The following is an 84,515-nucleotide window of genomic DNA, read 5'->3' as shown; positions in this document are numbered from 1 at the left end:
GCTCACGTAGTTCAAGGACCATCCGGACCGCGCGCTCACGCAGCTCAGACGAGTACTTCCTCGGGGGTGCCATAGCCCCTCACCCTTCCAGGTATCAGGGCCTCCAACCAACGCGGGGCGCTCCACCCACCCTCCGGGGAGCGGGCCGGGCCTGCGGGGTGCAAGGTGGAGCGCCCCACGGACGAACGACCTTGCACCCCGCAGGCCTGGTCTGCTCGGCTTGTCCTGGGGCGAAGGCGGGCGGGATGACCAGGCTTCCACCCCAACCACCCATCCAGCCCGGCGCGGCCATCCCGGAGCCTGAGGCCCCCGCCGGAGGCGGTTTCGTCTAGAGGTGGATGACGTCTTCGCGGCACTGGTGGTCGGTGGCGGTGCCGTAGCGGACGATCGCGTAGGCCGGTCTGATGCTGGAGTCTCGGAGGGCAGGCTCCATTGCTGTGAAGAGGTCGCCTGCGTGAGGGCCGTAGGCATAGAGCACGGCTTCGCCTCCGCCGAACTCGTTGCCGTCGAGCTCTCCGGCGTCTGCGTCATCGATGGCGGCGGCCAGTGTTCGCTCAAGGGCGCGGACGGCAGCGCGTTCAGCCTCGGACCCGTACCTGTCGTCACCGAGCTTGAGATGAACGATGACTGCGTGTTCGCCGGCCATGAGACTCCCTTGATCGTGGCGCGCTTCGCCGACGATATTGCCCGGCTTGGACAGGCCTGGAGGCATCGTGCGGTGGGCCGCCCGACCGGCGCGGCCGGAGGGACCGGCGCCCACGCCGCACGCCCGTAGGGCGTGCCGGAGCGGGCGGCCTGCGGCGGCGCTTGCGCCGCCGCCTTGACCAAGCCAAAGCCGATCTTTCGGCAACTCCACAAGCAGCCTGAGGAGGTGGTCCATGGAACAGCAGTTGCTCACCGTCCCGGAGGTCATGACGGTACTCAGGCTCGGCCGGTGCACGGTCTATGACCTGATCCGCTCGGGCCGCCTGGAGTCGATCAAGGTCGGCCGTTCCCGCCGTGTTCCGGCCGCCGCCATAGATGCCTTCGTCTGCCAGCTCCGAGAGGAAGCCGCGTGATCAGCAAGAAGCCGCAGAAGCGCCGTCCCAACGGCGAAGGTTCCATCTACCAGCGGAAGGACGGCCGGTGGGTGGGGGCTGCCTACGTGCTGACGACGGACGGCACGTACAAGCGCATCCAGGTGTACGGCAAGACCCGTGACGAGGTCCACAAGAAGCTGGTCGAGGCTCAGCAGAAGTCCAATCGGGGCATCCCGGTGGCGGACAAGCCGTGGAAGCTCGGCGAGTACCTGGACTACTGGCTTGAACACGTCGTGCGCCCGGCGAAGCGCTGGAACACGTACAAGAAGTACGAGCAGACGGTTCGGCTCTACCTCAAGCCGGGTCTCGGCAATCAGCGGTTGGAGCGGCTGCGGGTCGCCAAGGTGCAGTCTTTCTCAATGCGCAGATCGCGGCCGGCCACTCGGTGGCCAAGGTCCACATCATGCGGATGGTCCTGGGTGCCGCGCTGACGCGGGCGATGCGGGAAGAGCTGATCACCGTGAACGTCGCCCGGCTGACCACCTTGCCCGCTCCTCCTCCCAAGAAGGTCAAGCCGTGGACACCCGACGAGGCGCGGGCCTTCCTCACCGCCGCGCGCAACGAACCGCTCTACCCGGCGTTCGTGCTCCTCCTCGTCTACGGGCTCCGCCGTGGTGAGGTTCTGGGGTTCGGCTGGGATGACGTCGACCTGGACGAGGACGTCATCCGGGTGCTCTGGCAGCTCCAGCGGGTGGACGGCAAGCTGACCCGGACCGAGGTCAAGACGGAGGCGGGCAAGCGTGACCTTCCCATGCTCCCGATCATCCGGGACGGCTTCATCGAGCTGGCCGAACGGCAGTTGTTCGCGCGGCGGAGGGCCGGTGACGACTGGCAGGAAACCGGACTGGTCTTCACCACCAAGACAGGAAGGCCAATCGAGCCGCGCAACCTCGCCCGCGCCTTCGAGCGCATCACCGCCAAGGCAGGCCTGCGCCGGATCCGGCTGCACGATCTCCGGCGCACCACGGCGTCACTGCTCAAGAGACCCGGCGCGCCGCCAAGGAGATCTTGGGCCATGCCCACATCTCGAGGAAGGTGCCGACGCTGAGAAGACACAAGGCTCCGGCAACCGAGCCTGAGCCTTGCAGAAGTCCTTACGCAAACCCCGGCCCGCGCAGGGGCGTGGGGGCGGAGCCCCCACATCGGGGGGCTCGGGGGGTCGTCCCCCCGAAAAACATCGCGGGCCACCGGGGAAGGCGCGAAGCGCCGACCACGATGGCCCGACTCGTGGGCCTAGGTGGACTTGAACCACCGGCCTCATCCTTATCAGGGATGCGCTCTAACCGACTGAGCTATAGGCCCGTGCAGCTGCTCCCGGTTCGGAAGACCAGGAGGCGACGTCGAGAAACAGTACCCGATCGTCGGCCCCAACAGGAAATCGAATCCAGTCTTCCGTCCTGGGGCGGCCGCGGATTACTGGTCGGCCTCCTTCAGCGTGACCTCCACGCCGCCCACGAGGTCGGCGGCCATGTTGTAGATGACCGACCAGACGGTCGCGAGTGCGGTGATGAGGAGGACGTTGAGGGTGCCGATCAGGGCGGTGTAGCCGAGGATGCGGGCTGCGGAGAACCAACTGGCGGGGTTCAGGCTGTCCTTGCCGTTGGTCTTGCCCTGCAGGTCCTGGATCGTGTTGGTGAGCGCGTCGAAGACGCCGAGCCCCGACAGGATCAGGTAGAGCACGGTGACCGCGACGAACAGCACCAGGAAGCACACCAGCGACATGATGAAGCTGAACTTCATCACCGACCACGGCTCGAACCGCGCGACCTGAAGGTGGGCCTTGCGCGGGGCCTTGCGGCCGGCGGTCTTGCCGGGCGGCGGAGGCGTGTCCGTCGGCCGCCGGGCGGGCTCGAGGGCCGTCGTGGGGCCGGAACCGTACGACGACGACGAACCGGAGCCGTACGACGGCGTGGAGCCGCTCGTGGAGCCGGTGCCGCCGAAGCCTGGACTCGTCTTTGGAATGTCCATGGACGTCGTCCTACCCGAGGCGGAGCCGGGTTCGCCGGTGTTCGACTTTTCCTTGGCCGACCCGTCATCCGTCGATCCACGGGAGACGAGCCGGTCTTTGCTGCCCGCGGCGTCGCCCGTGGGATCGGGCTTCTTGGACGGAAGTCTGAGGTCCATGACGGTGTCCTCAGTGCCGTCCTTCTTGGCCGCGAGGTCGACGACGGTGTCCTCGGCCTTGTCGGTCGGCTCGGCTTCGCCGTCCTTGTCGTCGGTCTTCTTGACCGTGACCTCGTCGGTCGGTGGTTTGTTCGCGGCGCTGGTCTTCTTCCCCGTACCGCCCTTGCCGCCTGTTCCGGTGGAACGCCCGGACTTCCCGTCGGCGTCCTTTCCGGCGTTGGCCGTCATATAACCTCCCCGGGGAGGCGACGCGCCACCAGGCGTCTCACGCGTCGCTCCCTTCCCCGGACTCTGGGTCCGGCTCAGCGTCGGTGTCCTCGATGGACTCCACGTTCCTCGCGATGGCGACCACGCTGTCCCCATCGGCGAGATTCATTAGGCGTACCCCCATCGTGGAGCGCCCAGACTGCTTGATCTCGGCCGCTCGCGTACGGATAACGCCACCGCTGGCAGTGATGGCGTACACCTCATCTTCGGGCCTGACCATGAGGGCACCGACCAGCCTGCCGCGATTCTCCACGATCTTAGCGGTCAGTACGCCCTTTCCCCCACGACCGTGGATCGGGTATTGGTCGGCGGGAGTGCGTTTTGCATATCCGCCCTCGGTGGCGACGAGGACATCTTCGCCTTCGAGGACGACGTGCATGTCGAGCACTTCCTGGCCATCGTCGAAGCGCATGCCGATGACGCCGGCGGTGGCGCGGCCCATCGGGCGCAGGACGTCGTCGCGGGCGGGGAAGCGAATGGCCTGCGCGCCGCTGCTGACCATGAGCAGGTCGTCCTCGGGTGAGACCAGGCGGGCGGCGATGACCTCGTCGCCCTCATCGAGGTTGATCGCGATGAGCCCGGCGGAACGCGGCGAGTCGTACGCCGACAGTTCGGTCTTCTTGACGCGGCCCTGCTTGGTGGCGAGCACGAGGTACGGGGAGACGCCGTAGTCGCGCAGGTCGAGGACCTCGGCGATGCGCTCGTCGGGCTGGAAGGCCAGCAGATTCGCTACGTGCTGGCCGCGGCTGTCCCGACCGGCTTCGGGCAGTTCGTACGCTTTTGCCCGATATACCCGACCCTTATTCGTGAAGAACAGAATCCAGTGATGGGTCGTCGTCACGAAGAAGTGGTCGACGATGTCGTCCTGTTTGAGCTGGGCACCGCGTACGCCCTTGCCGCCGCGCTTCTGCGCGCGGTACATGTCGGTCTTGGTGCGCTTGGCGTAGCCGCCGCGGGTGATGGTGACGACAACGTCCTCTTCGGCGATGAGGTCTTCCATCGACACATCGCCCTCGAAGGGGATGATCTGGGTGCGGCGGTCGTCGCCGAACTTGTCGACGATGGCCTTCAGCTCGTCACCGACGATCGCGCGCTGCCGCTCCGGCGAGCCGAGGATGTCGTTGTAGTCGGCGATCTCCGCCATGAGCTTGTCGTACTCATCGGTGATCTGCTGACGCTCCAGGGCGGCCAGCTTGCGCAGCTGCATGTCGAGGATGGCCTGCGCCTGGATCTCGTCGATCTCCAGCAGCCGCATCAGGCCGGTCTGCGCCTCGGCAGCGGACGGCGACCGCCGGATCAGCGCGATGACCTCTTCGATCCGGTCGAGGGCCTTGAGCAGACCGCGCAGGATGTGGGCGCGCTCCTCGGCCTTGCGCAGCAGGAAGCGCGTGCGCCGGACGACGACGTCGATCTGGTGGTCCACCCAGTGGCGGACGAACTGGTCGAGGCGGAGCGTGCGGGGCACGCCGTCGACCAGGGCGAGCATGTTCGCGCCGAAGGTCTCCTGCAGCTGGGTGTGCTTGTACAGGTTGTTGAGGACGACCTTGGCGACGGCGTCGCGCTTCAGGACGATGACGAGGCGCTGGCCGGTGCGGCCGGAGGTCTCGTCCCGTACGTCGGCGACACCGTTGATCTTCCCTTCCTTCACCTGCTCCGCGATCTTCAGAGCGAGGTTGTCCGGGTTGACCTGGTACGGCAGCTCGCTGACGACGAGGCAGGTGCGGCCCTGGATCTCCTCGACCTCGACGACCGCGCGCATGGTGATCAGGCCGCGGCCCGTACGGTAGGCCTCCTCGATGCCCCGGCGGCCGACGATGAGGCCGTGGGTGGGGAAGTCCGGGCCCTTGATCCGCTCGATCAGCGCGTCGAGGAGTTCCTCGTCGTTCGTCTCGTAGTTGTCGAGGTACCACTCGACACCGGCCGCGACCTCACGCAGGTTGTGCGGCGGGATGTTGGTGGCCATGCCGACCGCGATGCCGGCCGAGCCGTTGACCAGCAGGTTGGGGAAGCGGCTGGGCAGGACGTCGGGCTCCCGGGAGCGCCCGTCGTAGTTGGGCGAGAAGTCGACGGTCTCCTTCTCGATGTCCCGCAGCATCTCCATGGCCAGCGGCGCCATCCGGCACTCGGTGTACCGCATGGCCGCGGCCGGGTCGTTGCCCGGGGAGCCGAAGTTGCCGTTGCCGTCGACCAGGGGGTACCGCATCGCCCACGGCTGCGCGAGGCGTACGACGGTGTCGTAGATCGAGGAGTCGCCGTGGGGGTGGTAGTTACCCATGACGTCGCCGACGACGCGGGCGCACTTGAAGTAGCCGCGGTCGGGGCGGTAACCGCCGTCGTACATCGCGTAGAGCACGCGCCGGTGCACCGGCTTGAGACCGTCGCGCACCTCGGGCAGCGCCCGCGCGACGATGACCGACATCGCGTAGTCGAGATAGCTGCGCTGCATCTCGACCTGGATGTCGACCGGTTCGATCCGGTCGGCCGGGCCTTCCGGCGGCAAGGTAACGTCCGTCACCTGGGAACCTCTTCCGCTGTTGAGTCAGTTGCCGGGCGGCACCGGAGATCCGGTGCCCGCGCGGCGACTAGATGTCGAGGAAGCGCACGTCCTTGGCGTTGCGCTGGATGAACGAGCGGCGCGCCTCGACGTCCTCGCCCATGAGAACGGTGAACAGCTCGTCGGCCTGGGCGGCGTCGTCGAGCGTGACCTGGAGGAGAACGCGGTGCTCCGGGTCCATGGTGGTGTCCCACAGCTCGCTGGCGTTCATCTCGCCGAGGCCCTTGAAGCGCTGCACGCCGTCGCGCGGCCGGGGGTCGCGCTTGCCGGCGGCGATGCCCGCCTCGATGACCGCGTCACGCTCACGGTCGGAGTAGGCGTAGTCGGAGTCCTGGCCCCGCTGGTCCCACTTGATCTTGTAGAGCGGGGGCTGGGCAAGGTAGACGTGGCCGGCCTCGACGAGCGGCTTCATGAAGCGGAACAACAGGGTCAGCAGCAGCGTGCGGATGTGCTGACCGTCGACGTCGGCGTCGGCCATCAGGATGATCTTGTGATACCGCAGCTTCTCGATGTCGAACTCGTCGTGGATGCCGGTGCCCAGGGCGGTGATCATCGCCTGGACCTCGTTGTTCTTCAGGACCCGGTCGATGCGGGCCTTCTCCACGTTGAGGATCTTGCCGCGGATCGGGAGGATCGCCTGGTACTGCGGGTTGCGGCCGCCCTTGGCCGAGCCGCCCGCCGAGTCGCCCTCCACGACGTAGATCTCGCACTTGCTCGGGTCGGTGGACTGGCAGTCCGACAGCTTGCCCGGCAGTGACGTCGACTCCAGCAGGCTCTTGCGCCGGGTGAGGTCGCGCGCCTGGCGGGCGGCGATGCGGGCACGGGCCGCCTGCGTGGCCTTGCTGATGATCTCCTTGGCCTCGCCGGGGTTGCGGTCGAGCCAGTCGCGAAGGTTCTCGTACATCGCGCGCTGGACGAAGGACCGCGCCTCGGTGTTGCCGAGCTTGGTCTTGGTCTGGCCCTCGAACTGGGGGTCGGCCATCTTGATCGAGATGATGGCGGTGAGGCCCTCGCGGACGTCCTCACCGGCGAGGTTGTCGTCCTTGCCCTCGCGCAGCAGCTTCTGCTCGCGCGCGTACTTGTTGACGACGGTCGTCAGCGCCGCGCGGAAGCCCTCCTCGTGCGTGCCGCCCTCCGCCGTGTTGATGGTGTTGGCGAAGGTGTGGACCGACTCGGAGTAGGACCCGCTCCACTGCATGGCGACCTCGACCGACATGCCCTCGGTCTCCTCGCTGAACGCGATGACCGAGTTGTGGACGGACTCCTTCTTGGCGTTGATGTAGCGGACGAAGTCCTCGATGCCGCCCTCGTAGTGGTACGTGACCACGCGCGGCTCGCCGTTGATGTGGTCCGGCCGCTCGTCGCTCAGGCTGATGGTCAGCCCGCGGTTGAGGAAGGCCATCTCCTGCATGCGGCGGCTGAGCGTCTCGAAGTTCCACTCGAGCGTCTCGAAGATCGACCCGTCCGGCCAGAAGGTGATGAGGGTGCCGGTCTCGTCGGTCGGCTCGCCCTTCTGCAGGGGCCCTTCGGCACCCTGCCAGGTGTAGGACTGCCGCCAGACGTGGCCGTCGGTCCGCACCTCGGCCTCGAGCCGGGTGGACAGAGCGTTCACCACCGCGGAGCCGACGCCGTGCAGACCGCCGGAGACGGCGTAGGACTTGCTGTCGAACTTGCCGCCGGCGTGCAGCGTGGTGAGGACCAACTCGATGGCCGGTCGCTTCTCCACCGGGTGCTCCCCGACCGGGATGCCACGACCGTTGTCCCGGACCCGGACCCCGCCGTCGGCCAGCAGCGTCACCTCGATGGTGTCGGCGTATCCGGCCAGCGCTTCGTCGACCGAGTTATCGACGATCTCGTAGACGAGGTGGTGAAGACCCCGCTCTCCCGTGGAACCGATGTACATGCCCGGGCGCTTGCGAACCGCCTCAAGGCCTTCTAGGACAGTGATCGAGCTAGCGTCGTACGCCAAGTGGAGATCCTCCTGCCGGAGGACACGCGCCGCGCAGCTCCCCGTAACACACAAGCAGGGCGCCCGATCCACGGGCGGCCCGCAACGGCGATCGTGTCCTGTATCCGGCCTCCATTCTATCCGTCCCGGAGCCCTTCTTGGGCCATGTAGGGCGTTCTCAAGGCGTATAAGCGACGAACAGAGCCGCCCGGAAGTCCCCCTACCGGTCCAGGGGGGTGACAAGGCCTACGGACGACGAAAACGAATCGGGCCGGACCGCGCAAGCCGCCTCCCACAGCCTGTGGAAAACGGTTCCTCAGGTACGGCGGCGGCCGCCGGTCACCCGCAGCCGCCCCGTGCCGCGCGGCGCCGACGACGGTCCGATGACCTTGACCCGCTGCACACTTCCGTGGCCGAGCTCCTCGTTGAGCCGCTTGACCAGCGGCCCTGACAACAGGCGCAGCTGCGCCGCCCAGGCGGTCGAGTCGGCGGCCACGACGAGGATCCCGTCCTCGAACGTCTGCGGCTCGGTGTGCTCGGCCAGCTCAGGCCCGACGATCTCCGGCCAGCGGCCGAACACGCCGCCGACCGCGACGCGCTCCTCCCAGCCCCGGGCCGCGAGCAGTTCCCGGATGGCGGGGCCGAAGGCCGTCGGATCGCCCCCGCGCCGTGGGTCGCGGCCGCCGCCCCGGGACCGCTTCTTCCGGGCCTGCCCCGGCTGGGCGCCGCGCCGCTTCGCGTCGGCCTTGGCCTGGGCGAGCGCCTCCCGGGCCAGCTCGATCCCCGACTTCGGCTTTTCCACAGGCTGTGGATCGCCCTGGTCATCGGACACGCGTGACCTCCCCATTCGCGACCTCGTACGTCGCACCGCTCAGCCGTTCGGGTACGTCCTCGGGGACCGCCGCGGTGATCAGCACCTGCTCGGCCTGGGCCACCAGCTCGGCGAGGCGGTTGCGCCGTCCGGTGTCGAGCTCGGCGAACACGTCGTCCAGGATCAGGACCGGGTCGTCGCCGTCGGCGCGCAGCAGCTCGTACGACGCGAGGCGCAGCGCGAGCGCGAACGACCAGGACTCGCCGTGGCTGGCGTATCCGCGCGCCGGCAGGTCGCCCAGCTTGAGCAGCAGCTCGTCCCGATGCGGGCCGACGAGGCTGACTCCCCGTTCCAGTTCGTTCCGCCGCGTCTCCGCCATGCCTTTCAACAGGGCCTCGGCCAGCTGTGCACGGTCTGTGGACAACCCTGTATCCACTGAGGACCGGTACTCCAGGGCGGCGACCCCACTGGGGGCGAGCGCCGCGTACGCCTTGGCGACGAGCGGCTCGAGCACGGCGACCAGTTCCAGGCGCGCGCCCAGCAGCTCCGCCCCCGTACGGGCGAGGTGGGTGTCCCAGACGTCGAGGGTGCTCAGCACCTCAGGACCGGGCGCCCGCCGGTGCGCGGCCGCGGATTTCAACAGGGCGTTGCGCTGCTTGAGGACGCGGTCGTAGTCGGACCGGACGCCCGCGAACCGCGGGGCGCGGACGGTCAGCAGCTCGTCGAGGAACCGGCGGCGCTCCCCTGGATCGCCCTTCACCAGGACCAGGTCCTCGGGCGCGAACAGCACGGTCCGCAGCATCCCCAGGACCTCACGGGGCCGCTGCACCGGCGACCGGTTCAGCCGGGCGCGGTTGGCGCGGCCCGGGTTGATCTCCAGCTCGACCAGCGCCTTGCGCTCGTCCCGGACGATCCCGGCCCGGACGATCGCGCGCTGCGCGCCGTGCCGGACCAATGGCGCGTCTGTGGATACGCGGTGGCTGCCGTGCAGTGCGACGTACCCGATGGCCTCGACGAGGTTGGTCTTCCCCTGGCCGTTCGGGCCGAGGAACGCGCTGATCCCGGGGTCGAGGGCGATCTCCGCCGACTCGTACGACCGGAAGTCCTGCAGCGTGAGGTGGGCGACGTACACCCAGACGAGGGTAGGGCCTGTGGACGATCCGCGCTGCCCGGCCGCACACCGGCCCTTCGCGGAGCACGGGTGCGGCCATGGAGACCACGAGGCGGGGAGGTCGCCGGGCCGGGCGGCGGTCCTGCGGACCGGCGCGACGGCGGCACGGCCGCGCCGGGAGGCCGGTCGCCCGAGACCGCTCGGCGGTGCTCGCGTCGTCCCCAGATCGGGCGCGCTTTTCCACAACCCTGTGGATCGCCGGGACGTTGCGGCCCCGGCGCACCGGCGATCAGGACTGCGGCGGGGTGACGTCGGCGCCCGGCGAGTCGGCGCCCTTCAGCGTCTCCACAGCGTGGCCGCCGAACTGGTTGCGCAGCGCGGCGATCATCTTCATGGCGGGGGAGTCGTCCTGCCGTGAGGCGAACCGCGCGAACAGGGACGCGGTGATGACGGGCAGGGGCACTGCGAGGTCCACCGCGGCCTGCACCGTCCACCGGCCCTCGCCGGAGTCCTGTGCATAACCCTTCAGGTGGGCCAGCTCCGCGTCCTCCTGCAGCGCGCGGTCCGCCAGGTCGAGCAGCCAGGACCGGATGACCGTGCCCTCGCGCCAGCTGTGGAAGGTCTCGGGGACGTTCTTGACGACGCCGCTGGCCTCGAGCAGCTCCCAGCCCTCCGCGAAGGCCTGCATCATGCCGTACTCGATGCCGTTGTGGACCATCTTCGCGAAGTGCCCGGCCCCGACCGCGCCGGCGTGGACGAAGCCGTACTCGCCCTCCGGCTTGAGCGCCTCGAAGATCGGCATGAGGTGCTTGACGTGCTCGTCGTCGCCGCCGACCATCAGCGCGTAGCCGTTCTGCAGGCCCCAGACGCCGCCGCTGACGCCGACGTCGACGAAGCCGATTCCGCGCTTGGCCAGCAGTTCGGCGTGCTTCTGGTCGTCCTCGTAGTGCGAGTTGCCGCCGTCGATCACGACGTCGCCCGCGTCCAGCGCCTCGGCGAGCCGATCGATGGTGGCCCGCGTCGGGTCGCCGGCGGGCACCATGACCCACACCGCCCGGGGCGCGCTCAGCCGCTGGGTGAGCTCCTCCAGGGAGCCGACGTCGCTGACCGCCGGGTCACGGTCGTAGCCGACGACCGTGTGCCCGGCTTGCCGAATGCGTTTGGCCATGTTGCCGCCCATGCGGCCGAGCCCGATCATCCCCAGTTCCATGGACATCTCCTCAGATGGCGCTCCGTGTCCGTCTGAGCCTAGTTACCCCGGAGAATCAGCTTGACAGCCGGATGGGCATGATCAGGTAGCGGTAGTCCGGGTCGCCCTCGTCGGCGGGCTTGCCGGTGATGACCGCGGGCTTCGTGGACGTCGTCATGGCCAGGCGGGCGACGTCCGAGCCGATCGCGCTGAGGCCGTCGAGCAGGAAGTTCGGGTTGAAGGCGATGTCGATGTCCTGGCCGTCGAGGGACGCGCCGAGAACTTCCACAGCCTGTGCATCGTCGCCGCTGCCCGCCTCGAGCACGACCTCGTCCTGCCGGAACGACAGGCGGACGGGGGTGTTCTTCTCGGCGACCAGGCCGACACGCTTCACGGCCTCGGCGAACGGACCCGTCTGGATCTCCGCCACGGCGGAGGTCTCCTTGGGCCACAGCGACTGGTACTTCACGAACTCCGCGTCGAGCAGGCGCGTCGTCGTACGGCGGCCGCCGCCCTCGAAGCCGATCATGCCCTCGCCGCTGCCCTTGGCCGCCAGGGCGATCGAGACCTCCGCCCCCGAGGTGAGGGACTTGGCGGTGTCTGAGAGCGTCTTGGCGGGCACGAGAGCGATCGCGGAGATGTCGGGCTGCTCCGGCTGCCAGCGGAGCGTACGGACCGCGAGACGGTAGCGGTCGGTGGAGGCCAGGGTCACGGTGTCGCCCTCGATCTCCACACGGACGCCGGTGAGCATCGGGAGGGTGTCGTCCCGGCCCGCGGCGATCGCCACCTGGGAGACGGCCGCGGCGAACGCGTCGCTGCCGATCGTGCCCGCGGCCGGCGGCATCTCCGGGAGGCTCGGGTAGTCCTCCACAGGCATGGTCAGGAGTGTGAACTTCGCCGACCCGCACTTCAGCGTCACCTTGGCGCCGTCGGTGGTGATCTCGACGGGAGCGGCGGGGAGGCTGCGGCAGATCTCGGCCAGCAGCCGGCCCGACACGAGTGCCGTGCCCGGCTCCTCGGCGTCGATGTCCATCGTCACCTGCGCCGAGACCTCGTAGTCGAACGACGACAGCTTCAGTTGGTCGCCGGCTTCGATGAGCATCCCGGCCAGCACCGGGACGGGAGGACGGACCGGCAACGAGCGCGCGGTCCAGGCAACGGCGTCGGCGAGAACGTCTCTCTCGATGCGGAACTTCACTTTGGACCGTCTCCTGAGGTTTTGATCACCTTGTGTGGTGGAACTTAAGAAACCGTACGGGCCGGGCCGGTGGGCCCGCATGCCCCTCTACGTTTTGACTTTCTTTCTTTGTAGATACAAGGAGAGTCATCGTCATAGGGGCCGTGGATACTGTGGAGAAGCCTAGTCTTCGCAGCTCAGACCGTGTTTCAGTATCCACCCCCGGTGTGCATCGACCCTGTGGATCCGGTGGATGGCTGGGGATGACGAGAATCTGTCCACCGGGTGTCCACCGTCCATCCCCATCTCGTCCACCGTTTTTCCCCGCTGTTCCACAGGGTTGTCCACGGTGATTCATCCACAGAGTTATCCCCACCCTGTGTAATCCACGATCTCGGGATAACCACTGTGCATGGCCTGTGGACGTCTGTGGACCGCTGTGGACGACCCGGCGCGTACGTACGGCCCGCTGGGGACAGCCCGACCTTCGGTGCCGACAGATCCAGCGAGGACACCTCACGCACCGCCGTTGCGGGCCTGCTGCTTGATGCGGTTCGTCAGCTCGGTGACCTGGTTGTAGATCGGCCGCTTCTCCGCCATCAGCTTGCGGATCTTCTTCTCCGCGTGCATGACCGTCGTGTGGTCCCGGCCGCCGAACTGCTGCCCGATCTTCGGCAGCGACAGGTCCGTCAGCTCCCGGCACAGGTACATGGCGATCTGCCGGGCGGTCACCAGCACCCGCGAGCGCGACGGGCCGCACAGCTGTTCCATGTCGATGCCGAAGTACGTCGCCGTCTGCGCCATGATCGTCGCGGCGGTGATCTCCGGGCCGCTGTCGTTGGGGATGAGGTCCTTCAGCACGATCTCGGCGAGCTGGAGGTCCACCGACTGGCGGTTCAGGCTCGCGAACGCCGTGACGCGGATCAGTGCGCCCTCCAGCTCACGGATGTTCGTGGAGATCTTCGACGCGATGTACTCCAGCACCTCCGGCGGCGCGACCAGACCCTCCTGCACCGCCTTCTTGCGCAGGATCGCGATGCGGGTCTCCAACTCGGGCGGCTGGACGTCCGTGATCAGCCCCCACTCGAACCGGTTACGGAGCCGGTCCTCCAGCGTCACCAGCTGCTTCGGCGCGCGGTCGCTGGAGATCACGATCTGCTTGTTGGCGTTGTGGAGGGTGTTGAAGGTGTGGAAGAACTCCTCCTGCGTCTGCTCCTTGTTCTCCAGGAACTGGATGTCGTCGACGAGGAGGATGTCCACATCCCGGTAGCGGCGGCGGAAGTTGTCGGCCTTGCCGTCGCGGATCGCGTTGATGAAGTCGTTGGTGAACTCCTCCGAGCTCACGTACCGCACCCGGGCCCCGTTGAACAGGCTCTGCGCGTAGTGGCCGATGGCGTGCAGCATGTGCGTCTTGCCGAGCCCGGAGTCGCCGTAGATGAACAGCGGGTTGTACGCCTTGGCCGGCGCCTCCGCGACCGCCACGGCCGCCGCGTGCGCGAACCGGTTGGACGAGCCGATGACGAACGTGTCGAAGGTGTACTTCGGGTTCAGCCTGGCGGGCTCGGCGCTCGTCTTCTCGCTCGAGTCGGAGGGCGGGCGGGACTGCCAGCCCCCGCCCGGCACCGCGCCGGGCGTCGGCACGAACGGATCCCGCTGGTTCCCCGGGACGTTCGGCATGCCCGGCTGCTCGAGGCGGCGCGGCGGCTCCTGCTGCTGGTACGGCGCGCCGTACTGGTCGCGGTAGCCCTCGCCCCGATAGGGGTCACCGCCGTACTGCTGTTCGGCGCGGTAGCGCTCGGCGCTGAACCGCTCGCCGCCGCCGTACTGGTCGTTCTTGTACGAGCCGGGGCCGGGCTCCCCGTAGCCCCCGGGGTTCGGGCCCGCGGCGTTCGGGTCGCCGTACGGGCCGCGTTCCCCGTAGCCTCCTGCGCCCGGTCCTCCGGCGTTCGGGTCTCCGTACGATCCGGGTCCGGGCTCGCCGGACGGTCCGCGGTGCGGCGCGGCGGGGAACCGCGGGCCTTCCAGGCGGTAGCCGCCGGAGCCGTGGGCGGACTGTTCGTGATCGGTCTCCGGCTCCGCCGGGATCTGGCGCTCGGCGGACGGCGCCGGGTCCGGCTGCACGGTGACCACGACGCGGATGTCGCGCCCGAGTTGGGCGGACAGCACCTCGGTGATGAACGGGTGGAGGCGGTTCTCCAGCACCTCTTTGGCGAACTCGTTCGGCGTCGCGAGCAGAGCGGTGTCCTCGACCAGGGCCAGCGGCCGCGTCATGGAGAGCCAGGCGCGGTGCTGCGGGGGCAGATCGGTGGGGAGTGCCTCCAGTGCCCTCGTCCACACGAGCGCAAGATCCAGCCCGTCCATATCCTGGTTCCCCTCCCCGAAGCGGCCGGCGCCCCACTAATGGGCGTTGTCCTCCCGCACAACGTCAGACGAACACTCTCTCACGCGTCATCCACAGGGTTGTCCACAACTTGTGCACAACCCTCGGCGTTATTGGGGATATGTGTGCTCGGTTTGACCGGAGGGCGGCGCAGACCGTAACGTACGACGGTCGAGTCGCATCGACGGCGGTGCTGCGCGCCCGCAGGTCGCTGATCCCATACGGGCTCAGGCGCCCGATGCGACATCAGCACATTGACCGCAGCACCCCACTGGAGTCTCGAGTGAGCAAGCGTACGTACCAGCCGAACAACCGCCGCCGTCACAAGAAGCACGGCTTCCGGCTTCGCATGCGCACCCGGGCGGGGCGGGCGATCCTGTCGTCGCGCCGCCGCAAGGGTCGCGAGCAGATCGCGGTCTGAGCAGCGGCGATCCATGCTGCCGTCCGGACACCGGATGCGGCGGCGAGAAGAGTTCACTTCGGCCGTCCGGCGCGGCGATCGTGCCGGACGGCCTCATCTCGTTCTTCACCTGCAGCTCCGGGATGACGTCGACGAACCTCCCCGGGTCGGCTTCACCGTCGGCCGCCAGGTCGGTGACGCGGTCGTCCGCAACCGCGTGCGTCGCAGGCTCCGGCACATCGTTCGGGAGCACCTGCATCGGCTGGCACCAGGTAGCCTGCTTGTCGTGCGGGCCAACGCCAAGGCGGCCAGCGCACGCCACGACGAACTCGCCGCGGATCTCGACGCGGCGCTCGACCGGCTCCTGCGGCGACAGGTCAAGAGGCGGACATGACGGACAAGCCGACGCTCACGGCTCGGGCACTGACGGTGCCCATCGTCTTCTACCGTCGGTTCATCAGTCCGCTGTTCGGCCCGGTGTGCCGCTACCAGCCGACCTGCAGCGCCTACGCCCTGGAGGCGCTCCGCACCCACGGCGCCCTGCGCGGCGGCTGGCTCGCGGTGCGGCGCATCGCTCGCTGCCACCCCTTCCACGCTGGCGGATACGACCCGGTTCCGCCGCGGAAGGGCGAATCACAAGACCTCACGCCGCCCCCCGGCGGCACTGTTTCGGAGAGCACATAGGAGCCAGCCGGTGAGTCTCAGCTTCCTCGATCCGCTGTTCGAGGCCGTCGCGTGGGTGATCGTACAGATCCACGCCGGCCTGAGCCTGATCTTCCCGGCGGACAGCGGATGGGCGTGGGGCCTGTCGATCTTCCTGCTGACCGTCCTCATGCGGATCATCCTCTTCCCGCTGTTCGTGAAGCAGATCCACGCGTCCCGCAAGATGCAGGAACTGCAGCCGCAGGTGCAGGCGCTGCGCAAGAAGTACAAGAAGGACAAGCAGCGCCTCAACCAGGAGATGATGAAGCTCTACCAGGAGGCGGGCGCCAACCCCCTGTCCGGGTGCCTTCCGCTGGTGGTGCAGTTCCCCATCTTCATCTCGCTGTACAACGTGCTCCGGGCGATCTCCACGACGCCGAAGGGCCAGTCGAAGTACGGCATCTCCGCGCACCTCATCCAGAGCGCCCAGAACGCCGACATCTTCGGCGCGCACATCCCCTCGACGTTCAAGGACGCCTTCTCCAGCGGGCACGCGGGCGCCATGGTCGTCACCGGCCTCGCCGTCCTGATCAGCTCGACGACGACCTTCTTCACGATGAAGTCGAGCGTCGGCCGGTCCATGCAGACGATGACGGCCGACAACCCGATGATGCAGTCGCAGAAGTTCCTGGTGTACCTGTCGCCGCTGTTCGGCCTCTTCGGTCTCACCCTGCCGCTGGGCGTTCTGATCTACTGGGTCACCACCAACTCGTGGACCCTGGCCCAGTCGCACTACGTGTACAAGAAGTACCCGATGCCCACCGCCGACGCCCAGGGCGACGGCGCCGGCACGGCCAAGACGGGCACCGCGAAGTCCGCGACCGGCGCCAAGGGCAGCACTGTGAAGTCCGCCGCGAAGGCGACCCCCCGGACCGCTCTCACGAAGTCCGCGACGGCGAACGGTTCAGCGGGTAAGGCAAAGAAGAAGGCGGCCGAGGCCGAGGCGGAGGAGCTGGTGGACGACACGCCGCCGAAGGTCGTACGGCAACAGCCGACACGCCAGCCGCGGAGCAAGAGGAAGCGATAGCGTGACTTCCCAGTCCAGCCGCAGTACGCATGAGGAGCCCGGAGTGAGCCAAGCCGAAGCCGAGACCGCGGAGACCGTGAAGGTCGACATCAAGGCGCTCGAGCAGGAAGGCGAGATCGCGGCGGATTACATCGAGGGCCTCCTGGACATCGCCGACCTCGACGGCGACATCGACATGGACGTCGAGGGCGAGCGGGCCCTGGTGTCCGTCGTCGGTGCCACGCTGGACGAGCTCGTCGGCCGCAAGGGCGAGGTGCTGGAAGCGCTCCAGGAGCTCACCCGCCTGGCGGTGCACCGCAAGACGGGCGAGCGGAGCCGGCTCATGCTCGACGTGGGCGGCTTCCGGGAGCGCCGCCGGTCGGAGCTGTCCAAGCTCGGCACGGAGATCGGTGAAGAGGTCAAGCGCACGCGCGAGCCGAAGGCCCTGTCGCCGATGACGCCGTTCGAGCGCAAGGTCGTGCACGACGCGATCGCCGCTATGGGACTGCGCAGCGAGTCGGAGGGCGAAGAGCCCAACCGCTACGTCGTCGTCTACGCGGAGTGAGCCGACCAGGCGCCCGCGCCTGACCCGCCGGCGCGCCTCACGCGCGCCCGCCGAACCATCCGAAGACGTACGGCCCCGCCACTGCTCGGTGGCGGGGCCGTCTCTGTTCGTACGGGTCGGCCGGTCAGCCCACGGTTGGTCGTGTCGGCTTCTCCGCTTACTCCGGCTCGTACCTCGTGACGTTACGGCGGGCCTGAGAAACGGACCGGGGGGCCTGCTCCGCGGGAGGCTCCCGGACGATGACCGTTTGGGGGCGCTCCTCCTCGGTGACGTACATCGGATCGTCCTGGACGATCTGCGCGACCTGCCGGCGGCGGCGCGGACGCGTGTAGGCGAACGTGAACGCCAGCCATGCCGCGCCGACGAACATCAGGATCCATCCGATCATCTGGATGTCGATCCCGCTGACGTGGAAGTTGAAGGCGAAGGCGAGAATCGCTCCCATGGCGATGAACGCCAGGCCCGTTCCGATGCCCATCTGAGACGGCTCCTTCCGGGATGGATCGGCCAGCCGGAGATCTACCCGGCCCACGAGAGATATGCATGGAGCCGCATTTTCCTTGTGGGGAAGCCGAGTCTCCTTGGGGCGAGCCGCCCCGAAACCCTCACGAACCGCCACCAGACCGTACGACCCGGGCGACATCGGCACCGCGCACCTCGTCCGGGTGCGCCTGAGGCTGCGGCTGAGGCACGGGTCCCGGCCGCGCCGGCGCGTCGGCCGAGCCGCGTCGGCCGAGCCGCGTCGATCGAGCCGCGTCGGCCGAGCCGCGTCGATCGAGCCGCGTCGGCCGAGCCGCGTCGGCCGAGCCGCGTCGATCGAGCCGCGTCGATTGGGCCGCGCTGACTGGGCCGCGCTGACCGAGCCCGGCTGGCCGAGCCTGCGCGGGCCCGTGCCGCGTTCGCTGGCCGGGCCGTAAGACGGCGCGCCCAGGGAGGTCGCGACCACGCCCGGCGCGCAGCGGCGTGAGGGGACGCCGATCGGTGCGGAGCGCAGGCGTCGATGTCATGCTCGGAAGGCGGCCCATGCGGGTCGGCGTTTCCCGGACGCCATGCGATGTGGAAGCATTCCAACACTGTGGGGACCCAAACGACGTTTCTGAGCCGCTGAGCCATGCCACTACTTCCTACGCCGTCGATCGCCCGCGAGATCTTCGCCGACGCCCTGCCTTCCGCTGAGAGATACGCCGAGTTCCTCGCCGGCCCCGGGGTCGAACGCGGCCTCATCGGACCGCGCGAGGTCGAGCGACTGTGGGAGCGCCACCTGCTGAACTGCGCCGTGATGGCGGAAGTGATCCCGGCAGAGGCGTCCGTCGTCGACATCGGCTCGGGCGCCGGGCTGCCCGGGCTGGTGCTGGCGATCGCCCGTCCGGACCTGTCCGTGACGCTTCTCGAGCCACTCCTTCGCCGCACGGTCTTCCTCCAGGAGTGCGTCGATGTTCTCGGGCTGTCGAACGTCGAGGTTCGGCGGGGTCGTGCGGAGGAGGTCATCGGCGACTTCGCCGCCGATGTCGTCACCGCCCGCGCGGTCGCGCCGCTCGAGCGCTTGGCGAGGTGGGCGCTGCCGCTGCTGCGGCCGGGCGGCGAGCTCCTGGCGTTGAAGGGGGAGCGCGCGGCGGCCGAGCTCGAGGAGGCGGACACCGTTCTGAAGGAATTCGGTGTTCGCGCCGCAGAAGTGCTCCAGGTGGGTCACGGTAAAGTCGAGCCTCCGGCGACGATCGTCCGTGTCGTCGCCGGCAAGGCTCCGCGACCTTCGGGGAAACGGACGAACTCTCGTCGCGGCGGGCGCCGGCGCGGTGAACGGAAGAGGTGACGGGCCTTGACGACAGCAGAGGGCTTGGGATGGCCGGACCGCACCGCGGGAGCGTCACGGCGAGACGCGTCCGGCCTCGGTTGGCCGACCGCGCCGGCGGCCGCGCCTCCGCTGGCGGCCGCGCGCCCTGACACGACGCCGCCGGGCGCGGTCGCGCCTCCGGTCGCGGCTCCCCCAACGGCGCATGCCTCGACACCGATGACATCATCGGCCGCGCCGGCCGCGCCAGCCACGTCGGCCGCACCTGCCGCGGAGGCATCGGCCCGGCCTGCGGCCCCGTCGGCCGCCGCATCTGACGAAGAACCGGCGAGAGATCTCGCCGCGAAGGTCCCGCCCGCTGTCGATCCTGTCAATGAGACGTCGCAACGTGACCCGGTCCATGGGGAGTCGAAGTTGGTAAGTGAGGCGCTCAAGTCGGCCGATGTTTCACGTGAAACAGCGCAGCCGATGGTGCGAGCCACGGCGGCCGCGTTCAAGGCGGTTGCGAAGCAGGATGAGAAGGAGTGGCCGAGGCCGCCTCAGTGCCGCATCATCACGATCGCCAACCAGAAGGGCGGCGTCGGCAAGACGACGAGCGCCGTGAACCTGGCGGCGGCGTTGGCGATGCATGGTTCCCGAGTACTCGTGGTCGACCTGGACCCCCAGGGGAACGCCTCCACCGCGTTGGGCGTGGAGCATCACGCCGACATCCCGTCCGTCTATCACGTGATCCTCGAAGGCGCGCCGTTCGATGAGATCGTCGTGCCGGCCGAAGGCCTACCGAACGCCTACTGCGCTCCAGCGACCCTTCACCTCGCCGGAGCGGAGGTTGACCTCGTGCCGATGGTCGCGCGGGAGGGGCGTCTGCGGCGGGCGCTGGAGGCGTACGACACCGAGAAGTTCGACTACGTACTCATCGACTGCCCGCCCTCGCTGGGCCTGCTCACGGTCAACGCCCTGACGGGTGCGAACGAGCTGCTGATCCCGATCCAGACGGAGTACTACGCCCTGGAGGGCCTCACCCAGCTCCTCCACACGGTCGATCTCGTCCGGCAGCACCTCAACCCGAACCTCGCCGTCTCGACCATCCTGCTCACCATGTACGACGCGCGGACCCGTCTGGCCGCTCAGGTCGCGGACGAGGTGCGGAGCCACTTCGGCGATCTGGTGCTGAGCACGGTGATCCCCCGGAGCGTCCGGGTCTCCGAGGCGCCGAGCTACGGCGAGTCGGTGCTGACCTACGACCCGAGCTCCAGCGGGGCGCTCGCCTACACGGAGGCCGCCCGCGAGATGGCCTACCGGGGAGCGGAGGGCGACGCATGACCGGATCGTTCGGGCCGAGGCGTGCGATGCGCGCCTCGGCCGGCTCAGCCGACGGCGCAGAAGGACGTATCGCTAGGGAAGGTCGCAAGTGAGCCAGCAACGACGAGGTCTGGGTAAGGGCCTGGGTGCGTTGATCCCGACGGCGCCCGTGCAGCCGGCGTCGTCGCCGACCGGAGACTCCGCGCCGGCGTCGGCCGACGGTGTGCAGCAGCCGCAGGTGGTGGCCGGGGCGCACTTCGCCGAGGTGCCCGTCGCGGAGATCACTCCCAACGCGCGGCAACCGCGGCAGACGTTCGACGAGGAGGCGCTGGAGGAGCTGGCCGCGTCGATCAGGATCGTCGGGCTGCTCCAGCCGATCGTCGTTCGCGAGATCGGGCCGGACGGCTACGAGCTCATCATGGGAGAGCGGCGGCTGCGCGCTTCCAAGCTGGCCGGTCTGAAGAAGGTCCCGGCGATCGTCCGGGATACGGGCGACGACGAGATGCTGCGCGACGCCCTCATGGAGAACCTCCACCGGCAGCAGCTCAACGCGCTGGAGGAGGCCGCCGCGTACCAGCAGCTGCTCGATGATTTCGGCGCGACGCACGAGGAGCTCGCCACCCGCATCGGCCGCTCCCGTCCGCACATCACCAACACCCTGCGGCTGCTGAACCTCCCGCCGGCCGTGCAGCGGCGCGTCGCCGCAGGAGTGCTGAGCGCCGGTCACGCCCGCGCGCTGCTCGGGCTGGAGAGCACCGAGCGCCAGGAGCATCTCGCCAAGCGGATCGTCGAGGAGGGCCTCTCGGTCCGTGCCGTCGAAGAGATCATCGCGCTCGGCGAAGGCGGAGAGACCAAGAAGGCGTCCCGGCGTAAGGCGCCCGGCAAGCCGGAGAACCCACGCATCAGAGAGCTCGCCTCGGAGCTGTCAGAGCTCTACGAGACGAAGGTGAGCGTGGATCTCGGGCAGCGCAAGGGAAAGATCGTGGTCGAGTTCGCCACGCTCGAGGACCTTGAGCGGATCGTCGACGCGATGACGCCGGACGGCCGCCCCGGCGCCTAGGTGTTCTGTCTCGTGAGGTTGGGGACGCGGCTGGCGGGTGGCTGGCCGCCCAGCGCGGTGTGTCCGCGGTGGTGATTGTAGGTGTGGAGCCAGTCGGGGAAGGCGTTGCGTCGTTCGGTTTCTGATCGGTAGGGGCGGGCGTAGGCCCATTCCTCTAGCAGGGTGCGGTTGAAACGTTCGACTTTGCCGTTGGTTTGGGGCCGGTAGGGGCGGGTGCGTTTGTGGGTGATGCCGGCTGTGGCGAGGGTGTCGCGCCAGGGGTGGGACTTGTAGCAGGAGCCGTTGTCGGTCAGTACCCGGGTGACGGTGATGCCGCAGGAGGTGAAGAACGCCTGGGCGCGGGTCCAGAACGCGGCGGCGGTGTGCTTGCGTTCGTCGGGGAGGATCTCGCTGTAGGCCAGGCGGGAGTGGTCATCGACGGCGGTGTGGATGTAGCTGTATCCGGCGCCGGAGCGGGTTTTGCGGCCGGCTGGGCGGCCCAGGGCCTTGTGTCCGCCGCCGTCGGGGATGTTCCCCAGCTTCTTGATGTCCACATGCACCAGATCACCCGGCCTGGCGCGCTCATAGCGGCGGATCACCCGCCCGGTCGCCCGATCCATCCAGGCCAGCCGGTTGAGCCGGTAGCGGGCCAGGACCCGGTGCACCGTGGCCGGGTTCAACCGCAGCAGGCCGGCGATCCGGGCCGGGCCCCAGCATCGCAGGACCCTGACCTTGATGATGCGCCGTTCGGTGCGGGTCGGGGTGCGCCGGGGACTGGTGTGCGGGCGGCTGGAACGGTCCGCCATACCGGCAGCTCCGCAGGCGCGGTAGCGGCCTGCCCACCGTTGGGCGGTGGTGACCGAGACCTGGAAACGTTCAGCGGCCCGCCGCAGCGGCCAGCCGTCCTCCACGACACAGCGGGCCAGGCGAAGACGCCCGGTCTCGGTCAGGGGTGCGTTACGGTGCGGCATGAGGGCCTTTCTGGTCGCCGGTGCAGATCTCGCAATCCACACCGAGCCAGAAGGCCCTCACCTATTTCAAGATCATCCACCCGTGTCGCCGTCACCAACCTCCGTGGTCAGTACACCTAGGGCCTGCCTCGAAGCCCCGCTGTCCTACTGCGCGGCGTCCAGGCGGCGCCTCGCCGCGTTGTCGCCCCCACCCCACGAAAACGCGCAGAGACGGCTTCGCCGACCTCCGCGTTTCCGCGGGGACCCCGGGAGGAGTCGCCAGCCAACACCGGGCTGACTCCCTCCTCCGCCTTGCGAGGCACCACCTGGACGCCGCTCGCTACGGACGGGGACTTCGAGGCAGGCCCTAGGCTGTCCGGTGGACACCCGCTAGCTCGGATCGGGCGGATGGTTTCACGTGAAACAGCGGCCATCCGCCGTCGAGTCACAGTTCAAGTGGAAGCTCTAAGCTCCTCCTGGAGCGGGAATAGGTTCCTGAGAATGAAGGCGCTCCGCCCAAGAAGGGGGCCTGGCCGGTGTCGCGTCGTCTGGTGAATATCACGCTCGACAATCTTGAGGACCTGCCATCGCGGTGTCGCAGGTGCGTGTTCTGGGAGCTCGATCCGGTCAGCAAGCAGCGGGCCGAGGACTGTGGCGATCCAGAGTTGGAGAAGGAGGCCTGGATCTCCGCCACGCTCCTCGAGTGGGGCAGCTGCGGCAAGATCGTGTACGTCGACGGGGTGCCCGCGGGGTACGTCCTGTTCGCACCGCCGCTCTACGTCCCGCGCTCCGTGGCGTTTCCAACGAGCCCGGCGAGCGCCGACGCCGCGCTGCTGATGACCGCGCACATCCTTCCGGAGTTCCAGGGCGGCGGTCTCGGCCGGATGCTCGTCCAGGGGGTGGCGAAGGACCTCACCCGCCGGGGCATCCGCGCGATCGAGGCCTTCGGCGATCTCAAGTGGGAGAAGCCGTCCTGCGTCCTCCCCGCCGAGTACATGCTCGCGGTCGGCTTCAAGACGGTGCGGCCGCACCACCGGTTCCCGCGCCTACGGCTGGAGCTGAAGTCCGCCATCTCCTGGCGTGAGGACGTCGAGGTCGCCTTGGAACGCCTCCTGGGCTCCATGTCCCCGGAGGGCGCCCTCCGGCCCGTCTGAGAGCCTCTCCGCGCCTCGGTTCAGGCTCGACGCGCCGGCGGGCGGCCTCTGTCGTAGGTTGCGTCCGGCGAGCGAGGATCCGACATCACCCATTGGCGGCCACGGTGACGTCGCCAACCCGCCAGCCTCCGGCCGGTGGCGTCTGTTGAGTGGGATGAGTATCCACCCACCACAGGACGGGATCGATGTCCACACTCACCACGTCGGTCGACCGCTCGGCCACGTCGAGCCGATCGGCACTCACCAACTGGCTCGCGGTGCTGTCGGTGATGATGGGGATCTTCGCGATCGTCACCACCGAGATTCTGCCGATCGGGCTGCTGACATCCATCGGTTCCAGCTTCACCATCTCCGACGGCACAGCCGGGCTGATGATGACCATGCCCGGATACCTAGCGGCGGTCTCGGCTCCCGCGGTCACCGTCGCGACCGCCCGAATCGACCGGCGGCTGATGCTGTGCGCGTTGATGTTCCTGCTGGCGCTGGCGAACTTCATCGCCTCGGCCGCCCCGGCGTACTGGGCGATGCTCGTCTCACGCATTCTCGTGGGGATCGTCATCGGCGGCTTCTGGTCGATCGGCGCGGGACTGGCCGACCGCCTGGTCCCCGCACACTCCACGCGCCGGGCGACGGCGGTCATCTTCTCGGCCGTTCCGCTGGGATCGGTCCTTGGCGTGCCGTTGGGGACGTTGATCGGGAACGTGGAAGGGTGGCGGGGCGGCTTCGTGGCGCTGGGACTGCTGTCGGTGGCCGTGCTCATCGCGCTCGCCGTGCTGGTGCACGGCTGCCCGCTCAGCAGGTCACCCGGCTCACCGTGCTACGCCGCATGGTCGGCAACGTCGACACCAGGTTCGCGCTGTCGCTGACTGTTCTGATCGTCCTTGCCCATTTCGGCACCTACACCTACGTGACACCGTTTCTGGAGCGGGTCACGCATGTGTCCTCAGGCCTGATCACGGTATTCCTGCTGGCTTACGGCGCCGCGGGAATCGTCGGCAACTTCCTGGCGGGCACGGCCGCCGCTCGCCATCCGCACGCCACCTTCGGCATCGCCGCGAGCCTGATCGCCGCAGCCACGCTGGCGCTTCCCATCCTGGGCCGGTGGTATCCGGGTGCCCTCGCATTGCTGATCGTGTGGGGCGTCGGCTACGGCGCTCTTCCCGTCTGTTCGCAGACCTGGTTCATCAAGTCGGCACCGCATACGCCAGAAGCCGCCTCGGTCCTGTTCACCGCGTCGTTCCAGGCGACGTTGTCGACCGGCGCTCTGGTCGGCGGGATCATCGTGGACCGCACATCCCTGCCGACGGCGATGATGCTCGGCGGGGCCACCGCCGTGATCATGGTCGTGACCGCGGTGGTTCACTCCACCCGCCCCGGCCGCCCTGCGAACCGCCGAGTCGCGTCTGCGCAAGGCGACACACCGGTCGAATCGCGAATTCGTCGGTGAGGGGCGCGCGTCGGAGGGTGCCCTGAGAGGCGTGGAGTGACCAACGGCCATTCTGTGGCCTGAGAGGCTCCTGAAGCCATGAGACCCCCGGATTGAACCGATCACACCGGGACACCAGAGTTCGCCAAGCATGGCGGCTCTGACGAGTTTCCGCAGGACAGAGGCGTGAAATGGCGACGGCCCCGCGTGAGAACGCGGGGCCGTCGCATACCAGCCGCGGGAGGCTGGGAAGAAAGTCCGAATCGAGCGGTCTGTGGAGCGAATCAGACCTGCTGTCGCGTCAGCTCGGCGATGCCCTCCTCCTGGAGCCAGCGCTCGGCGTCGATGGCCGCCGCCGCGCCCGTACCGGCCGCGGTGATCGCCTGGCGGTAGCGGTGGTCGACCACGTCGCCCGCGCCGAAGACGCCAGGGATGTTGGTGTGGGTCGTCGGCGCCTCGACGCTGAGGTAGCCCTCCTCGTCCAGGTCCAGTTGGTCGGCGAACAGCTCCGTACGCGGATCGTGCCCGATCGCGATGAACAGGCCGGAGAGCTCCAGCGTGCGCTGCTCGCCGGTGTTGACGTCGCGGAGGACGACACCGGTCAGCTTGTCGCCACCGACGATCTCGGCGACCTCGCTGTTCCACTCGAAGCGGATCTTCTCGTTGCCGAACGCCCGATCCTGCATGATCTTGCTGGCCCGCAGCGTGTCCCGCCGGTGGATGACGGTGACCGACCGCGCGAACCGCGTCAGGAAGATCGCCTCTTCCATCGCCGAGTCGCCACCGCCGACCACCGCGATGTCCTTGTCGCGGAAGAAGAACCCGTCACAGGTGGCGCACCAGGAGACGCCGCGACCGGACAGCTGCTTCTCGTTCGGCAGCCCGAGCTCGCGGTACTTCGACCCGGTGGCGACCACGACCGTCTTGGCGAGGTAGGTGTCGTCGCCGACCTTCACGACCTTCGGCGACGCCGCCAGGTCGACCTCGGTCACGTCGTCGGTCACCAGCTCGGCGCCGAATCGCTCGGCCTGCTTGCGCAGGTTGTCCATCAGGTCGGGGCCCATGATGCCGTCGGGCCAGCCCGGGAAGTTCTCCACGTCGGTGGTGTTCATCAGAGCGCCACCGGCGGTCACCGAACCCTCGAACACCAGCGGCCGCAGGTCCCCGCGGGCGGCGTAGATCGCTGCCGAGTACCCCGCCGGCCCCGAACCGATGATGATCACGTTCCGGACGTCGCTCACCACAGTGCCTCTCTCTGATCGCGTCCGCGAAGCCGAACCCGGTCCCTGTCGACCGGTCACCTTCGCTCGCAGTGACGTTAAACCGATCCTAGGGCGCGGGGATTCCCGCGTACGTCATCCGCACGCGTACGGCCGTCCCGCTGCGCGCGGGACGGCCGTACGCCACTCGATGATCAGCGGGCGATCTGGCGATGGACGATCAGATCGGTGTCGCCGGCCGAACACTTCGCTCCGACGACCCAGACGTCGGCATGCCCGGCGTCGGTCCCCGGCAGGGCGATGACCGTCGCCGGCCGACCGTCGTACGTGGCCGAGTCGACCAGCAGCGGGGCCTTCCCGCCACTGACCCGGCCGACACAGGCCGTGAGCGCGCCGTCGGTCGCCGCGTTCAGCGCGGGGCGTCCGGCGGCCGACACCGAGGACAGCGCCGAGGCGAGCTGGGACTCCAGACTCGCCGACGTGTACCGCGTCCCACTCCGAAGAGCGGTGTACGGAACGGTCCGCTCCGCACGCGGCCGGGGCTGGGTGCCTTCCGTGTGAGGGCGAGAGGGCTCCTCCACTGGACGCTGGGAGACCGTCGCGCTGTCGGAGTCTCCGTCCTCCAGTACAGTGCGGGCGACGACGGCCCCGCCGCCGACGACCACCACTGCGGCCGCCGCCGCGGCGAGAAACTGAAATCGCCGAGCGTGCCGATGCCCCGGCACATGCGAGGCCGCTTCAGCGGCGATCGCCGCGTCGAGGCGCTCGACAAGGTGAGCGGGCATCGGCGGAGTCGGTGCCTCCGCGAGAACGCGGGACACCTCCGCGACCTCGGTGGCCCGATCACGACATTCGGCGCACTGGGTCAGGTGTTCTTCTGCGGATGTGGCCGTGGCATCGTCGAGAATCCCCTCGGCGAGGTCGGCCAGCGCATCATAGTCAAGGTGTGCGGCAGTCACGCGGATGTGCCACCTCCTTCCTCCGCAGATTCGACGCCCGAGCCCCGTCCTTGGTTCCGTAGGTGCCCGAGAAGCGGTGCGAGCCGGGCCCGGCCGCGGGCGCACCGGCTCTTGATCGTGCCCGGCGGGACCTCCAGGACCTTGGCGGCCTCGTCGACGGCGTACCCCATCATGTCGACCAGTACGAGCGCGGCCCGCTGTTCGAAGGGTATGCGCTGCAGCGCCTCACTCACGTCGAGGGACAACTCGTGCGCGGCGGTCGGATCGGAGTTCTTCGGCGCGACCGAGTCGAGGGTGGCGTCGTCGCCCATCGGCACGACCGGCCGGATCGAGCGGCGCCGCACCCGGTCCAGGCAGGCGTTGACGACGATGCGGTGGAGCCACGTCGTGACGGCCGCGTCACCGCGGAACCGGCCCGCCGCCCGGTACGCCGACAGGAAGGCGTCCTGCAGGGCGTCAGCGGCCTCCTCATGATCGCCGAGCGTGCGCAGGGCGACGGCCCACATGCGATCACGGTGCCTCTGCACCAGCTCCGCGAACGCGTACGGATCCCCGTTCGCGTGCCGCGACAGCAGCTCCTTGTCCGGGACCGCCTCGACCGAACGTCCCCCGCGCATGACCGCCATATTCGTCAGCCCGCTCCGTAACCGGCGACCCCGCCGATGGTGTATCGCCCTCGCCCAGCGTGCCCCCCGAAGACCCCCACCCGTCCCCGTCGTGTCGCACCGCCGTGCTCGCACGACCGGTGAGCACAAGCGTGCACGGAATGGGAGGACCTCAACACGCTCATGATGGTAGCCGTCCCCGTACGCTCCCGTCCGCCGTGACCGGATCATGCCGATCCGCACGCATCCGCAGGTCCCAGGAGCGGGCATTGACAGATTCTTTACTCACAGGAAACATGCGTGTCCGGCTGGGTGGCCGGCTCAGCCCGTCTAGGGGGCAAGGGGGCAACTCATGCGGATTGCGCGTGCGGCGACGACCATCGGTGCGGCTGCGTGCCTTTCCTTCACCATCGGCGCGACGCCGAGCTTCGCCGATGCGACCAGCGCCGCCAAGCCGCATGCGGCCGTGAGCAAGAGCGCGAGCGCTCAGGCCGTCAAGTGCCACGTCTACACGGACAAGAAGCGCGGTTACAAGTACACGGTTCGCACGAAGCCTCGGACCAGTGCCAAGGCCATCGTCGTCTACAAGGGGAAGAAGCTCCTCGGCTGGAAGACCGGATACAAGTGCCCGCAGGTCACCGGCGGTTCGTACCGCTGCGCAGTTGGTGAGCCCAAGGACAACCAGTGGCTCATCGTGAACTACAAGGGCCGCAAGGGCTACGTCGCGGATCGCTGCTCAGGAGGAATCGGCGCCTAGCCCCAGCTCGAACGGGTGAGTCGGCGGTCCGCGGAAACGCGGACCGCCGATTGCATGACCGTATCTCCAGCGGACGGACGCTCAGCTGAGCGGAATAGGGTAGCTCACTCGGAGCCGTAGACTTTGACGTCCTTCACGTGGATCTGAAAGCTGCCGATTTTAGGTAGCTTCGTGAACCAGAGAGTGACGTAGCGGCCCTGGACGTGCTCCCCGTCGAGGTCGAACTTGCCGACCGCGTTCCCCGTGCTCGTCTTCTTATCGGATTGGGTGCCCGTGTCACCGACGTGGAGCTGCACGCTTCCAGGTGTGCCGTCGGGCATGGTCACAGTGACCTTGTCGATGGTCACCTTGTTCTTCATGACGAGGACCAGCCCGACCCCCGACCGGAGATTTCCGAAGTGGTCATCGGCGTACCACGATGTCGTCCAGTAGCTCGACATGCTGCCGTCGACGGCCTTGCCGGTGCCGCGAGTGGCATGGTCATCGGCGCTGATGGCGTGAGTATCGGAGACGGCGAGTTCCTTGGCTGCGGTCTTGCTGGGCTGGGTGGGCTTCGTCGGGACGCGGGCCTTGTTGCTCTTGGCGCCGCTGTCGCCGGTCATCTGGGTCAGGCCCCAGCCGCCGATGGCGACGACGACGAGCACGATCGCGGCGATCGCGGCCATGAGGGGCTTGTTGACCGAGCCCTGGCCGCCGGTGGCGCGGTGACCGCCGGTCGTGTGCTGGGGCGGCTGTGGGGGGCGCATGCGGGCGCTGTCCGGCACCGTCTGCACCGGGGGGATCGGCTGGGGCGCCGCGGCGGACATGGAGGCCGTACGGTCCGGGGTGCCGTCGGGTCGGGGGACGACCGACGGCGGGGTCGAGCCGACGAGTGGCACGAACGGCAGCGGTGACCGCGGGACCTTGGCGAGGGCGTCGGCGAAGGCCGCAGGGGAGTCGAACCTCTCGGGGGCGCCGTGGACGGGGAGGCCCAGCGACCGGGAGACGATCGCGTCGAGGTTGTGCGGGATGCCGGCGCGGACCTGGGCGGGTGTGAGCGGGCGTCCGTCGGCTCCGGTGGGCGCGGGCGGCAGGACGGTGCCTTCTCCGCCCGGCCAGTGGCCGGTGAGTGCGGCGTAGAGCATGTTGCCGAGCCCCTGGACGTCGTCCAGTGCCGGAGTGTCGGAGTGCGCGCCGGACAGGACGGCCTCGACGCCGAGACCCGTGATCTTGACGGTGCCGCCGCTGGTCCAGACGAGGTTGTGCGGGGTCACGCAGAGGTGGGCCAGGCCGGCGGAGTGCGCGGAGGTCAGCGCCTCGGCCGCCTCGAGCAGGAAGGCCGCGGCACGGTCGGCCGCCATCGGCCCCTGGGCGAGGAGATCCTCGAGGGTCTCCCCGGTGACCCACTCGCTGACGACGTAGGCGCGTTCGCCGCTGTCGTCGGCGTCGAAGACCTGGGTGAGGCGCGGGTCGGTGAGCCGGCTCGCGGCGCGGGCCGCGGTCACCACGTCGTTCACGCGGGGGAAGCCCGGGGCGAACGTGAGCACGGCGACGGAACGGGCGAGGATCTCGTCCGTTGCCTTCCAGAATGTGGAACCGCCCGCTTCGCTGACGCGGTCGTCCAGGCGGTATCGACCGGCGAGGCGGGTTCCAGGTTCGATCACGGACGTGCTCAACGTGGCGTCCGGCGTTGGTGGTCGCATCCCATTTTCAGTGCCGTGGCTCCCTTACGCCTTCGACCCTCCCTCACTCCCGTGGAGGCAGAGGAAGACCTCATCACATTCCCGCCCGATGGTAGGACGCTCGAGGAGCGTCGCTGGATTACTACCCGGCGCGAGTCGCGCTCTCCCACCTTACGGGCAGCGCGTCCTAACTCGCCCCACGACCGGGCAATCTGGCCATCATGGTTCGTTGCAGGGTCTCCACCTCGGGGATTCGTAGAACGCGTGCCACCAGCGCGTACAGCACCAGCGCGCCACCGCCGCCGACCGCCAGGACGCCTAGCGACGAGATCACGTGGTAGTAGAAGAACTTGAAGCTGAGCAGGTGCACCCCGAGCGCGAACACGAACGCCGGGACGGTCGCGATGGCGATCTTGATGTGGGCGGTGACGATGTGCCGGGCGCCGAGGCCGTTCAGGCGGCGGCGCAGGATCAGGGCCGCCACGACGCACCCGAACGTCCAGGAGATGCCGAGGGCGATCGAGATGCCCTCGACGATCTTGTCCGTGGGCAGCGTGTAGTAGCCGACCAGGCCGATGCTGATGCTGATCGCGACGTTGAAGATCGCCATCATGGCGGGCGTCCGCGTGTCGGCGAGCGCGTAGAACACCCGGAGCAGCAGCTGGTAGATCGCGAACGGCACGAGCGCGAACGTGAACGCCTGCAGCACGTTCGCGATCATCAACGCGCCGGAGATCTGCGTCGACCCGTGTGCGAAGAACAGTGTGCTGAGCTCGGGCGCGAGCGCGAACAGCAGCGCGGCGGACGGGACGATGACCACCGAGGAGAGGTTCAGCGCGGAGGACATGTCCTCGCGCACCAGGTCGAACCGCCGGTCGGAGGCGTGCCGGCTCATCCGCGGCAGCAGCGCCGTGACCACCGAGACGCCGACGATCGCGTATGGCAGCTGGAACAGCAGGTAGGCGTTGGTCCACGGCGTCAGGCCGACGCCGTACGGGATGCCCTTGTCCGCGCCGCGCTGCCCGGCGCTGTTGGCGATGTTCGTGTTGACGACGAAGCCGACCTGCTGGATCGCGACGTACAGCAGCGTCCACAGCGCCATGCCGCCGACCGGGGCGAGTTCCTCGCGGCGGAAGTCGAACCGCGGCCGGTATCGGAAACCGACCTTGCGCAGGGACGGCCACATGGCGATCGTCTGGATCACGATGCCGAGTGTGGTGCCGCCCGCCAGCAGGATGATCTCGGTGTGCGTGATGTTCGCGGGGCCGGCGCCCGTACCGGCCACGAAGAGGAACGCGAGGCCCACCGCGATCACGACGACGTTGTTGAGCACCGGCGTCCACATGGGCGCGGCGAAGCTGCCACGCGCGTTGAGTGACGCGCCGGCCAGCGCGCCGACCCCGTAGAAGAAGATCTGCGGCAGGAAGAACAGCGCGAAGATGACCGCCAGGTCGTGCTTCTGCTTGTTGTACGAGCTCGCGTACAGGTCGACCAGCAGCGGGGCGCACAGCATCGCCACCGCGGTCAGTGCCAGCAGGGCCCCGAGCACGAGCGTCAGCAGGCGCGCCTCGTACTCCTCGCCGTACTTGCGGTCCTTCTCCAGCGCGCGGACCAGCATCGGCACGTGCACGGCGGTGAGCACGCCGCCTAGGAGCAGGTCGTAGATGACGTTGGGAAAGGTGTTCGCGGTGTTGTAGACGTCGCCGAGTGCCTGGGTGCCCAGCGCCACGACGAGCACCGCTGTGCGGATGAAGCCGGTGAGCCGGGAGGCGATGGTGCCCAGGGCCATGACGGCGCTGGACTTCAGCAGCCCGCTCACTCCGCGGCCGCGGCCGGGCTCCTCGGTGGGTTCCTCGGGGGAGATCGCTGGGAGATCGGTCGCCGTCACGGCTACCTCGGGAGTGGGTTCGGCCTCAGCCACCGGTCGTGTCCTCCGCTTCCTCACCTCGGCGCCGGATCACGCGATATCCGACGCCGACGAAGAGTACGGCAAGTGAGACGCCGGTGATGAGCAGCGCGGTTCGCGCGTAGGCCGTCGCGCGGACCTGGAGCATGAGCGGCTGGGTGATGGGCTGGTCGTCGGGGCCCAGGAGATCGATGTTGACGTAGGCGGGGCCGTTGGCCGCGGCCTTCATGTACAGGTTGACCGTCTCCTTGTGGCCGGCCTCGAGCGTGATCTCGCTCTGCTTCGGCCCGGGGCCTTCGACGCGGAGCCTGGCGGCGTTCTGCGAAGTGGCGCGCAGCCGTACCTTGATCGTGCCGTGTTCGAGCTCGTTGGAGACCGTGATCGGCACCTGCCCGGACTTGCCGGCCAGGTCGAGGCTGGGTTTGAGCACTCTGATCTTGCTCTGGGCGCTGCGCAGCTCGTTGTCCAGCGTCTGCCGCAGCTTCGACCCGGCCCGGGTCTGGTCGTTCCAGGCCGAGGACTCGAGCCGCGTCACGCCGAGGGTGAAGCCGCTGGCCGGCGGCTCGAAGACGTTGGTGAACCGCCCCACGTCCACGCTGAGGTCCTTCACCTGCCCCAGGTAGCGCTTCGAGAGCCCGTTCTGGCTCTTCTGCGGCTGGAAGGTGCGCGGCTGCGCCGTCTGCCGCTCGACGGAGCCGAGGGAGATCTCCTTGAGCCACGGTGCGTGGGCGGAGAGGTACAGCAGGTCCTTGGCGAAGACGGGGCCCGGTTCCCAGCGACGCGGCGGCACGATCACCACGGTGCGGGAAGGGGCGTACGGCCGCTCGTTCGTGACCATGGCCGTCTCGGCGAGGAACCGCTGCTCGGCGAGGGCGACCCCGCCCGGCTCGTCGGTGTCCGTCGCGAGGACCTTGTTGATCGTGTCGTCGAACGCGACGAGCTTGACGTTCTGGCCGCCGACCTGTTTCCGGGCGACGGGATCGGCGGTGTAGTTCTGATTGGGATGGGGCAGGACGGTGCTGTTGAGCAGGATCGTGTGGGCACCGGCCTTGACGAGGTTCGTGAGGGTCTGCTGGTCGGCGAGACCGTCCGGAGGGACCGCCACCGACGTGCTCTCCAAGGGCAGCTTGGCCCGCGTGAGCGCCTGGGACACCGCAGCGCCGGCGGCCGTCTTGATGTGCGAGGACATCCGGGCCCGGGAAAGCGCCATGACGTCGGGGTCGGCATACGGCGTGGCGATGACGCGTTTGTTGCCCCCGAGTGCCTGCCGCAGGCTGGTCAGCCAGGAGTTCGCGGCGACGCTCTGCGGCTGGTGCGCGGTGCCCTTGGCGGTCTTGATCGTGTAGCCGTCCTTGCCCGACATGGACGCGGCGTCGTCCGCCAGTCCCGGGTCGACCAGCCAGCTGACCGACTTGTAGGGGGCGGCCGCGGTGACCAGGTCGGCGAGCCGCCCGCCGGAGTTGAGCATGCGTTCGAGCTTGTCGTCGACGAACGTCGAGTCGTCGGCGCGATGCGGCTGGTCGACCACGGGCCAGACCCACGAGACCTTGGTCTTGTTGACGGTCGTGATGCTCGGGAAGTAGGTGACGAACGTATGCTGCCTGCCGACGACCGTGCCGGCGTTGAGCACTTCGACGGAGATCGGGTAGACGCCGAATTTCGTGAGGTGCATCCGGCTGACGGGCATCTGCAGGGTCCATTGCTGCTGCCCGCCCGGCTGCACGGCTCCGGGCACCGCCTTCGGCGGCCCGGCCAGCGGCGGGTCGGCGATCTTGCCCTCGGCGTACGCATCGAGCGCCCCGCGGCTCTGCACCGATGTCGTGGAGTAGCGCAGACGCACTGACAGCCGCTGGTACGGGCTGTCGGACTGGCTCTGCAGCACACCGCTGAGTTTCAGCGTCTGCGACGGTTTCACGAGGTATTTCGGGCTCACGGAGCCGATGACGACGCCTATGGGCAGCTTCCCAGTGGGCTGCCTCTCCCGGGAGGCCCGCGTGGCGCCAAGCCCGCTGGAGGATCGCGTGGTGCGCCTGGCGTGGTTGGAGGAGGTCGTGCCGTGATGCGGGCGTGGGGGCGCGGCGAGTGCCGGCCCGCCGGTCAGCACCAGCGGGACCACGAGGGCGAGCAGCCGCTTCATGCGGCGCCCGTGAGCAGCTCGGGGACCTTGGCTACCAGAGCCTTCTCGTCGGCGTGGGCGAGGCGCTCTGCCACCTCGTCGAGCGGCACCCAGGCGACCTCGGCGACCTCCGCGTCGCAGTCGGACAGATCCCCTCCAACGGCGACGAGCAGATGGTGGTGCACGGTCTTGTGGACGCGTCTTCGGTCGGCGGAGAACCAGTAGTCGACGGTGCCGAGTGGGGCGATGATCCGGCCGCGGATGCCGGTCTCCTCCTCGACCTCGCGCACGGCCGCCTCCTCGATCGTCTCGTCGGTCTCGACATGCCCTTTCGGCAGCGACCACAGGAGCCGGCCGTCACGGTCGTATCTGGCGATCAGCGCGGCCCGTGGGGCGCCCGTCAGGTCGACGACGAGGCCGCCCGCCGACGTCTCCTCACGGTGACGGCCCGGCGGGCCGGCGGGCCGACGACGACTCGGTCTGCGCGGGCGGGACACGGCCGCAATCGTAGTAGCCACTCGACCGGTTTCGGTCAGTGATCCGTTTGACGCGTTGCCTCTGAGGCGCGTGTGCAAGGGATCGGCGTCGGCTTGGCGTCACAGAGCGCGAACAGGTCCAGGGTGTGGATCCCGAGGGCCGTCCACGCCTCGCCCGTGGTCGTGTAGACGATGTCGTCGACGCAGGCGGCCTGCTGGTCCACGAACATGGCCATGTCGGCGGGCAGCAGCAGGGGGGCGACCAGATCGGCCGCGTAGTCGGTGACCTCGTTGACCAGGTCGGCCGGGGCGGGACGCACCTCCGGCACACCGAGGGCGTCGGCGATGACCGCCGGCGCGGGCCGGGCACCCGCAGTGACGATCACGGCGATGAGGTGGTGACCTTCGGTGTACGCGCGGTGTGGTTCGTACGGAAGATAGACGCGCGTGCACAGGCAGCGGAACGGCGGGAGGCCGAGCACCTCGGGAAGATCGTCCGCGCCGCTGATGTGCTTGGGCAGGCGTACGATCTCGTGGGCCGTCTGGCGCTCGAGCAAGAGCCGATGGATGGAGAGTGCATCCTTCATCGTGGTCTCCGTGCCTTGTCCAGGCAATTTACCCCGATTTCGCCGCATTAGCGGATCACGGAAGCGGGGATTCGCGTTTTGCCCGCCACGTGCGAGGACCTACTCTCGATTGCCGTGCCGAACGACCACGACGTGACCTCCGACCACCACCCGGCAGTCAGCGAACTGCTACGACGTGTGACGCCCTTCGCCGACGAGCTCGGCCGGCGTTTCGCGGCCGCGGGTCACGAACTCGCCCTCGTCGGCGGTCCCGTACGCGACGCCCTCCTCGGCCGTCCGGTCAACGACCTCGACTTCGCCACGGACGCCCGCCCGGACCGCGTCCTGGAGCTCGTCAGGGGCTGGGCGGACGCCGTCTGGACGATCGGCATCGAGTACGGCACGATCGGGCTGCGCAAGGGCGATCACCAGCTCGAGATCACCACGTACCGGAGCGAGTCGTACGACCCCGACTCGCGCAAGCCCGACGTGACGTACGGCACCTCCCTCGAAGGCGACCTCGCCCGCCGTGACTTCGCGGTCAACGCCATGGCGGCCCGCCTGCCCGGCCACGAGTTCGTGGACCCCTTCGGCGGCCTGAACGACCTGAAGCTCAAGGTCATCCGGACCCCTGGACGCCCCGAGGACTCCTTCGGCGACGACCCGCTGAGGATGCTGCGCGCCGCGCGGTTCGCCGCGCAGCTCGGATTCCAGGTCTCCCCCGAGACCGTCGGCGCCATGAAGGCCATGGCCGACCGGATCGAGATCGTGTCGGCCGAGCGGGTCCGCGACGAGCTGTCCAAGCTGCTGCTCGGCGCGCACTCCCGTGCCGGCATCACGCTGCTGGTCGAGACCGGCCTGGCCGACCGGGTGCTGCCCGAGATCCCGAAGCTCAAACTGGAGATCGACGAGCACCACCGGCACAAGGACGTCTACGAGCACTCGCTGATCGTGCTCGAGCAGGCGATCGCCCAGGAGGAGGACGGTCCGGACCTCGTCCTGCGGCTGGCCGCCCTGCTGCACGACATCGGCAAGCCGAAGACCCGTTCCTTCGTCGAGGGCGGGCGCGTGACCTTCCACCACCACGAGGTCGTCGGCGCGTCGATGACCAAGAGCCGCCTCACCGCGCTGCGGTACCCCAAGGACGTCGTCGCCGACGTCTCCCGCCTCGTCGAGCTGCACCTGCGCTTCCACGGGTACGGCACGGGCGAGTGGACCGACTCGGCGGTGCGCCGCTACGTCCGCGACGCCGGGCACCTGCTGCCCCGCCTCCACAAGCTCACCCGCGCCGACTGCACCACCCGCAACCGGCGCAAGGCCGCCGCGCTGGCCCGCACGTACGACCAGCTCGAAGAGCGGATCGCCCGGCTCCAGCAGGAGGAGGAGCTCTCCAAGATCCGCCCCGAGCTGGACGGCAACGAGATCCAGCAGATCCTCGGCATCAAGCCCGGCCCGGCGGTCGGCAAGGCGTACAAGTTCCTGCTCGACGTGCGCCTGGACCGCGGCCCCATCGGCAAGGAGGCCGCCACGGAGGCGCTCCGGGAGTGGGCGCGCGAGCAGGAGCTCGGTTAGGGCCTGCCCCGGAGTCCCCGCCCGCGCAGCAGGACGGCGGGGCTTCGGGACAGGTCCCAGGCCGGCCCGGGATGCGATGATGGCGCATGGCCCCTGAGGAGCTGCTCGCGTTCGACCGGGAGCACATCTGGCATCCGTACGCTCCGATGCCCGCGACCACGCCGGTGCACCCCGTTGTGTCGGCCAGGGGCGTCCGCCTGACCCTCGCCGACGGCCGGGAGCTGATCGACGGGATGTCGTCGTGGTGGGCGGCGATCCACGGGTACGCCCACCCCGCCCTGGACGCGGCCGTCACCCGCCAGCTCGGCGCCATGGCCCACGTGATGTTCGGCGGCCTCACCCATCCCACGGCCGTCCGCCTCGCCGAGCTGCTGATCGACGCCACGCCGGAGCCGCTCACGAAGGTCTTCTTCGCCGACTCCGGATCGGTCTCGGTCGAGGTCGCGATCAAGATGGCCCTGCAGTACTGGCGGTCGCGCGGCCGTACGGGCAGGACCCGGCTGTTCACCGTGCGCGGCGGGTACCACGGCGACACGTTCGCCACGATGGCCGTCTGCGACCCGGTCGGGGGCATGCACCACCTGTTCACGGACGTGCTGCCCGCCCACGTCTTCGCGCCGCTGCCCCCGGCGGCGTACGACGCGACGTACGCCGCCGAGCTCGAACGCCTCGTCGCCGCCCACGCCCACGAGCTGGCCGCCATCATCGTCGAGCCGGTCGTCCAGGGGGCGGGCGGCATGCGGTTCTACGACCCGGCGTACGTCCGCCTGCTGCGCGAACTGGCCGACGAACACGACGTGCTGCTGATCCTCGACGAGATCGCCACCGGGTTCGGCCGGACCGGCGCCCTGTTCGCCTGTGAGCACGCCGGGGTCAGCCCGGACATCATGTGCGTCGGCAAGGCGCTGACCGGCGGCTACCTGACGCTGGCCGCGACCCTCTGCACCGACCGGGTGGCCCGGGGGATCAGCGAGGGCGAGGCCGGCGTGCTCATGCACGGCCCGACGTACATGGCCAACCCACTCGCGTGCGCGGTCGCCACCGCCTCCCTCGAACTCCTGCGCGAGCGGGACTGGCAGGCCGAGGTCGCCGGGATCGAGAAGCTCCTCACGGCGGGCCTGGAACCCGCGCGCGACCTGCCCGGCGTCGCCGACGTCCGGGTGCTGGGCGCGATCGGCGTCATCGAGCTGACCGACCCGGTGGACATCGCCGCCGTCCAGGACACCGTCATGGCCCACGGCGTGTGGCTGCGCCCGTTCCGCAACCTGATCTACACGATGCCGCCGTACGTGACGCCCGAGGCCGACCTGGCGCGCGTCACGACGGCGATGGTCGCCGCCGCGCGGCGACACGCGGGCTGAGGGAATCTCCGCCGTCTCCGGCGTCCCGGCCATGCCGGCGAAGATCGAAAGGGCGGCATAGCGGCCGTGGTCCGAAGGCGTCTCAAGGGGGACGCACTTCGGAGGTGACGATGGCTGTCACAGGCCACACGGTGCACGTGAGCGCCGCCACGGACCTACCGCCGGTCGAGAGCAGGGTGAGCCGCCTGCTCGAAGCCCTTCGCCGGAGCGTGGCGCTCCTCCTCGGCCCCGACGCGCCCCTGCACGAGGGGGACGATTCGCACGGCCTGAGCCACGACGGTGACCTCGATGAGCTGTGGTGACCGAGTCCGGCCGTCCGGGCGTGATCGATTACTTGCCGGGAGACGCATAGTCGCGTGAGTCCGGACGCGTCTCAAGGGGGCGATGACCTTCGGAGGTGACGATGGATGCCGCGGCTGAGCGACATTTCCGCGAGTTCGTGGTGGCGCGGTCGCCGGCGCTGATGCGTCTGGCCTTCCTGCTGACCGGCGGTGACCGGCAGTCGGCCGAGGACCTGCTGCAGACCGCGCTCGCGAAGACGGCGGCCCGCTGGCGGACCGTCGGCGACCCGGACGGCTACGTGCGGCGCGTCATGTACCACCAGCAGGTGAGCTGGTGGCGGCTCAAGTGGCGCTCGCGCGAGACCCAGGTCGCCGTCCCGCCGGAGCGGGCCCACGAGGACGACACCTCGGCCGTGGAACTGAAGATCACCGTACGCCGGGCGCTGGCCCGGCTCACCCCCAAGCAGCGGGCCGTGCTCGTGCTGCGCTTCTTCGAGGACCTGCCGGAGACCGAGGTCGCCCGGATCCTCGACTGCAGCGTCGGCACCGTGCGCAGCACCACCCACCGATCCCTCGCCCGCCTGCGCGAACTCTCCCCCGAACTCGCCGCGCTGAAGAACATCACGGAGGTCCGACCGTGAAGCTGGAGACGCTCGTCCGGCAGTCACTCGAGGAATGGTCGGCCGAGGCCCAGGTGCCGGCCGGGCTGGCCGATCGTGCGCTGCGCCGCAGGACCCGGCGGCGGATCCGCGGCATCGCCCTGGTCGCGGGGGCGGCGGCCGCCGTCGCGGCGACGACGCTCACGGTCGACGTCGGGACCCGGCCGGCCCCGCGCCCGGCGACGAGTCACGCGCCCATGGACACCTCACTGCACACCGACCCCACGCATTCGCCGCCTCAGCGGTTCGTCGCGGCGGGCCAGACGGCGCTCTCCGCGTACTACATCCGGAAGCAGTCGTCCGTGGGTGGGCACACGGTGTTCCAGGACACCTGGTACCTGTACGACGCCGCGACGGGCGGCTACCAGAGGACGCCCTGGGCGCACCTCGACGTCGCGCCCGGCCTCCGGCGAGCCGCCGTCCTCGAAGGCCCGCTGCCGACCGCCCGGGTCGGCCTGCTGGACATGAAGACCCAGAAGGTCACCCGCTGGATCACGCTGGAGCACCGGGCCGGAGGCCTGGCCTGGTCCCCGGATGGCGAGCGGCTGCTCGTGACCACCTATGGCCGCTCCCCGGACGTGCTCGCCGGTCCGCGGACGAGTTCGCGCACCGGGTACTACCTGGTCAATGTCGCGTCCGGCAAGGCGGCATTCCACACCCTCCCGGCGGCCACGGACGACTTCAACGCCAGGCAGGATCTCGGCTGGAGCCGGAGCGGGGGACTGCTGTGGGCGCCGACGAGCACGACTCCGGCCAGGAGGTTCTACGACCTGACCGGCACGCCGCAGCCCGCGCCGCCCGGCGAGGACGACATTCAGGCCGATCAGGCGGGACTGTCCCCGAGCGGTCGCTACCTCGCGCGGGGGAACCCGTACGCGGGCCCTGGCAGACCCAGGACGCGCGGCCCCGCCACGGCCGTCGAGGACGTCACGACGTCGAAGGCGGCCGGCATCCAGCCGGTCGAACAGCTCCGAGCCTGGGCGGATGACGCCCATCTGATCGCGCTCGCGTGCGACGTCAAGAAGTGCACCGGAAGAGGGGAGTTCCGTAACCGGCTGGTGCTGGTGAGCGTCGACGGCAAGACCGTGACCCCGCTCACCGGGTACCAGATCAATGACGCGCCCGGCGCTTGGAATCCGCTCTTCACCCACCGCTGAGACCGGCCACCGCCGACCTCAGACGGTGCTACCGGCGGTGGCGACACTCGGAGAGTTCTTCGCGGACAGCCAGTACAGCAGTGCAGACAGGGCGTAGCCGCCGCCGATGAGGGCGAGGACGCCGTAGGACTTGCCGTTCGCGGGCAGGAGGGCGGCGGCGACGGCGAAGCCGGCGACGTACAGGCCGTTGAAGAGCATGTCGTAGAAGGAGAAGACCCGGCCGCGGAAGGCGTCGGCGATGGACGTCTGCACGATCGTGTCGACGCAGAGCTTCACGCCCTGGGAGACGAGCCCGAGCACGAAGGCGCCCAGGATGAACGGCACCGGGGAGAACGGCGCCGCGAGGATCACCTCGGCGACGCCGGCGAACACCAGTTGGGCCGTGATCCAGGACTCCTTGCGGATCCGCCCGGTGACGATGGGTGTGATCACGGCGGCGAGGAAGTACCCGATGCCGGAGACGACGAGGACGACGGCGAACCCGCCGAGCCCGGCCTCGGCGCTGCTCGAGAAGTAGTTCCGGAACAGCAGCACCGTCATGATGGTCGCGATGCCGTAGAGGAAGCGGTGGGCGCCGATCGCGCCGAGCGCCGCGGCGGCCGGGCGCCGGTCCCGTACGTGCCGGGCGCCGTCGAGTAGCCCGTGCAGCACCTGGCCGAGCGCCTCGCGGGTGTCGGTCCGCAGTTCGCTCTGGTCCGGGCCGAGCCGGTCGCGGCCCATGCGCGTGGCGACGAGGGCGGTGGCGACGTAGAGGACGGCGGCGGCGACGAGGACACCGGCGGTGCCGCCCCGGCCGGCGCCGAACAGCACCCGCAGGACGTACCCCACCCCGGCGCCGGCGAAGGACATCATCGTCCCGGAGGTCACCGACACGGCGTTGGCGGTGATGAGCTCCGGTGCCCCGACCACGCGGGGCAGCGCCGCCGACAGCGCCGACAGGAAGAACCGGTTGACGGCGAACACGATCAGCGCCGCGAGGAAGAACAGCAGGCCGTCGTCGCCGCGCATCAGCAGCAGCGCGGTCGCCACCACGGCGACGGCGCGGATGAGCGGCGCGTGGACGAGGATCTGGCGGCGCCGCCACCGGTCGATGAAGACGCCGGCGAACGGGCCGAGCACGGAGTACGGCAGCAGCAGCACCGCGGCGGTGGCGGCCGCCTCCGCGGCACTGGCCTGCTGTTCCGGGGAGAACAGGACGTAGCCCGCGAGGCCCACCTGGAACACGCCGTCGGAGAGCGCCGAGATCACGCGGGTCGTGAACAGGCGGCGGAAGTCCTGACCCCGGATGACCAAGCGCAGGTCGGCGGCGTAGGACACCGACCAAGCGTAAGGCAGCGAAACGGCCGGCCGTCCCCTCGGGGACGACCGGCCGTTTCGCTGCCTTACGCGGCCGCTACTCGAGACGGACGCGCGGGTCGAGGAAGGAGTACACGATGTCGACGATGATGTTCGCGAGGACCACGAAGAACGACGCGATCAGCACGACGGCCATGATCACCGGCAGGTCGCCGGTGGTCAGCGAGCGCACGGTCAGCTGGCCGATGCCCTGCAGGCCGAACACCGTCTCGGTGACGAGCGTGCCGCCGATCAGGACGCCGACGTCCACGCCGAACTGGGTGAGCACCGGGGTCAGCGCGGACCGCAGGCCGTGCCGGTAGATCACCTTGTTCTCCGGGAGGCCCTTCGCCCGCGCGGTGCGGATGTAGTCCTCACCGAGCACGTCCAGCAGCGAGCCCCGGGTCAGCCGGGTGTAGATCGCCGACTGCAGGAGGGCGAGCGTCAGCCACGGCAGCACGAGGTGCTGGAACCACTGGACCGGGTTCTGCTGGAGCGGGACGAAGCCCGAGGCCGGGAAGATCTGGATCTTGTTGGCGAACAGGAACGCCAGCGTCAGCGCGACGACGAACGCGGGCATCGAGATGCCGACGAGGACCGCCGCCGTGATGCCGCGGTCGAGCAGCGTCCGCGCCTTGGTCGCGCTGAGGACGCCGGTGACGACGCCGCTGATGAGCCAGATGACCGCGGCACCGAGGATCAAGGACAGGCTGGCGGGCAGCGCGCTCTTGATCATGTCGGTGACCGGGCTCTGGGTGACGAAGGAGTACCCCAGGTCACCCTTCAGCGTACGCGTCAGGAAGTGCCAGTACTGCACCGTGAGGGGCTGGTCTAGGCCGAGCTTGTGGCGCACCAGGGCGAGCGTGTCCGCCGTCGCCGACTTGCCGGCGAAGCGGGCGGCCGGGTCCTTCGAGGTGGCGAAGAACAGCAGGAAGACGCCCAGGGTGACGATCCACAGCACCACCACGCCGAAGACGATCCGCCGGATCAGGAAACGAAGCATGTCGGTGGTCCCTTACTTCTTCTTCTTTTTCCGGCCGGCCTTCTGGGCCGCGAAGAGACGCTCGGAGCGCGGGTCCAGGGCGTCGCGGACGGCGTCGCCGAGGATGTTGAACGCCAGCGTCGTGATCAGCAGGAAGGCGGCGGGCACGAACAGCGTCCACCAGGCGACCTGGTACGTCTCCGTGGCGTCGCTGAGCATGTTGCCCCAGCTCGGCGTACGGGGGTCGATGCCGGCTCCCAGGAACGAGAGCGTCGCCTCGAAGACGATCGCGACCGGGATCGTCATCGTGGCCAGCACGATCAGCGGGGCGAGCAGGTTCGGGATCACATCGATGAAGATGATCCGCATGTTGCTCGCGCCGAGGGACCGGGCCGCCTCGACGAACTCCCGCTGTTTGATCGAGATGACCTGGCCGCGCACGATCCGGCCGATGGAGGCCCACGAGAAGAAGGTGATGACAAAGATCGTCAGCGGCGTGCTGGCACCGAACGCCGCCGCCAGCGCGATGGCGAACAGCAGGTACGGGAACGACAGCGTCACGTCCATGAAGCGGGCCAGGACGGTGTCGACGACACCGCCGAAGTAGCCCGCCATCGCGCCCACGACGACGCCCAGGATGGTTGCCAGGGCGGTCGAGACGAGGCCGACGATGAGCGAGATGCGCGCGCCGTACACGGCCCGGACGAGCAGGTCACGCCCGAGGCGGTCGGTGCCGAGCGGGTGATGCCCGTTGAGGCCGACCGGCAGGCCGTCCTCGGTGATGCCGAGTTTCCGGTCGCCGAAGGCGGGGGCGTACCCGATCCACTTGGAGATCAGCGGGGCGATCAGCGCCATGACGATGAGCAGGACGATGACCACGAGCGAGATCATCGCCGCCTTGTCGCGACGTAGTCGTGCCCAGGCGAGCTGCCACGGGCTGCGGCCCTGGATGGGCCCGGCCGCCGCTACTTCTCCCGCGGCCGGAAGCGAGGCGTCGGCTTCGAGATCGGTGAGGCTCATTGTCGTCGCCTATGCACTCGGGAGCGTGGGCTCGGTGGACAGCTGCTCGATCGCCGCGGTCTCACGGGCGAGGTGCTCCCCGGCCTCGACCGGGAAGTGACACGCGGTGAGGTGATCGGCGGGATCGCCCGGACGCGCGATGAGCTCGGGGACCTCGCCGACGCAGGTCTCCTGCGCCTTGGGGCAGCGCGGGTGGAACCGGCAGCCGGACGGCGGATTGATCGGCGAGGGGACGTCGCCGATGAGGACGATGCGGTCCCGTTGCTCGGCGGCGTCCGGGTCGGCGACCGACGCGGCCGACAGCAGCGCGTTGGTGTACGGGTGCCGGGGGCGCTCGTACAGCTCCTCGCCATCCGCCGTCTCGCCGATCTTGCCGAGGTACATGACGGCGACCCGGTTGGACACGTAACGGACCACCGACAGGTCGTGGGCGATGAAGATGTACGTGAGGCCGAGCTCGTCCTGCAGGTCCTTCAGCAGGTTGATGACCTGCGCCTGGATCGACACGTCGAGCGCCGAGACCGGCTCGTCGCACACGATGAGCTTGGGCTTGAGCGCGAGGGCCCGCGCGACGCCGATGCGCTGCCGCTGCCCGCCGGAGAACTCCGCGGGGAACCGGTTGTAGTGCTCGGGGTTGAGACCCACGAGCTCCATCAGCTCCTGCACCCGCCGCTTCCGCTCGGCGCCGGAGGCGGTGCCGTGGATGTCGAACGGGTCGCCGATGATCGAGCCGACCCGGCGGCGCGGGTTCAGCGAGCCGTACGGGTCCTGGAAGATCATCTGGACGTCACGGCGGAACTGCTTGCCCGGCTTGTTGCCGATGTCCTGGCCCTCGAAGAGGATGCGCCCCTTGGTGATCGGGTGCAGCCCGGTGATGCAGCGGGCCAGCGTCGACTTGCCGCAGCCGCTCTCACCGACGATGCCCAGCGTCTCCCCGCGGCGTACCTCCAGGTCGACGCCGTCGACCGCGTGTACGCGGCCGATCTCCTTCTTGAAGAAGATCCCCTGCTTGATGGGGAAGTGCTTGTAGACGCCTTCGAGCTTGACGAGGGCGTCACCGCTCTGGCTCACTGTGCCTCCGCGCCCTGGGTGGTGATGTTGGCCGCCGTGGTTCGTCCCGTCGCTACCGCCTGCCGGCGAAGCTCCTCCGCCTCGGGCTTCAGCCCGACGGCCTCGACGGGCAGCCAGCACGCGGACCGGTGGTTCGGATCGGTGCCGCCGTCCCCGTCGAGCACCGGCCGCAGCTGCGGCTCATCGGTGACGCACCGGTCCATGATGTACGCGCAGCGAGGGTGGAACGTGCAGCCCGTCGGGGGGTTGATGAGGGAGGGCGGCTGACCGGGAATCGGCTTGAGCCGGTCCTTCGCCCCGCTGGAGCCGGGGATCGACTCGAGCAGGCCCTTGGTGTACGGGTGGTGCGGCCGGTAGTAGAGAGTTCGCCGATCGGCGAACTCCACGGGCTTTCCGCCGTACATCACCAGCACGTCGTCGGCGAGGTCGGCGATCACTCCCAGGTCGTGCGTGATCATGATCAGCGCGCTGTCGAACTCCCGCTGAAGGCGCAGCATGAGGTCGAGGATCTGCGCCTGGACGGTCGCGTCCAGCGCGGTCGTCGGCTCGTCCGCGACGATCAGCTTGGGATTCAGCGCGAGCGCCATCGCGATCATCGCGCGCTGCCGCATACCGCCGGAGAACTGGTGCGGGAAGTCGTCGACCCGCTGGTCCGGCTGGGGGATGCCCACCATGCCGAGGAGCTCGACCGCCCGCTTGCGGGCCTGTGCCTTCGTGACCTCGGGCTCGTGCTGCCGGATCATCTCGACGATCTGCCGGCCCACCTTGTACAGCGGGTGGAGGCTGGACAGCGGATCCTGGAAGATCATCGCGATCTCTTTGCCGCGGATCCGCCGGAGCTGCTCGTCGCTCATGGTCAAGAGATCTTGACCTTCGAACAGAGCCCGCCCTTCGATTCGTGCGCCGGCCGTGAGCCCGAGGAGCGTCTGGGTGGACACGCTTTTACCTGAGCCGGACTCGCCGACGATGCCGAGGGTTTGCCCCCGGTCAACACTGAACGACACCCCACGGACGGCTTTGACCACTCCGTCGGAGGTATCGAAGGAGACCTTTAGGTCATGGACCTCGAGAAGGCTCATGTCCTCCCCTTCGAGAACTGGTTAGAGAGCAGAGCCACAGCATGTTTACCTGATGGGAGCGGTCTCGGCGACATCGACCGAGGCCAGGATGCCAGGCGATCTGCGCGGGGATGTGCATGTGACGCGGCCGGGCACCGGAATCCGGGGCCCGGCCGCATCGCGTGGGAGGGGTGGGGGTCAGCTACCGCTGAGCCACAGGTTCGTGAAGTCGAACTGCTGCGCGATCGGGAGCCAGGTGGCGCCCTTGACCTTCGAGGAGTGGTACCACGGGGTCTTCTGCGCCATGAAGGGCACGATCGCCGCGTCCTTCATGATCTGCTGGTCGGCCTGGTGCCAGAAGTTGGCGGCCTCGTCGACGGTCTTGGCCTCCAGCGCCTTGTCGATCAGGCCGTTGGTGACCGGGCTGTCGTAACCACCGTAGTTGGAGGTGCCGTCGGCCCAGTTGCGACCGTCGAACAGCGGCGAGACGACCGCACGCCCGTTGTTACCGAACCAGTCCGGCACCCAGCCGGGAGCGGCGACGTCCCACTTGCCGGCGATGGTGTTGTCGGTCTTCTGCAGGAACTGCGAGTAGAAGTCCGCCTGCGGCACCGGCACGCCCGTGACGGTGATGCCGCACGCCTGGAGGTCCTGCGCGTAGCTCTGGAAGATCGCCGGGTGGTTACCCGCCTGCCGGTACGCGGCCTTGATCTTCAGGCCGTTCGGGTAGCCGGCCTCCGACAGCAGCTGCTTGCACTTGGCCGGGTCGCCCTGGCTGCCGTTGGTCGGGTACAGGTTGTAGTCCTGGTAGCCGACGCTGTCCGGCGGGATGATGGTGTTCAGCGGCGTGTTGTACTTCGGGCCGCCGTAGACCTTCGCCAGCGCGACCTTGTTGATCGCGTACTCGATGGCCTGCCGAACCTTGAGGTTCTGCATGGCCTTCTTCTCGTTCGGGCTCTTCAGGTTGAAGACCAGGTACGGGTTCGAGATGGGCGGGCCGTTGACCGTCAGGTTCGGGTCGTTCTTCGTGGCCAGGCGGCCGAGCGCCGACGCCGGCACCGGCTGGTCGAGCGAGATGTCGGCCGAGCCGCCCTCGAGCTGCTGCTGAACCGCCTCGGGCGAGCCCTGGCCCTCGGTGACCGTGATCCGGTCCACCCACTGGTTGTGGAGCGGGTCCGACTCCTTCTTCCAGTTCGGGTTCTTGTCCAGGACGATCGACTTGTTCGGGTCGTACGAGGTGATCTGGTACGGCCCGGCCGAGACGAGGTGCTTGAACTGGTCCGTGCTGCCCGGCACGTACTGGTAGTACTCGACCGGCACCGCCGACGCGAACGTCATGCCCAGGAGGCTGATGAAGTCAGAGGCGGGCTTCGTCAGCACGAACTGGATCGTGTAGTTGTCCAGCGCCTTGACACCCGAGATCTCGTGACCGTTCTCGTAGTCCGCGATCCCCTTGGGGTCCTGCTGGAGCTTCTTGTCCTTCAGGAAGGGGTCGCAGTAGGACTGCATCCCCTTGATGTTCGGCACGTAGTAGTTCGGCGCGCCGACCGGCGAAGCCGGGTTGCACATGTGCTTGAAAGCGCGGACGAAGTCCCCGGCCACCATCTCACGCGGCGGGCTGGTGTTCCACATCACACCGTGCCGCAGCTGGATCTTGTAGGTCAGGCCGTCCGCGCTGATCCCGCCGTTCTCCGCCGTCGGCATCGACGCGGCGACGTCGGGCACCGGGGTCGAAGCCGCCTTCGGGTCCTTCGACGCCGGGTATGCGAAGAGCTGCCGTGAATACGTGCGCTGGAGGGCGCTCGACGCAGTGCTGTACGCGCTCGTCGGGTCCAGGTTGTCCTGGCCGCCGGCGCCGATGATCCTGAGTGTGCCCCCCTTCTTCGGCTTGCCATCGTCCGAACCGCTGCTGCTGCTGCCAGAACCCCCGCCACAGGCGGCGAGGGCCAGGGCAAGCGTGCCGATCGCGGCGGCAGCTGTCAGCCCTGACTTCCTGCCAATCATGTACGCCCTCCATCCGGCCGATCACGGCCGTCTTGCATCGCGTTGAGCTGCACCAGGTCATGGCGCGTCCAAGGTGGAAGAACACCGTGAGTTACGGCTTCTGTCCAGCTCGGCCTGGTAACGAGTGGTACCAGTTACTCAACCGTTGAGATCACGCAATAAGCTTGTTATTGCTGATGAGCCCACTGTGAGACGAACAGTGCTCTGCGTGTTCACGGAGTTCGGCGGCACGGTGGCGGGTGTCTCCGCCCGACTCTGCGCACGGTGCCTTCTTTCCCCTGTGACACGGTGAACCCTGCCCGGCCCCGTTGGCCGCCCGGCCGGCTCCGACACGGTCGGTGTCCGGCCGTGGTCCAGGGTATGGGCACAGGTCAGGTGGCCGGTACCCGGGGTTACGCCCTGTTCTGCCGAAACAGCCGCCGCACATGCGCAGGGCCCGTACACCGTCTGGTGTACGGGCCCTTGCGGGTACGCGTGTGGCGTCTACTTACCGCTACTTACCGCTCCACCTCACCGCGGATGAACGCCTCGACGGCGTCACGGGCCTGGTCGTCGCTGTACTGGACCGGCGGGGACTTCATGAAGTAGGAGCTCGCCGACAGGATCGGGCCGCCGATGCCGCGGTCCTTGGCGATCTTGGCGGCGCGGACCGCGTCGATGATGACACCCGCGGAGTTCGGGGAGTCCCAGACCTCGAGCTTGTACTCGAGGTTCAGCGGGGTGTCGCCGAAGGACCTGCCCTCCAGGCGGACGTACGCCCACTTGCGGTCGTCGAGCCACGGCACGTGGTCGGACGGGCCGATGTGCACGTCGGCTTTTGCCATCTCGTGCGGGATCTGCGAGGTGACCGACTGGGTCTTGGAGATCTTCTTCGACTGGAGGCGCTTGCGCTCCAGCATGTTCATGAAGTCCATGTTGCCGCCGAAGTTGAGCTGGTACGTGCGCAGCAGCTCGACCCCGCGGTCCTCGAACAGCTTGGCCATCACGCGGTGCGTGATGGTCGCGCCGACCTGGGACTTGATGTCGTCACCGACGATCGGGACGCCGGCGTCGGTGAACTTCTGGGCCCACGCCGGGTCGCTGGCGATGAAGACCGGCAGCGCGTTCACGAAGGCCACGCCGGCGTCGAGGCAGCACTGGGCGTAGAAGCGGTCCGCCTCCTCCGAGCCCACCGGCAGGTAGGAGACGAGCACGTCGGCCTGGGTGTCCTTGAGGATCTGGACGACGTCGACGGGCTGCTCGTCCGACTCGTCGACGATCTCGCGGTAGTACTCGCCGAGACCGTCGAACGTGTGACCACGCTGCACCGTGATGCCGGACGGCGGCACGTCGCAGATCTTGATCGTGTTGTTCTCGCTGGCGACGATCGCCTCGGACAGGTCACGACCGACCTTCTTGGCGTCGACGTCGAAGGCGGCGACGAACTCCAGGTCACCGACGTGGTAGTCGCCGAACTGGACGTGCATTAGACCAGGGACACGAGTTTCGGGCGAGGCGTCCTTGTAGTACTCGACTCCCTGGACGAGCGAGCTCGCGCAGTTGCCGACACCGACGATGGCCACGCGCACTGAACCCATCCGGATGCTCCTTTACTCTCTTTGCGGGGGGACGCCTTGCGTCCTCAGCCGTTGCTCTCATCTGCTTGCTGTGCGCGCTCGCGCCCGATCAGCTCGTTGAGCCACCGGACTTCGCGCTCGACCGACTCCAACCCGTGCTGCTGGAGCTCGAGCGTGTAGTTGTCCACACGCTCCCGCGTACGGGCCAGCGCGGCCCGTACGCTCTCCAGCCGCTCTTCGAGCCGGGTGCGCCGGCCCTCGAGGATCCGCAGCCGTACGTCGGCGCGGGTCTGGGCGAAGAAGGCGAAATGCACTCCGAACCCCTCGTCCTCCCAGGACGCGGGGCCGGCCTCGGACAGGAGCTCCTGAAGGCGCTCCTTACCTTCGGCCGTGAGCTTGTAGACGATCTTCGAGCGGCGGGTGCCTCCCGGACGTGCCGCGACGGGCTCCTCGTCGTCCTCCGTGATCAGCCCCTGCTCGAGCAGTGCCTTGAGGCAGGGGTACAGAGTTCCGTATGAGAACGCGCGGAACATGCCGAGCAGGGTGTTCAGCCGCTTGCGCAGCTCGTACCCGTGCATGGGGGACTCGTGGAGCAGCCCGAGCACGGCGAGTTCCAGCACGCCGGCCTTGCTTCTCATGGTCCCTCCAACTCGACCGCTCGATTCGATGTATCGCTCGAATGTATCGACTCGATACATCAGGACGATACGACGGCTCCCGCCGCCTGGCAAGCGCGGGGTCCCCCGAAGGGCCGAAAGGAGGCGGTGTTCAGGAAAGACGCACGTACGGTGCCTGGAATGTCACGGATCGGGGATTGCGGGCCGTCGTAGTCTGCTGACATGTGGTCCCAGCGACTGGTCGTCGACTACGGGCTCGCCCGGCGGGCCACGCTGACCGAGCTGTCATCCGGCGGCTTGACCGTCGCGGACGCCTGCGACGCCCACCCGTACCTCCTGCGTGCGGCGAAGTATCATGGCGAGCCCACTGACCAGGCCTGTCCTGTCTGCCGGAAGGAGCGGCTCACCCATGTCACGTACGTGTACGGCGACGAGCTGGGGCGGTACGCGGGGCGCGTCAAGGCGACGGGCGAGCTCCAGGAGATGGCCCGGGAATTCGGTGAATTTCGGGTCTATGTGGTTGAGGTATGTCAAGGTTGTGCCTGGAACTACCTGACGCTGTCCTACGTCCTTGGACACGGAGACACAGCTCCCGACCAGGGACAGAGCGTCCGAGAGTAGCCACGCGACTGCGTCGCGTGCCCGGCAGGCGGTCCCCGCTCACTTGCCTACACAGTACTGTCGGACGGATTGAAAAAGCCGTACCCCAGTGAACGAGGTCGCGTGAGTTACAGCAGCGATTACGGGCCAGAGTACGGTCGATCGGGGTCTGCCGGACCTGCCCCGACCCGGCCGCAGCCGCAGGTTGAGGGTTCTAACCTTCCCGCGCTCCCTTCGGGTACACGCCCCGGCGGTCCAAGCCGACCGGGCGGACCCGGTGGCCCGGGCGGGCCCGGAGGATCCGGCGGCGGTGGCGGCCCGGGTCGCCGGCGACCCGGAGGCAGCGGCGGTGACGGCACCCGCCGCGGCTCCGGCAGGAAGGGTAAGAAGACCGGCTGGCGCCGCCTCCTGTCGTGGAAGCTGTGGCTCGCTGTCTTCGGCATCGGCACCCTCGCGACGATCTGCGGGGTGGGCGTCGCGTACTCGATGGTCACGGTGCCGAAGATCAACGCGGATGTCCAGGCGCAGGGCACCACGATCTACTGGGGCGATAAGACAAAGAACCCCACGGTCATGGGGCGGCTCGGCGCCACGCGGCAGATGCTGCCCAGCCTCACCAAGGTCAGTCAACCCATGCAGGCGGCGGCGCTCGCGGCCGAGGACCGTAACTTCTACCACGAGGCGGCGATCTCGCCGACGGGCATCGGCCGCGCGGTCTACAACAACCTCACGGGCGGCGACACCCAGGGCGGCTCGACGATCACTCAGCAGTACGTCAAGAACGCGTACCTGACCCAAAACCGCACGTTCACCAGGAAGTTCAAAGAGATCTTCATCGCGGTGAAGGTCAACAAGCAGAACAGCAAGGACCAGATCCTGCTGAACTACTTGAACACCATCTTCTTCGGCGCGCCGGTGGAGGGGAACGAGGGCGCCTACAGCGTGGAGAGCGCGGCCCGAATCTGGTTCGGCACCACCGCGGAGAAGCTCACGATCCCGCAGGCGGCGCTCCTCGGGGCGAACATCAAGTGGCCCGGGCACTACACGCCCCTCAGCAAGGGGCCGCAGCTGCAGGCCACCATGGCGCGCTACAACTGGGTGCTCCAGGGCATGCGCACGATCGGCAAGATCTCCGATGCGGACGTCGCCAGGTACCAGAACCACCTGCCGCCGGTCCACAAGGCCAAGGGCAGTGGCTGGCAAGGCCAGAACGGCTACGTCCTCGAGCGGGTACGGCAGGCACTGCTCTCCATGAAGGGGATCGACCAGACCAAGATCATGACCGGTGGGCTGAAGGTCTACACGAGCTGGGACCCCGATCTACAGCAGAAGGCTGCGGCCGTGGTGAAGCAGAGGCTGCGCTCAATGCCCAGTGACACCCGCGTCGGTGTGGTCACGATCGACGCGAAGACCGGCGAGGTCAAGGCCGCATACGGGGGCAAGGATTTCACCAAGCGATCCGTGGACGACGCCTACTTCTCGACCGCGCAGATCGGCTCCTCGATCAAGCCGTTCGTCCTCACCGCCGCGGTCAAAGAAGGCATCGGCATCAAAAGCATGATGAGCGCGAAAGGGCCCGTCTGGGTCAACACCAGCGGCGACACCTCACCGGTCAAGGCCCCAGGGTTTACCGCGCGGTTCTCCAACGACGAGGGCGACACCGACAAGGTCGTCAGCCTGGTCGATGCGACGGCCGAGTCCTACAACACGGTGTACGTGCCACTCGGTTTCAAGGCGAAATGGCAGAACGTCCTCAAGGTCGCCGAGGACGCCGGCCTCCCCAGGCCGGCGCTGCTGCGCGGGCACCCAGGTGAGGGTGGATTCTTCCTGGGCCAGTCGGACATGCGCCCGTTGGACCTGGCCACGGGATACACCACGCTTGCCAACGACGGGAAGTTCATCGTCCCGCACAGCATCCGCAGAGTCGAGGACTCCCAGCACAAGACGATCGTGGAACCGCCGACGAGCGGCAAGCAGGTGATCGACTCGGACATCATCCACGACGTCCAGTACGCCATGCAGGCGGTGGTCCAGAAGGGGACCGGCAAGAACGCCCAGCTCACGGGTCGTGAGGTGGCCGGAAAGACCGGCACGACCAACGATAACTATTCTGCCTGGTTCTCCGGTTTCACGCCGCCGACCACGGGTTCCAAGCCGAAGCAGTACGTGACCACGGTCGGTATGTGGCGGTATGTCGATAAGGTCCCCAAGGGCAAGCACAAGCACGGCGGCTACTTCAAGAAGCTGCAGAATGTCGGCGGCTACGGACACATCAACGGTGGTGACCTGCCCGCGCTCATCTGGCATGACTACATGACCCAGGCGCTGGACGGCATGACGACCGGATCGTTCCCGCCGCCGGCCTACCACGGCGACAAACAGCTGTACGCCACGCCGAGCCCGACCGCGACGACGCCGACGCCGTCGACGACGCCGACGTGTAAGAAGAATCAGATCCCGGATATCGACCACTGCCAGCCGAGCCAGCCGACGGATCCGACCGGCCCGCCCAACCCGAAGTACTGCAAGCATCACCCGATGGACCCGAGGTGCGGAAACCAGAGCCCGACGCCCGACCCCACTAATACCTGCAGGAACATCATGGGCTGCCCGTCGACCCCGACGGATCCCGGTGGCCCGCCCAACGGCCAAGGACGGGCGGCGCGGCCCTTCAGGGAATAACCTGCAGTCATGCCGGAGTCAAAGCTGATCGATGGGGCCGGGGGAGCAGCGAGCTCTCCCGGCCCCGCCGGTGTCCGTACGGGATTCCGGCAGGTGCTGCCCCTGCTCGTGTCCACGACCGCCGTCGTGTCGGTCCTGGGCTATCTACAGAAGCTGCCGTGCAAGCAGGCGGGCTTCGACTTCATCCCGACCGTGCGCAACGCCTGCTACACCGACATCTACCCGCTGTACTTCGGGCGGGGTCTGGCCGACGGCAAGATCCCGTACTTGGACAAGATCCCCGAGCCGGTTGAGTACCCGGTGCTCACGGGTGGCCTCATGCAGGCCGCGGCGACGCCGGCGCGCTGGCTGGGCGGCGATGCCGTCATCTCGCGCGGCATGTGGTTCTTCAACCTGACCGCCGTGGTGCTCGTCCTCTGCGCGGTCGTCACCGTGCTGGCGACGGCGCTGGTGGCCGGGCGGCAGGGGCGTCGCGCCGGGCTGATGGTCGCGGCGTCGCCCGCGCTGCTGCTCACGGCGTACATCAACTGGGACCTGCTCGCCGTCGCGCTCTCCGCGCTCGCGCTGGCGGCCTGGGCACGGCGCCGCCCGGGACTCGCGGGCGGCCTGCTCGGCCTCGCCGTCGCGGCGAAGTTCTATCCCTTGATCCTCATCGGCCCGATCTTCCTGCTGTGCCTGCGCGCGGGGAAGTGGCGGGAGTTCGGCCGGCTGCTCGCCGGCACGGTCGTCGCGTGGCTGGTCGTCAACGTGCCGATCATGCTGGCGGCCTGGGGCAGTTGGAGTCGGTTCTACACGTTCAACCAGAAACGCCCGGTCGACTGGGGCTCGATCTTCTTCTTCCTCGAGCGCAAGGGCCTGTTCTTCGTCGGCCACGACGGCCTGCGGTCCGTCGACGACGTGCCGACCCTCAACCTGATGGGCGAGGTCGGGTTCGTCGTCCTCGCCCTGGCCATCGCGCTGCTCGTGCTGCTCGCCCCGCGCCGTCCGCGGCTGCCGCAGGTGCTGTTCCTGGTGCTCGCGGCGTTCCTGCTCACCAACAAGGTCTGGTCGCCGCAGTACGTCCTGTGGCTGCTGCCGCTGGTCGTGCTGGCCCGGCCGAAACTCCCCGCCTTCCTGCTCTGGCAGGCAGGGGAGGTCATCTACTTCTTCGGCATCTGGTGGTACCTCCTGGCCGGAGCGAAGGAGCATCCCGGCGTCGGGCTGTCCGCCACCCTGTCCGCGATCTTCTCCGGGCATGCCCCGGCGGCGGGCATCGGTGACGGCGTCTACTACATCGCGCTGCTGGCCCGTTTCCTGACGGTCCTGCTGCTGGCCGCCCTCGTCGTGGTCGACATCCTCGTGCCCCGGTTCGACATCGTCCGTTCCGACGGCGCGGACGACCCGGCCGGTGGCGTCCTCGACGGCGCCGAGGACCGCTTCGCGCTGCGGCGTCGCACGGCGATGCGGCTCGCCTGACCGATGGATCAGGCGGAACGCCCGCGCGGACTCGGCGCGGAGCGGCTCCTTCGCGGCGACCGTCTCGCCCTGCGGGCCTGGGTCGGGACGCGGATCGCCGTGCTGGGGATCTCACTCCTCGCCTCGGCGCTGTGGTCGTACGGTGACCTGCACGACTCCTTCCTCGATCGCTGGACCCAGTGGGACGTCGACCACTTCGTCGAGATCGCCCGGTACGGCTACGGCGGCGACCCCGGGCATCCGCCGGACGCCGGGCTGCCGGCGTTCTTCCCCGGTCTTCCGCTCGTGCTGCGGGCGGTCCACCTGGTCGTTCCGGACTGGCGGCTGGCGGCCCTGCTGGTCAGCTTCGTGGCCGGCGCGGTGGCGATGGTCGCGCTGGCCCGGCTCGGCGACGAGTTCGTGGAGAGCGGGCGCCCGGCGCGCGGCGCCCATGCGGGCAGCCACGGGAGACTAAGGACCCGGGCTCCGGTGGGGCCGTTGGCGGTGCTGGCGCTGCTAGTCAGCCCGTACGCCGTGTTCCTGTTCGCCGGCTACTCCGAGAGTCTCTTCCTGGCGTTCGCGCTGCCGGCGTGGCTGCTGGCCCGACGGCGGCGGTGGGCGGCCGCAACACTTTGCGCCGCGGGTGCGACCTGCGTACGGGTGACCGGGCTCTTCCTCGCCGTCGCGCTGATCGTGGAGTTCGTCACCGCCGACCGGCGGTGGCGGTCGGCGCCGTGGCTCGCCGTGCCCTTCGTCCCGGTGCTGGGCTACACGCTGTACCTGTGGAGACGTACCGGCGACTGGTCGGCGTGGCAGCACGCGCAGCAGGCCGGCTGGGGACGCTCGACGGTGTGGCCGTGGACCTCCTTCCACACCACCTGGCAGGCGGCCTTCGGCACGCACGATCAGTTCACGACGGCGTTCCGGGTGGAGCTGATCGCGGCCGTCGTGGGCGTCGCGCTGACCGGGTGGCTGCTGGTCCGGCGCCGGTGGGCGGAGGGCGCGTACGTCGGGTTGCAGCTCGCCTCGCTGCTGACCTCGGCGTACTACCTGTCGATCGGCCGGGCGACGCTGCTGTGGTGGCCGTTGTGGCTGGCGGCGGGCCGATGTCGGCGCCCGGTGTACCTCCTGTTGATCGCCGTCTTCGTGCCGCTGATGACCGCCGAGGTGGTGGCGTTCACCTCAGGAGGGTGGGCGGGATGACACCGGACGAGGGTACGGGGGATCATCGAAGGTAGAACCCCCTCGAACGGATGACTCATGATCGCGGAGTTGCTGGCCGGACACCGGGAGCCGGGCGTGTACACCTGGCCCGTCGACCGGAAGGAGGCCTCCCGGGGCGCCACCGAGGCCGAACGCGCCGGATGGCGGATCTTCTGGCTCGACGGCCATGGTGTCCACGACAAGCGGACGCTGCTGGAGCGATGCGCCGAGGAGTTCATCCTGCCCTCGTACTTCGGCCACAACTGGGACGCCCTGCAGGACAGCCTCACCGATCTCTCGTGGGCTCCGGCGAACACTGGCTACCTGGTCATCTATGACCGATGGCGCGAGCCGGCCGACGCCGACCCCGCGGCCCACCAGACCCTGCTGGACATCTTCACCACCGCGGTCGAGCACTGGCGGCGGACGTCGACCCCGATGGCGGTCCTTCTCCTGGTCACCGAGGAGGACCGGGAGGGCGCTCCCGTGGGGCTCCCGGACGCCTGAACCGCTTCGCTGTTTTCCACAGCCTGTGGACGGCCGGTCGGCGTCCGGACGCAAGGTCGGCTGCGTACCGGCTCCGTACGGCCGGACATGCGCGCATCCGCCCCGGCGAGTGGCCGGCGGCGAGCCCTTCCCCCGCCGTGTCGCCGACCGGGGAGGGTCGCGCGCCGGCGGGTTATCCACAGGATGTGGATCTCGGTCTGGATGCTCCTGGACGGAGACGCCGGGAGGCGCGCTCAGACGCTCCCGTCTCAGAGCTCGACGCTCTGGCCCGGCTTCAGCCGCCGTATCTCGTTGCCGCCGCGCCGGGCCTCGCTCTCGAGCACACTCTCCAGGACCTGGATGCCCCAGTCGTTGATCAGCCCGTCGTGGATCGCGAACGCACGGCGAGGGGCGATCTCCCGGAGGTAGCCGATGAGGTCGGGCACCGTCATCCACGGTGCCTGACCAGGGACCAGCAAGGTCGGGACGTCGACGACGGTCAGCGCGTCACCCGGATGGAACACCTCGCCATCCACCAGGAATCCGACGTTGTCCACCGGAGGTACGTCCGGATGGCTGAAGTGGTGCTTGTCGCCGACGACGGCGACCTCGAAGCCGGCGACCTGGATCGTGTCACCGTTCCCGACCACCTGTACCCGGTCGCCGAGGTCGGTCAGGTGCCGGGCGACCCCGGGGCAGGTGTGCACGGTCAGCTCCGGATTCCGCCCGGCCGCCGCCCGCAGCCGCTCCGGCTCGAAGTGGTCGAAGTGCTCATGCGTGATCAGGACGGCGTCCGCGTCGGCGAGAGCCTCCGGCTCGGGGGTCATGGCCCCCGGATCGATGACGAGCGCGTGGCCGTCCTTCTCCAACCGCGTGCAGGCGTGTCCGAATTTGGTGAGTCTCATCCGGCCATCCTGCCCAGGGGCGCTCCCGGTCCGGCAATAGTGATCACTGACGGCGAACCCGCGCTTTCATACCGGCCGCGGAGCCGTCGTTTCGGCGCATGCTTCGGCGAACATCTCGCCCCGCGCCCACCGCACTGGGAGGATCACCGTAATCCGGACTCCTTGGGAGGAACGGCGATGTCCCCTCTGCGGATCGGCGTGCTCGGTGCGGCGCGCATCGTGCCGATGGCGCTCATCAAGCCCGCGCGACAGGTGCCGGACGTGGAGATCGCGGCCATCGCCGCGCGCGACCGCGCCCGCGCGGAGAAGTTCGCGGCCAAGCACGGGATCGGCACGGTGCACGACTCCTACGACGCACTGCTGGCGGACGACCGGCTCGACGCGATCTACGTCCCGCTCCCCAACGGCCTGCACGCGCCCTGGACCGTCCGCGCCCTGGAGGCGGGGCGGCACGTGCTGTGCGAGAAGCCGTTCACCGCGAACGCGGAAGAGGCCCGGCAGGTCGCCGACGCCGCCGCGCGCACCGGGCGGACGGTGATGGAGGCGTTCCACTACCGCTACCACCCCCTCGCCGAGCGGATGCGCGAGATCGTCACGACGGAGCTGGGGAGGGTACGGCACGTCGAGACCGCGATGTGCTTTCCGCTGCCGCGCTTCTCCGACATCCGTTATCGGCTCGATCTGGCCGGTGGCGCCACGATGGACGCCGGCTGTTACGCGATCCACTGCCTCCGGCTGCTCGGACCCGGCACTCCCGAGGTGACCGACGCGCGGGCGCTGCTGAAGAGCCCTGGCATCGACCGCGCGATGACCGCGACGTTCGCGTTCGCCGAGGGCGCGACCGGGCGCATCACCACCTCGCTGTGGTCGCGGACACTGTTGCGGATCAGCGCCAAGGTGGTCGGCGAGCGCGCCACCATGACGATCCTCAACCCCTTCATGCCGCACTTCTTCCACCGGCTGAAGGTCACCGTCGACGGCCGGACCCGGCGGGAGAAGGTCGCCGGCGACGCGACGTACACCCATCAGCTCCGGGCGTTCGCCGCGGCCGTCGCCGGCGACCCGGCCGCCAACCTGACCCCGCCGGAGGACGCGGTCGTCACTATGGGGCTGATCGACGACATCTACCGCGCGGCCGGCCTCGGTCCACGCGGTGATGCCCAGCGCTCGAGCGGCACGGCCTCCGCGTGACCTCGCGACGCCCCGGCGGCGCACGCCGCCCGCACCCGGGAGGGCACGCTCATACGGCAGGCCGACGTGCGGCCGCATCCACGGCGGCCTCGGTCAGGCTTCCGGCTTCTTGATCACTTCGGCGACGCTGGTGAAGCCGTCGGCGCCGTGACCGGCGGCCTCCGCGCGGACGAACAGCTCTTTGAGGGCCGCCGGCATGGTGGTGTCGACGCCCGCGTCGCGGAGGGCCTGGACCACGTGCCCGACACCGACCACCTGCATGTGGAGGTTGTTCTCGCCGCCCGGGTACTCGCCGGCCTCCACCTGATCGGTGACGATCCGCAGGAAGCCCATCGGGCCGTCGGCGGCCAGGTCGTTGAACATGGCGGCGATGTACGGGCGCAGCGCCTCCCCCTTCACGCCCGCCGTTCGCAGTAGCGCGGCGGCGTGGATGTAGCTCGTCAGGCTCGTCCAGAACACCAGGAGCATGGACTGGTAATAGAGCATGGCCAGGCCGGGGTCACCGCCGGTGTACTCGATGCCGCCCAGCACCTCCAGCGTCCGCCGGTGCCGTTCGAGGGCGCCGTCGGGGCCGCTGTAGAAGGCGTACGCGCCCGGCTTCCCGATCCCCGGCGGCGGCACCATGATCCCCGCGGTGACGAGCTCCGCGCCGCGTTCGGCCGCCCACCGGCTTGCCCTCCGCAGTTCCTCGGGCGTGTCGGAGCTGAGGTTGACCAGCACTCGGCCCCCCAGCGCACCGTCCGCCGCGCCCAGGGCGTCGTACATGGCGGCATAGTCGACCAGGCTGATCACGACCAGCTCGCCGGCCGCGACGGCCTCGGCGGGCGATGCCGCCAGGGTCGCGCCCTTGGCGACGAGCGGGTCCGCCTTGGCGGCCGTACGGTTCCACACCGTCGTCGGGTGGCCCGCGGCGAGGAAGGCCTCGGCCATCGTCGATCCCATGGCGCCCAGGCCGATGACGGTGACGTGTTCACGCGTGCTCACGGTGTTCCTCTCATCGTGGATGTGCGGATCCCACGATCGGCCGGTGCGCCACGGGTTCCCTACGGGTCTGCCACGGCCCGCACGCCGCGACCGGACGCCGGTCCGCTCTTCGGGGCGCCCGGGCCCGGCCCGTATGGCGTCCATCCCCTAGTCCGTGTGGCTTCCGGGGGCGCGGGTCCCTACGGCGCCCTTCCCCCGGTCCGTGCGGTTTCCGAGTGGGCCGGTCGGCTCGTACGGCGTCCAACCCGCTGGTTCGTGCGGTTTCCGGGGCGCGGGGGTCCGGCTCGTACGGCGCCCATCCCTTCGGTCTGTACAGCGTCCATCGCCACGGCCCACACGCCACGACCGGACGCCGGTCCGCTCTTCGGGGCACCCGGGCCCGGCCCGTACGGCGTCCATCCCGTCGGTCCGAACGGTCTCCGGGGCGCGGGGGCCCAGCTTGTACGGTGCCCATCCCCCCGGTCTGTACGGTTTCGGGGGCGCGCGGGCCCAGCCCGTACGGCGCCCGCGCCCAGGCCCGTACGGTTCCGGAGTGTGCGGGTCCGGCTCGTACGGCGTCCGCCCCTGGTCCGTGCAGTTTCTGGGGGTGCGGGGGCCCAGCCGGTGCGGCGCCTATCCCCTGGTCTGTGCGGTTTTCGGGGTGCGCTAGTCGGCTTATGCGGTGTCCGTCCCGCCGATCCGTGCGGTTTCCGGGGCGCGCGGGTCCGGCTCGTACGGCGCCCGCCCCCGGGTCCGTACGGTCTCCGGGGTGTGCGGGTCCGGCTCGTACGGCGTCCGTCCCCGGGCGAGGACGATCACGGGCTGTCGGTGTCCGCGGGCTGGCTACGCTGGCGGTGTGCGCTTCGGGGTGCTCGGTCCACTGGCCGTCTGGACGGACGACGGCACACCGGTCACCGTTCCGGACCGGAAGGTCCGGGCGCTCCTCGCCGACCTGCTGGCACACGACGGACGGCCCGTCTCGGCGGACCGGCTGGTCGACGACCTGTGGGGCGACCGGCCGCCGCGCGACCCGATCGGCACACTGCAGGCCCGCGTCTCCCAGCTGCGCACGGCGCTCGAGCGCGCCGAGCCCGGCGCTCGCGGCCTGGTGACGTACGGCCCGACCGGGTATGCGCTGCGCGTCGCGGCGCCCGGCTCCGCTGCCCCCAACGCGCTGGGTGTGGCGGCCCCCGACCCTGCTATCGCACCCAGCGGGCTGCGCGTCGCGGCGCCCGGCTCCGCTGCCGCGCCCAACGCGCTGGGTGTCGCGGCCCCCGGCCCCGCTATCGCACCCAGCGGGCTGCGTGTCACGGTGCCCGCCCCCGGCACCGCGCCTAACGGGCTGCGCGCCGAGACCTCTGACGCCGCTACCGCGCCTAGCGCCGAGACCCCTGACGCCGCGACCGCGCCCAACGCGCTGGGTGTCGCGGCCCCTGACGCCGCTATCGCACCCGACGAGCTGCGCGTCACGGCGCCCGCCCCCGGCACCGCGCCTAACGGGGCGACCCCTGACGCCGCTGCCGCGCCTAGCGGGCTGCGCGCCGCCGCGGGCTCCGGTGCCGCGTCCGCCGAACTTCTGGCCGCCGTTGACGCCGACCGGTTTCAGGACCTGGTGCGGCGGGGGCGGGCGGCCGGCGATCCGCGGGCCCGCGCGAGGCTTCTGGCGGAGGCGCTCGGTCTGTGGCGAGGGCCGGCGTACGCCGACTTCGCCGACGAGGAGTTCGTCCGGCCGGTCGCGGCCCGGCTCGAGGAGGAGCGCCTCGCCGCGCTGGAGGAGCAGGCCGAGACGTGGCTGGAGCTCGGCGACCACGACCGGGTGATCGAGGAGCTGGCCGAGCCGGTGGCCCGGCACCCGCTGCGCGAGCGGCTGCGGGCCGCGCAGATGCGCGCCCTGTACCGCGCCGGCCGCCAGGAGGCGGCGCTGACGAGCTATCAGCGGCTGCGCGAGGACCTCGCCGAGGAGCTGGGCGCGGACCCCGGCCCTGAGATCGCCGCCCTGCACCGCGCGATCCTGACGCATGACGCGGCGCTCGCGCCGCGTCCCCGGACGAACCTGCCCGCGCCGCTCAGCGATCTGATCGGCCGTACCGGCGCCGTCGCCGAGACGCGGGCGCTGCTGGAGACCGCCCGGCTCGTGACGCTCACCGGGCCGGGCGGAGTCGGCAAGACCCGTCTGGCGCTGGAGGCGGCCGCCGGACTGGTGCCCACGTACGCCGACGGCGTCTGGCTCGTGGAGTTGGCCTCGCGCACCGACGCGGAGGTGCCCGACGCGGTGGCGGGGGTCCTGGGCCTTCGGGACGACGCCGCCTCGGGGATGTTGGCCGCCGGCCGATCCGCGCCGCTCGCGGAGCGGCTGGCCGACGCGCTGGCCGCGAAACGGATCCTGCTGGTCCTGGACAACTGCGAACACGTCGGCGAGGCCGTGGCGGACCTGGCGCACCGGTTGCTGAAGGCCGCACCCGGACTGCGGATCATCGCGACCGGCCGGGCACCCCTCGGCGTCACGGGCGAGCACCTTCAGGCGGTGCCACCCCTCGATCTGCCTCCGCCTGGGGCACCGGCGGCCGAGGAGTTCGGTGCCGTTCGCCTGTTCGTGGCGCGGGCCGTCGCGGCGGCGCCGGGATTCGCGTTCGAGGCCTTGGACGCCGACGAGGTCCGGGCCGTCACGGCGATCTGCCGGAGCCTGGATGGAATACCGCTCGTCCTGGAGCTCGCGGCCACCCGCGTCCGTACGCTCGGCGTCCGCGAGCTGGCGGCGCGCCTGGACGACCGGTTCCGCCTGCTGGCCATGGGTCCGCGCGACGCCCCGGCCCGCCAGCGGACGCTTCGCGCGATGATCGACTGGAGCTGGGAGCCGCTGCCCGAGCCCGAGCGCGTGGTGCTGCGCCGCCTGGCCGTTCACGCGGACGGTTGCACGCTGGAGGCCGCCGAGGCGGTGTGCGCCGACGACGCGCCGCACGACGGCGGCCGGGTGCGGCCCGAGGATGTGCTCGACGTCCTCGCCCGTCTCGTCGACCGTTCGCTCGTCGTCGTGGCCGGCGGCCGGTATCGGCTGCTGGAGTCGATCAGGGCGTACGGCCTCGAACGCCTCACGGAGGCCGGTGAGTCCGTACGGGTCCACCGCCGCCATGCCGAGTACTACGCCGCCTTCGCCGAGCGTGCCGAGGCAGCGCTGCGCGGCCCCCGGCAGCGGCAGTGGCTCCGGCTGCTCGACCTCGAGTCGGCGAACCTCCGAGCCGCGCTCGAATGGGCCGCCGGCGAGGACTCAGCGGGCGGCGTCGGCCCGGGCCCGGGTGCGGCGATCGGCGCGGACCTCGCGCTGCGCCTGGTCAACGCCATGGCCTGGTACTGGTTCCTGCGAGGCCGGCTCGGCGAGGCCCGACGGTCGCTGGCCACCGCTCTGGCCGTCGACGGCCCGGCGTCCCCAGCGCGCCGGGCGGCGGCGGTGGCCTGGCAGGCCGCCATGGCGGCGACGGCGCCGGACGGCACCCGTCTGGCGGAGCAGATCCCCATGGTCCTGGCTCAATACGACGGCGTCGACGACCCGGTGGGCCGGGCGCGGGCGGAGTGGTTCCTCACCCTGGCTCACTGGGCGTACGGCGACTTCGCCGTGCACGAGGCACGGGTGAACCACGCGCTGGCGACCTTCGAGGCCGCCGGTGACCGCTGGAGCACGGCGGCGGCGCTCAGCACCCGCGCCAAGCTGGCGATCGGCCGCGGGGACCTCGCCGCCATGAGACGCGACGGACACCGGAGCCTGGAGATCTTCAGCGAGCTCGGGGACGCCTGGGGGCGCCTCGAAGCGGGCTACGCGCTCACCGTGGTCGCCGAGATCACCGGCGATTATGACCAGGCGGTCCGTCGGCTCCGGGAGGACCTCGGCCTCGCCGAAGAGCTCGGAATGTGGACGGAGGTGTCCATCCGCCTCTCCGGGCTCGGCCGGATCGCGCTGCTCACCGGCGACCACGCTCGGGCCGAGCGGCTGCACGAGCGGGCCCGGCGGCTGGCGATCGAGCAGGCGAACCGCTCCGCCGAGGAGTACGCGGAGGTCGGTCTCGGCCTCGGGGCGCGATGGCAGGGCCGGCTCGACCAGGCCGAGGCGCACCTGCGCAAGTGGCTCGGCTGGCTCGGTCAGGTCGGCGGCACGGCCGGCGAGGCGTTCATCCTCGCCCAGCTCGGGTTCATCGCCGAGCAGCGCGGCGACCACGCCGAAGCCCTGCACCTGCACCGCGCGGGATACGCCGCGGCGCGCGCCATCGCGGATCCCCGGGCGGTCGCCCTCGCCGTCGAAGGACTCGCCGGAGCGGAGGCCCGCGCCGGCCGGGCCGAGCGCGCGGCGCTGCTCCTCGGGGCGGCGGCCGCAGGCCGCCGGTCCATCGGCGCTCCGCTGCCGCCCGGCGAGCGCGGCGACGTCGACCGGATCACCGCCCTGGCCCGTACGGCTCTGGACGATGAGGCGTTCCGGGCGGCGTTCACCCGGGGGACCCGTCTCGCCCCGCACACCGCGGTCGGCGAGGAGCAAGGACCCGCCTGACCGGACTCCGGCCGGACACCGACGTGCCGGCGGGCTGACCGAGCCGGGCCGGAGTGCGTGCCCTGCTCGCCGCGCCCGCCGAGGTCAGGACGCCGCAGCCTGCCTCTGGCGTACGGACTCACGGTCGACCTCGATCATCTGGTCGCTGGCGATCATCGTCATCCGCGTGCCGATCGCCGTCTGAAGGTTCCGCGTCGTGGGACGTCGATGCTGAACGACGCGCCCGCCCCGACGCGCCGACGGACGCGTCACGGCAGGCGCCCCGCCGCCTGGTGCCGCGAGTTACGCCCGTACGTGCCCTGGTCAGAGGTGCTCGCGGAGCCAGGCGATGTCGGCGGCCTGTCCGTCGCCGGGCGTCTCCACGATCACCGGCGCGCCGGCCGCGCGGACGACGGCGAGGATCAGCTCCGGGTCGATCTGGCCGTCGCCGAGGTTGGCGTGCCGGTCGGCGCCGGAGCCGAAGGCGTCGCGGCTGTCGTTGCAGTGGACCAGGTCGATCCGGCCGGTGATGGCCTTGACGCGCTCGACGACGTCGACCAGGTCCTCGCCCGCCGCGTGCGCGTGGCAGGTGTCGAGGCAGAATCCGACGTCGAAGCCGTCGAGCGCCTCCCACAGCCGGGCGATCCGGTCCAGCTTGCGGGCCATGGCGTTGTCGCCGCCGGCGGTGTTCTCGATCAGAACGGGGACTGGGCGGTCCTCCATCCGCTCGAAGACCTTCCGCCAGTTGTCGAAGCCGGCCTGCGGGTCGTCGTTCTTCAGCACGTGCCCGCCGTGCACGATCAGACCCTTGGCGCCGATCTTCGCGGCACCCTCGAGCTGCTGGGTGAGGATCTTGCGGCTCGGGATCCGGATGCGGTTGTTCGGCGACGCGACGTTGACGACGTACGGCGCGTGCACGTAGACGTCGACGTCGGAGTCACGGATCGCCTCGTACCCCTCGGGCAGGACGGGCGCCTTCCACCCCTGGGGGTCGCCGAGGAAGAACTGCACCGCTTCGGCCTTCTTCGCGGCCGCGGCGGCGAGCGGGTCGGTCCGGTCGACGTGGGCTCCGATTCGCAGCATGGCGTCGAGCCTACGCGCGAGGTGGGACGGACACGCTGACCGCGGCCGATCCAGAGTCGCGGACCGGGGGATCCGGAGCGCGGGGCCGGCGCCCGGGAGCGGGGTCAGATCGAGAAGCCGCCATGGGACAGGCCGAGGCCGACGCCGAGGAACGCCATGCCGATCCCCAGGACGTTCAGCCAGCGCTCGGCCGTGGTCGCGGAGACCATCTGCGAGTACAGGCCGAAGAAGAACGCCCCGATCCCCACGCACACGGCGATGAAGTGCGTGTCGTCGACGGCGCCGAGCACGAAGGCGACGAAGCCGGTGACCACGGTGGCGATCGCCAGGGAGTTCTCCAGGGGATGCTCCTGGCGGCCGAGACTACGTCGAGGGATCGCTGCCGGTGACATACGGTCTGCCACCTCCATCCGAGACGGTTTCCTCCCAGGGTGTTCCTCGTCGCCATGCTGGTCAAGCCCCTGGTCGACGTCTCGGGGCGGCGAGCGTTCTGTCGGTCCCACGCGGTAATGTCGAACGTGGTTTCGAACGGAGGATGCCATGACGATTATCACTCGTGACCTGGCGGCCATCGACGACGCCGAGCTCGTCGAGGAGTTGTCCATGCTGACGACCCAGACGGCGCGGATGCGGTCACGGATGGCCGACATCATGTCCGAGCTCGACCGTCGCCGCGGCCGCTGAGCCACCCGCCCGCGGCGGGGAGCCGTCCCCGCGAAGCGTGCCGATTGAGCTGCTGGTTGTTGGTAACCTGTGTCGGTCCCGCACATCCGATATGCGGGGCGACGCAAGAGCCCTCCTGTCACGGAGAGACCGTGACCGCACCAGTCCAAAGGAGGTTGGGACCCGCATGCGTCGTTACGAAGTCATGGTCATCCTCGACCCGAACGCCGAGGAGCGTACGGTCCAGCCGTCGCTCGACCAGTTCCTCACCGTGGTCAAGGACGGCGGTGGCAGCGTGGAGAAGGTCGACGTCTGGGGCCGCCGGCGCCTGTCGTACGACATCGCCAAGAAGTCCGAAGGCATCTACGCGGTCATCGACCTGACGGCCACCCCCGACACGGTCAAAGAGCTCGACCGGCAGCTGAACCTGCAGGAGACCATCCTGCGCACCAAGGTCATCCGCCCCGAGGCCCACTGACCGTCGCCCGGTCAGCCCACGACACGCACACGATCTGTAACCGGAGAGCCGCATGGCAGCAGGCGACACCCAGATCACGATCGTCGGCAACCTCGTCGCCGACCCTGAACTGCGCTTCACGCCCAACGGGCAAGCGGTCGCGACGTTCCGCGTGGCCTCCACCCCTCGGTTTCGCGACCAGCAGTCCGGTGAGTGGAAGGACGGCGAGAGCCTCTTCCTCACCTGCAACGTCTGGCGGCAGGCGGCGGAGAACGTCGCCGAGAGCCTCCAGCGCGGCATGCGGGTCATCGTCCAGGGCCGCCTGAAGCAGCGGTCGTACGAGACCCGTGAGGGCGAGAAGCGGACCGTCTTCGAGCTCGAGGCCGACGATGTCGGCCCGTCCCTGAAGAACGCCACCGCCAAGGTGAACAAGAGCCAGCGCAGCGGCGGTGGCGGCGGTTTCGGCGGCGGCGGTGGCGGCGGCCAGGGTGGCGGCGGCTACGGCGGTGGCCAGGGCGGCGGCTTCGGTGGCGGTCAGGGCGGACAGGGCGGAGGCGGATTCGGCGGAGGCGGCAACGCCCCGGCCGACGACCCCTGGGCGACCGGGGGCGGCGGCGGTGGATTCTCCGACGACCCGCCGTTCTAGGCCCGTACGGGCATCACTCATCATCCGACCGACCATTCCCGCGTGAGCGGGGCTCTTCTTCTAAGGAGCACCACGATGGCGAAACCGGCACCACGCAAGCCGAAGAAGAAGGTTTGCCTGTTCTGCCAGGAGAAGCTCTCCTACGTCGACTACAAGGACACGGCGCTGCTGCGCAAGTTCATCTCCGACCGCGGCAAGATCCGCGCTCGCCGGGTGACGGGCAACTGCACCCAGCACCAGCGTGACGTCGCCACCGCGATCAAGAACGCCCGCGAGATGGCGCTGCTGCCGTACACCAGCACGGCCCGCTGAGAAAGGAGTCACTCTTCATGAAGCTCATCCTGACTCAGCAGGTCTCCGGCCTCGGCGCTCCCGGCGAGGTCGTCGAGGTGAAGGACGGCTACGGCCGTAACTACCTGATCCCGCGCGGCTTCGCGATCCAGTGGACCCGCGGCGCGGAGAAGCAGATCGACTCGATCCGCAAGGCCCGCGCGGCCCGTGAGATCGCCAGCGTCGAGCAGGCGGAGGCCGTCCGCGGCGAGCTGGAGAAGCTCAAGGTGCGGCTGCGCACGCGTGCCGGTGACAGCGGTCGGCTGTTCGGCGCCGTGACCCCGGCCGACATCGCCGGCGCCGTGAAGGCGTCCGGTGGTCCGAGCCTGGACAAGCGCCGCATCGAGGTCAAGAACCCGATCAAGACGGTCGGCGCCCACCAGGTCGCGGTCCGCCTGCACCCCGAGGTGAGCGCGAAGATCTCTCTCGAGGTCCTCGCCGGCTGACCTTTTTCGATCAGCGCAACGGGCCGGGTCCTATGGACCCGGCCCTTCGTGCGTTCTCCGCGCGGGCACTTCACCACGAAACACCCAATCCAGCCTCCTCGCATTCCGTGATCTGATCACTACGCTTGGCGATCAGTCGTCCACGGGGGGTGGCCGCGATCGTGGGTGAGGGGACGCTACGCCGGAATGTGCTGCGGGCGATGCTGGGCGCCGTCGCCGCCGATGTCATGATGGCCGGCGGGATGATGTGGGCGAACGCCGACGCGGTACCGAAGGTGTACACGCGCAAGGAGTGGGGTGCACGGCCGCCCAGGCATCCATCCCGGGTGCTCGATCGCGCGCCGGACCACATCATCGTGCACCACACCGCCTCTCCCAACGCGGGAGACGGGTCCCGCGCGCATGCGTTCGCGCTCTCCCGGCAGATCCAGCGGGATCACATGGAGACCCAGGGCTGGGACGACATCGGTGAGCAGCTGACCATCAGCCGCGGCGGCCACATCATGGAGGGTCGGGCGGGTTCGCTGCAGGCCATCCAGGACGGGCGGCTCGTCGTCGGTGCGCAGTCGCTGCACCACAACGAGCACACGATCGGCATCGAGAACGAGGGCACGTACCTGAAGGAGGACGTGCCCGGCAAACTGTGGGAGTCCCTGGTCGAGGTCTGCGTCTGGCTGTGCGCGGCCCACCAGCTGGATCCGTCGGTCGCGATCATCGGCCACCGCGACTACAACGAGACGGACTGCCCGGGCGACGTGCTGTACCGTCGGCTGCCCCGCCTGCGGGTGGAAGTGGCGCGTGCCCTGGACGACGCCGCACGTCACGCCGGACCGCCTTCGGATGAGCGACGCCGCGTCACCTCGCGCCATCAGCGCCGCCATCGAGGCTGACCTCGCTCATCGGCTCTCCGGCGACCGGGTGCGGCGGCTGCTCGGCGTCCGTCGCAACGGCGCCGTACGGACGCCGGGGCTGGGCCGCACCCGGTCCGTCGCTCAGGACTCCAAAGTCGAGTAGCAGGCGCGGCGGCGGGCGAGTTCGGGATCGAGGCCCTCGACGAGGGCCCAGATGCCGGCCACCCGCTCCGCCCACGCGTCCGGCGGAAGGCCGCCGAGGCCCTCGGCCGCCAGGTCGTCGATCGCTCGGGTGAGGCGAGCCAGACGCTCCCCTTGTGTAGAACACATGTTCGAAGTCTAGCGTGACCGGCCGACACTGGAGCGTATTTCCGCGCCTTCACAATGAGGTGTCCTCGCCACTCCGATCCCAGAGGCCCCGTGGCAAGGCAAGCGTGTCGGAGACCACTGACATTCCCGCGACCTCCCTCCAGGCGTTGCCGCTTGCTGCGAGACGCCGTGTCGCCGGCCGCCGGCGCCTGTAGGGGGCCACGCGCCGTACCGGCGACGGTCGAGCAGGTGGTCACCCACGCCATTGCCGTATCTACGATGTAGTCTACGTCGTAGACATGCGGTTCGTGATCGGGCGAGGGGGAGCGATGGACACTGAGGTGGAGCAGGTTCGGACCAAGGGTGCGCTGCTGCACGTCGAGCGATCCGGTCAGGGACCGGCCTTGGTGCTGATCCCGGGCGGCGGTGGCGACGCGGGCGTGTACGGGGACGTCGTTCCGCTGCTGGCGGGACGGTTCACGGTCGTCACGTTCGACCGGCGCGGAAACTCGCGAAGCCGGCTCGACGAGCCCGACGGCCCGGTCGAGATGTCCGACCAAGCCGGGGACGTCGTCTCGATCCTGGACCATTACGGGATCGACCGCGCGTTCGTGTTCGGCAGCAGCGGTGGGGCGATCATCGCCGTGGAGTTGCTGACCCGCCACGCCGACCGGCTCCTGGGGGCCGTCGTCCACGAGCCCCCGCTCGTTCAGATCCTGCCCGCCGACAGCGCCGAGCGGCGGGCCTTGGAGGACATCGCCCGGCTGGGACGCGAGAAGGGCGCCATGCGGGCGTACGCCGCGTTCGGCGCGATGACGATGGACGATCCACCGGGGATCTTCCGGTCCGCGTTCGGGCAGGCCTTGATCGCCGTCGCCACCCGGTGGGGCCTGGCCGCCGGGTCGGTGCTGCGCGGCATCACCCGGCGCGAGCCGTCGGCCATGACACGCCTGCTGGGCAACGCCGATCTCCTCATCGAACGCGAACTGCCCGCCATCTGCTTCAGCTACCGGCCCGACCTCGACGCCCTGCGTGAGGCCGGTGTCCCCTGGTGCACGGCCGTCGGCGAGCACAGCGCCGGCCGTCCCTACCACCGGCCTGCGCTCGTGATCGCCGAGCGGCTCGGCGTATCCTGCGAGACGTTCCCCGGCGGCCACACGGTCTACCAGCAGTCGCCGGCGGACTTCACGACCCGGCTCAACACGATCCTGGACCGCTACTCCTCATGACGCCCAAGGGCCGCACCGGCGAAGCATCGCCGTCGAGACCTCCCCGGGTACGCCTCAACCGCGACCACATCGCCTCCGCCGCGCTGGCCCTCATCGACGCCGACGGCCTGGCGAAGTTCTCCATGCGCAAGCTCGGTGCCGCGCTGGGGGTCGACCCCATGGCCGTCTACCGTCACTTCGCGGACCAGGAGGCGCTCTTCGACGGCGTAGCGGAGGCGATCTTCGACGAGCTCGACGTCGCCTCCCTGCCCTGGGACGGCACCTGGCAGGAACTGGCCTCGGGGTACTGCCATCGCCTCCGGGACGCTCTTCTGCGGCATCCCCACGCCGTCCCGATCTTCGCGACCCGGCCGGTCCGCTCGCCCGCGTCGATCGACACGGGCGTCTCGATGATCACCCGGCTGCGGGACGCGGGCTTCGCGCCGGACGCCGCCCTTCGGATCATCCGCTGCCTGCGGGAGTACACCGTCGGGCACGCCCTCAGCGTCGCCGTCCTGCGCCTGGGCGCCGGCGCCCGGAGCAGGCGACCCGCCCCGGGTGCGCCCGACTACAACGTGCTGGCCGAGGCGGCCGACGCCACCGAACCCGACGACCACTTCGACGTCGGCCTCACCGCGATGCTGACCGGTTTCACCCCGGCCGACACCCCCTAGCCTCGTACGGGAGAGCCGAACCAGCGCGCGCACGCCCGCTCGAGGCCGTCCGCGTCCTCGCCCGCCCAGGCCACGTACCCGTCCGGCCGTACGAGCACGGCGGGCGCCGGAGCCTCGTCCGTACGCGCCGTCACGACCTCGATCCGATCGGCCCACGGCCGTACCGCGTCCCGCAGCCGTGAGTCCAGGTCGAGCAGGAGCGGACGGCCGGCCCGCGACAGCGCGGCCACGCTCGTCGCCGTGCCGGAGACGGTCAGGGGCAGGTCCGGGCAGAAGCGGCCGGCGAGCGGATGGTCGACGTCCACCTCGTACCGGAGGTCGCGGTCGCCCATGAGGTCGGTGAGCAGGCGGTTCGCCTCCGTTGTTTCGGCCAGGGCGGTGAAGACGTCGCGCAGCGCGTCGACCCGCGGCCCCGGGGCCAGCAGCGCCACCTGGGCGCGCGTGTTGTGCAGGACGCGCGCCGCGGCCGGGTGGCGTTCGGTCGTGTAGGTGTCGAGGAGCCCGTCCGGGGCCCGTCCGGCCACCTCGGCGGCGAGTTTCCAGCCGAGGTTGACGGCGTCGCCGAAGCCGAGGGCGAGCCCCTGTCCGCCGAACGGCGGGTGCACGTGGGCGGCGTCGCCGGCCAGCAGGACCCGCCCGATGCGGTAGGTGTCGGCCTGTCGCGTGTTGTCGGTGAACCGCGTGGCGCTGTGGACGGCGGTGACGGTGACGTCCGTGCCGGACAGCCGCCGTACGGACGCCTGCAGTTCCTCCCGGGTGACCGGTGCTGAACGGTCGACCGGAGGTCCGTCGAACTCCAGGGTCATCACCCGCTGGGGCACCGGTCCTCGGACTAGCATCCCGTGCGCCGTACGTTGCCAGCCGAACGGGAAAAAATCGGGTTCGTCGAAGTCGGCGAGCGCCTGATGGCCGGTGGTCACGCCGTCGAGACCGGGGAAGGCGAACCCGGTCATCTTGCGGACGGCGCTGCGGCCTCCGTCGCAGCCGACGAGCCAGCCGACGCGAAGCTCGTACGGGCCTTCGGGTCCTTCGACGGTGAGCGCGACGCCGTGGTCGTCCTGGTCGAGGCGGGTGAGGGCGTGGCCGCGCCGTACGGCGACGCCCAGTTCGGCGGCGTGCTTCTCCAGGGCGCTCTCGAGCGCCTGCTGCGGGGTGAGGATCGGCGCTCCGCCTGAGTACGAGCCGCCGCGCAGGATCCAGAGCCCGGCGAAGTGCCCCAGGAGAGGCCCGCCGCCCTTCGCCGTCTGGGCTTGGAGGCTCTTGTCGCCAAGCTTCCTGCCGCCCATCAGGTCGGCGAAGGTGGGCAGGTCGCCCAGCAGTTCGACGACGTTCCTGCGGGTGAGGATGTCGGCTCCCCGTCCGGTGACGCCGCCCGCCTTGATGGTCTGGTCGATCTCGGTGCGCTGCTCCAGGACGACGGTCCGGACCCCGTGGAGCCGAAGCTCGCAGGCGAGGAACAGGCCGACCGGTCCGCCTCCGACGATCGCCACGTCGTACGACATCCGTCTCTCCTTAACATCGTTAAGTCCTTAACGGTGTTAAGCATGGACTTAACGATGTTAAATTGTCAACAGGGAAGGGAGGCCCCGATGGCGCTCGAACGCGAGACCGTGCTCCGTACGGCCCTGCGCCTGCTCGACGAGGTCGGCCTCGACGGCCTGTCGCTGCGGAGGCTGGCCAAGGAGCTCGGCGTCCAGGCACCGGCGCTGTACTGGCATTTCACGAACAAGCAGGACCTCCTCGACCACCTGGCCGTCTTCGCCAGACAAGAAGCAGGCGTGAGCCTCGGGGTCACGCCCGAGGCCGGTCAGGCGTGGGACGAGTGGCTCGCCGGGGGCATGCGGATGATGCGCCGGGGGATGCTCACGCACCGCGACGGCGCCCGGCTCGCCGCGGGCAACCGGCCGGTCCGCGAGGCCTGGCCGGACATCGAACGCACGCTGAGCGTGCTGGTGGAGGCCGGGTTCGAGCCCGCCGACGCCATACGCGCGGTCCTGGTCCTCGGCCACTTCGTGAGCGGCTTCGTGCTCGACGAGCAGCGTGGCTCCGAACGCGAGGACGACCCGATGCCCGCGCTCGACCCTGCGGAGTTCCCCATCCTCGCCGCCGGCGGAGCCGCCGCCCTCGATCAGGACACACTGTTCGAGTACGGCCTGCAGCGGATGCTGGACGGCATGCGCGCCCAGCTGGCGACCCACGAGGAGTCGGCCGCGGACGGCTCCGGCGGCGAGTTGCCGGATGGCACCCGCGCCTAGTCGGCGTCCGGCGAGGAGTCGGCCGCGGACGGCTCCGGCGGCGAGTTGCCGGATGGCACCCGCGCCTAGTCGGCGTCCGGCGAGGAGTCAGCTGCGGACGGCTCCGGCGACGAGCCAGGCGTTGCTCCGGGCACGCAGGCCCAGGGTGACCAGCCGGGCGGTCATCCAGACGCCCATCGCGAGCCACAGTGACACCAGGCCGCCGCCCAGCGCGTACGCGAGCCACGCCACCGGCAGGAACGCCGCCGTCTGGATCACGCCGGCCACCGCGAGGTACCCCATGTCCCCGGCGCCGATCAGCACACCGTCGAGGACGAAGACCACTCCGGCGATCGGCTGCAGCAGCGCGACGATCACGAGCGCGCTCAGGAGCTGTGACCGTACGGTCGCGTCGCCGGTGAACGCGTCCGGCAGCCAGGGGCGTACGGCGAACAGCGCGAGCGCGAACACAACCCCGCAGGCCACGCCCCACTCGACCATCCGGCGGGTCGCGGAGCGGGCGCCCGCCACGTCGCCCGCGCCGAGCTGCCGGCCGGTGATCGCCTGCCCGGCGATCGCGATCGCGTCCAGCGCGAACGCCATGAACGTCCAGACGTTCGCCGCGATCTGGTGGGCGGCGATCTGGGCGTCACCCAGCCGCGCTGCCACCATGGTCGCGACGACCAGGACGACGCGCAGGCTGAGCGTACGGATGAGGAGGCCCACGCCGGCCGTCGCGGACGCCCGGAGCCCGCGCAGGTCCGGGCGCAGGGGCGCGTCGTACGTCCGCGCGCCGCGTACCACCATGACGACGTACACGGCGGCTCCGCCGGTCTGGGCCACGACGGTGCCCCAGGCCGATCCCGCGATCCCCCACCCCAGCACCAGGACGAACAGGGCATTGAGTCCCGCGTTGACGGCGAACATCCCCACCGACACGAACAGCGGCGTCCTGGTGTCCTGCAGGCCGCGCAGCACCCCGGTCCCGGCCAGCACGATCAGCATCCCGGGCACCCCGAGCAGGCTGACGTGGACGTACGTCTCCGCCTGAGGCGCGATCACGGCCGACGCGCCGAACGCGTGGACGACCGCCGGGACGAGCGGCCGCCCGGCGACGATGAGCACGACCCCGATGAGGGCGGCGAGCCAGATCCCGTCGACGCCCTGGCGCACGGCGGCCCGATGGTTCCCGGCGCCGACCTGGCGGGAGACGGAGGCGGTGGTCCCGTACGCGAGGAACACGCACAGGTTGACCAGCGTGCCGAGGATCTGCCCGGCCACCCCGAGCGCGCCGAGGGAGACGGTGCCGAGACGGCCGACGATCACCGAGTCGGTGAGCAGGAACAGCGGCTCGGCAACAAGCGCGCCGAAGGCCGGAACCGCGAGTCGGAGGATCTCCCGGTCGTGGGGGTGCCGGAACGTCATGATGTGCCACTGTAACCGACAAATGTGAGTTGACGCTTACTCTGTCCTGTGGGTGACCCTGTGGATGACCGTCGCCAGAACTTTCTCCCGCCCACAGGTGGTGGATGGAGTATTACCAGCTCAGCGCGGCCTTTCGGTAGGGCGATCCGATCATCCACAAGTTATCCACAGGCGATGTGCACAGTCGGATCGGCGTGTTTGCACAGGCCGTCCACAGAGCCCTCCACAGATCGTTTTGCCAACCCTCCGGTATCGGCCGCAGACTGTCAGACCCGGGGGGTAGACGTGGAAGACGTGAACGATTGAGGCGGTTGGGGGTGCCGGAATGAGCGTCACCGAGATGCCGTCACACGAGCAGGAGTTCGAGCGCACGCCGCCGCACGATCTCGCCGCCGAGCAGTGCGTCCTGGGCAGCATGCTGCTGTCCCCGACGGCCATCTCCGAGGTCATCGAGATGGTCCAGAGCCGTGACTTCTACCGGCCCGCCCACCAGACCGTGTTCGAGCGGGTGCTCGACCTGTACGGCCGGGGCGACCCGGTCGACGCCATCACGGTCAAGGACGAGCTGCTCAAGCGCGGCGAGCTCAGCCGCATCGGCGACGCCCCCTACCTCCACACGCTCGTCGCGTCGGTGCCCACCGCGGCCAACGCCGGCTACTACGCCAAGATCGTCCAGGAGAAGGCCGTCCTGCGCCGCCTCGTCGAGGTCGGCACTCGCATCGCCCAGCTCGGATACAGCACCGACGGCGCCGACGCCGACGCACTCCTCGACCGGGCGCAGGCCGAGGTCTACGCCATCGCCGACAAGCGGTCCGGCGAGGACTACGCGCCGCTCAGCGACATCATGCCCGGGGCCCTCGACGAGATCGAGGCGATCGGCAGCCGCGGCGGCCAGATGGTCGGCGTCCCCACCGGCTTCACCGACCTGGACGCCCTCACCAACGGCCTCCATTCCGGACAAATGATCATCATCGCCGCTCGTCCGGCAATTGGTAAGTCGACCTTGGCTCTCGACCTTGCTCGGGCGGCGGCGATCAAGCATCAGCTGGCGACCGTGGTGTTCTCCCTGGAAATGGGGCGCAACGAGATCACCATGCGACTGCTGTCGGCCGAGGCGCGGGTCGCGCTGCACGCCATGCGATCCGGCTCGATGAACGACGAGGACTGGACCCGCCTGGCCCGGCGGATGAGCGAGGTCGCCGAGGCGCCGCTGTTCATCGACGACTCGCCGAACATGTCGATGATGGAGATCCGCGCCAAGTGCCGGCGGCTCAAGCAGCAGCACGACCTGCGCCTGGTCATCATCGACTATCTGCAGCTCATGACGTCCGGCAAGCGGGTGGAGAGCCGCCAGGTCGAGGTCTCGGAGTTCTCCCGGTCGCTGAAGCTTCTCGCCAAGGAGCTCGAGGTCCCGGTGATCGCGCTCTCCCAGCTCAACCGTGGCCCCGAACAGCGAACGGACAAGAAGCCCATGGTGTCCGACCTTCGCGAATCGGGATCGATCGAGCAGGATGCGGACATGGTCATCCTGCTGCACCGCGAGGACGCCTATGAGAAGGAGTCCCCGCGGGCAGGCGAGGCCGACCTGATCGTGGCCAAGCACCGTAACGGCCCGACCGCCACCGTCACCGTCGCCTTCCAGGGCCACTACAGCCGCTTCGTCGACATGGCCCACTGACGACGGCCTCGTTGTAGGGTCCGCGTTTTCGTGAGCACTGGCGGGCGACCGGCGACTCGGTTGGGGTTGGGTCGCCGTGGCCGGGCGGTTTATTCGGCGAGGTCGGCGGCTTGTTCGCGGAGGGTGCGCGGGTGAGCGGTCCTGGCGGGACCGCGGCGGCACGACGGTGGTGACCAGGCCCTCACATGGGCGTCACGGGTGTTCCGGTGTATCGGGGGTGAGCAGGCCCCGGTTGAACGCCTCGGCGACCGCCGCGGCGCGGTCGCCGACCCCGAGCTTGGCGTAGATGTTCACCAGGTGGGTCTTGACGGTGGCCTCGCTGATGAACAGCTTGGCCGCCGCGTCCCGGTTGGTGGTTCCGGCCGCGACCAGTTCCAGGATCTCGAGCTCTCGCCGGCTGAGCGGCTTGGTCTCGGGCTCCCGGACCCGGCTCATCAGCCGGGTCGCCACCGACGGCGAGAGCACCGCCTGACCGTGGGCCGCCGCGCGTACCGCCCGCAGCAGTTCGTCGCGGGGAGCGTCCTTGAGCAGATAGCCGGTGGCACCCGCCTCGATCGCCGGCAGGACGTAGCTGTCGGTGTCGTAGGTGGTCAGCACGAGCACGCGCGCGGTGATGCCCCGACGGGCCAGCTCGGTGATCGCGGTCAGGCCGTCCACGCCGGGCATCCGCAGGTCCATCAGGATCACGTCGGGTGTGAGGGCCTGGGCGAGCCGGATCGCCTCGGCGCCGTCGCCGGCCTCGCCGAGCACCTCGAAGCCCGGGTCGCGCGCGAACATGCCGCTCAACCCGTCCCTGACCACGGGGTGGTCATCCGCGATCAGCAGCCTGATCGGGGCGCCGGTCGCGGGGTTCATGCGCCGACTCCCGCGGGCGCGGCCGGGATGCAGGCCGAGATGGCCGTGCCGGCACCCGGTTCCGATTCGACCTGGAGCGTCCCGGACAGGCTCTCGATACGCTGCCGCATCGCGACCAGGCCGAACCCGCCACCCGGCGCGCCCGCGTCGGGACGCCGCGGACCGTCATCTCCCACGCCCGGCCGACCGCCGCCGTCGCCGAACCGGTCCGGTTCGAAGCCCCTGCCGTCGTCACGCACGTCCAACGCGACCTCGTTCTCCATGTAGGACAGTGTCAGCCCGACGTTGGTCGCCCGCGCGTGCTTGGCGACGTTCGCCAGTGCCTCCTGCGCCGTGCGCAGCAGCGCGACATCGGCCTCCGGCGGCATCGACCGTGCCGTGCCGGTCGTGGTGACCTGGACCGCGATGCCGTGCAGCGCCGACCAGCGCTCGGCGACGTCGGCCAGCGCCTCGCTCAGCCGTGCCGCCTCCAGCGGCTCGGGACGCAGCGCGTGGACCGACCGTCGTGCCTCGGACAGGCTCTCCCTGGCCAGCCCGGTCGCTGCCTGAACATGCCGGCGCCACAGCGCCGGATCATCGGCGAACTGCTCGGCCGCCTGCAGTTGGGTGATGATCCCGGTGAGCCCCTGCGCCAGCGTGTCGTGGATCTCGCGGGCCATCCGCTGCCGCTCGTCGGCGACCCCGGCCTCCCTCGCCTGGGTCAGCAACTGCTGCTGCAGGCCGGCGTTCTCGGCCAGGCTCGCCTCGAGCCTGAGGTTGGCCTCGCTCACCTCCGCGAGGGCTTGCTCACGCAGTTCGTCGTGCTCCTCGCCCTTCTGGCCGAGCCAGGCCAGACCACACATCGGAATGATGTTCACGGCGAGGACGGCCAGGTAGCCGAGTACGCCGAAGACGTTCGTCTTCGGCACGTCGGCCGCCTGCGCGGTGCCCGCCACGATCGCCACCCCGCTGATGGCGGCCAGTTCCGACGGCCAGGAGAAGAACCGGAAGGAGTAGAAGTAGCCGGCGGGTGTGAACAACCCGAACCAGGGATCCCTGATCACCAGGATCGCCATGAGCACGATCAGCACGCTCACGAACAGCCCCATCACCCGCGGGCGCTCCCGCCAGGCCGGATGCAGCGTGAACATCCACAGCATCCACGCCGCCGTCAGCGCGCACAGCGCGAGATCGATGGCGAAGGAGTCGCCGTTGGACCGTCTGATCGCCACCGTGACACCGGTCGGGATCGCCAGCAGCACGTAGGGCACGACGGTCACCATCGGAAGCGATCGCCGATTCCATTGGGTGCGGGGCATCGGATTGCTCATCCGCGTCCTTCCCGCCGCAACCTATTCCCAGCGGAACAATCTAGCGCTGGCCAGCCCGAACACCACCGCGTACGCCGCCATGACCAGCAGTTGCTGCGGGTGCGGCCAGTGCCCCTCGGACGCCCTCTGCAGCGCCTGGACCGCCGCCCCGAGCGGGGTGCCATGACTGATGTAGCGCAGGAGCTTGGGCATCTGGGCGATGGGCACCCACAGGCCGGCGAAGAACATCATCGGGAAGAACAGGATCGTGCCGATCGCCTGCGCGGCCCGCCCGCTCCCGGCGGTCGCGGCGACGAACAGGCCGACCGCAAGCAGCGCGGCGGCGGCGAGCAGCACGGCGATGACGAACCCGGCGAGCTGCTTCGGCAGGGCCACGCCGTACCCCAGTCTGGCCACCACAAGGATCACGATCACCACGACCACCGTGACGGCGAAGTTGACCGCGAGCTGGGCGGTGAGCAGCCGGACCGGGCCCATCGGCGTCGTCCGCAGCCGACGCAGGATGCCTTTCTCCCGGTAGCCGGCCAGCACCATCGGCAGCGCGCTGAGCGCGAGGATCGCGATCGAGAACGCGATCAGAACGGGCACGTAGATATCGAGAGTGGTGGCGCCGCCGAAGTCCTTCTGCGGCTTGTTGAAGGAGTGGATGCTCCCGAAGATGATCAGCAGCAGCAGCGGGAATCCGACGCCCCAGATGGGCCCGACCCGCTCGCGGATGAAGAGCTTCAGCTCGGTGACGGTGAGCCGCCAGAGCCCAGGACGCGACGCGGCCGTCGGCGGTGCTGCGGTGGTGGTGACGGACATGACCATTTCCTCCTAGTCCTGGCCGGGTCGGCTCTGGCTCGCGTGCTGCCCGGTCTCCGGGTGCCGTCCGGTCAGCGCGATGAAGGCGTCCTCCAGGCTGGCCTGCTCCACGCGCAGCTGCTGCGCCACGATGTTGTTGCGGGCCAGCACGGAGGTGACCGCGTTCAGCGCGTTGTCGTTGCCCGTGACCACCACGACATCGCCCCTGTGGATGACGCCGGTCACGTCCGGCAGGCTGGTCAGCAGCGTCTCGTCGAACGGTACGGACGGCCGGAAGCGGATCCGCTGTTCGGTCTGGACCCGCTCGGTCAGCCCGTCCGGGGTGTCCACCGCGACGACGCGGCCCGTGTCGATCAGCGCGATCCGGTCACACAGCCGCTCGGCCTCCTCCATGAAGTGGGTGACGAGCACGATCGTGACGCCGCGGGAGCGCACGTCCTCGATCAGCTGCCAGGTGTCGCGTCTGGCCTGCGGGTCGAGGCCGGTGGTCAGCTCGTCGAGCACCGCCACCCGCGGGTTCCCGACCAGCGCCAGCGCGATCGACAGCCGCTGCTTCTGACCGCCGGACAGCTTCCCGTACCTGGTCGAGCTCTTGCTCGCGAGCCCGAGCGCGTCCATCAGCGCACGCCAGTCCGCCGGTGCCCGGTAGAAGGAGCTGTAGAGCGCGAGCGCCTCCCCGACCTTCAACCGGTTGGGCAGCTCGCCGTCCTGGAGCTGCACACCGAGCCCCTGGGTCAGCTCGGCGCGGTCCCGCTGCGGGTCGAGCCCGAGCACGCTGATCTCGCCCCGGTCCGGCCTGCGCAACCCCTCGACGCACTCCACCGTCGTGGTCTTGCCCGCGCCGTTGGGGCCGAGGATCCCGAAGATCTCCCCCTCCTGGACGGTGAAGGAGACATCGTCGACCGCCACGGTGTCCCCGTAGCTCTTGTGCAGGTTCTGCACCTCGATCACTGCTGGCATGCGGTAGCCCTTCCGGCATTCCGGTCTATCGCGGTCATGTGCCTTCAGCCTCGCGAAATCCGCCCGGACGCGGCATCGACCGCCCGTTGAAACACCGGACGGACCGGACGGTTGAGCGGATCCACCGATCGGTTGACCCGCGAACCGTGATCGTGAACCCATCAGCCGCTGGATCCGCTCCTTGACCGTGCGACGGGTGAAAAGGCTCAGGGCCGTCAGACCCGTTGGTCTGACGGCCCTGTTCGGCCGGTTCATGGTCAGGCCTTGTTGAAGGTCTTCTTGGCCCAGAGGTAGGAGACGGCGGCGAGGCCGGTGCACCAGGCGATGGCGATGGCGGCGCTGTTGCCGATCGGGGTGCCGAGGAGGAGTCCGCGTACGGTTTCCATGATCGGGGTGAAGGGCTGGTACTCGGCGAACCAGCGGAGGGCGGTGGGCATGGAGTCGGTGGGGACGAAGCCGCTGCCGAGGAAGGGCAGGAAGACCAGGGGCATCGGGGCGTTGCTGGCGGCTTCGGGAGTGGGGGACTTCAGGCCGAGGGCGACCGACAGCCAGGTGATGGCCACGACGAACAGGGTGAGCATCCCGGCGGCGGCCAGCCATTCGACGGGGGTGGCGTTGGGCCGGAACCCGATGGCGAGGGCGATGCCGACGACCACGGCCATGCCGAGGAGTTGCTGGATGACGCTGGCGACGACGTGGCCGGTGAGGACCGAGGCCCGGGAGATCCGCATGGTGCGGAAGCGGGCGATGATGCCTTCGGTCATGTCGGTGGCGACCATGACGGCGGTTCCGGTCGCGGCCGTGGCGGCCGCCATGAGCAGGATGCCGGGGACGACGTAGTTGATGTAGGCGTCGCGGCTGCCGCCGAGGCCCTTGCCGAGGGTGCCGCCGAAGACGTAGACGAACAGGATCAGGATGATGACGGGCGTGACGATCAGCTGCACGGTCATGGACGGGTAGCGGATCAGGCGCTTGAGCTGGCGCCGGACCATGGTGGCCGAGTCGCGCGTGGCGAGGGTGAGGGTGCTCATCGGGTGGCCTCCTTGTTCTGGCCGGTGAGGGTGAGGAAGACGTCGTCGAGGTCGGGGGTGTGGACGCTCATTTCGGCGACGTCGATCGAGCATTCGTCCAGGAGGGCGAGCAGTTCGCGGATCGCGCGTACGCTGCCGTCGCTCGGCACCTGCAGGGTGAGCGCCTCGGTGTCGGCGATCCCTGCGTCGAGGAGGTTGCGAGCGGCGTCGAGCAACTGCGTGTCGGCGAAGGTGAGCTCGATGTGGCCGCCGGGGATGAGCCGCTTGAGCTCTTCGGCGGTGCCTTCGGCGATCAGCCGTCCGTGGTCGAGGACGGCGATGCGGTCGGCGAGCTCGTCGGCTTCCTCCAGGTACTGCGTGGTCAGGAAGATGGTGACGCCGTTCTTGACGAGTTCACGCACGATCTGCCACATGGCGCGGCGGCTGCGCGGGTCGAGGCCGGTGGTGGGCTCGTCCAGGAAGATCAGGCGCGGGTCGCCGACCAGGGTCATCGCCAGGTCGAGCCGGCGCTGCATGCCGCCGGAGTAGGTGGCGGCGGGCTTGCCGGCCGCGTCGACCAGGTCGAAGCGCTCCAGCAGCTCGGCGGCCTTGCGCTTGCCGTCCCTGCGGGTCAGGTGCTTGAGGTCGGCCATGAGGAGCAGGTTCTCCTCGCCGGTGAGCAGCTTGTCGACGGCCGAGTACTGGCCGGTGACGCCGATCGCGCCGCGTACGTCGTCGGCTTGGCGGTTCAGGTCGTATCCGGCGACCTGGACGGTGCCGTCGTCGGCGCGGATCAGGGTGGACAGGATCTGCACGGTGGTGGTCTTGCCGGCGCCGTTCGGGCCGAGCAGGGAGAAGATCGTTCCTTCGGGGACGGCCAGGTCGACGCCGTCGAGCACGACTTTGTCGCCGTAGGACTTGCGCAGCCCGGTCGCCGCGATGGCCAGGTCGGTCATGGTGATGCTCCTTTGGAGGCTGCGGGTCAGAGGCTGCGGGCGGTGATGTCGCCGTTGGAGGTGGTGGCGCGGATGTCCAGGTCGGCGGTGCCGTCGTTCTTCAGGGCGTTGCTGACACGGCCGTGGCTGGTGCCGGCGTCCAGGGCGGCCGAGACGCCGGCGGCGGCGGTGACCGAGATGTCGCCGGACTGGGTGACCAGCGTGAGGGTGCCGCCCATGGCCTCGGCGATCCGGATGTCACCCCGTGCGGTGCTGATCTGGCCAGGACCGCCGAGGCGGCCGACCTCGACGTCGCCGTCGGTCGCGGTCAGGCGGACGCTGGTGGCCTCGTCGATCTTGATCTGGCGGTACGCGCCGTCGAAGGCGACGTCACCGAGCCGTCCCACGGCCCGCAGCTCGGTGCTGGCCGCCTTGGCCTCGACCCGGGACCCGGTCGGCAGCTTGATGGTCACCTCGACGGCCCCCGACGGACCGAAGTACTGGTTCGTCGCCGCCGCGCTCTCGACCCGCAGGACACCGTCGCCGTAGCTGACCGTGGTCTGCTCCGCCGCCTTCACATCACGGCCCTTGGAGGCGTTGGCGGGCAGGACCTCGACCGTGGTGTCGGCCCGGTCGCCGGCGAGGAAGGTGACGCGCCCCGCGGGGATGTCCAGGACGGCGGCGATCGGGGTGGGGGTGTCGAACTTGTTCATCGTGCTCTCCTGTGCTCGTTCTTTCTGACACCGGAAACGCTACGTTGCTTTCCAGATCTAGGCAACGAGATCTTTGCTTAGAAGAAGCATCTATGCAGGTAGAAGCACAATAATCATTGCAACCGCTTCGCATTTAACGCAACGACAGGAAAGTTGAACGTTGCAATGTATTGAAGATGAACGCTATGGTGAAGGCGTCAGGAACACCAGGCAGGCATGAAGGGGGTCGTGATGCCGGGAGGCAGACTCACCCAGCAGGAACGCCAGCAGATCGCGTTGGGGCTGGCCGACGGCCTGGCCTACGCCGAGATCGCCCGGCGTCTCGATCGTCCGACCTCGACGATCACGCGTGAGGTGATGCGGAACGGAGGCCCCACCGGCTACCGCGCCGACCTGGCCCACCGCGCCACCCAGCAGCGCACCCACCGGCGCAGGCAGGCCGAGACCCGGGGGCCGCAGACGCCCCGGTTGAATGAGGACGGACGCGACGCCGAGGTCGTGCGCGAGTACGAGGAGATGCTCACCACCGTCCTCATGCAATCGGGCCTGTCCAAGATGCCGGCCCGGGTGCTGGCCTGCCTCTACACCACCGACTCCGGCAGCCTCACCGCCTCCGGACTCGCCCAGCGCCTCCAGGTCAGCCCGGCGACCATCTCCAAAGCGATCACGTTCCTGGAGGGCCTGGCCCTCGTTCGCAGGGAACGCGACGAACGCCGCCGCGAGCGCTACATCGTCGACGACGACCTCTGGTACCAGTCGATGATCCGCAGCGCCCGATCCAACGACCAGTTCATCGAGACCGCACGCCAAGGCGTCGCCATCCTCGGCCCCGGCACCCCGGCCGCCACCCGCCTGGAGAACGCCGCCCGCTTCCTCGACTTCGTCCACGAGAGCCTTCTCCGCGCCACGGAGCAGGCCCGCGAGGTCCTCTACATCAAACCCGAACCGACCTCAGACGGCACCGCCAAGCCGCCATCCGCGCCTCAGCGCCCCGGTGAGTTGGCCGACGCTGATTCGTGAACCGCCAGCCCGTGACCTGGGGAAACTTCACCAGGTCACGGGCCCGTCAGACGCCGTCGAAGTACCGCTCCGGATCGCCGTCATCCGTTCCCGCGCGGTCGACCACAGAGCGCTCGCGCACTATCGCCAAAGGCCCATCACCCGATCGACCGCGATCTCGATCACCACGAGCCCGGGTGGGGCGGGTGGTGGCGTCCCGTAGCGGCCGGCGTATCGGCGTATCCCCTCGGCCAGCCGACGGGGGTCGTCGGACACGGTCGCGGAGCCCTCGAGCGTGATCCAGCGAGGGCCCACCACCTGGCAGATCGCGGCTCGGCTCCCTGGAGCGGCGAGGTTCCCGGCCTTGCGGCGCGACCCCACCGTCATGACCCGTGCGGTCGCGCCGTCCCAGGTGAACCGTACGGGGGCCACGTGCGGGGTGCCGTCGGGGCGCAAGGTCGTCAGCGTGCACACATGCGGCTCCGCCAGGAAGGCCTCGGCGGAGGAGGGCAGTGGCAGGGACATGGCACTCATCCTCGACAGATCCCATCCGGAGTGGTCATGGCGCTCTTTCGTGACGGGCCGGAGCCGTGCTCGGCCTCCGGCGGGGGAACGGTCGCCGCGACACGGCGGTGGCCGGCCTCGCGTCGTACGGGTGCGCGAGACCGGCCGGCGGAACAGGTTCAGCGGAAGGCGGCGATGTTGCGGGCCGCCCAGTCGGCGAACGTACGGGCCGGGCGGCCGAGGACCTGCTCGATGTGGGGGCTCACGCGCTGCTCGGCGGGCATCGGCTCGCCGAGGATGGAGAGGGTGCCCTCCACGACGGGCTCGGGCATGAACTGCAGCATCTGGGCCCGGGCCTCCGCACGGGTCTGCTCGACGAACCGCACCGCTGTTCCGAGCGCGTCTCCGATCGCCTGAGTCCGCTCGCGTGGAGTGGTCGACGCCGGCCCGGTGAGCTCGTACGTCTGGCCGGTGTGTTCCTCCTGGACCAGGACCGCGGCCGCGACCTCGGCGAGGTCGTCCGGGTCGACGG

83 protein-coding genes and 1 tRNA gene are annotated in these 84,515 nt (G+C 69.5%); 38 read left to right on the top strand and 46 right to left on the bottom strand.

Annotated features, from left to right (window positions below):
• Positions 1-328: 328 nt before the first annotated feature.
• Entirely contained in the window at positions 329-646 is a 318-nt protein-coding gene (locus ABEA24_RS52215) for a hypothetical protein (RefSeq protein WP_345444200.1), read from the bottom strand.
• Positions 647-878: 232 nt separating this feature from the next.
• Here ABEA24_RS52215 and ABEA24_RS52210 point away from each other — a divergent pair, with 232 nt between their 5' ends.
• The 3 genes from ABEA24_RS52210 to ABEA24_RS52200 are packed head-to-tail and all read left to right on the top strand — an operon-like array spanning position 879 to position 2,127.
• Complete coding sequence (locus tag ABEA24_RS52210; protein ID WP_345444197.1) at positions 879-1,058, top strand: helix-turn-helix domain-containing protein; 180 nt, start codon at positions 879-881, stop codon at positions 1,056-1,058.
• Positions 1,055-1,510 carry a tyrosine-type recombinase/integrase gene (locus tag ABEA24_RS52205; protein WP_345444194.1) on the top strand — a complete coding sequence of 152 codons (456 nt, stop codon included), beginning with the start codon at positions 1,055-1,057 and terminating at the stop codon, positions 1,508-1,510. The genes ABEA24_RS52210 and ABEA24_RS52205 overlap by 4 nt, the downstream gene beginning before the upstream one ends.
• On the top strand, positions 1,483-2,127 hold the full coding sequence (locus ABEA24_RS52200) for a site-specific integrase (protein ID WP_345444191.1): 645 nt from the start codon (positions 1,483-1,485) through the stop codon (positions 2,125-2,127). Before ABEA24_RS52205 ends, ABEA24_RS52200 begins: the two co-directional genes overlap by 28 nt.
• Before the next feature lie 180 nt (positions 2,128-2,307).
• On the opposite strand, the gene ABEA24_RS52195 is transcribed toward ABEA24_RS52200, so the two are convergent.
• From ABEA24_RS52195 to dnaA, 9 genes are all read right to left on the bottom strand, one after another.
• Positions 2,308-2,381: transfer RNA gene (locus tag ABEA24_RS52195), tRNA-Ile, on the bottom strand.
• A 111-nt stretch (positions 2,382-2,492) separates the two neighbouring features.
• Positions 2,493-3,431, bottom strand: coding sequence for a DUF3566 domain-containing protein (locus tag ABEA24_RS52190; RefSeq protein WP_345444189.1), 939 nt, complete (start codon positions 3,429-3,431; stop codon positions 2,493-2,495).
• A gap of 37 nt (positions 3,432-3,468) precedes the next feature.
• The gene (gyrA, locus tag ABEA24_RS52185; protein ID WP_345444187.1) at positions 3,469-5,985 is read right to left on the bottom strand and encodes a DNA gyrase subunit A; all 2,517 of its coding nucleotides are present in this window, start codon (positions 5,983-5,985) and stop codon (positions 3,469-3,471) included.
• Positions 5,986-6,052: 67 nt separating this feature from the next.
• Positions 6,053-7,993: a DNA topoisomerase (ATP-hydrolyzing) subunit B gene (gene gyrB / locus ABEA24_RS52180; protein ID WP_345444184.1), complete on the bottom strand. Its 1,941-nt coding sequence runs from the start codon at positions 7,991-7,993 to the stop codon at positions 6,053-6,055.
• Positions 7,994-8,288: 295 nt separating this feature from the next.
• On the bottom strand, positions 8,289-8,804 hold the full coding sequence (locus tag ABEA24_RS52175; RefSeq protein WP_345444181.1) for a DciA family protein: 516 nt from the start codon (positions 8,802-8,804) through the stop codon (positions 8,289-8,291).
• Positions 8,794-9,915 carry a DNA replication/repair protein RecF gene (gene recF / locus ABEA24_RS52170; RefSeq protein WP_345444179.1) on the bottom strand — a complete coding sequence of 374 codons (1,122 nt, stop codon included), beginning with the start codon at positions 9,913-9,915 and terminating at the stop codon, positions 8,794-8,796. Before recF ends, ABEA24_RS52175 begins: the two co-directional genes overlap by 11 nt.
• A 268-nt stretch (positions 9,916-10,183) precedes the next feature.
• Positions 10,184-11,104, bottom strand: a complete 921-nt coding sequence (gene gnd, locus ABEA24_RS52165; protein WP_345444176.1) for a phosphogluconate dehydrogenase (NAD(+)-dependent, decarboxylating) — start codon at positions 11,102-11,104, stop codon at positions 10,184-10,186.
• 55 nt (positions 11,105-11,159) lie between these two features.
• Positions 11,160-12,281 carry a DNA polymerase III subunit beta gene (dnaN, locus tag ABEA24_RS52160; RefSeq protein WP_345444173.1) on the bottom strand — a complete coding sequence of 374 codons (1,122 nt, stop codon included), beginning with the start codon at positions 12,279-12,281 and terminating at the stop codon, positions 11,160-11,162.
• Positions 12,282-12,776: 495 nt separating this feature from the next.
• Positions 12,777-14,621: a chromosomal replication initiator protein DnaA gene (dnaA, locus tag ABEA24_RS52155; RefSeq protein WP_345444170.1), complete on the bottom strand. Its 1,845-nt coding sequence runs from the start codon at positions 14,619-14,621 to the stop codon at positions 12,777-12,779.
• A 302-nt stretch (positions 14,622-14,923) separates the two neighbouring features.
• On the opposite strand from dnaA, the gene rpmH reads away from it, so the two are divergent.
• The 5 genes from rpmH to ABEA24_RS52130 are packed head-to-tail and all read left to right on the top strand — an operon-like array spanning position 14,924 to position 17,313.
• The gene (gene rpmH, locus ABEA24_RS52150) at positions 14,924-15,061 is read left to right on the top strand and encodes a 50S ribosomal protein L34 (RefSeq protein ID WP_345444168.1); all 138 of its coding nucleotides are present in this window, start codon (positions 14,924-14,926) and stop codon (positions 15,059-15,061) included.
• Positions 15,062-15,074: 13 nt separating this feature from the next.
• The gene (gene rnpA / locus ABEA24_RS52145) at positions 15,075-15,434 is read left to right on the top strand and encodes a ribonuclease P protein component (protein WP_345444165.1); all 360 of its coding nucleotides are present in this window, start codon (positions 15,075-15,077) and stop codon (positions 15,432-15,434) included.
• Positions 15,431-15,724 carry a membrane protein insertion efficiency factor YidD gene (gene yidD, locus ABEA24_RS52140; protein ID WP_345444162.1) on the top strand — a complete coding sequence of 98 codons (294 nt, stop codon included), beginning with the start codon at positions 15,431-15,433 and terminating at the stop codon, positions 15,722-15,724. Before rnpA ends, yidD begins: the two co-directional genes overlap by 4 nt.
• 10 nt (positions 15,725-15,734) lie before the next feature.
• Positions 15,735-16,769: a membrane protein insertase YidC gene (yidC, locus tag ABEA24_RS52135; RefSeq protein ID WP_345444159.1), complete on the top strand. Its 1,035-nt coding sequence runs from the start codon at positions 15,735-15,737 to the stop codon at positions 16,767-16,769.
• 43 nt (positions 16,770-16,812) lie between these two features.
• Positions 16,813-17,313 carry a Jag family protein gene (locus ABEA24_RS52130; protein ID WP_345444156.1) on the top strand — a complete coding sequence of 167 codons (501 nt, stop codon included), beginning with the start codon at positions 16,813-16,815 and terminating at the stop codon, positions 17,311-17,313.
• Positions 17,314-17,470: 157 nt separating this feature from the next.
• Here the strand turns inward: ABEA24_RS52130 and ABEA24_RS52125 are convergent, their stop codons facing one another.
• Positions 17,471-17,791 carry a DUF6458 family protein gene (locus ABEA24_RS52125; protein WP_345444155.1) on the bottom strand — a complete coding sequence of 107 codons (321 nt, stop codon included), beginning with the start codon at positions 17,789-17,791 and terminating at the stop codon, positions 17,471-17,473.
• Between the two features lie 633 nt (positions 17,792-18,424).
• Between ABEA24_RS52125 and rsmG the strand changes: the two genes are divergently transcribed.
• The 3 genes from rsmG to ABEA24_RS52110 all read left to right on the top strand — a co-directional run bounded on the left by rsmG (position 18,425) and on the right by ABEA24_RS52110 (position 21,464).
• Positions 18,425-19,123, top strand: a complete 699-nt coding sequence (gene rsmG / locus ABEA24_RS52120; protein ID WP_345444153.1) for a 16S rRNA (guanine(527)-N(7))-methyltransferase RsmG — start codon at positions 18,425-18,427, stop codon at positions 19,121-19,123.
• Positions 19,124-19,570: 447 nt separating this feature from the next.
• Positions 19,571-20,425: a ParA family protein gene (locus ABEA24_RS52115; RefSeq protein ID WP_345444151.1), complete on the top strand. Its 855-nt coding sequence runs from the start codon at positions 19,571-19,573 to the stop codon at positions 20,423-20,425.
• 88 nt (positions 20,426-20,513) lie between these two features.
• Positions 20,514-21,464, top strand: a complete 951-nt coding sequence (locus tag ABEA24_RS52110; protein WP_345444148.1) for a ParB/RepB/Spo0J family partition protein — start codon at positions 20,514-20,516, stop codon at positions 21,462-21,464.
• On the opposite strand, the gene ABEA24_RS52105 is transcribed toward ABEA24_RS52110, so the two are convergent.
• Entirely contained in the window at positions 21,461-22,414 is a 954-nt protein-coding gene (locus ABEA24_RS52105) for an IS481 family transposase (protein WP_345444145.1), read from the bottom strand. The genes ABEA24_RS52110 and ABEA24_RS52105 overlap by 4 nt on opposite strands.
• Positions 22,415-22,998: 584 nt before the next feature.
• Between ABEA24_RS52105 and ABEA24_RS52100 the strand changes: the two genes are divergently transcribed.
• Complete coding sequence (locus ABEA24_RS52100) at positions 22,999-23,547, top strand: GNAT family N-acetyltransferase (RefSeq protein ID WP_425551341.1); 549 nt, start codon at positions 22,999-23,001, stop codon at positions 23,545-23,547.
• 85 nt (positions 23,548-23,632) lie between these two features.
• Here ABEA24_RS52100 and ABEA24_RS52095 read toward each other — a convergent pair whose 3' ends face one another.
• A complete protein-coding gene (locus ABEA24_RS52095) occupies positions 23,633-23,929 on the bottom strand; it encodes a hypothetical protein (protein WP_345444208.1) in 297 nt (98 codons plus the stop codon).
• Between ABEA24_RS52095 and ABEA24_RS52090 the strand changes: the two genes are divergently transcribed.
• Together ABEA24_RS52090 and ABEA24_RS52085 are read left to right on the top strand one after the other, a co-directional pair.
• Positions 23,817-24,413, top strand: a complete 597-nt coding sequence (locus ABEA24_RS52090) for an MFS transporter (RefSeq protein ID WP_345444206.1) — start codon at positions 23,817-23,819, stop codon at positions 24,411-24,413. The two genes, ABEA24_RS52095 and ABEA24_RS52090, sit on opposite strands and share 113 nt — an antisense overlap.
• Positions 24,374-24,994: an MFS transporter gene (locus ABEA24_RS52085; RefSeq protein ID WP_345444139.1), complete on the top strand. Its 621-nt coding sequence runs from the start codon at positions 24,374-24,376 to the stop codon at positions 24,992-24,994. The genes ABEA24_RS52090 and ABEA24_RS52085 overlap by 40 nt, the downstream gene beginning before the upstream one ends.
• A gap of 263 nt (positions 24,995-25,257) precedes the next feature.
• Here ABEA24_RS52085 and trxB read toward each other — a convergent pair whose 3' ends face one another.
• The 3 genes from trxB to sigM form a co-directional block, all read right to left on the bottom strand.
• On the bottom strand, positions 25,258-26,214 hold the full coding sequence (gene trxB, locus ABEA24_RS52080) for a thioredoxin-disulfide reductase (protein WP_345444136.1): 957 nt from the start codon (positions 26,212-26,214) through the stop codon (positions 25,258-25,260).
• Positions 26,215-26,387: 173 nt separating this feature from the next.
• Positions 26,388-27,152: an anti-sigma factor gene (locus ABEA24_RS52075; protein ID WP_345444133.1), complete on the bottom strand. Its 765-nt coding sequence runs from the start codon at positions 27,150-27,152 to the stop codon at positions 26,388-26,390.
• Complete coding sequence (sigM, locus tag ABEA24_RS52070) at positions 27,149-27,769, bottom strand: RNA polymerase sigma factor SigM (RefSeq protein ID WP_345444131.1); 621 nt, start codon at positions 27,767-27,769, stop codon at positions 27,149-27,151. The genes ABEA24_RS52075 and sigM overlap by 4 nt, the downstream gene beginning before the upstream one ends.
• 340 nt (positions 27,770-28,109) lie before the next feature.
• Between sigM and ABEA24_RS52065 the strand changes: the two genes are divergently transcribed.
• On the top strand, positions 28,110-28,514 hold the full coding sequence (locus tag ABEA24_RS52065; protein ID WP_345444128.1) for a hypothetical protein: 405 nt from the start codon (positions 28,110-28,112) through the stop codon (positions 28,512-28,514).
• Between the two features lie 104 nt (positions 28,515-28,618).
• Here ABEA24_RS52065 and ABEA24_RS52060 read toward each other — a convergent pair whose 3' ends face one another.
• The 5 genes from ABEA24_RS52060 to ABEA24_RS52040 form a co-directional block, all read right to left on the bottom strand.
• Positions 28,619-30,157: a protein kinase family protein gene (locus ABEA24_RS52060; RefSeq protein ID WP_345444125.1), complete on the bottom strand. Its 1,539-nt coding sequence runs from the start codon at positions 30,155-30,157 to the stop codon at positions 28,619-28,621.
• Between the two features lie 205 nt (positions 30,158-30,362).
• Positions 30,363-32,096: a murein biosynthesis integral membrane protein MurJ gene (gene murJ, locus ABEA24_RS52055; protein WP_345444122.1), complete on the bottom strand. Its 1,734-nt coding sequence runs from the start codon at positions 32,094-32,096 to the stop codon at positions 30,363-30,365.
• Positions 32,089-34,218 (bottom strand): DUF6049 family protein, encoded by a 2,130-nt coding sequence (locus ABEA24_RS52050; RefSeq protein ID WP_345444120.1) that lies wholly within the window; start codon positions 34,216-34,218, stop codon positions 32,089-32,091. The genes murJ and ABEA24_RS52050 overlap by 8 nt, the downstream gene beginning before the upstream one ends.
• Positions 34,215-34,694: an NUDIX domain-containing protein gene (locus ABEA24_RS52045; RefSeq protein ID WP_345444118.1), complete on the bottom strand. Its 480-nt coding sequence runs from the start codon at positions 34,692-34,694 to the stop codon at positions 34,215-34,217. Before ABEA24_RS52045 ends, ABEA24_RS52050 begins: the two co-directional genes overlap by 4 nt.
• Before the next feature lie 35 nt (positions 34,695-34,729).
• A complete protein-coding gene (locus tag ABEA24_RS52040; protein WP_345444115.1) occupies positions 34,730-35,260 on the bottom strand; it encodes an aminoacyl-tRNA deacylase in 531 nt (176 codons plus the stop codon).
• Positions 35,261-35,392: 132 nt separating this feature from the next.
• Here ABEA24_RS52040 and ABEA24_RS52035 point away from each other — a divergent pair, with 132 nt between their 5' ends.
• The 5 genes from ABEA24_RS52035 to ABEA24_RS52015 all read left to right on the top strand — a co-directional run bounded on the left by ABEA24_RS52035 (position 35,393) and on the right by ABEA24_RS52015 (position 40,269).
• On the top strand, positions 35,393-36,811 hold the full coding sequence (locus tag ABEA24_RS52035; protein ID WP_425551342.1) for a CCA tRNA nucleotidyltransferase: 1,419 nt from the start codon (positions 35,393-35,395) through the stop codon (positions 36,809-36,811).
• Positions 36,812-36,897: 86 nt separating this feature from the next.
• Complete coding sequence (locus tag ABEA24_RS52030) at positions 36,898-38,172, top strand: adenosylmethionine--8-amino-7-oxononanoate transaminase (RefSeq protein WP_345444112.1); 1,275 nt, start codon at positions 36,898-36,900, stop codon at positions 38,170-38,172.
• Positions 38,173-38,282: 110 nt separating this feature from the next.
• Positions 38,283-38,474, top strand: a complete 192-nt coding sequence (locus ABEA24_RS52025) for a hypothetical protein (RefSeq protein ID WP_345444109.1) — start codon at positions 38,283-38,285, stop codon at positions 38,472-38,474.
• Between the two features lie 101 nt (positions 38,475-38,575).
• Positions 38,576-39,094 (top strand): SigE family RNA polymerase sigma factor, encoded by a 519-nt coding sequence (locus tag ABEA24_RS52020; protein ID WP_345444106.1) that lies wholly within the window; start codon positions 38,576-38,578, stop codon positions 39,092-39,094.
• On the top strand, positions 39,091-40,269 hold the full coding sequence (locus tag ABEA24_RS52015) for a hypothetical protein (protein WP_345444103.1): 1,179 nt from the start codon (positions 39,091-39,093) through the stop codon (positions 40,267-40,269). Before ABEA24_RS52020 ends, ABEA24_RS52015 begins: the two co-directional genes overlap by 4 nt.
• Positions 40,270-40,287: 18 nt before the next feature.
• Here the strand turns inward: ABEA24_RS52015 and ABEA24_RS52010 are convergent, their stop codons facing one another.
• The 8 genes from ABEA24_RS52010 to ABEA24_RS51975 form a co-directional block, all read right to left on the bottom strand.
• A complete protein-coding gene (locus tag ABEA24_RS52010) occupies positions 40,288-41,586 on the bottom strand; it encodes an MFS transporter (protein WP_345444101.1) in 1,299 nt (432 codons plus the stop codon).
• 76 nt (positions 41,587-41,662) lie between these two features.
• Complete coding sequence (locus ABEA24_RS52005) at positions 41,663-42,607, bottom strand: ABC transporter permease (RefSeq protein ID WP_345444098.1); 945 nt, start codon at positions 42,605-42,607, stop codon at positions 41,663-41,665.
• Positions 42,608-42,619: 12 nt separating this feature from the next.
• Complete coding sequence (locus tag ABEA24_RS52000) at positions 42,620-43,606, bottom strand: ABC transporter permease (RefSeq protein WP_345444095.1); 987 nt, start codon at positions 43,604-43,606, stop codon at positions 42,620-42,622.
• A 9-nt stretch (positions 43,607-43,615) separates the two neighbouring features.
• Positions 43,616-44,677 (bottom strand): ABC transporter ATP-binding protein, encoded by a 1,062-nt coding sequence (locus tag ABEA24_RS51995; protein ID WP_345444092.1) that lies wholly within the window; start codon positions 44,675-44,677, stop codon positions 43,616-43,618.
• Positions 44,674-45,756 carry an ABC transporter ATP-binding protein gene (locus ABEA24_RS51990; RefSeq protein ID WP_345444089.1) on the bottom strand — a complete coding sequence of 361 codons (1,083 nt, stop codon included), beginning with the start codon at positions 45,754-45,756 and terminating at the stop codon, positions 44,674-44,676. Before ABEA24_RS51990 ends, ABEA24_RS51995 begins: the two co-directional genes overlap by 4 nt.
• A 177-nt stretch (positions 45,757-45,933) precedes the next feature.
• Positions 45,934-47,739: an ABC transporter substrate-binding protein gene (locus ABEA24_RS51985; RefSeq protein WP_345444086.1), complete on the bottom strand. Its 1,806-nt coding sequence runs from the start codon at positions 47,737-47,739 to the stop codon at positions 45,934-45,936.
• Between the two features lie 497 nt (positions 47,740-48,236).
• Positions 48,237-49,316, bottom strand: coding sequence for an inositol-3-phosphate synthase (locus ABEA24_RS51980; RefSeq protein ID WP_345444083.1), 1,080 nt, complete (start codon positions 49,314-49,316; stop codon positions 48,237-48,239).
• 44 nt (positions 49,317-49,360) lie between these two features.
• Positions 49,361-49,933, bottom strand: coding sequence for a PadR family transcriptional regulator (locus ABEA24_RS51975; protein WP_345444081.1), 573 nt, complete (start codon positions 49,931-49,933; stop codon positions 49,361-49,363).
• A gap of 201 nt (positions 49,934-50,134) precedes the next feature.
• Between ABEA24_RS51975 and ABEA24_RS51970 the strand changes: the two genes are divergently transcribed.
• The 5 genes from ABEA24_RS51970 (at position 50,135) to ABEA24_RS51950 (ending at position 56,338) form a co-directional block, all read left to right on the top strand.
• On the top strand, positions 50,135-50,533 hold the full coding sequence (locus ABEA24_RS51970) for a DUF5318 family protein (protein WP_345444079.1): 399 nt from the start codon (positions 50,135-50,137) through the stop codon (positions 50,531-50,533).
• Between the two features lie 447 nt (positions 50,534-50,980).
• Positions 50,981-53,194: a transglycosylase domain-containing protein gene (locus tag ABEA24_RS51965; RefSeq protein ID WP_345444077.1), complete on the top strand. Its 2,214-nt coding sequence runs from the start codon at positions 50,981-50,983 to the stop codon at positions 53,192-53,194.
• A 9-nt stretch (positions 53,195-53,203) separates the two neighbouring features.
• Positions 53,204-54,649, top strand: coding sequence for a glycosyltransferase family 87 protein (locus tag ABEA24_RS51960; RefSeq protein WP_345444074.1), 1,446 nt, complete (start codon positions 53,204-53,206; stop codon positions 54,647-54,649).
• A 3-nt stretch (positions 54,650-54,652) separates the two neighbouring features.
• Entirely contained in the window at positions 54,653-55,831 is a 1,179-nt protein-coding gene (locus ABEA24_RS51955) for a hypothetical protein (RefSeq protein WP_345444071.1), read from the top strand.
• Positions 55,832-55,888: 57 nt separating this feature from the next.
• Positions 55,889-56,338 carry a barstar family protein gene (locus tag ABEA24_RS51950; RefSeq protein WP_345444068.1) on the top strand — a complete coding sequence of 150 codons (450 nt, stop codon included), beginning with the start codon at positions 55,889-55,891 and terminating at the stop codon, positions 56,336-56,338.
• Between the two features lie 248 nt (positions 56,339-56,586).
• Here ABEA24_RS51950 and ABEA24_RS51945 read toward each other — a convergent pair whose 3' ends face one another.
• The gene (locus tag ABEA24_RS51945; RefSeq protein WP_345444065.1) at positions 56,587-57,222 is read right to left on the bottom strand and encodes an MBL fold metallo-hydrolase; all 636 of its coding nucleotides are present in this window, start codon (positions 57,220-57,222) and stop codon (positions 56,587-56,589) included.
• A 177-nt stretch (positions 57,223-57,399) separates the two neighbouring features.
• On the opposite strand from ABEA24_RS51945, the gene ABEA24_RS51940 reads away from it, so the two are divergent.
• Positions 57,400-58,413, top strand: a complete 1,014-nt coding sequence (locus ABEA24_RS51940; protein WP_345444062.1) for a Gfo/Idh/MocA family protein — start codon at positions 57,400-57,402, stop codon at positions 58,411-58,413.
• A 93-nt stretch (positions 58,414-58,506) separates the two neighbouring features.
• On the opposite strand, the gene ABEA24_RS51935 is transcribed toward ABEA24_RS51940, so the two are convergent.
• Together ABEA24_RS51935 and ABEA24_RS51930 are read right to left on the bottom strand one after the other, a co-directional pair.
• Positions 58,507-59,397 carry an NAD(P)-dependent oxidoreductase gene (locus ABEA24_RS51935; RefSeq protein ID WP_345444059.1) on the bottom strand — a complete coding sequence of 297 codons (891 nt, stop codon included), beginning with the start codon at positions 59,395-59,397 and terminating at the stop codon, positions 58,507-58,509.
• A 654-nt stretch (positions 59,398-60,051) separates the two neighbouring features.
• Positions 60,052-60,195: a hypothetical protein gene (locus tag ABEA24_RS51930; protein ID WP_345444056.1), complete on the bottom strand. Its 144-nt coding sequence runs from the start codon at positions 60,193-60,195 to the stop codon at positions 60,052-60,054.
• Positions 60,196-60,232: 37 nt separating this feature from the next.
• On the opposite strand from ABEA24_RS51930, the gene ABEA24_RS51925 reads away from it, so the two are divergent.
• The gene (locus ABEA24_RS51925; RefSeq protein ID WP_345444053.1) at positions 60,233-63,910 is read left to right on the top strand and encodes an AfsR/SARP family transcriptional regulator; all 3,678 of its coding nucleotides are present in this window, start codon (positions 60,233-60,235) and stop codon (positions 63,908-63,910) included.
• A 303-nt stretch (positions 63,911-64,213) separates the two neighbouring features.
• On the opposite strand, the gene ABEA24_RS51920 is transcribed toward ABEA24_RS51925, so the two are convergent.
• Both ABEA24_RS51920 and ABEA24_RS51915 read right to left on the bottom strand, forming a co-directional pair.
• Positions 64,214-64,972 (bottom strand): deoxyribonuclease IV, encoded by a 759-nt coding sequence (locus ABEA24_RS51920; RefSeq protein WP_345444050.1) that lies wholly within the window; start codon positions 64,970-64,972, stop codon positions 64,214-64,216.
• Positions 64,973-65,076: 104 nt separating this feature from the next.
• The gene (locus ABEA24_RS51915; protein WP_345444047.1) at positions 65,077-65,364 is read right to left on the bottom strand and encodes a hypothetical protein; all 288 of its coding nucleotides are present in this window, start codon (positions 65,362-65,364) and stop codon (positions 65,077-65,079) included.
• A 148-nt stretch (positions 65,365-65,512) separates the two neighbouring features.
• On the opposite strand from ABEA24_RS51915, the gene ABEA24_RS51910 reads away from it, so the two are divergent.
• From ABEA24_RS51910 to ABEA24_RS51885, 6 genes are all read left to right on the top strand, one after another.
• Entirely contained in the window at positions 65,513-65,656 is a 144-nt protein-coding gene (locus ABEA24_RS51910) for a hypothetical protein (RefSeq protein ID WP_345444044.1), read from the top strand.
• 166 nt (positions 65,657-65,822) lie between these two features.
• Entirely contained in the window at positions 65,823-66,113 is a 291-nt protein-coding gene (rpsF, locus tag ABEA24_RS51905) for a 30S ribosomal protein S6 (protein WP_345444041.1), read from the top strand.
• Between the two features lie 52 nt (positions 66,114-66,165).
• Positions 66,166-66,738 (top strand): single-stranded DNA-binding protein, encoded by a 573-nt coding sequence (locus ABEA24_RS51900; RefSeq protein ID WP_345444038.1) that lies wholly within the window; start codon positions 66,166-66,168, stop codon positions 66,736-66,738.
• Between the two features lie 75 nt (positions 66,739-66,813).
• Positions 66,814-67,050, top strand: a complete 237-nt coding sequence (gene rpsR, locus ABEA24_RS51895) for a 30S ribosomal protein S18 (RefSeq protein WP_252781265.1) — start codon at positions 66,814-66,816, stop codon at positions 67,048-67,050.
• A gap of 17 nt (positions 67,051-67,067) precedes the next feature.
• Positions 67,068-67,514, top strand: a complete 447-nt coding sequence (gene rplI, locus ABEA24_RS51890) for a 50S ribosomal protein L9 (RefSeq protein WP_345444036.1) — start codon at positions 67,068-67,070, stop codon at positions 67,512-67,514.
• Between the two features lie 161 nt (positions 67,515-67,675).
• The gene (locus ABEA24_RS51885) at positions 67,676-68,404 is read left to right on the top strand and encodes a peptidoglycan recognition protein family protein (protein ID WP_345444034.1); all 729 of its coding nucleotides are present in this window, start codon (positions 67,676-67,678) and stop codon (positions 68,402-68,404) included.
• A gap of 102 nt (positions 68,405-68,506) precedes the next feature.
• Here the strand turns inward: ABEA24_RS51885 and ABEA24_RS51880 are convergent, their stop codons facing one another.
• Positions 68,507-68,695 (bottom strand): hypothetical protein, encoded by a 189-nt coding sequence (locus tag ABEA24_RS51880; protein WP_345444031.1) that lies wholly within the window; start codon positions 68,693-68,695, stop codon positions 68,507-68,509.
• Positions 68,696-69,003: 308 nt separating this feature from the next.
• Here ABEA24_RS51880 and ABEA24_RS51875 point away from each other — a divergent pair, with 308 nt between their 5' ends.
• Together ABEA24_RS51875 and ABEA24_RS51870 are read left to right on the top strand one after the other, a co-directional pair.
• Positions 69,004-69,903, top strand: a complete 900-nt coding sequence (locus ABEA24_RS51875; protein WP_345444028.1) for an alpha/beta fold hydrolase — start codon at positions 69,004-69,006, stop codon at positions 69,901-69,903.
• Positions 69,900-70,556: a TetR/AcrR family transcriptional regulator C-terminal domain-containing protein gene (locus ABEA24_RS51870; protein ID WP_345444025.1), complete on the top strand. Its 657-nt coding sequence runs from the start codon at positions 69,900-69,902 to the stop codon at positions 70,554-70,556. Before ABEA24_RS51875 ends, ABEA24_RS51870 begins: the two co-directional genes overlap by 4 nt.
• On the opposite strand, the gene ABEA24_RS51865 is transcribed toward ABEA24_RS51870, so the two are convergent.
• Positions 70,553-72,058, bottom strand: coding sequence for an FAD-dependent monooxygenase (locus ABEA24_RS51865; RefSeq protein WP_345444022.1), 1,506 nt, complete (start codon positions 72,056-72,058; stop codon positions 70,553-70,555). The two genes, ABEA24_RS51870 and ABEA24_RS51865, sit on opposite strands and share 4 nt — an antisense overlap.
• 87 nt (positions 72,059-72,145) lie before the next feature.
• Between ABEA24_RS51865 and ABEA24_RS51860 the strand changes: the two genes are divergently transcribed.
• Positions 72,146-72,811, top strand: coding sequence for a TetR/AcrR family transcriptional regulator C-terminal domain-containing protein (locus tag ABEA24_RS51860; RefSeq protein ID WP_345444019.1), 666 nt, complete (start codon positions 72,146-72,148; stop codon positions 72,809-72,811).
• An 87-nt stretch (positions 72,812-72,898) separates the two neighbouring features.
• Here the strand turns inward: ABEA24_RS51860 and ABEA24_RS51855 are convergent, their stop codons facing one another.
• Positions 72,899-74,215, bottom strand: coding sequence for an MATE family efflux transporter (locus ABEA24_RS51855; protein WP_345444016.1), 1,317 nt, complete (start codon positions 74,213-74,215; stop codon positions 72,899-72,901).
• A gap of 325 nt (positions 74,216-74,540) precedes the next feature.
• On the opposite strand from ABEA24_RS51855, the gene dnaB reads away from it, so the two are divergent.
• On the top strand, positions 74,541-75,893 hold the full coding sequence (gene dnaB / locus ABEA24_RS51850) for a replicative DNA helicase (RefSeq protein WP_345444013.1): 1,353 nt from the start codon (positions 74,541-74,543) through the stop codon (positions 75,891-75,893).
• 192 nt (positions 75,894-76,085) lie between these two features.
• Here dnaB and ABEA24_RS51845 read toward each other — a convergent pair whose 3' ends face one another.
• From ABEA24_RS51845 to ABEA24_RS51815, 7 genes are all read right to left on the bottom strand, one after another.
• The gene (locus tag ABEA24_RS51845) at positions 76,086-76,748 is read right to left on the bottom strand and encodes a response regulator (protein WP_345444011.1); all 663 of its coding nucleotides are present in this window, start codon (positions 76,746-76,748) and stop codon (positions 76,086-76,088) included.
• On the bottom strand, positions 76,745-78,058 hold the full coding sequence (locus tag ABEA24_RS51840; protein ID WP_345444008.1) for a sensor histidine kinase: 1,314 nt from the start codon (positions 78,056-78,058) through the stop codon (positions 76,745-76,747). The genes ABEA24_RS51845 and ABEA24_RS51840 overlap by 4 nt, the downstream gene beginning before the upstream one ends.
• Before the next feature lie 21 nt (positions 78,059-78,079).
• On the bottom strand, positions 78,080-78,862 hold the full coding sequence (locus tag ABEA24_RS51835; protein ID WP_345444005.1) for an ABC transporter permease: 783 nt from the start codon (positions 78,860-78,862) through the stop codon (positions 78,080-78,082).
• Positions 78,863-78,874: 12 nt separating this feature from the next.
• Complete coding sequence (locus ABEA24_RS51830; RefSeq protein ID WP_345444002.1) at positions 78,875-79,822, bottom strand: ABC transporter ATP-binding protein; 948 nt, start codon at positions 79,820-79,822, stop codon at positions 78,875-78,877.
• Between the two features lie 257 nt (positions 79,823-80,079).
• Positions 80,080-80,853: an ABC transporter permease gene (locus ABEA24_RS51825; protein ID WP_345443999.1), complete on the bottom strand. Its 774-nt coding sequence runs from the start codon at positions 80,851-80,853 to the stop codon at positions 80,080-80,082.
• Positions 80,850-81,788, bottom strand: a complete 939-nt coding sequence (locus ABEA24_RS51820; protein ID WP_345443995.1) for an ATP-binding cassette domain-containing protein — start codon at positions 81,786-81,788, stop codon at positions 80,850-80,852. Before ABEA24_RS51820 ends, ABEA24_RS51825 begins: the two co-directional genes overlap by 4 nt.
• A 26-nt stretch (positions 81,789-81,814) precedes the next feature.
• Complete coding sequence (locus tag ABEA24_RS51815) at positions 81,815-82,480, bottom strand: DUF4097 family beta strand repeat-containing protein (protein ID WP_345443992.1); 666 nt, start codon at positions 82,478-82,480, stop codon at positions 81,815-81,817.
• Positions 82,481-82,711: 231 nt separating this feature from the next.
• Between ABEA24_RS51815 and ABEA24_RS51810 the strand changes: the two genes are divergently transcribed.
• The gene (locus ABEA24_RS51810; protein WP_345443989.1) at positions 82,712-83,500 is read left to right on the top strand and encodes a helix-turn-helix domain-containing protein; all 789 of its coding nucleotides are present in this window, start codon (positions 82,712-82,714) and stop codon (positions 83,498-83,500) included.
• Between the two features lie 120 nt (positions 83,501-83,620).
• Here ABEA24_RS51810 and ABEA24_RS51805 read toward each other — a convergent pair whose 3' ends face one another.
• Together ABEA24_RS51805 and ABEA24_RS51800 are read right to left on the bottom strand one after the other, a co-directional pair.
• Positions 83,621-84,004, bottom strand: coding sequence for a TIGR03618 family F420-dependent PPOX class oxidoreductase (locus tag ABEA24_RS51805; RefSeq protein WP_345443986.1), 384 nt, complete (start codon positions 84,002-84,004; stop codon positions 83,621-83,623).
• 158 nt (positions 84,005-84,162) lie between these two features.
• Positions 84,163-84,515, bottom strand: a 353-nt coding sequence (locus ABEA24_RS51800; RefSeq protein ID WP_486303937.1) for a Rossmann-fold NAD(P)-binding domain-containing protein, incomplete at its 5' end; no start/stop codon positions are given.

It is taken from the genome of Actinoallomurus vinaceus, assembly GCF_039542055.1.
Taxonomy (GTDB): domain Bacteria; phylum Actinomycetota; class Actinomycetes; order Streptosporangiales; family Streptosporangiaceae; genus Actinoallomurus; species Actinoallomurus vinaceus.
The sequence above is the reverse complement of the archived record's forward strand: the minus strand, read 5'-3'. Positions and strand labels throughout refer to the sequence as shown.

What these genes read in the sequence shown, in the direction of transcription:
- ABEA24_RS52215 (WP_345444200.1), bottom strand. Translation starts at nt 646, where the DNA reads ATGGCCGGCGAACACGCAGTCATCGTTCATCTCAAGCTCGGTGACGAC.
- ABEA24_RS52210 (WP_345444197.1), top strand. Translation starts at nt 879, where the DNA reads ATGGAACAGCAGTTGCTCACCGTCCCGGAGGTCATGACGGTACTCAGG.
- ABEA24_RS52200 (WP_345444191.1), top strand. Translation starts at nt 1,483, where the DNA reads ATGCGGATGGTCCTGGGTGCCGCGCTGACGCGGGCGATGCGGGAAGAG.
- ABEA24_RS52190 (WP_345444189.1), bottom strand. Translation starts at nt 3,431, where the DNA reads ATGACGGCCAACGCCGGAAAGGACGCCGACGGGAAGTCCGGGCGTTCC.
- gnd (WP_345444176.1), bottom strand. Translation starts at nt 11,104, where the DNA reads ATGGAACTGGGGATGATCGGGCTCGGCCGCATGGGCGGCAACATGGCC.
- dnaA (WP_345444170.1), bottom strand. Translation starts at nt 14,621, where the DNA reads ATGGACGGGCTGGATCTTGCGCTCGTGTGGACGAGGGCACTGGAGGCA.
- rnpA (WP_345444165.1), top strand. Translation starts at nt 15,075, where the DNA reads ATGCTGCCGTCCGGACACCGGATGCGGCGGCGAGAAGAGTTCACTTCG.
- yidD (WP_345444162.1), top strand. Translation starts at nt 15,431, where the DNA reads ATGACGGACAAGCCGACGCTCACGGCTCGGGCACTGACGGTGCCCATC.
- ABEA24_RS52125 (WP_345444155.1), bottom strand. Translation starts at nt 17,791, where the DNA reads ATGGGCATCGGAACGGGCCTGGCGTTCATCGCCATGGGAGCGATTCTC.
- rsmG (WP_345444153.1), top strand. Translation starts at nt 18,425, where the DNA reads ATGCCACTACTTCCTACGCCGTCGATCGCCCGCGAGATCTTCGCCGAC.
- ABEA24_RS52115 (WP_345444151.1), top strand. Translation starts at nt 19,571, where the DNA reads ATGGTGCGAGCCACGGCGGCCGCGTTCAAGGCGGTTGCGAAGCAGGAT.
- ABEA24_RS52105 (WP_345444145.1), bottom strand. Translation starts at nt 22,414, where the DNA reads ATGCCGCACCGTAACGCACCCCTGACCGAGACCGGGCGTCTTCGCCTG.
- ABEA24_RS52090 (WP_345444206.1), top strand. Translation starts at nt 23,817, where the DNA reads ATGATGGGGATCTTCGCGATCGTCACCACCGAGATTCTGCCGATCGGG.
- ABEA24_RS52095 (WP_345444208.1), bottom strand. Translation starts at nt 23,929, where the DNA reads ATGGTCATCATCAGCCCGGCTGTGCCGTCGGAGATGGTGAAGCTGGAA.
- ABEA24_RS52085 (WP_345444139.1), top strand. Translation starts at nt 24,374, where the DNA reads ATGGTCGGCAACGTCGACACCAGGTTCGCGCTGTCGCTGACTGTTCTG.
- sigM (WP_345444131.1), bottom strand. Translation starts at nt 27,769, where the DNA reads ATGCGCGGGGGACGTTCGGTCGAGGCGGTCCCGGACAAGGAGCTGCTG.
- ABEA24_RS52065 (WP_345444128.1), top strand. Translation starts at nt 28,110, where the DNA reads ATGCGGATTGCGCGTGCGGCGACGACCATCGGTGCGGCTGCGTGCCTT.
- ABEA24_RS52050 (WP_345444120.1), bottom strand. Translation starts at nt 34,218, where the DNA reads ATGAAGCGGCTGCTCGCCCTCGTGGTCCCGCTGGTGCTGACCGGCGGG.
- ABEA24_RS52040 (WP_345444115.1), bottom strand. Translation starts at nt 35,260, where the DNA reads ATGAAGGATGCACTCTCCATCCATCGGCTCTTGCTCGAGCGCCAGACG.
- ABEA24_RS52030 (WP_345444112.1), top strand. Translation starts at nt 36,898, where the DNA reads ATGGCCCCTGAGGAGCTGCTCGCGTTCGACCGGGAGCACATCTGGCAT.
- ABEA24_RS52025 (WP_345444109.1), top strand. Translation starts at nt 38,283, where the DNA reads ATGGCTGTCACAGGCCACACGGTGCACGTGAGCGCCGCCACGGACCTA.
- ABEA24_RS52020 (WP_345444106.1), top strand. Translation starts at nt 38,576, where the DNA reads ATGGATGCCGCGGCTGAGCGACATTTCCGCGAGTTCGTGGTGGCGCGG.
- ABEA24_RS52005 (WP_345444098.1), bottom strand. Translation starts at nt 42,607, where the DNA reads ATGCTTCGTTTCCTGATCCGGCGGATCGTCTTCGGCGTGGTGGTGCTG.
- ABEA24_RS52000 (WP_345444095.1), bottom strand. Translation starts at nt 43,606, where the DNA reads ATGAGCCTCACCGATCTCGAAGCCGACGCCTCGCTTCCGGCCGCGGGA.
- ABEA24_RS51990 (WP_345444089.1), bottom strand. Translation starts at nt 45,756, where the DNA reads ATGAGCCTTCTCGAGGTCCATGACCTAAAGGTCTCCTTCGATACCTCC.
- ABEA24_RS51985 (WP_345444086.1), bottom strand. Translation starts at nt 47,739, where the DNA reads ATGATTGGCAGGAAGTCAGGGCTGACAGCTGCCGCCGCGATCGGCACG.
- ABEA24_RS51980 (WP_345444083.1), bottom strand. Translation starts at nt 49,316, where the DNA reads ATGGGTTCAGTGCGCGTGGCCATCGTCGGTGTCGGCAACTGCGCGAGC.
- ABEA24_RS51975 (WP_345444081.1), bottom strand. Translation starts at nt 49,933, where the DNA reads ATGAGAAGCAAGGCCGGCGTGCTGGAACTCGCCGTGCTCGGGCTGCTC.
- ABEA24_RS51970 (WP_345444079.1), top strand. Translation starts at nt 50,135, where the DNA reads ATGTGGTCCCAGCGACTGGTCGTCGACTACGGGCTCGCCCGGCGGGCC.
- ABEA24_RS51960 (WP_345444074.1), top strand. Translation starts at nt 53,204, where the DNA reads ATGCCGGAGTCAAAGCTGATCGATGGGGCCGGGGGAGCAGCGAGCTCT.
- ABEA24_RS51955 (WP_345444071.1), top strand. Translation starts at nt 54,653, where the DNA reads ATGGATCAGGCGGAACGCCCGCGCGGACTCGGCGCGGAGCGGCTCCTT.
- ABEA24_RS51950 (WP_345444068.1), top strand. Translation starts at nt 55,889, where the DNA reads ATGATCGCGGAGTTGCTGGCCGGACACCGGGAGCCGGGCGTGTACACC.
- ABEA24_RS51945 (WP_345444065.1), bottom strand. Translation starts at nt 57,222, where the DNA reads ATGAGACTCACCAAATTCGGACACGCCTGCACGCGGTTGGAGAAGGAC.
- ABEA24_RS51940 (WP_345444062.1), top strand. Translation starts at nt 57,400, where the DNA reads ATGTCCCCTCTGCGGATCGGCGTGCTCGGTGCGGCGCGCATCGTGCCG.
- ABEA24_RS51920 (WP_345444050.1), bottom strand. Translation starts at nt 64,972, where the DNA reads ATGCTGCGAATCGGAGCCCACGTCGACCGGACCGACCCGCTCGCCGCC.
- ABEA24_RS51915 (WP_345444047.1), bottom strand. Translation starts at nt 65,364, where the DNA reads ATGTCACCGGCAGCGATCCCTCGACGTAGTCTCGGCCGCCAGGAGCAT.
- ABEA24_RS51910 (WP_345444044.1), top strand. Translation starts at nt 65,513, where the DNA reads ATGACGATTATCACTCGTGACCTGGCGGCCATCGACGACGCCGAGCTC.
- rpsF (WP_345444041.1), top strand. Translation starts at nt 65,823, where the DNA reads ATGCGTCGTTACGAAGTCATGGTCATCCTCGACCCGAACGCCGAGGAG.
- ABEA24_RS51900 (WP_345444038.1), top strand. Translation starts at nt 66,166, where the DNA reads ATGGCAGCAGGCGACACCCAGATCACGATCGTCGGCAACCTCGTCGCC.
- rpsR (WP_252781265.1), top strand. Translation starts at nt 66,814, where the DNA reads ATGGCGAAACCGGCACCACGCAAGCCGAAGAAGAAGGTTTGCCTGTTC.
- rplI (WP_345444036.1), top strand. Translation starts at nt 67,068, where the DNA reads ATGAAGCTCATCCTGACTCAGCAGGTCTCCGGCCTCGGCGCTCCCGGC.
- ABEA24_RS51880 (WP_345444031.1), bottom strand. Translation starts at nt 68,695, where the DNA reads ATGTGTTCTACACAAGGGGAGCGTCTGGCTCGCCTCACCCGAGCGATC.
- ABEA24_RS51875 (WP_345444028.1), top strand. Translation starts at nt 69,004, where the DNA reads ATGGACACTGAGGTGGAGCAGGTTCGGACCAAGGGTGCGCTGCTGCAC.
- ABEA24_RS51870 (WP_345444025.1), top strand. Translation starts at nt 69,900, where the DNA reads ATGACGCCCAAGGGCCGCACCGGCGAAGCATCGCCGTCGAGACCTCCC.
- ABEA24_RS51865 (WP_345444022.1), bottom strand. Translation starts at nt 72,058, where the DNA reads ATGTCGTACGACGTGGCGATCGTCGGAGGCGGACCGGTCGGCCTGTTC.
- ABEA24_RS51860 (WP_345444019.1), top strand. Translation starts at nt 72,146, where the DNA reads ATGGCGCTCGAACGCGAGACCGTGCTCCGTACGGCCCTGCGCCTGCTC.
- ABEA24_RS51855 (WP_345444016.1), bottom strand. Translation starts at nt 74,215, where the DNA reads ATGACGTTCCGGCACCCCCACGACCGGGAGATCCTCCGACTCGCGGTT.
- dnaB (WP_345444013.1), top strand. Translation starts at nt 74,541, where the DNA reads ATGAGCGTCACCGAGATGCCGTCACACGAGCAGGAGTTCGAGCGCACG.
- ABEA24_RS51845 (WP_345444011.1), bottom strand. Translation starts at nt 76,748, where the DNA reads ATGAACCCCGCGACCGGCGCCCCGATCAGGCTGCTGATCGCGGATGAC.
- ABEA24_RS51840 (WP_345444008.1), bottom strand. Translation starts at nt 78,058, where the DNA reads ATGAGCAATCCGATGCCCCGCACCCAATGGAATCGGCGATCGCTTCCG.
- ABEA24_RS51835 (WP_345444005.1), bottom strand. Translation starts at nt 78,862, where the DNA reads ATGTCCGTCACCACCACCGCAGCACCGCCGACGGCCGCGTCGCGTCCT.
- ABEA24_RS51830 (WP_345444002.1), bottom strand. Translation starts at nt 79,822, where the DNA reads ATGCCAGCAGTGATCGAGGTGCAGAACCTGCACAAGAGCTACGGGGAC.
- ABEA24_RS51825 (WP_345443999.1), bottom strand. Translation starts at nt 80,853, where the DNA reads ATGAGCACCCTCACCCTCGCCACGCGCGACTCGGCCACCATGGTCCGG.
- ABEA24_RS51820 (WP_345443995.1), bottom strand. Translation starts at nt 81,788, where the DNA reads ATGACCGACCTGGCCATCGCGGCGACCGGGCTGCGCAAGTCCTACGGC.
- ABEA24_RS51815 (WP_345443992.1), bottom strand. Translation starts at nt 82,480, where the DNA reads ATGAACAAGTTCGACACCCCCACCCCGATCGCCGCCGTCCTGGACATC.
- ABEA24_RS51810 (WP_345443989.1), top strand. Translation starts at nt 82,712, where the DNA reads ATGCCGGGAGGCAGACTCACCCAGCAGGAACGCCAGCAGATCGCGTTG.
- ABEA24_RS51805 (WP_345443986.1), bottom strand. Translation starts at nt 84,004, where the DNA reads ATGTCCCTGCCACTGCCCTCCTCCGCCGAGGCCTTCCTGGCGGAGCCG.